Origin of the sequence: Brevundimonas sp., from assembly GCF_019636155.1 — a bacterium.
In the GTDB taxonomy this organism is placed as follows: Bacteria; Pseudomonadota; Alphaproteobacteria; order Caulobacterales; family Caulobacteraceae; genus Brevundimonas.
This window is the reverse complement of sequence record NZ_JAHBYB010000004.1, coordinates 1-110,031: the sequence shown is the minus strand read 5'-3', so window position 1 is coordinate 110,031 and position 110,031 is coordinate 1. Positions and strand designations below refer to the sequence as shown.

Annotated in this window: 120 protein-coding genes, 1 other RNA gene and 1 riboswitch (1 of these 122 only partly in view); of the genes, 78 read left to right on the top strand and 43 right to left on the bottom strand. The window is 68.8% G+C overall.

Annotated elements, in window-relative coordinates:
• On the bottom strand, positions 1–89 hold the beginning of the coding sequence (locus KF910_RS06185) for an Lrp/AsnC family transcriptional regulator (protein WP_292259671.1). It extends 394 nt beyond the left edge of the window; the window shows 89 of its 483 coding nt (coding positions 1–89); its start codon is at positions 87–89; its stop codon lies off the left edge, out of view.
• Between the two features lie 84 nt (positions 90–173).
• On the opposite strand from KF910_RS06185, the gene KF910_RS06180 reads away from it, so the two are divergent.
• The 5 genes from KF910_RS06180 to KF910_RS06160 all read left to right on the top strand — a co-directional run bounded on the left by KF910_RS06180 (position 174) and on the right by KF910_RS06160 (position 5,298).
• Positions 174–1,094 (top strand): EamA family transporter, encoded by a 921-nt coding sequence (locus tag KF910_RS06180; protein ID WP_292259670.1) that lies wholly within the window; start codon positions 174–176, stop codon positions 1,092–1,094.
• Between the two features lie 67 nt (positions 1,095–1,161).
• Positions 1,162–2,505, top strand: a complete 1,344-nt coding sequence (fliI, locus tag KF910_RS06175) for a flagellar protein export ATPase FliI (RefSeq protein WP_292259669.1) — start codon at positions 1,162–1,164, stop codon at positions 2,503–2,505.
• Positions 2,506–2,509: 4 nt separating this feature from the next.
• Positions 2,510–2,920, top strand: a complete 411-nt coding sequence (locus tag KF910_RS06170) for a flagellar export protein FliJ (RefSeq protein ID WP_292259668.1) — start codon at positions 2,510–2,512, stop codon at positions 2,918–2,920.
• Positions 2,921–3,054: 134 nt separating this feature from the next.
• The gene (locus KF910_RS06165) at positions 3,055–4,188 is read left to right on the top strand and encodes a Fic family protein (protein ID WP_292259667.1); all 1,134 of its coding nucleotides are present in this window, start codon (positions 3,055–3,057) and stop codon (positions 4,186–4,188) included.
• A gap of 30 nt (positions 4,189–4,218) precedes the next feature.
• Positions 4,219–5,298, top strand: coding sequence for an endo-1,4-beta-xylanase (locus KF910_RS06160; protein ID WP_292259665.1), 1,080 nt, complete (start codon positions 4,219–4,221; stop codon positions 5,296–5,298).
• On the opposite strand, the gene arr is transcribed toward KF910_RS06160, so the two are convergent.
• Entirely contained in the window at positions 5,295–5,741 is a 447-nt protein-coding gene (arr, locus tag KF910_RS06155; RefSeq protein WP_292259663.1) for an NAD(+)--rifampin ADP-ribosyltransferase, read from the bottom strand. The two genes, KF910_RS06160 and arr, sit on opposite strands and share 4 nt — an antisense overlap.
• Before the next feature lie 193 nt (positions 5,742–5,934).
• The gene (gene ctrA, locus KF910_RS06150) at positions 5,935–6,636 is read right to left on the bottom strand and encodes a response regulator transcription factor CtrA (RefSeq protein WP_292259662.1); all 702 of its coding nucleotides are present in this window, start codon (positions 6,634–6,636) and stop codon (positions 5,935–5,937) included.
• Positions 6,637–6,970: 334 nt separating this feature from the next.
• On the opposite strand from ctrA, the gene KF910_RS06145 reads away from it, so the two are divergent.
• Together KF910_RS06145 and KF910_RS06140 are read left to right on the top strand one after the other, a co-directional pair.
• Positions 6,971–7,327, top strand: coding sequence for a chromosomal replication initiator DnaA (locus tag KF910_RS06145; protein WP_292259660.1), 357 nt, complete (start codon positions 6,971–6,973; stop codon positions 7,325–7,327).
• Positions 7,324–8,031: a DUF6456 domain-containing protein gene (locus KF910_RS06140; RefSeq protein WP_292259658.1), complete on the top strand. Its 708-nt coding sequence runs from the start codon at positions 7,324–7,326 to the stop codon at positions 8,029–8,031. Before KF910_RS06145 ends, KF910_RS06140 begins: the two co-directional genes overlap by 4 nt.
• Here the strand turns inward: KF910_RS06140 and KF910_RS06135 are convergent, their stop codons facing one another.
• Positions 8,032–8,472: a SufE family protein gene (locus tag KF910_RS06135; protein WP_292259656.1), complete on the bottom strand. Its 441-nt coding sequence runs from the start codon at positions 8,470–8,472 to the stop codon at positions 8,032–8,034.
• A 160-nt stretch (positions 8,473–8,632) separates the two neighbouring features.
• On the opposite strand from KF910_RS06135, the gene KF910_RS06130 reads away from it, so the two are divergent.
• From KF910_RS06130 to KF910_RS06100, 7 genes are all read left to right on the top strand, one after another.
• Positions 8,633–10,312, top strand: a complete 1,680-nt coding sequence (locus KF910_RS06130) for a sensor histidine kinase (RefSeq protein ID WP_292259655.1) — start codon at positions 8,633–8,635, stop codon at positions 10,310–10,312.
• A 104-nt stretch (positions 10,313–10,416) separates the two neighbouring features.
• Positions 10,417–11,523 carry an S-(hydroxymethyl)glutathione dehydrogenase/class III alcohol dehydrogenase gene (locus KF910_RS06125; protein WP_292259653.1) on the top strand — a complete coding sequence of 369 codons (1,107 nt, stop codon included), beginning with the start codon at positions 10,417–10,419 and terminating at the stop codon, positions 11,521–11,523.
• Entirely contained in the window at positions 11,523–11,939 is a 417-nt protein-coding gene (locus KF910_RS06120; RefSeq protein WP_292259651.1) for a hypothetical protein, read from the top strand. The genes KF910_RS06125 and KF910_RS06120 overlap by 1 nt, the downstream gene beginning before the upstream one ends.
• 10 nt (positions 11,940–11,949) lie before the next feature.
• Positions 11,950–12,402 (top strand): hypothetical protein, encoded by a 453-nt coding sequence (locus KF910_RS06115; RefSeq protein WP_292259649.1) that lies wholly within the window; start codon positions 11,950–11,952, stop codon positions 12,400–12,402.
• A 36-nt stretch (positions 12,403–12,438) separates the two neighbouring features.
• Positions 12,439–12,822 (top strand): VOC family protein, encoded by a 384-nt coding sequence (locus tag KF910_RS06110; RefSeq protein ID WP_292259647.1) that lies wholly within the window; start codon positions 12,439–12,441, stop codon positions 12,820–12,822.
• A gap of 33 nt (positions 12,823–12,855) precedes the next feature.
• Positions 12,856–13,704: an S-formylglutathione hydrolase gene (fghA, locus tag KF910_RS06105; RefSeq protein WP_292259646.1), complete on the top strand. Its 849-nt coding sequence runs from the start codon at positions 12,856–12,858 to the stop codon at positions 13,702–13,704.
• Positions 13,701–13,943: a hypothetical protein gene (locus KF910_RS06100; RefSeq protein WP_292259644.1), complete on the top strand. Its 243-nt coding sequence runs from the start codon at positions 13,701–13,703 to the stop codon at positions 13,941–13,943. Before fghA ends, KF910_RS06100 begins: the two co-directional genes overlap by 4 nt.
• On the opposite strand, the gene KF910_RS06095 is transcribed toward KF910_RS06100, so the two are convergent.
• The gene (locus KF910_RS06095) at positions 13,940–14,152 is read right to left on the bottom strand and encodes a hypothetical protein (RefSeq protein ID WP_292259642.1); all 213 of its coding nucleotides are present in this window, start codon (positions 14,150–14,152) and stop codon (positions 13,940–13,942) included. The genes KF910_RS06100 and KF910_RS06095 overlap by 4 nt on opposite strands.
• Positions 14,153–14,310: 158 nt before the next feature.
• Between KF910_RS06095 and KF910_RS06090 the strand changes: the two genes are divergently transcribed.
• The 4 genes from KF910_RS06090 (at position 14,311) to KF910_RS06075 (ending at position 18,711) form a co-directional block, all read left to right on the top strand.
• Positions 14,311–14,925 carry a superoxide dismutase gene (locus KF910_RS06090; protein ID WP_292259640.1) on the top strand — a complete coding sequence of 205 codons (615 nt, stop codon included), beginning with the start codon at positions 14,311–14,313 and terminating at the stop codon, positions 14,923–14,925.
• A 156-nt stretch (positions 14,926–15,081) separates the two neighbouring features.
• Complete coding sequence (rpsD, locus tag KF910_RS06085) at positions 15,082–15,699, top strand: 30S ribosomal protein S4 (protein ID WP_292259637.1); 618 nt, start codon at positions 15,082–15,084, stop codon at positions 15,697–15,699.
• A 202-nt stretch (positions 15,700–15,901) separates the two neighbouring features.
• Positions 15,902–18,241, top strand: coding sequence for an EAL domain-containing protein (locus tag KF910_RS06080; protein ID WP_292259635.1), 2,340 nt, complete (start codon positions 15,902–15,904; stop codon positions 18,239–18,241).
• Between the two features lie 83 nt (positions 18,242–18,324).
• Complete coding sequence (locus tag KF910_RS06075) at positions 18,325–18,711, top strand: hypothetical protein (protein WP_292259633.1); 387 nt, start codon at positions 18,325–18,327, stop codon at positions 18,709–18,711.
• A gap of 18 nt (positions 18,712–18,729) precedes the next feature.
• Here the strand turns inward: KF910_RS06075 and KF910_RS06070 are convergent, their stop codons facing one another.
• The 9 genes from KF910_RS06070 to KF910_RS06030 form a co-directional block, all read right to left on the bottom strand.
• Entirely contained in the window at positions 18,730–19,155 is a 426-nt protein-coding gene (locus KF910_RS06070) for an acyl-CoA thioesterase (RefSeq protein ID WP_292259630.1), read from the bottom strand.
• Positions 19,155–19,502: a Grx4 family monothiol glutaredoxin gene (gene grxD, locus KF910_RS06065; RefSeq protein WP_292259628.1), complete on the bottom strand. Its 348-nt coding sequence runs from the start codon at positions 19,500–19,502 to the stop codon at positions 19,155–19,157. The genes KF910_RS06070 and grxD overlap by 1 nt, the downstream gene beginning before the upstream one ends.
• Positions 19,503–19,576: 74 nt before the next feature.
• Entirely contained in the window at positions 19,577–20,494 is a 918-nt protein-coding gene (locus KF910_RS06060) for an aldo/keto reductase (RefSeq protein WP_292259627.1), read from the bottom strand.
• A 3-nt stretch (positions 20,495–20,497) separates the two neighbouring features.
• Positions 20,498–20,737 (bottom strand): BolA family transcriptional regulator, encoded by a 240-nt coding sequence (locus tag KF910_RS06055; protein WP_292259625.1) that lies wholly within the window; start codon positions 20,735–20,737, stop codon positions 20,498–20,500.
• A gap of 72 nt (positions 20,738–20,809) precedes the next feature.
• Complete coding sequence (locus KF910_RS06050) at positions 20,810–21,820, bottom strand: N(4)-(beta-N-acetylglucosaminyl)-L-asparaginase (RefSeq protein WP_292259623.1); 1,011 nt, start codon at positions 21,818–21,820, stop codon at positions 20,810–20,812.
• Positions 21,821–21,822: 2 nt separating this feature from the next.
• Positions 21,823–22,554, bottom strand: coding sequence for a RadC family protein (gene radC, locus KF910_RS06045; RefSeq protein WP_292259621.1), 732 nt, complete (start codon positions 22,552–22,554; stop codon positions 21,823–21,825).
• 41 nt (positions 22,555–22,595) lie between these two features.
• Positions 22,596–23,414, bottom strand: a complete 819-nt coding sequence (gene map, locus KF910_RS06040; protein ID WP_292259620.1) for a type I methionyl aminopeptidase — start codon at positions 23,412–23,414, stop codon at positions 22,596–22,598.
• 47 nt (positions 23,415–23,461) lie between these two features.
• A complete protein-coding gene (locus KF910_RS06035) occupies positions 23,462–24,934 on the bottom strand; it encodes a DEAD/DEAH box helicase (protein WP_323805397.1) in 1,473 nt (490 codons plus the stop codon).
• 280 nt (positions 24,935–25,214) lie between these two features.
• Positions 25,215–25,964, bottom strand: a complete 750-nt coding sequence (locus KF910_RS06030) for an SDR family oxidoreductase (protein WP_292259618.1) — start codon at positions 25,962–25,964, stop codon at positions 25,215–25,217.
• A gap of 109 nt (positions 25,965–26,073) precedes the next feature.
• Between KF910_RS06030 and KF910_RS06025 the strand changes: the two genes are divergently transcribed.
• A complete protein-coding gene (locus KF910_RS06025; protein WP_292259616.1) occupies positions 26,074–26,472 on the top strand; it encodes a winged helix-turn-helix transcriptional regulator in 399 nt (132 codons plus the stop codon).
• On the opposite strand, the gene KF910_RS06020 is transcribed toward KF910_RS06025, so the two are convergent.
• A complete protein-coding gene (locus KF910_RS06020) occupies positions 26,469–27,134 on the bottom strand; it encodes a DUF1345 domain-containing protein (RefSeq protein WP_292259615.1) in 666 nt (221 codons plus the stop codon). The two genes, KF910_RS06025 and KF910_RS06020, sit on opposite strands and share 4 nt — an antisense overlap.
• On the bottom strand, positions 27,127–27,462 hold the full coding sequence (locus KF910_RS06015) for a DUF1491 family protein (protein ID WP_292259614.1): 336 nt from the start codon (positions 27,460–27,462) through the stop codon (positions 27,127–27,129). Before KF910_RS06015 ends, KF910_RS06020 begins: the two co-directional genes overlap by 8 nt.
• Positions 27,463–27,517: 55 nt before the next feature.
• On the opposite strand from KF910_RS06015, the gene KF910_RS06010 reads away from it, so the two are divergent.
• Both KF910_RS06010 and KF910_RS06005 read left to right on the top strand, forming a co-directional pair.
• Positions 27,518–28,348, top strand: a complete 831-nt coding sequence (locus KF910_RS06010) for a hypothetical protein (RefSeq protein WP_292259612.1) — start codon at positions 27,518–27,520, stop codon at positions 28,346–28,348.
• Between the two features lie 47 nt (positions 28,349–28,395).
• Positions 28,396–29,121 (top strand): NAD-dependent deacylase, encoded by a 726-nt coding sequence (locus KF910_RS06005; RefSeq protein WP_292259610.1) that lies wholly within the window; start codon positions 28,396–28,398, stop codon positions 29,119–29,121.
• On the opposite strand, the gene KF910_RS06000 is transcribed toward KF910_RS06005, so the two are convergent.
• Complete coding sequence (locus KF910_RS06000; protein WP_292259608.1) at positions 29,093–29,611, bottom strand: hypothetical protein; 519 nt, start codon at positions 29,609–29,611, stop codon at positions 29,093–29,095. The two genes, KF910_RS06005 and KF910_RS06000, sit on opposite strands and share 29 nt — an antisense overlap.
• 97 nt (positions 29,612–29,708) lie before the next feature.
• On the opposite strand from KF910_RS06000, the gene KF910_RS05995 reads away from it, so the two are divergent.
• Complete coding sequence (locus tag KF910_RS05995) at positions 29,709–30,338, top strand: DUF6498-containing protein (protein WP_292259606.1); 630 nt, start codon at positions 29,709–29,711, stop codon at positions 30,336–30,338.
• On the opposite strand, the gene KF910_RS05990 is transcribed toward KF910_RS05995, so the two are convergent.
• From KF910_RS05990 to KF910_RS05980, 3 genes are all read right to left on the bottom strand, one after another.
• Positions 30,335–30,907 (bottom strand): manganese efflux pump MntP family protein, encoded by a 573-nt coding sequence (locus KF910_RS05990; protein WP_292259604.1) that lies wholly within the window; start codon positions 30,905–30,907, stop codon positions 30,335–30,337. The genes KF910_RS05995 and KF910_RS05990 overlap by 4 nt on opposite strands.
• 205 nt (positions 30,908–31,112) lie before the next feature.
• Positions 31,113–31,898 (bottom strand): RNA methyltransferase, encoded by a 786-nt coding sequence (locus KF910_RS05985; RefSeq protein WP_292259603.1) that lies wholly within the window; start codon positions 31,896–31,898, stop codon positions 31,113–31,115.
• A 6-nt stretch (positions 31,899–31,904) separates the two neighbouring features.
• Complete coding sequence (locus KF910_RS05980) at positions 31,905–32,927, bottom strand: S1/P1 Nuclease (protein ID WP_292259601.1); 1,023 nt, start codon at positions 32,925–32,927, stop codon at positions 31,905–31,907.
• A 423-nt stretch (positions 32,928–33,350) separates the two neighbouring features.
• Here KF910_RS05980 and KF910_RS05975 point away from each other — a divergent pair, with 423 nt between their 5' ends.
• Complete coding sequence (locus KF910_RS05975; RefSeq protein WP_292259599.1) at positions 33,351–33,953, top strand: 3D domain-containing protein; 603 nt, start codon at positions 33,351–33,353, stop codon at positions 33,951–33,953.
• A gap of 12 nt (positions 33,954–33,965) precedes the next feature.
• Here the strand turns inward: KF910_RS05975 and KF910_RS05970 are convergent, their stop codons facing one another.
• Positions 33,966–34,286, bottom strand: a complete 321-nt coding sequence (locus tag KF910_RS05970; protein ID WP_292259597.1) for an Mpo1-like protein — start codon at positions 34,284–34,286, stop codon at positions 33,966–33,968.
• Between the two features lie 43 nt (positions 34,287–34,329).
• On the bottom strand, positions 34,330–35,016 hold the full coding sequence (locus KF910_RS05965; RefSeq protein WP_292259595.1) for a winged helix-turn-helix transcriptional regulator: 687 nt from the start codon (positions 35,014–35,016) through the stop codon (positions 34,330–34,332).
• Between the two features lie 94 nt (positions 35,017–35,110).
• On the opposite strand from KF910_RS05965, the gene KF910_RS05960 reads away from it, so the two are divergent.
• Both KF910_RS05960 and KF910_RS05955 read left to right on the top strand, forming a co-directional pair.
• Complete coding sequence (locus KF910_RS05960; protein WP_292259593.1) at positions 35,111–35,602, top strand: VOC family protein; 492 nt, start codon at positions 35,111–35,113, stop codon at positions 35,600–35,602.
• A 65-nt stretch (positions 35,603–35,667) separates the two neighbouring features.
• Positions 35,668–36,018: a DUF1428 domain-containing protein gene (locus KF910_RS05955; RefSeq protein WP_292259591.1), complete on the top strand. Its 351-nt coding sequence runs from the start codon at positions 35,668–35,670 to the stop codon at positions 36,016–36,018.
• Between the two features lie 35 nt (positions 36,019–36,053).
• Here the strand turns inward: KF910_RS05955 and rpoD are convergent, their stop codons facing one another.
• The 6 genes from rpoD to KF910_RS05925 form a co-directional block, all read right to left on the bottom strand.
• A complete protein-coding gene (rpoD, locus tag KF910_RS05950) occupies positions 36,054–37,997 on the bottom strand; it encodes an RNA polymerase sigma factor RpoD (protein ID WP_292259589.1) in 1,944 nt (647 codons plus the stop codon).
• A 58-nt stretch (positions 37,998–38,055) separates the two neighbouring features.
• The gene (locus KF910_RS05945; RefSeq protein ID WP_292259587.1) at positions 38,056–38,313 is read right to left on the bottom strand and encodes a hypothetical protein; all 258 of its coding nucleotides are present in this window, start codon (positions 38,311–38,313) and stop codon (positions 38,056–38,058) included.
• A gap of 65 nt (positions 38,314–38,378) precedes the next feature.
• Positions 38,379–40,265: a DNA primase gene (dnaG, locus tag KF910_RS05940; protein ID WP_292259586.1), complete on the bottom strand. Its 1,887-nt coding sequence runs from the start codon at positions 40,263–40,265 to the stop codon at positions 38,379–38,381.
• A gap of 136 nt (positions 40,266–40,401) precedes the next feature.
• On the bottom strand, positions 40,402–41,538 hold the full coding sequence (locus KF910_RS05935) for a patatin-like phospholipase family protein (protein WP_292259585.1): 1,137 nt from the start codon (positions 41,536–41,538) through the stop codon (positions 40,402–40,404).
• 38 nt (positions 41,539–41,576) lie between these two features.
• Positions 41,577–42,731, bottom strand: coding sequence for a glutamine-hydrolyzing carbamoyl-phosphate synthase small subunit (gene carA, locus KF910_RS05930; RefSeq protein ID WP_292259584.1), 1,155 nt, complete (start codon positions 42,729–42,731; stop codon positions 41,577–41,579).
• 140 nt (positions 42,732–42,871) lie between these two features.
• On the bottom strand, positions 42,872–43,444 hold the full coding sequence (locus KF910_RS05925) for an OmpA family protein (protein ID WP_292259583.1): 573 nt from the start codon (positions 43,442–43,444) through the stop codon (positions 42,872–42,874).
• Positions 43,445–43,644: 200 nt separating this feature from the next.
• Between KF910_RS05925 and KF910_RS05920 the strand changes: the two genes are divergently transcribed.
• The gene (locus tag KF910_RS05920; protein ID WP_292259582.1) at positions 43,645–44,415 is read left to right on the top strand and encodes a hypothetical protein; all 771 of its coding nucleotides are present in this window, start codon (positions 43,645–43,647) and stop codon (positions 44,413–44,415) included.
• Here the strand turns inward: KF910_RS05920 and KF910_RS05915 are convergent.
• A protein-coding gene (locus tag KF910_RS05915; protein WP_292258833.1) for an IS5 family transposase occupies positions 44,382–45,139 on the bottom strand; the annotation gives its coding sequence in 2 pieces (ribosomal slippage) (positions 44,382–44,797 and positions 44,797–45,139; 759 coding nt in all). The genes KF910_RS05920 and KF910_RS05915 overlap by 34 nt on opposite strands.
• 186 nt (positions 45,140–45,325) lie before the next feature.
• A complete protein-coding gene (gene lepA / locus KF910_RS05910) occupies positions 45,326–47,134 on the bottom strand; it encodes a translation elongation factor 4 (RefSeq protein ID WP_292259581.1) in 1,809 nt (602 codons plus the stop codon).
• A 217-nt stretch (positions 47,135–47,351) separates the two neighbouring features.
• On the opposite strand from lepA, the gene KF910_RS05905 reads away from it, so the two are divergent.
• Positions 47,352–48,476 carry an efflux RND transporter periplasmic adaptor subunit gene (locus KF910_RS05905; protein ID WP_292259580.1) on the top strand — a complete coding sequence of 375 codons (1,125 nt, stop codon included), beginning with the start codon at positions 47,352–47,354 and terminating at the stop codon, positions 48,474–48,476.
• A gap of 9 nt (positions 48,477–48,485) precedes the next feature.
• Complete coding sequence (locus KF910_RS05900; RefSeq protein ID WP_292259579.1) at positions 48,486–51,659, top strand: efflux RND transporter permease subunit; 3,174 nt, start codon at positions 48,486–48,488, stop codon at positions 51,657–51,659.
• Between the two features lie 380 nt (positions 51,660–52,039).
• Here the strand turns inward: KF910_RS05900 and KF910_RS05895 are convergent, their stop codons facing one another.
• Together KF910_RS05895 and nhaA are read right to left on the bottom strand one after the other, a co-directional pair.
• A complete protein-coding gene (locus KF910_RS05895) occupies positions 52,040–54,631 on the bottom strand; it encodes a TonB-dependent receptor (RefSeq protein ID WP_292259578.1) in 2,592 nt (863 codons plus the stop codon).
• A gap of 206 nt (positions 54,632–54,837) precedes the next feature.
• Positions 54,838–56,076, bottom strand: a complete 1,239-nt coding sequence (nhaA, locus tag KF910_RS05890) for a Na+/H+ antiporter NhaA (RefSeq protein WP_292259577.1) — start codon at positions 56,074–56,076, stop codon at positions 54,838–54,840.
• 200 nt (positions 56,077–56,276) lie between these two features.
• Here nhaA and KF910_RS05885 point away from each other — a divergent pair, with 200 nt between their 5' ends.
• The 5 genes from KF910_RS05885 to KF910_RS05865 all read left to right on the top strand — a co-directional run bounded on the left by KF910_RS05885 (position 56,277) and on the right by KF910_RS05865 (position 61,891).
• Positions 56,277–57,680 (top strand): protein adenylyltransferase SelO family protein, encoded by a 1,404-nt coding sequence (locus KF910_RS05885; RefSeq protein WP_292259574.1) that lies wholly within the window; start codon positions 56,277–56,279, stop codon positions 57,678–57,680.
• Between the two features lie 135 nt (positions 57,681–57,815).
• Entirely contained in the window at positions 57,816–58,244 is a 429-nt protein-coding gene (locus tag KF910_RS05880; RefSeq protein WP_292259573.1) for a DoxX family protein, read from the top strand.
• Positions 58,245–58,298: 54 nt separating this feature from the next.
• On the top strand, positions 58,299–58,781 hold the full coding sequence (locus tag KF910_RS05875) for a MerR family transcriptional regulator (RefSeq protein WP_292259572.1): 483 nt from the start codon (positions 58,299–58,301) through the stop codon (positions 58,779–58,781).
• Between the two features lie 3 nt (positions 58,782–58,784).
• On the top strand, positions 58,785–60,569 hold the full coding sequence (locus tag KF910_RS05870; RefSeq protein ID WP_292259571.1) for an acyl-CoA dehydrogenase C-terminal domain-containing protein: 1,785 nt from the start codon (positions 58,785–58,787) through the stop codon (positions 60,567–60,569).
• Positions 60,570–60,727: 158 nt separating this feature from the next.
• Positions 60,728–61,891, top strand: coding sequence for an acyl-CoA dehydrogenase family protein (locus KF910_RS05865; protein ID WP_292259570.1), 1,164 nt, complete (start codon positions 60,728–60,730; stop codon positions 61,889–61,891).
• Between the two features lie 3 nt (positions 61,892–61,894).
• On the opposite strand, the gene KF910_RS05860 is transcribed toward KF910_RS05865, so the two are convergent.
• On the bottom strand, positions 61,895–62,293 hold the full coding sequence (locus tag KF910_RS05860; RefSeq protein ID WP_292259568.1) for a GIY-YIG nuclease family protein: 399 nt from the start codon (positions 62,291–62,293) through the stop codon (positions 61,895–61,897).
• Between the two features lie 79 nt (positions 62,294–62,372).
• On the opposite strand from KF910_RS05860, the gene KF910_RS05855 reads away from it, so the two are divergent.
• The 10 genes from KF910_RS05855 (at position 62,373) to KF910_RS05810 (ending at position 71,622) form a co-directional block, all read left to right on the top strand.
• Positions 62,373–63,218, top strand: a complete 846-nt coding sequence (locus KF910_RS05855; protein ID WP_292259566.1) for a 16S rRNA (uracil(1498)-N(3))-methyltransferase — start codon at positions 62,373–62,375, stop codon at positions 63,216–63,218.
• A 50-nt stretch (positions 63,219–63,268) separates the two neighbouring features.
• A complete protein-coding gene (locus KF910_RS05850) occupies positions 63,269–64,627 on the top strand; it encodes a glutamate--cysteine ligase (RefSeq protein ID WP_292259564.1) in 1,359 nt (452 codons plus the stop codon).
• 10 nt (positions 64,628–64,637) lie between these two features.
• Complete coding sequence (locus KF910_RS05845) at positions 64,638–65,390, top strand: DUF72 domain-containing protein (RefSeq protein WP_416354687.1); 753 nt, start codon at positions 64,638–64,640, stop codon at positions 65,388–65,390.
• A 5-nt stretch (positions 65,391–65,395) separates the two neighbouring features.
• Complete coding sequence (locus KF910_RS05840) at positions 65,396–66,463, top strand: NAD(P)-dependent alcohol dehydrogenase (RefSeq protein WP_292259561.1); 1,068 nt, start codon at positions 65,396–65,398, stop codon at positions 66,461–66,463.
• A gap of 226 nt (positions 66,464–66,689) precedes the next feature.
• Complete coding sequence (phbB, locus tag KF910_RS05835; protein WP_292259560.1) at positions 66,690–67,415, top strand: acetoacetyl-CoA reductase; 726 nt, start codon at positions 66,690–66,692, stop codon at positions 67,413–67,415.
• Between the two features lie 48 nt (positions 67,416–67,463).
• The gene (locus KF910_RS05830; protein ID WP_292259558.1) at positions 67,464–68,261 is read left to right on the top strand and encodes a DUF4908 domain-containing protein; all 798 of its coding nucleotides are present in this window, start codon (positions 67,464–67,466) and stop codon (positions 68,259–68,261) included.
• 49 nt (positions 68,262–68,310) lie between these two features.
• Positions 68,311–68,404: signal recognition particle sRNA small type (gene ffs / locus KF910_RS05825), an RNA gene on the top strand.
• A 155-nt stretch (positions 68,405–68,559) separates the two neighbouring features.
• Positions 68,560–68,958: a DUF3597 domain-containing protein gene (locus tag KF910_RS05820; RefSeq protein ID WP_292259556.1), complete on the top strand. Its 399-nt coding sequence runs from the start codon at positions 68,560–68,562 to the stop codon at positions 68,956–68,958.
• 62 nt (positions 68,959–69,020) lie between these two features.
• Positions 69,021–70,880, top strand: coding sequence for a DNA polymerase III subunit gamma/tau (locus KF910_RS05815; protein ID WP_292259554.1), 1,860 nt, complete (start codon positions 69,021–69,023; stop codon positions 70,878–70,880).
• Between the two features lie 82 nt (positions 70,881–70,962).
• A complete protein-coding gene (locus KF910_RS05810; protein ID WP_292259552.1) occupies positions 70,963–71,622 on the top strand; it encodes a hypothetical protein in 660 nt (219 codons plus the stop codon).
• A gap of 8 nt (positions 71,623–71,630) precedes the next feature.
• Here KF910_RS05810 and KF910_RS05805 read toward each other — a convergent pair whose 3' ends face one another.
• Entirely contained in the window at positions 71,631–72,245 is a 615-nt protein-coding gene (locus KF910_RS05805) for a malonic semialdehyde reductase (RefSeq protein WP_292259550.1), read from the bottom strand.
• Between the two features lie 137 nt (positions 72,246–72,382).
• Between KF910_RS05805 and KF910_RS05800 the strand changes: the two genes are divergently transcribed.
• Together KF910_RS05800 and recR are read left to right on the top strand one after the other, a co-directional pair.
• A complete protein-coding gene (locus KF910_RS05800; protein ID WP_292259549.1) occupies positions 72,383–72,712 on the top strand; it encodes a YbaB/EbfC family nucleoid-associated protein in 330 nt (109 codons plus the stop codon).
• Between the two features lie 3 nt (positions 72,713–72,715).
• Complete coding sequence (recR, locus tag KF910_RS05795) at positions 72,716–73,318, top strand: recombination mediator RecR (RefSeq protein WP_292259547.1); 603 nt, start codon at positions 72,716–72,718, stop codon at positions 73,316–73,318.
• Here the strand turns inward: recR and KF910_RS05790 are convergent.
• Positions 73,315–73,509: a DUF1289 domain-containing protein gene (locus KF910_RS05790; protein WP_416354686.1), complete on the bottom strand. Its 195-nt coding sequence runs from the start codon at positions 73,507–73,509 to the stop codon at positions 73,315–73,317. The genes recR and KF910_RS05790 overlap by 4 nt on opposite strands.
• Positions 73,510–73,670: 161 nt before the next feature.
• Here KF910_RS05790 and KF910_RS05785 point away from each other — a divergent pair, with 161 nt between their 5' ends.
• Complete coding sequence (locus KF910_RS05785) at positions 73,671–73,820, top strand: hypothetical protein (protein WP_292259546.1); 150 nt, start codon at positions 73,671–73,673, stop codon at positions 73,818–73,820.
• Between the two features lie 58 nt (positions 73,821–73,878).
• Here the strand turns inward: KF910_RS05785 and KF910_RS05780 are convergent, their stop codons facing one another.
• Together KF910_RS05780 and KF910_RS05775 are read right to left on the bottom strand one after the other, a co-directional pair.
• Positions 73,879–75,003: a serine hydrolase domain-containing protein gene (locus tag KF910_RS05780; RefSeq protein ID WP_292259544.1), complete on the bottom strand. Its 1,125-nt coding sequence runs from the start codon at positions 75,001–75,003 to the stop codon at positions 73,879–73,881.
• On the bottom strand, positions 75,000–76,235 hold the full coding sequence (locus KF910_RS05775) for an NAD(P)/FAD-dependent oxidoreductase (protein WP_292259542.1): 1,236 nt from the start codon (positions 76,233–76,235) through the stop codon (positions 75,000–75,002). The genes KF910_RS05780 and KF910_RS05775 overlap by 4 nt, the downstream gene beginning before the upstream one ends.
• A 101-nt stretch (positions 76,236–76,336) precedes the next feature.
• On the opposite strand from KF910_RS05775, the gene KF910_RS05770 reads away from it, so the two are divergent.
• The 7 genes from KF910_RS05770 (at position 76,337) to KF910_RS05740 (ending at position 82,148) form a co-directional block, all read left to right on the top strand.
• Positions 76,337–77,056, top strand: a complete 720-nt coding sequence (locus KF910_RS05770) for a heme ABC transporter permease (protein ID WP_292259540.1) — start codon at positions 76,337–76,339, stop codon at positions 77,054–77,056.
• Between the two features lie 4 nt (positions 77,057–77,060).
• Positions 77,061–77,213, top strand: a complete 153-nt coding sequence (gene ccmD, locus KF910_RS05765; protein WP_292259538.1) for a heme exporter protein CcmD — start codon at positions 77,061–77,063, stop codon at positions 77,211–77,213.
• Positions 77,210–77,770, top strand: coding sequence for a DsbE family thiol:disulfide interchange protein (locus KF910_RS05760; RefSeq protein WP_292259536.1), 561 nt, complete (start codon positions 77,210–77,212; stop codon positions 77,768–77,770). The genes ccmD and KF910_RS05760 overlap by 4 nt, the downstream gene beginning before the upstream one ends.
• Positions 77,771–77,805: 35 nt before the next feature.
• Positions 77,806–78,033 (top strand): hypothetical protein, encoded by a 228-nt coding sequence (locus KF910_RS05755; RefSeq protein WP_292259534.1) that lies wholly within the window; start codon positions 77,806–77,808, stop codon positions 78,031–78,033.
• 76 nt (positions 78,034–78,109) lie between these two features.
• Positions 78,110–79,306: a methionine adenosyltransferase gene (gene metK / locus KF910_RS05750; RefSeq protein ID WP_292259532.1), complete on the top strand. Its 1,197-nt coding sequence runs from the start codon at positions 78,110–78,112 to the stop codon at positions 79,304–79,306.
• Positions 79,307–80,402: 1,096 nt separating this feature from the next.
• Positions 80,403–81,080, top strand: a complete 678-nt coding sequence (locus KF910_RS05745; protein WP_292259530.1) for a DsbA family oxidoreductase — start codon at positions 80,403–80,405, stop codon at positions 81,078–81,080.
• Between the two features lie 192 nt (positions 81,081–81,272).
• Positions 81,273–82,148, top strand: coding sequence for a three-Cys-motif partner protein TcmP (locus KF910_RS05740; RefSeq protein ID WP_292259529.1), 876 nt, complete (start codon positions 81,273–81,275; stop codon positions 82,146–82,148).
• Here KF910_RS05740 and KF910_RS05735 read toward each other — a convergent pair.
• Entirely contained in the window at positions 82,131–82,880 is a 750-nt protein-coding gene (locus tag KF910_RS05735) for a DUF5131 family protein (protein WP_292259527.1), read from the bottom strand. The genes KF910_RS05740 and KF910_RS05735 overlap by 18 nt on opposite strands.
• 81 nt (positions 82,881–82,961) lie before the next feature.
• The gene (gene thiC / locus KF910_RS05730) at positions 82,962–84,977 is read right to left on the bottom strand and encodes a phosphomethylpyrimidine synthase ThiC (RefSeq protein WP_292259525.1); all 2,016 of its coding nucleotides are present in this window, start codon (positions 84,975–84,977) and stop codon (positions 82,962–82,964) included.
• Between the two features lie 55 nt (positions 84,978–85,032).
• Positions 85,033–85,142: riboswitch (TPP riboswitch) on the bottom strand.
• A 56-nt stretch (positions 85,143–85,198) separates the two neighbouring features.
• On the opposite strand from thiC, the gene KF910_RS05725 reads away from it, so the two are divergent.
• From KF910_RS05725 to acs, 4 genes are read left to right on the top strand one after another with little or no spacing between them, the layout of a single operon-like run.
• A complete protein-coding gene (locus KF910_RS05725) occupies positions 85,199–85,645 on the top strand; it encodes a GNAT family N-acetyltransferase (protein ID WP_292259524.1) in 447 nt (148 codons plus the stop codon).
• Positions 85,623–86,630 carry a nucleoside hydrolase gene (locus tag KF910_RS05720; RefSeq protein ID WP_292259522.1) on the top strand — a complete coding sequence of 336 codons (1,008 nt, stop codon included), beginning with the start codon at positions 85,623–85,625 and terminating at the stop codon, positions 86,628–86,630. Before KF910_RS05725 ends, KF910_RS05720 begins: the two co-directional genes overlap by 23 nt.
• Positions 86,627–87,481, top strand: a complete 855-nt coding sequence (locus KF910_RS05715; protein WP_292259521.1) for a ribokinase — start codon at positions 86,627–86,629, stop codon at positions 87,479–87,481. The genes KF910_RS05720 and KF910_RS05715 overlap by 4 nt, the downstream gene beginning before the upstream one ends.
• A complete protein-coding gene (gene acs, locus KF910_RS05710; protein WP_292259519.1) occupies positions 87,478–89,430 on the top strand; it encodes an acetate--CoA ligase in 1,953 nt (650 codons plus the stop codon). The genes KF910_RS05715 and acs overlap by 4 nt, the downstream gene beginning before the upstream one ends.
• Here the strand turns inward: acs and KF910_RS05705 are convergent.
• The 3 genes from KF910_RS05705 to KF910_RS05695 are packed head-to-tail and all read right to left on the bottom strand — an operon-like array spanning position 89,420 to position 92,481.
• Complete coding sequence (locus tag KF910_RS05705) at positions 89,420–90,277, bottom strand: WcbI family polysaccharide biosynthesis putative acetyltransferase (protein WP_292259517.1); 858 nt, start codon at positions 90,275–90,277, stop codon at positions 89,420–89,422. The two genes, acs and KF910_RS05705, sit on opposite strands and share 11 nt — an antisense overlap.
• A complete protein-coding gene (locus tag KF910_RS05700) occupies positions 90,274–91,323 on the bottom strand; it encodes a GSCFA domain-containing protein (RefSeq protein WP_292259515.1) in 1,050 nt (349 codons plus the stop codon). The genes KF910_RS05705 and KF910_RS05700 overlap by 4 nt, the downstream gene beginning before the upstream one ends.
• Before the next feature lie 15 nt (positions 91,324–91,338).
• On the bottom strand, positions 91,339–92,481 hold the full coding sequence (locus KF910_RS05695; RefSeq protein WP_292259513.1) for a zinc-dependent alcohol dehydrogenase family protein: 1,143 nt from the start codon (positions 92,479–92,481) through the stop codon (positions 91,339–91,341).
• A gap of 48 nt (positions 92,482–92,529) precedes the next feature.
• Here KF910_RS05695 and KF910_RS05690 point away from each other — a divergent pair, with 48 nt between their 5' ends.
• Entirely contained in the window at positions 92,530–92,967 is a 438-nt protein-coding gene (locus KF910_RS05690; protein ID WP_292259511.1) for an acyl-CoA thioesterase, read from the top strand.
• A complete protein-coding gene (locus tag KF910_RS05685) occupies positions 92,964–93,371 on the top strand; it encodes a GFA family protein (RefSeq protein WP_292259510.1) in 408 nt (135 codons plus the stop codon). The genes KF910_RS05690 and KF910_RS05685 overlap by 4 nt, the downstream gene beginning before the upstream one ends.
• Positions 93,372–93,459: 88 nt before the next feature.
• Here KF910_RS05685 and KF910_RS05680 read toward each other — a convergent pair whose 3' ends face one another.
• Positions 93,460–93,669, bottom strand: coding sequence for a hypothetical protein (locus KF910_RS05680; RefSeq protein WP_292259509.1), 210 nt, complete (start codon positions 93,667–93,669; stop codon positions 93,460–93,462).
• Positions 93,670–93,832: 163 nt separating this feature from the next.
• On the opposite strand from KF910_RS05680, the gene KF910_RS05675 reads away from it, so the two are divergent.
• From KF910_RS05675 to KF910_RS05585, 19 genes are all read left to right on the top strand, one after another.
• Complete coding sequence (locus KF910_RS05675) at positions 93,833–94,606, top strand: YebC/PmpR family DNA-binding transcriptional regulator (RefSeq protein WP_292259507.1); 774 nt, start codon at positions 93,833–93,835, stop codon at positions 94,604–94,606.
• A 4-nt stretch (positions 94,607–94,610) separates the two neighbouring features.
• Entirely contained in the window at positions 94,611–95,123 is a 513-nt protein-coding gene (locus KF910_RS05670; RefSeq protein ID WP_292259505.1) for an energy transducer TonB, read from the top strand.
• 111 nt (positions 95,124–95,234) lie between these two features.
• On the top strand, positions 95,235–95,927 hold the full coding sequence (locus KF910_RS05665; RefSeq protein WP_292259501.1) for an MgtC/SapB family protein: 693 nt from the start codon (positions 95,235–95,237) through the stop codon (positions 95,925–95,927).
• A 65-nt stretch (positions 95,928–95,992) separates the two neighbouring features.
• Positions 95,993–96,505: a crossover junction endodeoxyribonuclease RuvC gene (ruvC, locus tag KF910_RS05660; protein ID WP_292259500.1), complete on the top strand. Its 513-nt coding sequence runs from the start codon at positions 95,993–95,995 to the stop codon at positions 96,503–96,505.
• Positions 96,502–97,119 (top strand): Holliday junction branch migration protein RuvA, encoded by a 618-nt coding sequence (ruvA, locus tag KF910_RS05655; protein ID WP_292259498.1) that lies wholly within the window; start codon positions 96,502–96,504, stop codon positions 97,117–97,119. The genes ruvC and ruvA overlap by 4 nt, the downstream gene beginning before the upstream one ends.
• Positions 97,120–97,264: 145 nt before the next feature.
• On the top strand, positions 97,265–98,293 hold the full coding sequence (gene ruvB / locus KF910_RS05650; RefSeq protein ID WP_292259496.1) for a Holliday junction branch migration DNA helicase RuvB: 1,029 nt from the start codon (positions 97,265–97,267) through the stop codon (positions 98,291–98,293).
• Positions 98,294–98,532: 239 nt separating this feature from the next.
• Positions 98,533–99,996: an alpha/beta hydrolase gene (locus KF910_RS05645; protein ID WP_292259494.1), complete on the top strand. Its 1,464-nt coding sequence runs from the start codon at positions 98,533–98,535 to the stop codon at positions 99,994–99,996.
• A 4-nt stretch (positions 99,997–100,000) separates the two neighbouring features.
• Complete coding sequence (locus KF910_RS05640) at positions 100,001–100,375, top strand: hypothetical protein (RefSeq protein WP_292259492.1); 375 nt, start codon at positions 100,001–100,003, stop codon at positions 100,373–100,375.
• Between the two features lie 91 nt (positions 100,376–100,466).
• Positions 100,467–100,967, top strand: coding sequence for a hypothetical protein (locus KF910_RS05635; RefSeq protein WP_292259490.1), 501 nt, complete (start codon positions 100,467–100,469; stop codon positions 100,965–100,967).
• A gap of 18 nt (positions 100,968–100,985) precedes the next feature.
• Positions 100,986–101,435, top strand: coding sequence for a tol-pal system-associated acyl-CoA thioesterase (gene ybgC / locus KF910_RS05630; RefSeq protein ID WP_292259489.1), 450 nt, complete (start codon positions 100,986–100,988; stop codon positions 101,433–101,435).
• 123 nt (positions 101,436–101,558) lie between these two features.
• Positions 101,559–102,302: a protein TolQ gene (gene tolQ / locus KF910_RS05625; RefSeq protein ID WP_292259488.1), complete on the top strand. Its 744-nt coding sequence runs from the start codon at positions 101,559–101,561 to the stop codon at positions 102,300–102,302.
• A gap of 3 nt (positions 102,303–102,305) precedes the next feature.
• On the top strand, positions 102,306–102,809 hold the full coding sequence (locus KF910_RS05620) for an ExbD/TolR family protein (RefSeq protein ID WP_292259486.1): 504 nt from the start codon (positions 102,306–102,308) through the stop codon (positions 102,807–102,809).
• 1 nt (position 102,810) lies between these two features.
• The gene (locus KF910_RS05615; protein WP_292259485.1) at positions 102,811–103,656 is read left to right on the top strand and encodes a hypothetical protein; all 846 of its coding nucleotides are present in this window, start codon (positions 102,811–102,813) and stop codon (positions 103,654–103,656) included.
• A gap of 123 nt (positions 103,657–103,779) precedes the next feature.
• The gene (tolB, locus tag KF910_RS05610) at positions 103,780–105,150 is read left to right on the top strand and encodes a Tol-Pal system beta propeller repeat protein TolB (RefSeq protein WP_292259483.1); all 1,371 of its coding nucleotides are present in this window, start codon (positions 103,780–103,782) and stop codon (positions 105,148–105,150) included.
• Positions 105,151–105,266: 116 nt separating this feature from the next.
• Positions 105,267–105,821, top strand: coding sequence for a peptidoglycan-associated lipoprotein Pal (gene pal, locus KF910_RS05605; protein ID WP_292259481.1), 555 nt, complete (start codon positions 105,267–105,269; stop codon positions 105,819–105,821).
• A gap of 188 nt (positions 105,822–106,009) precedes the next feature.
• Positions 106,010–107,110 (top strand): DUF3667 domain-containing protein, encoded by a 1,101-nt coding sequence (locus tag KF910_RS05600; protein ID WP_292259479.1) that lies wholly within the window; start codon positions 106,010–106,012, stop codon positions 107,108–107,110.
• Positions 107,111–107,151: 41 nt separating this feature from the next.
• Positions 107,152–108,006 (top strand): tol-pal system protein, encoded by an 855-nt coding sequence (locus KF910_RS05595; protein ID WP_292259477.1) that lies wholly within the window; start codon positions 107,152–107,154, stop codon positions 108,004–108,006.
• The gene (gene tilS, locus KF910_RS05590; RefSeq protein ID WP_292259475.1) at positions 107,991–109,343 is read left to right on the top strand and encodes a tRNA lysidine(34) synthetase TilS; all 1,353 of its coding nucleotides are present in this window, start codon (positions 107,991–107,993) and stop codon (positions 109,341–109,343) included. The genes KF910_RS05595 and tilS overlap by 16 nt, the downstream gene beginning before the upstream one ends.
• Positions 109,330–110,031 (top strand): ATP-dependent metallopeptidase FtsH/Yme1/Tma family protein (locus tag KF910_RS05585; protein WP_292259473.1); only part of this gene is annotated, 702 nt, incomplete at its 3' end. The genes tilS and KF910_RS05585, both read left to right, overlap by 14 nt.

The window sequence follows — 110,031 nt, the reverse complement described above, 5'->3', positions numbered from 1 at the left end:
GCCGTGACCCGCGCCGGCTCCAGATTGTTGCGCCGGACCCGCGCCAGCAGCCGATGATCGAAACCGTCCAGATCGACGAAATTCGTCATTTTATGGCTCTTGTTGACGAAAACAGGTGCAATGACGCCTGAAATCGCCGGGAAGCACAAGGCTGGTTCCGCTAACCTTCGGCCATGACCGCCCTGCCCCTTCGCCCTGCCTCGATCCGCGCCCGCTGGACGCCGTTCGTCCCCTATCTGGCGCTGGGCGCGGCGATGATCTCCCTTTGCTTCGGCACCTCCTTCGCCAAGCAGCTCTTCCCCCTGGTCGGAGCCCAGGGCACGGCGGCTCTGCGCGTGGGTCTGGCGGCCATCATCCTGACGGCTCTGTTCCGCCCCTGGCGGGTGCGCCTGACGCGAGCGGACATCGGGCGGCTGGCGGCCTTCGGCGCGGCCATGGGGCTGTTGAACCTGACCTTCTACCTGTCGCTGAAGACCATCCCCCTGGGCCTGGCCCTGGCGATCGAGTTCACCGGCCCCCTGGCCCTGGCCCTGGTCCATGCCCGACGGCCGGTCCATTTCGCCTGCATCGGCCTGGCGGCCCTCGGGCTTGTCCTTCTGTTGCCGCTGAATGGGGCGGCGGCGCTCGACCCGGTCGGCGTCGGCTTCGCCCTGATCGCCGCCGTCTGCTGGGCGCTCTACATCATCTTCGGCAAGCGTCTGGGCCATATTCCGGCCGGCCCATCCGTGGCCATGGGCATGACGGTCGCCGCCCTGGTCATCCTGCCGTTCGGCGCGGCCGAGGCGGGGCTGAAGCTGCTGCATCCGGCGATCCTGGCGGTCGCCGTCGTGGTGGCCATCGCCTCCAGCGCCCTGCCCTATTCGCTGGACATGATCGCCATGCGCGGCATGCCCAAGCGGACCTTCGGCGTCCTGCTCAGCGCCGAACCGGCCATCGGCGCCGTGGCCGGGGTGATCTTCCTGCACGAGCTTCTGACCGGCCAGCAGTGGTTCGCCATCGCCGCCATCGTCGCCGCCTCGGCCGGGGCCATCCTGACCACGCGCCCCGAGACACCGGCCGTCGTCGCGACCCCGCCGGTCCAGCCACCCGCCTGAACGGCGATCTTCACCCCCGGTTAACCATGGCGGCGCAAAGGTTAACGCCTGTTCCGGGGCTTTCCGTTTGCGCAATCTCGTCGCCGCCGTCGAAGCGATCGACCCCTTGGTCGTGACCGGCAAGGTCGCCGGGGTCTCGGGCCTGCTGATCGAATCCCGGGGCGGCCTGTCGCGCCTGGCGGTCGGCGCCCGGGCCGAGATCGGGCGGCGCGGCCTGCCCGCCCTGCCGGCCGAGGTCGTCGGCTTCCGCGACGCCAAGGCCCTGCTGATGCCCTTCGGCCCGGTCGAGGGGGTGGCTCCCGGGGCCGACATCCGCATCATCGACGCCGCCGCCGCCGTGCGCCCCACCACCGCCTGGCTGGGACGCATCATCGACGCCTTCGGAAATCCCATCGACGGCAAGGACCCCCTGCCGCAAGGCCCGGCCCCCTATCCCCTGCGCGCGCCGCCGCCCCCGGCCCATTCGCGCGGCCGGGTGGGCGAACGGCTGGACCTGGGGGTCCGGGCCATGGACGTGTTCACCACCACCTGCCGGGGTCAGCGCCTGGGCATCTTCGCCGGATCGGGCGTCGGGAAGTCGGTGCTGCTGTCGATGCTGGCGCGCCAGGCGACCTGCGACGCCGTGGTGGTTGGTCTGATCGGCGAACGCGGCCGCGAGGTGCGCGAGTTCATCGAGGAGACCTTGGGGCAAGAGGGCCTCGCCCGCGCCATCGTCGTGGTCGCCACCAGCGACGAACCGGCCCTGAAGCGGCGCCAGGCGGCCTATATGACCATGGCCTGCGCCGAGTTCCTGCGCGATCAGGATCTGGAGGTCCTGTGCCTGATGGATTCCGTCACCCGCTTCGCCATGGCTCAGCGTGAGATCGGCCTGGCGGCGGGCGAACCGCCGACGACCAAGGGCTACACCCCCACCGTCTTCACCGAACTGCCCAAGCTGCTGGAGCGCGCCGGCCCCGGCCCCGTGCGCCCGGACGGGACGACCGCCGGGCCGATCACCGCCCTGTTCACCGTGCTGGTGGACGGCGGCGACCATGACGAGCCCATCGCCGATGCCGTGCGCGGCATCCTGGACGGGCACATCGTCATGGACCGCAAGATCGCCGAGCGCGGCCGCTTCCCGGCCATCGACGTGCTGAAGTCGGTCAGCCGGACCATGCCCGCGTGCCAGACCCCGCCCGAGCGCGAACTGAACCGCCGCGCACGCCAGTGCCTCAGCGCCTATTCCAACATGGAAGAACTGATCCGCATCGGCGCCTATCGCACCGGGGCCGACCCGATCGTCGACCGCGCCATCGCCCTGAACCCGGCGCTGGAGGGTTTTCTGACCCAGGCGCCCGACGACGCCACGCCGCTTTCGGATTCCTTTAACCGGCTGGAAGACATTCTGAACACCGGCATGATCAAGGAGTGATGCGATGACCGCCTGGGCCCAATCGCTGATCCGCATCTCCAACTATGAGGTCGAGACGCTGCAGAAGCGTCTGGCCGAGATCACCGCCCGCCGGGCGTCGGCCGAAATGCGCCTCGCTGTCCTGGACGCCGAGGCCGAGGTGGAGCGCGAGCGCGCCCGTCACGACGCCGAATCCGGCCTGCTGCTGCAAGCCTATCTGAACGGCTGGAAGGCGCGCAAAGGCGCCGCCGAGTCTGATCTGAATGAATTGGATGTCGAAGAGCACGGCGCCCGCGACGCCCTGACCGGCGCCTTTGAAGAACTGAAGAAGTTCGAGCACGTGGCCGAAACCACCCGCCTGAACGCCCTGATCGCCGCCGGGCGACGCGAAACCGCCGCCTTCGACGAACTGGGCCTGCGCCGCCGGGCCGTCTGAGGCAGCGCGGCGTTGACGCCGGAATCCTGACGTCACATTCAGTTGACGATAGGATATAGTCCAATCCTGTTGTCAAAGCAGTTTGTCGTCGCTAGGCTGTCGTCAAGCTGCTTGTCGCCAGAATTGGCCCCGAAATGATCGACAAGAGATATGATCTCTCGGGCGCCGCCCACTACCATACGGGGGCCTTCCCACCTCCCACTCTGGATTATCAGAGAATCCTGGGGCCGTTGGAGGACGCCGCCGCGTCCCTCGCTCGATACGATGCGAAGATGTCCAGCCTCGTGAACAGCGAGTTGCTGCTGGCGCCCCTCAGGCGTCAGGACGCCGTCAGTTCCTCGCGAATGGAGGGCACGATATCGACCGTCGAGAACATCTATCTGCTGGAAGCCGAGGAAGAGGCCGGATCATCCACCGCCTATGATCAGGCCCGCAACGACGACATCGAAACCTTCCTCTATTCCCGGGCTCTGCGGAACGCGCAAACCGCCATGGCCGAAGGCGCGCCTTTAAGCGAGCACCTGATCCGCACGGCCCATCAGCAACTGCTGTCATTCGGCCGGGGCGCGCACAAAAGACCGGGCGCCTACAAGGTGGAACAGAATTACGTCGGGGATGACCGGCGAAAGGAAATCTACTTCGTCCCGATCACGCCCGAACACCTGCCCATGGCGATGGAGCAACTGGTCGCCTTCATGAACGGCGACGCCATGCGGCCGCTCATTCGCACCGCCTTGGCCCATGTCGAGTTCGAGGCGCTGCATCCCTTCGAGGATGGCAATGGGCGCATCGGCCGGATGCTGATCACCCTGATGCTCTGGAAGCTGGGGATCATCAGCCAGCCCAACTTCTTCGCGTCCGGATATTTCGAGACCCACAAGTCCGAGTATGTCGAGCGGATGCGGGCCGTCTCGGCAGAAGGCGACTGGACCGGCTGGACCTGCTTCTTCCTGACGGCGATGCATGAGCAGGCCAGGGTCAACATCCGCACCGCCGACCAGATTCACGCCCTGTATGGCGAAATGCGCGAGAGGTTCCGAGAGGTGCTGAACTCACAGCATCATGATCTGGCGCTCGACTTCGTGTTCGCCAATCCTGTCTTTCGCAACGACCGTTTCGTCGCACGATCCGGCATGCCGGACTCGTCGGCCCGCGTCATTTCCCGGCGCTTGAGCGAGGCGGGCCTGTTGAGAACCCTGGTTCCCGCCGCCGGTCGGCGCGCGGCGCTGTTCGCCTTCGACCCGCTTCTGGATGTGTTGCGTATCTGAGGCCCCACGCTGTCTAAGGATCATTCGACCTTGACCCAGGATCATCTCTCCCGCCGCGCCTTCCTGGCCTCGACCGTCGCCCTGGCCGCGTGCGAGCGGGACGCCAGCGCCCAACCCACGTCCTTGGCGAAACCCCGCGCCGCGCCGCCGCTGAAATCCCTGGCGCCGTTTCCGGTCGGAACCTGCGCCATGACGGGCCAGTTCGACGATCCGCAATGGCTGGCCCTGGCCGCCCGCCACTTCTCCCAGCTCACGCCCGAGTGGGAGATGAAGATGGAATACATCCTCAAGCCCGACGGCCGCCGCCGCTGGGACGCGCCCGACCGCATCGCCGACTTCGCCCGCGACCACGGCCTGCGGATGCACGCCACCACCCTGATCTGGTACGCCCAGGACCACCCCTGGTTCAAAAGTCTGACCGGCGACCGCTTCGCCCGCGAATACGACCGCTACATCACCGATGTCGCCGCCCGCTATCGCGGCCAGACCGTGGGCTGGGACGTGGTCAACGAGCCGGTGGCGGAAGACGGGAACGGTCTGCGCGACTGCCTCTACAGCCAGGCCCTGGGTCAGGACGGCTACATGATCCGCGCCTTCGAACAGGCCAGGGCCGCCGACCCCGGCGCCGTCCTGTTCCTGAACGACTACAATCTGGAGAACAATCCGGTGAAGGGCGCGACCTTCCTGCGCCTGCTGGAGCGCCTGCTGAAGGCCGGGGCGCCGGTGGGGGGCGTCGGCACCCAGTCGCACCTGGACATCGAGATTCCGGCCGGCCAGACCGCCGCCTTCATCCGCGAGGCCGCCCGCTTCGGCCTGCCGATCCATGTGTCGGAACTGGACGCCTCCCTGCGCCGCGACGGCCCCTTCGATCCGCGCTCGCCCTCACAACGCCGGGCCCAGCAGACCGCCCGCGTCGCCGAACTGGCCGAGGCCTTCATGGCCCTGCCGGACGCCCAGCGTTACGCCTTCACCGTCTGGGGCGTGCGCGACACCGACAGCTGGCGGCGCCGCGACGACCGCGACGACGGCAGGGACAGCCCCCTGCTGTTCGACCCCGCGGGCGAACCGACGCCGATGTTCAACGCGCTTGCGGGGGCGTTCGGCGGTTAGTCGATGATGCGGGACGGACCGCCGGTCCATGCCGCGTCGATCTTCTCACGGGCGGCCCGAACCTCTTCGGGCGAATGCCCTTGCCAGTCCATGACCTCGCCGACGATCCGCAAAGGCTCGCGCGAGCGGTAGGACAGGGTGATGTTGCCGGAAAACTTCTTGTTGGTCAGGTTGGGGTCGTCCTCGATCAGGCCTGTCGGCTCGACGATGAAGACGCGCGGACGCCCCTCGCCCACCGCCAGTTCGGCGCCCCAGACGGCGGGTTCCAGCAGGCCGGACATGTAGATCCAGGACAGGGGCCGCCGATCCTCCCAATTCGAGGCGAAGCCGGGCCGCAGCAGGTCGCCGACCGACAGGTCGGCGCGGGTGCCGTGATACAGAACATCCGGCGCATGGCCCGCCGCGACCGTGCCATAGGTCGGATCGGTGTTGTCCAGCTTCATCGCGCGCCGCCTCCCGCATCTTCAGAGGCTCCGCAGTCTGCGCACACTTTCGTCCGGCGCAATTCTTGATCCTCAAAATCGTCGGGCCATATCAGCCTTGAATGGACGTGCGCCGCATCGCAGCCCGTTCCGCACAAGAAAACGCCCGCCGGTCATCCCGGCGGGCGTTTCGATGTTCAGGATCCGAACCGGATCAGGCGGCGACGGTCTGCGCGCCTTCCGCCGGGTCACGCAGGACATAGCCGCGGCCCCAGACGGTTTCGATATAGTGTTTGCCGCCCGCCGCCGTCGCCAGCTTCTTGCGCAGCTTGCAGATGAAGACGTCGATGATCTTCAGTTCCGGCTCGTCCATGCCGCCATACAGGTGGTTCAGGAACATTTCCTTGGTCAGGGTCGTGCCCTTGCGCAGGGAAAGCAGCTCCAGCATCTGATATTCCTTGCCGGTCAGATGCACGCGATGGCCGTTCACCTCGACCGTCTTGGCGTCCAGGTTCACGGCGATCTCGCCGGTGTGGATGATGGCCTGGGCGTGACCCTTGGACCGACGCACCACCGCGTGGACGCGGGCGATCAGTTCGTCCTTGTGGAACGGCTTGGTCATATAGTCGTCGGCGCCGCCGCCGAAGGTCTTCACCTTGGTCTCGATCTCGTGGGTGCCTGACAGGATCATCACCGGGGTGTTGATCTTGCCCACGCGCAGCTGGCGAAGCACTTCCAGGCCGTTCATGTCCGGCAGGTTCAGGTCCAGCAGGATCAGGTCGTAGTCATAGATCTTGCCCAGATCGATGCCTTCTTCACCCAGGTCCGTCGTGTAGACATTGAAGCCCTCGGACTTGAGCATAAGCTCGATGCTTTGCGCCGTGGCGTGATCGTCTTCAATCAGCAGAACGCGCATTCATGCCCCTCCAGGCAAAGCTTGGCCGTATGACCCGTCATCGGACGGACGGGTAACCTTGTTCCGACGTTAACGGGCCGAAGCCTTAAGAAGCGTTAACGCCGCCCATTAAGGCGAATCGTAGGCTGATTTGCGAATCGGCGTCGAGAGTCGCGAGTCAAGCGAACTCCTTTTTTGTCCCAACACCGCGCTCATCCGCCTCGCCGAGGCCGTCCGTTCACGTCGGGCGGGCGCACGACCAGATCTGACGTTTCGGTTGTGTAGGACTATTTTCCTATCTCGTCGCGCTTCGCGTTCGACGGGTCCGCGCTTCAGACCAGGGGAGTATAAGAGCGTGTCCGAACCCTATCATGTGCCGGTCATCGAGACCGACCGGTCCAAGGCCGGCCTGGCCATCCATCTGGTCGCCGCCGCCACGGGCCTGTCAGCCGGGCGGATCGCCTCGCGCGAGCGGCTGCGGGACGGGCATTGCCGCGCCCGCTGGCTGGCCATGTATGTCAGCCACATCTGTTTCGGCTGGCCGCTGGAGCGGGTCGGCCATGTCTTCGGCGTCAATCGGGCCACGGCCGGAAACGCCTGCCGCTGGGTCGAGGACGAGCGGGACCGGCCCGAACTGGATGCCCTTCTGGACCGGATCGAGACCCTGATCGGCGCCCTGTTCGAGACGCCTCGCTGCGAGTTGCCGCGATGACCGTGACGCCCGAACGCGCCCGCGCCCTGCTGTCCCGCATCGGCGCCTGGCTGGAGGCGCGGGACGGCGGCTATGCGATCCGGCTGGGTCCGGACCGGCGCTCGCGCATCGTCGCCGTGATCGACGAAGCAGCCTTCGCCGACCTGGTCCGGCGCCCCGGTCTGTCGGTGCGCGGAGGCGGCGGATGGCGGCTGCGGCCCGAGCGGATCGATCCGCCCGACAACGCGGGCCGACCCGGCGTCCTGCCGGGCGAACGGCCGGTCATGCAGGCGGACGGGCGGCTGGCCCTCCGGCGGGCCAATCTGGGCGAAAGCCCCCTGGCCTGGCTGGCGCGGCGACGCGGCGCCGACGGGCGGCCCTTCCTCAGCGCGATCCAGGCCGCCGCCGGCGAACGGCTGCGCGCCGACGCGGAGACGGCCCTGTCCGGTCCCTCCCTGACCATGCGCTGGGACGCCCTGCCCCGCTCGGGCGGCGGGACGTCGGCGCGGGTCGAGCCGGGCGACCGCGCCCTGTCGGCGGCGCGGCGCGTCGCGGCGGCCCTGGCCTCGGTCGATCCCCGGCTACGGCCCATGCTGGACCGGATCTGCGTGCGCGGCTCTTCCCTGCGACTGGCGGAAGAGGGGCTGGGCCTGCGCCGGCGCCAAGGCAAGGCGGTGCTGGGTCAAGCCCTGGACGCTCTGGCCCGCCACTATCGGATAGGCTGATCAGGCCTGGGCCTGGGCCGCTTCCCTGATCCGCCCCACCATGCTGTTCAGCCCATTGGCGCGTTGTCGCGTCAGCGCCTGCGGCAGGCCCAGCCGATCCAGGGCCGCCCGGGCGTCGAAGGCCAGGATCTGATCCGGCGTCCGGCCCGAATACAGCTTCAGCAGCAAGGCGACGTTCCCCTTAGACAGGGCGCTGTCGGAATCGGCCCGGAACCACAGCCGCCCGTCCCGCGCCTCGGACGCCAGCCACACCTGGGCGGCGCAGCCCGGCACCTTGTTGGCCTCCACCCGATCAGCCTCGGGCAGGGCCTCCAGCCCGCGCCCCAGGTCGATGACATATTCGATCCGCCCTTCCCAGTCGCCCAGCAGGTCGAACTCATCGACCAGTTCGGCCAGAATGGCGTCGATCGTCTCTGTCGGAGCGGGGGGGGCGGGGTCCATGGCCGCCAGATAGGGCTTTGGCCCGTTAAGGACAATCGGCCGCCCATCCCCAGGTGAACAGGGTTCGGACCCAGCCGATCCTCGCCTGTCGCGCGATCCGTCTTTAGCCGACTCGCCGCGAAAGTTAGGGTGACGCGCCTTCTCAACGCCGGATTTCCGATTGACCGCCACCGTCCCACAGACCGCCGTCAGGCCCCAGACCGGCGCGCGCCCGGTCCTGGCCGCCTGGCATGCGGCCTGGGCGCTCCTGGCGGCCCTCATCGCCCTGGGCGGTCGTCTGCTGGGGGCGGCGGGTCTGGAAGACACCGTCCTGGCCGGCCTGCTGGTCCTCGCGGCGCCGGGTGCGGCGGGACTGGCCCTGCTCTGGCGCGACGGCCCGGGGCCCCGCGCCCTGGTCCTGGTGGTCTGGTGCCTGGCCGCCACGGCGGTTGCGGGCCTGACGGGCGGCCTGTCCGGGCCCCTGGCGGCGGCGGCCCTCACCCCCCTGGCGGCGGGCCTGATCCTGGATCGCGCCCGCCTCATGCCGATCGCGGGCCTGGGCGCGGCGGCCGCCATCGCCGCCGGCCTGGCCTCGGCCGCCCTGGCCGGACCCGGACCCTCGGCGCCGGTCGTGGCGGCCCTGGTCGGTTTCGCCGTCGTCGCCGCCGCCCTGGCCGCCGCGCGTCTGTCGGACCGCCATCGTCAGGTGCGCCGCGCGGCGACCGACCAGGCCCTGACCCGCGCCGAGGGCCTGCTGACCACCCTGCCGGCCCTGACCCTGGTGCTGGAGCCAGGCGGCCGGATCCTGGCCGCCTATGGCGCCGCCCCGCCGGCCCTGCCTGTCGATTCCCTGTTCGCCCAGGGACTGATCGCCGCCGTTCACGCCCCGGATCGTCCGGCCGTCCTGTCCGCCCTGGACAAGGCCGTCGGCGGACGGACGACTCTGGTGCGGTTCGCCCCGCGCCTGGCCCTGGATCGCCGCATCGTCCTGGCGTTTCAGGGACAGGATGCGCCGGCGCCGGGCGGCCGGATCGTCGCCCTGGCCTTCGACGACACTGCCCAATACGCCCACGAGGTCGCCCTGGAGACCGCCCGCGCCGAGGCCGAGGCCCACAGCGCCGGCAAGACCCGCTTCCTGGCCAATATGAGCCACGAACTGCGCACCCCCCTGAACGCCGTCCTCGGCTTCTCGGACATGATGCGCCAGTCGCTGTTCGGCCCCCTGCCGCCCCGCTACGCTGAATACGCCGTCTCCATCCACGAGGCGGGCAACCACCTGCTCGACCTGATCAACGACGTGCTGGACGTCTCCAAGATCGAGGCCGAGCGCTACGAACTGGTGCTGGAGCGGTTCGACGCGCGCGAGACGGTGTCGGCGGCCGTCGCCCTGGTTCGCATCCAGGCGGTCGACAAGGGCCTGGATCTGGCGGTGGTCCAGCCCGGTGATCCGGTCGAGGTCGCCGCCGACCGCCGGGCGCTGAAGCAGATCGCCCTGAACCTGCTATCCAACGCCCTCAAATTCAACCCCGCCGGCGGCTCGGTCACCCTGACGCTGGAAGCGGTGGGCCCTTATCTGGAGCTGGTCGTGGCCGACACCGGCGTGGGCATCGCGCCGGACGACATCGCCCGGCTGGGCCGCCCGTTCGAACAGGCCGGCGCCGCCGATCAGAAATCTCAGGGCACCGGCCTGGGCCTGTCCCTGGTGCGGTCCCTGGCCGAACTGCACGGTGGCCGGATGACAGTCGATTCCACCCTGGGCGAGGGCACGGCGATCACCGTGCGCCTGCCGGTCGTGACCGGGGCGCGCCCGTCGCCGCCCGCCGACGGCGGACAGGTGGTCCCCCTGATCGTTCCGGCCTGAAGCGGCGCCGGCCCGACAAAGGCCGTTGATCCGAGGCCCCGCCTTGCGCCACGATCCGGCCGACCCGCCTCCCTGCGGAATGACCCGAGTTTCCGGAGCCCTTCATGAAGACCCGCGCCGCCGTCGCCTTCGAGGCCAAACGCCCGCTTGAAATCGTCGAGGTCGATCTGGAAGGGCCGCGCGCCGGCGAGGTGCTGATCGAAATCAAGGCCACCGGCGTCTGCCACACCGACGCCTACACCCTGGACGGGCTGGACTCCGAAGGCATCTTCCCCTCGATCCTGGGCCACGAGGGCGCGGGCGTGGTGGTCGAGGTGGGGCCGGGCGTGACCAGCCTTCAGGTTGGGGACCATGTGATCCCGCTGTACACGCCCGAATGCCGCCAGTGTAAGTCGTGCCTGTCGCGCAAGACCAATCTGTGCACCTCGATCCGCGCGACCCAGGGCAAGGGCGTCATGCCCGACGGAACGTCGCGGTTCAGCTACAAGGGCCAGGCCATCGCCCACTACATGGGCTGCTCGACCTTCTCGAACTACACCGTCCTGCCCGAGATCGCGGTGGCGAAAATCCGCAAGGACGCCCCTTTCGACAAGGCCTGCTACATCGGCTGCGGCGTGACGACGGGCATCGGCGCCGTGGTCAATACGGCCAAGGTCGAGCCGGGCGCCAACGCCGTGGTCTTCGGCCTGGGCGGCATCGGGCTGAACGTCATTCAGGGGCTGAAGATGGTCGGGGCCGACATGATCGTCGGCGTCGACATCAATGCCGACAAGGAAGAATGGGGCCGTCGCTTCGGCATGACCCATTTCGTCAACCCGAAGGAGGTGTCGGACGTGGTCGCCCATCTGGTCGAACTGACCGGCGGCGGGGCCGACTACACTTTCGACTGCACCGGCAACACAGTGGTCATGCGCCAGGCGCTGGAAGCCTGCCACCGCGGCTGGGGCGAAAGCGTGGTCATCGGCGTGGCCGAGGCGGGCAAGGAGATCGCCACCCGCCCGTTCCAGCTGGTCACCGGCCGCGTCTGGCGTGGTTCGGCTTTCGGCGGCGCACGCGGCCGCACCGATACGCCCCGGATCGTCGACTGGTATATGGATGGCAAGATCGAGATCGACCCGATGATCACCCACACCCTGCCACTGGAACGCATCAACGAGGCATTTGATCTGATGCACGAGGGCAAGAGCATCCGCAGCGTGGTGGTGTTCTGATGATGATCGCGACGGCGATTTTCGGCGTGTTGCTTCAGGCCACGCCCTTCGGCGCCTGCGACGCCATGTTCACTAAGGGCGATGCCGTCGAAAGCGTTCCGGCCCCCTGGGTCGCCGAAGCGCTCTCGGCGGGCGAGGTTCCACCTCAGCCCGACGACGTGGGAATCGGTGCGATCGTCTGCGAGCGCGAGAATCTCGTGCCGCAGTCCGGTGACGAACAGATTCTCAGCCGCCTGGGCCTGCCTCTCTACATCGCGGCGGGCGAGCGCGTGGGTGTGCTGGAGGCTCTCGACGGTCAGTTGACCTTTCGCGTCCTCGAAGGCGAACTGGCCGAGGATGAAGTTCCGGCGATGATGGCCTTCCTGAATACGGCGCAGGATGCTGCCCGGCGCCCGGCGCCTGTCGAACAGGAGTAGGGCTCCCGGGATGCCACGACCGATCATTCGTGACCCGGCCCGGTTTGATGGCGCGCCGCATGTAGAAGGCTCTGGCCGGACGGTCGCGGAGATTCAGGCTGTCTGGCGCGAGCCGGGCGTGGGTGCCGTGGAGATGAGACGCCGCTTTCCCGACCTGACCGAAGCGGAACTCGGTGCGGCCGTCACCTGGGTTGAGCCCTCGCGGCCCAAGTATGAGTTTTTCGCCGAGTCGAGCGGCCCGCCCGCCCGCCGCCTGACTCTCTCGGGCGAAGAAGGTAACTGGGTGTTCGAACGCCAGGATCTGACGCCGGGCGCGAAGCCGTATGCCGTTGATTTCTGGGAAGACAGAGTTGAGCAGGTGCTCGCCTATCCGGAATTCCATGCAACGAACAATCTGGTCTGGAAGAACAGTCGGACAGGCGAGGTGGTGGACATCCATGCCTTGACCTTCGATGAGGCATAGTTTCAAAAAGAAACTAACCTGCTGGGAGAGGCTTTCATGTTCACGCACGTCACCTTGGGCGCCAATGACCCCGAGGCGTCACGGCGCTTCTATGACGCGGCGCTGGGGGCTCTGGGAATCGAACCGGCGCAGGGGCCCGATCCCAAGGGCCGCTATTGGTGGCGAACGGCGCGGGGCGCCTTCGCGGTCGGCAGGCCGATCGACGGCGAGCCTGCCTGTCACGCCAACGGCGGCACCCTGGGCTTCCACGCCAGGACGCCCGAGATGGTCCAGGCCTTCCACGACGCCGGGGTGGCCGCCGGCGGCCGATCCATCGAGGATCCGCCGGGCGAGCGCAACGGGCCGTTCGGCACGCTGGTCCTGGCCTATCTGCGCGATCCGGACGGCAACAAGATCTGCGCCCTGCATCGGCCGGGATAGCCCCCGCCGGCCACGGGGTGCTAACCGGACGGCATGACCTTAGAGACCACCAAGACCCACACCGTCCACGGCGGAACCCTGCGCTATCTGAAGCACGACAGCGCGACGACCGGCACACCCATGACCCTGTCGGTCTTCGTTCCGGCGGGCGAGGGGCCGTTTCCGGTGGTGATCTGGTTGTCGGGCCTGACCTGCACCGAGGACAATTTCACCACCAAGGCCGGCGCCTATCGGGCAGCGGCCGACCACGGGGTGATCGTCGTCGCGCCCGACACCAGCCCGCGCGGCGAAGGGGTGGCGGACGATCCGGCCTATGACCTGGGTCAGGGGGCGGGTTTCTACGTCGATGCGACCCAGGCGCCGTGGGCGTCGCATTTTCGCATGGAGACCTATGTCACGGACGAGTTGATCGCCCTGATCGACGCGGAGTTTCCGACCACGGGCGTGCGTTCGGTCATGGGCCATTCCATGGGCGGGCATGGCGCCCTGACCCTGGCCCTGCGCCACCCGGACCTGTTCCGCAGCGTCTCGGCCTTCGCGCCAATATCCTCCCCGACCCGCTGCCCCTGGGGCGAAAAGGCGTTCACAGCCTATCTGGGCGAAGACCGGACCGAATGGGCGCGGCATGATGCGGCCCTGCTGATCGAGAACGCAGCGGCGCGCGGCGCCTTCGACGACATCCTGGTGGACCAGGGCGACGCCGATCCCTTCCTGTCCGAACAGCTGAAGCCGGAACTACTGACGGCGGCGGCCGAGGCGGCGGGCCAGCCCCTGACCCTGCGGATGCAGCCAGGATACGACCATTCCTATTTCTTCATGGCCAGCTTCATCGCCGACCACATCGCCTTCCATGCCGCCCGGCTGAAAGGAGTCCGATCATGACCTATGACGAGGATCTGCACGACCGGCTGGCGCCGATGTTCACGGCTCTCTGCGTCGAACTGGGTTTCTGCCTTCACGACAAGGGCGAACGGCGTGTGGTCGAGGCCCTGCCACAGGGACTGGACGCCGCCGTGAAGGCGGTCTTCCAGGCCGACGGAGTGGACATCATCTCGGCCCCTGGCGACCTGAAACGCGCCGTTCGGGACTGTCTCAAAGCCCACGTCAGGGGTGTCTCCTAGACCCTCATGTCGAACGAACCGGGATGCATCCGGCCCTCGAGACGCCGGTGACTGCGTCCCCTCAGGCGGCGGCGCTCGCGCAGCCTGTCATGAAGGGCGTCGGCGACGTCCAGGACCTGCTCGTCGGTCATCCGTTCCGACAGGTCGATCAGACGTTCGGTCAGCCGGGCGATCTGATCATCCGTGGGCGTGGCGGCGGGATACGCCATAAGACGGCTCCTTTCGCTCGAGGAACGGGAGTATCCCGTCACCCGTTCCCGAGAATCGTGCCTAACGGGCGCTAGCCAAGATTCCGCCGCAACCGCCTTGGGATCGGCGCGCGAGTCCCTAGATGAGGCCCAGCCTCACGTACTGAAAGGAAATGGTCATGGCCTTCACCCTTCCCCCCCTGCCCTACGCCTACGACGCGCTGGAGCCGGCTATCGACAAGGAGACGATGACCTTCCACCATGACAAGCACCATCAGGCCTATGTCGACAATCTGAACAAGGCGGTCGACGCCGACGCCGGCCTGCAGGGCAAGTCGCTGGAAGATCTGTTCGCCGCCATCTCCAAGGCGCCCAAGGCGGTCCGCAACAACGGCGGCGGTCACTGGAACCACAGCCTGTTCTGGGAACTGCTGGCGCCGCAGGGCCAGACCGGCGAACCCTCGGCCGAACTGGCCACCGCCATCGACCGCGACCTGGGCGGGATGGACAAGTTCAAGGAAGACTTCAACGCCGCCGGCGCCGGCCAGTTCGGCTCGGGCTGGGCCTGGCTGATCGTACAGAATGGCAAGCTGAAGATCACCTCGACCCCCAACCAGGACAATCCCCTGATGGACGTGGCCGATGAAAAGGGCGCCGTGGTCCTGGGCGCCGACGTCTGGGAGCACGCCTACTACCTGAAATACCAGAACCGGCGGGCCGATTACCTGAAGGCCTTCTGGAGCGTGGTGAACTGGAACAAGGCCAACGCACTGTTCGCGGCGGCCACGGCCTGAGCTTGACTCTGGCGGGCGGGGCGTCGATAAGCCCCGCCTTCACGCCCCGGTCGCAAGCCCGGGGCGCGATCCATTACGGACGATGCGTGGACCGCCGTTGAGATCGCATTCCCAATACCGGGGATGCCGGGCCGCATCCGCATAGAGAGACGACGCATGTCGAAGCGCCACAGCGCCAAATACAAGATCGACCGCGCCATGGGTGAAAACCTGTGGGGCCGGTCCAAGTCCCCGGTCAACAAGCGCTCCTACGGCCCCGGCCAGCACGGCCAGCGCCGCAAGTCCAAGGTTTCGGACTTCGGCCTGCAACTGAAGGCCAAGCAGAAGCTGAAGGGCTATTACGGCAACCTGACCGAGAAGCAGTTCCGCAAGACCTATGACGAGGCCGCCCGTCGCAAGGGCAACACGCCCGAGAACCTGATCGGCCTGCTGGAAGCCCGTCTGGACGCCGTCGTCTATCGCGCCAAATTCGTGCCGACCGTCTGGGCCGCGCGTCAGTTCGTCAACCACGGCCACGTGACCGTCAACGGAAAGAAGGTGAACATCGCCTCTTATCGCCTGTCGGTTGGCGATGTGGTCGAGGTGAAGGAAAAGTCGCGCAACATGGCCCTGGTGCTGGAAGCCCAGCAGTCGTCGGAACGTGACGTGCCCGACTATCTGGAAATCGGCGATCGCGGCTTCTCGGTCCGCGTGGCCCGCGTGCCGGAACTGGCCGACGTGCCGTATGCGGTGAAGATGGAGCCGAACCTGGTGGTCGAATACTACTCGTCCTAAGGCGTCCTGCAGACGATTTTGGAAGGGCTCCGGAGCGATCCGGGGCCTTTTCTCTTTTGAGACGTTCCTGACCGACAATGTCGAGTTGTGAAGAAAGTTATTTCTCGTCAGTACCTTAAGAGACTTTAACCGTGTTTCTTACCGCTGACGTAATGGCCAAGCCCTATTCGGATGTCCGGACATTGATCAGGGTCTCCTCGCCATGCGTTTCCTTTCCTGCCTTGTCGATCAGCATGATCATGCGCTGACGCTTCTGGCGGCGGTCATCTGCCTGATCGGTTCGCTGGTGACGATCAGAATGTTCCGACGTGTGCGGGCGGCCTCGACGGGCGCGCGGCCGCTTTGGGCCTTGATGGGCGGGGTGGCCGGCGGCGCCACAATCTGGTGCACTCATTTCGTGGCCATGCTGGCCTACCGGCCGGGCGTCGATGTCGCCTATGAGCCGCGACTGACCGCCCTGTCCCTGGTCCTGGCGATGATCGGGTCCTACCTGGTGATGAGCATCGGCGCCCGCCGGAACCGGCGCGCGCCCGCCCTGGCCGGCGGCCTGTTCGGCGTCACCGTCACCATGATGCATTATACCGGCATGGCGGCCTTCACCTCGGACGCCATCGTCTACTGGTCGCCGATCTATGTGACCGTCTCGGTGATCGCCGCGATCATGGGCGGGGTCCTGGCGTTCGACGCCGCCGCCCGCTTCGGCGCGGGGATCAAGGCGCGGATCGGGGCGCTGCTGCTGGTGGTCGCGATCGTGGCGCTGCATTTCACCGGCATGGCGGCGATGACGGTTCTGCCCCTGGCGCCCCTGCCGGGAACGCCGACGGGCGAAGAGGCGCAGAGCCTGCTGGCCATGGCCGTGGCGGCGATCGGCTTTCTGATCATGGGCATTTCGGTGGTCGGCCACATGCTGGACGACCAGTCGCGGCGTCAGGGCGCCCTCCGGCTGAACCAGCTGATCGACAGCACCGTCGACGGCATGGTGGTGGAAGGCCCTGACGGCGTGATCATGGCCAACGGCGCCTTCGCGGAACTGAGCGGCCTTTCAATGGACATCATTCGCGGCGGACGGGTGGCCCAATGGATCGATTCCGCAGACTCCATGGACAGCGGCCTGGTCCAGAGCGAACTGCGGACCAGAGACGGCGCCCTGGTTCCGGTCGAGGTCGCGGTCCGGACGATGAGCGGGGTCGATATCAATGGCCAGGTCCGGGTTTTCGCCGTCCGTGATCTTCGCATGCGGCTGGCCCAGGAGCGACGCATCGCCCACCTGGCGCGCAACGACAGCCTGACCGAACTGCCCAATCGGGCCAGCTTCCTGGAAAAACTGGAACGCCAGGCCGCCCTGGCCGACGATGGCGACCGGTTCGCCCTGTTCGCCATCGACCTGAACCGGTTCAAGGAAATCAACGACATCTACGGCCACGCAATCGGCGACCGCCTGCTGGTCCATGTCGCCGAACAGATGCGGGCCGCCGCGCGGCAGGGCGAATTCCTGGCCCGGCTGGGCGGGGACGAATTCGTGGCCATCGTGCCGGTGGAGGCTCGGGAAGAAGCCTTGACCATCGCCGAGCGGCTGCGCGAGGCGATCATCGCGCCGGTCATGCTGGAAGGTGTCGAAATCGGCTGCGGCGCCAGCATCGGCATCGCCTTCTGGCCCGACGACGCGCAACAGGTTTCGGACCTGGTGAACAATGCCGACCTGGCCATGTATCGGGCCAAGGCGTCCCTGACGACTGACGTCTGCTTCTATGAAAGCGCGATGGACCAGGCCGTGCGGGAACGCCGGCGGATGACCCTGGCTCTGCGCGAAACCCTGGATGCGGGGCGGTTCGAACTGCACTATCAGGTCCAGGCCTCGGTCGAGAGCGGCCGGGTGATCGGCTACGAAGCCCTGTTGCGCTGGCCCCAGGCCGACGGCGGATATATCTCGCCGGAGCATTTCATCCCGCTGGCGGAAGAAACAGGCCTGATCCTGCCGATCGACGAATGGGTGCTCAGAACCGCCTGCGCCGAAGCCGCCGCCTGGCCCGAACCGCACAAGATCGCCGTCAACCTGTCGCCGGTGCAGCTGTCGCACGTCGATCTGCCGCGGCTGGTTCACCAGGTCCTGCTGGAAACCGGCCTGGCGCCCTCGCGCCTGGAGCTGGAAATCACCGAGACGGCCATGATCACCGACCTGGAGCGCACCATTCATGTCTTGCGCCAACTGAAAGCTCTCGGCGTCTCCATCGCCATGGACGACTTCGGCACCGGCTATTCGTCCCTGTCGACCCTGCGGGCCTTCCCGTTCGACAAGATCAAGCTGGATCGGTCCTTCATGTCGGAGCTGGACGGAAGCCCCCAGGCCCGCGCCATCATCCGCGCCGTCCTTACGCTGGGCGAGAGCCTGGACATCCCGGTCCTGGCCGAGGGGGTGGAAACCCCGGGACAGCTGGACTTTCTGCGCGAACAGGGATGCGATGAGGTCCAGGGCTTCCTTCTGGGCCGTCCGGGCCCGCGCAAGACGGCGACCCCGGACGCCACGGCCGAAGCCGCCGCCTGATCGCGGCCCTTTCCTCGTCCTTTCCGTTCCCTTTTGGCGCGAACCAGCGCATTCTACGCTGGCATGGAGCGGAGGCGACAATCGTGAAACGGGCGGCCGCCCTTCTGACGGTGACGGCGATCCTGCTGGCCGGGTGCGCGTCGTGGCGACCCTGGTCCCAGGCGTCGGCCAATCCGCCGCAGGCCGAGCCCATGCCCGGTCAGCTGGAGCCCCTGCACGCTGCGGCCTTCAGCCGCGACATGGCGGTCTTCTGGGTGACGTCGAACGGCTGCACCGAAAAGGACAGCCTGAAGCCGGTGGTCAGCCGACGCGGCGGCGAGGCGGTGATCACCCTTCGCCGTCTTGAAGAAGACCGCTGCGACCGCCCAGTCGCCGACGGGATCGAGGTGAAATGGTCGTTCGAGGAACTGGGTCTGAACCCTGGGTCTCGCGTCTCGGTCAACAATCCGCTGCAACTGCCCCAGGGCTGAAAGCCTCAGGCCCGCACCTCAGCGCTGGAAGGCCGGCAGGATGTCGGCGGGAATGCGGTGCGGCCGCATGGTGGCGGCGTCCACCAGGACCCATTCCGTCACCCCCTGGGCGCACAGCCGACCCTCCCCGTCCTCGATGCGGACATAGCGGTTGAAACGCGGCCCCTGCGGATCTCCGACCCAGGTGCGCGCCTTCACCCCGACGGCCTCGGGCGGGATGGGGCGGAAATAGTCGATCTCGTGCCGGGTCCCGACCCACGACCATTTCCCCCGCGTCTCGGCGTCGAACCGGGCGTTCCAGTGGGCCGTGCCGGCGTCCTGAAGCCAGCCGACATAGACGACGTTGTTGACGTGGCCGTTCTCGTCGATGTGCTCGGGCCGCACATCCAGCGGCAATTCGAAGACCTCACGGTCCGGGCGCGGCGCCAGATGCGGTCGCGCCATCAGTCCTGGCCCAGGGCGACGCCCTTTTCGGCCAGCAGGGTCTGAAGCTCCCCGGCGCCGAACATCTCGCGCACGATGTCCGACCCGCCCACGAACTCGCCTTTCACATACAACTGGGGGATGGTCGGCCAGTCGGTGAAGGCCTTGATGCCCTCGCGCAGGGCCTCGTCCTGCAGGACATCGACCCCGACGAAGGGCGCGCCGACGTGATCCAGGATCTGGACTGTCAGGGCCGAGAAGCCGCAGCGCGGGGCCTCGGGCGTGCCCTTCATGAACAGCACCACCGGGTGCTCGGCCACGGTCTGGGCGATGAAGGCGTGGACGGGGTCGGCGGCGGCGTCGGTCAAGGCGGATCCTCTCGGCAGCAGGCCCGTCAGCTAGGCGCCGAAGGGGGCGCGGTCAAGGCGGGGCCGAAAGTGGATCAGGCCGCCCGGGTGTTGATCCGGGCCATCTCGATCTGGGCGGCCAGACCGGGTGGCATGTCGCGCTCGGTCACCGCGGCCAGGGTCTCGATCCGTCCAGGCGCATCGGCCGAGATCAGAATGCTGGAGACGGCCGGCTCGGTCAGGGCGTAGGCTAGGCAGATGCTCTCGGCGTCCCAGTTCGGCGTCTGATGCACGAAGGCGAAGGTGCCGGCGCCGGCAAGGGGATCATCCTTGGGCCGCCCGCCGCCGCCCAGGCCGAACCAGCCCCGCTTGCGGCCGTCCAGGGCCGCGGCCTTGCGCGCGCTCTGCAGGCTGTCGGGGAAATAGCCATAGGCGAAGATGGCCATGTCCTGTTCGCGCGCGGTGCGGATGCGGTGACGCACCCGCCATTCGGAATTCACATGATAGGGGGTGACCAGGACGTCGAAGGCCCCGGTCGAGACATAGGTGTCCATCACGTCGCCCTCGCCGGCGACGCCCAGCAGCCGCACCCGCCCGGTGGATCGCAAGGCCTTGAGCGCGTTCAGCGACGCCTGGGGCAGTTCGTCCTCGGCGGGTTCCTCCAGCAGGGCGGCGTCGAACCAGCCCAGGCCCGAGACGTGCAGCGCCCGGTCGATGGCGCCGGTCATGCCCTCGGCCGAGAAATCGCGCTCATGGCCGCGCCGTCCGTCGCCCCGGCCCAGGGCCAGGCTGACGCAGACCAGCTTGCGGTCGATGTGCGATAGGGCCTGGCCCACCACCTCGGCCAGCACGGGATCGGCGGTTTCCAGCCGATAGGCGTTGATGCCCGCCTCCAGCGCCGAATAGATCAGTTCCTTGGCTTCGAGCGGACCGCGGCCCAGGGCGTCGAACCCCAGCGAAAGGGTCAGGTTCGAGATGGCGGCGCCGGAACGTCCGAACGGGCGATAACGCATCGGTCAGCCTCCTGTCGGCGCCGAGGTTTCGAGGGCCAGGGCGTGCAGTTCGCCGCCCATCTGGCCCTTCAGGGCGGCATAGACCATCTGGTGCTGGCGCACGCGCGCCAGGCCGGTGAAGGCGGTCGAGACGATGCGGGCGCGATAGTGGTCGCCGTCGCCGGCCAGATCGGTGATCTCGATCTCGGCGTCGGGAAAGGCTTCGACCAGATGGGCGCGAAGCGTCTCGGCGGACATGGGCATGGGCGAGGGTCTCGCTGCGGATCGGGCCCAGCCTGAACGGTAATCCTTAATGTCGGCCTAGGATTTGCGGTCTCAGGCCGCGTCGAACAGCGATCCGGCCCGTTCGATCCGGGTGTCGCCCGCCGCCGTGGTCACCGCATAGGTGAAGCCGGGCTGGAGCGCGAAACCGCCGGCGCGGCCCTGGCGGTCCAGCGCCAGCAGCGCCACCTGCGACGCCGCCACCTTGTCGCCGCGAAGCCGGGCCAGACGCTCGATCACCCGGCGACAGGCGGCCGTGGGATCCAGGCCCGCGCGCATGGCCTCGACCACGGAATGAGAGCCGGCGACCCGCACGATATCCTCGCCCACCCCGGTGCCGGTGGCGGCGCCGACCTCGTCGTCGACATAGAGGCCCGCCCCGACGATGGGGCTGTCGCCGATGCGGCCCCGCATCTTGAAGGCCATGCCCGAGGTGGTGCAGGCGCCCGCCAGATGGCCGTCAGGCCCGATGCTCAGGACGCCGATGGTGTCGTGATCCAGGGGCCCGCCCGGCGTCCGGTTGCGCCAGTCGTCATTCTCGCTGTTGGCGCGCGGGGCGTAATGCGACTCCTTCAGCCATTCTCGCCAGGCCCGTTCCGCCTCGGGCGTCAGCAGCGATTGGGTGGGAAAGCCCTGTTCGACCGCGAAATCGCGCGCGCCGGCACCGGCCAGCATGACGTGCGGCGTCTGCTCCATCACCCGGCGAGCCACCGAGACGGCATGGACAACGTCTTCCAGCGCCAGGACCGCGCCGATATCTCCCTGGTGGTTCATGACCACGGCGTCCAGGGTGACCCGGCCCTCGCGGTCCGGCATGCCGCCCAGGCCGACGGAACTGTTGGTCGTGTCCGCCTCGGCCACCTTGGCCGCCGCCTCGACCATGTCCAGGGCCGATCCGCCCTGACGCATGGCCTGCAGGCCTGCGGCGTTGGCGGTGGCGCCGAAATCCCAGGTCGAGACCAGGACGGCGGGGGCGGCGTCCCGGGCGCGGGCCGTCGTGGCCGCCAGGCCGGCGGTTCCCAGGGCGCCCAGGGCCAGGGCGGAGCGGCGCGACAGGTCGGACATGGTCACATCAATCCCAGTTGCTTGAAGCTGGAGACGCCGTCTCGGGCGACGATCAGATGGTCGTGGACCTGGACGTTCAGCGCCTTGCCCGCCTCGATCACCTGACGGGTCATGTCGATGTCGGCGCGGCTGGGCGTCGGGTCGCCGGACGGGTGGTTGTGCACCAGGATGAGGGCGCTGGACGACAGCTCCAGCGCGCGGCGCACCACTTCGCGCGGATAGACGGGGGCGTGGTCGACCGTGCCGCGGTTCTGGATCTCGTCCAGGATCAGCTGGTTCTTCTTGTCCAGGTAAAGCACGCGGAATTGCTCGCGCGGTTCATGCTGAAGCGCGACGCGCACATAGGCGACCAGGGCGGTCCAGGACGAGATGACGGGGCGTTTCGCGGCCGGTTCTCGGGCCACCCGCTGGGCCACGGCGAAGATCAGTTGCAGGTCCAACGCGACCGCCCGCGACAGCTTGCCCCGCACATGGCCCATGGACTGGGCCACCTGATCCTCGACGGCTTCATGCGTCGCGGCGCCGATGCCCTCCAGACTGCCGAACCGGGCCAGCAGATCCTTGGCCAGGGGCTTGGTGTCCTTGTAGGGGATCGACCGAAACAGCAGCAGTTCCAGCAGCTCATAGTCCGGCAGGGCCTCGATCCCGCCCTTGGCCGCGCGTTCGCGCAGACGGTCGCGGTGGCCCGTGTGTCGGGGCTTGGCTTTCGCGGACGGATCGGCAGCGTCGGTCACGGCTTGACGGTAACCGCTGACGCGGCCCGATCAAGCGCCCATCAGTTCGGGCGGAACAGGTCGGCGGGACTGGCGGTGAAGATCTCGACGCCGTCTTCCGTCACCCCAACCGTGTGCTCGCACTGGGCCGACAGGGACTTGTCGCGCGTCACGGCGGTCCAGCCGTCCGACAGCACCTTCACCGGCGGCTTGCCCAGGTTCACCATCGGCTCGACGGTGAAGAACATGCCGGGCTTCAGCACAGCGCCTTCACCCCGGCGGCCATAGTGCAGGACGTTGGGGCTGTCATGGAAGATGCGCCCGATGCCGTGGCCGCAGAAGTCGCGCACCACGCTCATCCGGTTGGCCTCGACGTATTTCTGGATGGCGAAACCGATGTCGCCGAAGGTGTTGCCCGGCTTCACCTGCTCCAGCCCCAGGCGCAGGGATTCATAGGTGACGTCGATCAGCTTCCTGGCGCGCGGATTGATCTCGCCGACCGAATACATCCGGCTGGAATCGCCGTGCCAGCCGTCGACGATGACCGTGTGGTCGATGTTGACGATGTCCCCTTCCTTCAGCACCCGGTCGCCCGGAATGCCGTGGCAGACGACGTGGTTGATCGAGGTGCAGATGGTCTTGGTGTAGCCCTTGTAGCCCAGGCAGGCGGGCAGGCCGCCGTTGTCCAGGGTGAACTCGCGCACCAGGTCGTCCAGCTCGCCGGTGGTGACGCCCGGAACGACGTGGGCGGCGATCATGTCCAGGGTCTCGGCCACCAGGCGGCCGGCCTTGCGCATGCCCTCGAACCCTTCCGGTCCATAGACGCGGATTTCGGCCGAGCGGGTGAAGCTGTCGGTATCGATGTCCTGGGTTTCGTACATGAGGGGTCTCGTCGTCTCAGTCAGCGATCATAACACATTCAGCGGGGTCAGGCCTTGGCGTAGCCCTTGCCGCCGTTGGAGGGGCGGCGACGGCGGCGCTTCAGCTTGTCGACCGGCTTGGGCTCGACACGCGGATCATTGTTGACCGTGCGCGGCCGTTCGGCGGCCATGGGGTCATAGGCGCGGGCCGGGGGCCCGATGCGGGCGCCGTCGCGGCCGCCCTTGCGCTGGCGGTGCGGCTGGCCGCCGCCCTCGGGACGGACGCCGTCGCGGCGGGGGTTGCGGCGGCGCTGCTGCTGGGGCTCCCCGCCCTCGCGTTCAGGCAGGGTCGCCTTCTTGCCGACGCCCGAGGCCATGATGGTGGCGTCCAGCTGGGCCAGCTGCTTGTCGTTGCGGCGGTCGATGGCCGGGATCTTCTGGCGGGTGACCTTCTCGATGTCCTTGAGCAGCTTCATCTCGTCGCCGGCGACAAAGCTGATGGCCGTGCCGTCGGCGCCCGCGCGGGCCGTGCGGCCGATGCGGTGCACATAGGCCTCGGGCACATAGGGCAGTTCGAAATTGACCACATGGGTCACGCCGTCCACGTCGATGCCGCGCGCGGCGATGTCGGTGGCGACCAGCACCCGCAGCTTGCCCTTCTTGAAGGCTTCCAGGGTGCGTTCACGCTGGGGCTGGGACTTGTTGCCGTGGATGGCCCCGGCCTCGACGCCGCCCGCTTCCAGATAGGCGGCCACCTTGTCGGCGCCGTGCTTGGTCTTGGTGAAGACCAGGCAGCGCGTATAGCCCGGATCAGAGAACAGCTCGGTCAGCAGGGCGCGCTTGCGGCCCTGTTCGATATGGACGACCGACTGTTTGATGCGCTCGACCGTGGTGGCCTGGGGCGTGACCTGGACCTTGACCGGATCCTTCAGCAGTTCGCCCGCCAGCTTGCCGATCTCGCTGGGCATGGTGGCCGAGAAGAATAGGTTCTGGCGTCTCACCGGAATGCGGCTGACGATCTGGCGGATCGGCTTGATGAAGCCCAGATCCAGCATCTGGTCGGCCTCGTCCAGCACGAAGATTTCGCAGGTCGAGAGGTCCAGGGTCTTCTGCTGGATGTGATCCAGCAGGCGGCCGGGCGCGGCCACCAGTATGTCCAGACCCTGTTGCAGGGCGCGTTCCTGGGCGCCGTATTTCACGCCGCCGAAGATGACCGCGACGCGGAAGCCCAGATGTTTGCCATAGGCCTTGAAGCTCTCGCCGATCTGGGTGGCCAGTTCGCGCGTCGGCGACAGGACCAGGCAACGGGTGGTGCGCGGCTTGGGCGCGATGCGGTTGGCCGCCAGGCGATGCAGGATCGGCAGGGCGAAGGCCGCCGTCTTGCCGGTGCCCGTCTGGGCGATGCCCAAGAGGTCCTTGCCGGTCATCACCTGGGGGATGGCCTGCTGCTGGATCGGGGTGGGGGTCTCGTAGCCCTCGGACTTGAGGGCCTGCAGAAGGGCCGGGTTCAGGCCCATGGACTCGAAGGTGATCTTGCTCACGTCGTATCTTTCGAATGCGGCGACGTGCGCGGCCGGGCTTCGCCGGGATGACGCGCGGATCGCCGGCCCCAGAGGCAGGGGCGGGAAACGGGCGTCGCCCCGCGTGATGCGGCGACGGATGATCTAAAAATAGCCGGGCGCTTCTACAGACAGGTCCGAAACGGACCCTCACGCGCTGGAGCACGCCGGTCATCGCGTGGTGCGATGCAGCATCAGATGGGCCTTGAATAAGGCGGCGTCAAGGCGGGGGCCGAGGACGTGAGCCCTCGACCCCCGGATTTCAGCGGTTCAGCAGGGCGAAGACCTGGTCCCAGTTGCCGCTGCTTTCGGCGTGGCGCAGCGGCTTGACCCGCTCGACCAGGATTTCACCGCGCGGCGCATCGCCCGCCTCGATCAGACCCATGACCTCGGCGACATAGTCCGACAGCGGCATATAGGCCGGGTTGTCGGCATGGCCCGGCATCAGGTCGGTGGCCACGCCGGGCGGCGCGATCTCCAGCACCTCGACGGCGGTGTCGCGCAACTGGTCGCGCAGGGCGATGGTCCAGCTGTGCAGCGCCGCCTTGGTGGCGTTGTAGGTCGGGGTCGCCGTCAGCGGGATGAAGGCCAGGCCCGACGTCACGGTCATGATGGTGGCCGACGGCTGGGCGCGCAGGTGCGGCAACAGGCCGGCGGTCAGGCGGATGGGACCCAGCAGATTGGTGCTGATCATCGCCTCGGCCGTGGCCAGGTCGATGGGATCAGCGATCAGGTCTTCGGTCTTCATGATCCCGGCGTTGTGAATGACGCCGTTCAGGGTCGGGTGGTCGCGCACGATGCGGTCGGCGAAGGCGCGGATGGCCGCGGGGTCGTCCATGTCCAGCGTCGCCCAGGCCATGCCGGGATTGGCGTCGGCCACCTGTTTCAGCGGCGCCTCGCGACGGCCGGTGATGATGACCCGGGCGCCGCGCACATGAAAGGCTTCGGCCAGGCCGCGCCCGATGCCCGTGCCGCCGCCGGTGATCAGAAGGGTGGAGTTGGCGATGTCCATCAGGGTTTCTCCTTGCGGTTCGGGGACGAGCGGCTAGGTAGGGCGAACACTCTCTACCCATAAGTAGGCACCAGAAACCGCCATACTTACCCACCAGAAAGAAATGGTCATGACTGGATTCCCCGCCGCGAAAATCGCCCATCCCGAGACGGGTCAGACGGCCGATCCGCGCATCGAGGCGCTGGTGAACGAGGTGATCGGCCGGGTCGCGGACAAATGGACCATGCTGGTGCTGGAGGTTCTGGCCGAACACGGCGAGATGCGTTTCACCCGCATCGGCGAACAGGTCGGCGGCATCAGCCAGAAGATGCTGACCCAGACCCTGCGGGCCATGGAGCGCGACGGCCTGGTGGTGCGGACGGTTCACCCGGTCATTCCGCCCAAGGTGGAGTATCGGCTGACCGACCTGGGCGGATCGCTGGCCGAGGCCTTCTGCGGCGTCTGGACCTGGGCCGAGGCGAACATCGACCGGATCGAAACGGCGCGGGCGGCGTTCGACGCCCGTTAGATCAGTCCCACCGCCAAATTGACCGCCAGGGCCACGATCACGGTGTTGAACAGGAAGGCCATAAGCCCGTGCAGGGTGGCCAGGCGGCGCAGGGGCCGCGACGCGATCTGAACGTCGGCGGTCTGGGCCGCGACACCGATGACCAGGGCGAAATGCAGGAAGTCCCAGTCGTCGGGCGCGTCCTCACCCGGAAAGATCAGACCTCGGCGATCACCGCCGTCGTGGCCTGGAGCGTAATAGCCGTGGGCGTAATGCAGGGCGAAGATGACGTGGGTGAACAGCCAGGACAGGGCGATGGTCGCCATCGCCGCCCCGGCGCTCCAGACCGAAGCCTGCGCACCCGCCGCATGTCCCGCCGCCAGGGCGATCACGATCACCAGGCTGGCCGCCGCCGCCATCAGGCCCAGCGGCAGGACCCAGCCGCCGGCCTGATCCATTTCGGCCGCGCGCTGGCGGATGTCGTCGATCGAACGGCCCCAAGCGCGCGTCAGGGTCAGGCCCAGAAACACCAGCACCCCCGCATCCCAGGCCGCCGCTGCGCGCAGGGGCCAGGACCAGTCGTGCGGCGAGACGACGCCCGCCAGAAACCCGGCCGCCCCTCCGCCCAGAATGGCGCCGTGCAGTCGGAACAGGCGAGCGATGCGCCGGGACGCCTCAGCCATCGGCCGCGACCTTTTCGGTGATGAAATGGCGACCCTGGCGATCCTCGATCTCGACCACCCACAGGTCGGGGTCATAGCCGCGCTGGCGCTGGATATAGGCGTCCAGTTCGCTTTCGAACTCACTCTTCACCGGCTGGATCCACAGCCGCTCGCCGTCGGGGCCGAAGGCTTCGGTATAGAGGCGGGCGGTGCGGTTGGCGGTGTCATAGGCCTTGACCAGCACGGTCCCGGCGCGGGCGTCGCCGCGCTTGACCACTACGGCGGACGCGCCCTCGATCTCGGCCCGGCGGATCAGGGCGGCGACCCAGACGTCTGAGGAAAGAAGCAATTCGCTAACCCTGATCGGAAACCGGACCGGAACCCGAGGGGGCTAGGGTCACGGCATGAGGATAGGCCGAAACCTGTTCAGCGCCAGCCTGATCGCAGCCGTCACCCTGGCGGCGCCGACCCTCGCGCGGGCGGACCCGGCGGCGACCTATTACGAGCGGGCTTTCGTCCTGGCGGCGGACGCCCGCTGCAACCTGTTCTCGCGGCCGGTCGCGGCGGCCCTGGAGGCGGCCGCCTGGCAGGCGCGGGGCGCTGCCCTGCGCGGCGGCGCCGGAGAGGTCGATCTGGCCGCGCGCGCCACAAGGGCGCGGGCGCGGGCCCAGGCTGTGTCGTGCGGCGACGCCGATCTGGCGACGGTCAAACGACGCGTGGACCAGGCCTTCACCGGATGGTCGCGCCTGGCGCGGATGCGGTTCGACGCCGGCGCGGGCGGCTGGGCCGCCGACCGCTACGCCTTCACCCGGCCCGGCTGGCGGCTGGTGCAGGAGGGTCGGACCGGCGCCTCTCCGGTTCGTTTCGGCTATGCGGGCCAGAGCGCGGGCCAAGGTCTGACGGCGGCGGTGTCCTTCGTCGGGCGGCCCCGGCCCTATGCGGCGCGGGTGGTGCTGCGCGATCCCCGACTGGGCGCCCGACCATGGCCCGGCGCCCTGCCCCCCCCGGCCCAGAGGATGACTGTCTGGGCGTCCGGCGTGACGCCCGCGACGGCGCCGGACGGCGGCGATGCCTGGGCCTTCCCGTCCGCCCTGGCCGACGCCCTGTCGCGGCTGGATCCGCGCGAACCCTTCGTGATCGAATTCGTCTTCCGTGACGAAAGCGTGGCCGCCGCGACCTTCCAGGCCGGGGATTTCGCCGCCGGCCGCGCCTTCCTGGCCCTGGGACCCGTCTAAATCTTCCAAGGTGGCCGAATGGCCGTTCGGGGCGCCATAAGCGACCCATGGCCCATCGCAACATCGTCATCCTGACCGGCGCCGGGATCTCGGCGGAGTCGGGTGTGCCCACCTTCCGCGCCTCGGACGGCCTGTGGGAGGGGCATCGGATCGAGGATGTGGCCACGCCCGAGGGCTTCGCCGCCGACCCGGCCCGGGTCCAGGACTTCTACAACCGCCGCCGCCGCCAGCTGGCCGATGTGCGCCCCAACGCCGCCCACCGCGCCATCGCCGACTTTGCCGGCCGTTGGCCCGGCCGCCTGATGCTGGTGACCCAGAATGTCGATGACCTGCACGACCGCGCCCACGCCGAGACGACGCCCGGGCCGGGGTTCAGCCTGATCCACATGCACGGCGAACTGCTGAAAGCGGCCTGCACCGTCACCGGTCGGGTCTGCGACTGGCGCGAAGACCTCGACCCCCGCCATGACAGCCCCTTCAGCCCCGAGGGCTGGCTGCGACCGCACATCGTCTGGTTCGGGGAAATGCCGCTGGACATGCCCCGGATCGAACGGGCCCTGGCGGATTGCGACCTGTTCGTTTCCATTGGCACCTCGGGCGCCGTCTATCCTGCAGCCGGTTTCGTCCAGACCGCGCGCGCGGCGGGCGCCCGTACGGTCGAGATCAATCTGGAGCCCAGCCTGGGCGCGGGGCTATTCGACGAAGGCGTCTATGGCCCCGCCACCGAAACCGTGCCCGCCTTCCTTATGGGGCTGGCGGCCGGTCCCAGCTGATCGCCAGCATGTGGCCGGGCGAGGTCAACCCCGGCTGGGCCACCGCCACCCGGCCCTCGCCGCCCCAGACCGCCGCCACATTACGCCCCTCGCCCCCCTGATAGACCAGGGTCAGACCCAGGCCGTCGAGGTCTTCCTGGCTCCGTTCGACGATCTGCTTGACACCCGCCTCGGCCATGTCGATGGCGCACTGACCCCGTCGCCCCAGCGCCAGGGTCAGGGTCCCGATGTGCCGCGCGTCACCGTTCAGCACGACCCGACGGGGCGGATCGTCGGGGTCGAAATCTTCCGACTTGAACCAGTCGACGGGCTGGTAGCCCTGCTCCATCGCCGTCCGCAGGGCCGCCGCCATGTCGTCGCTCTGCATCAGCGGGCCGCAGATTTCGGTCAGCACCCGTTGCAGGATCAGCGGAACGTTCATCGACTGGGCCGAGGCCGCGCCCGGCGCCAGGGCCAGAAGCAGGCTTAAGGTCAGGGCGGCGTATCGCATGGCGCCACCCTGTCACGCCCGCGCCCTGACGCCGCCTGACGATGACTGACGGCGGCTTGGCCTGCGCCGTCGCACAGGGCATCAAGACGCAATGGCCATGCTGGACCTCCGACGCCTGCTTTCCGGCCCTGGCTGGGCCCTGAGCCTGATCCTGGCCGGGAACCTGATCCCTGTGTTCGGCGTCGCCTTCCTGGGCTGGGACGCGGCCCAGATCCTGCTGCTCTACTGGGCAGAGAATGTCGTGGTCGGCTTCCTGACCGTGCCACGCATCCTGGCGGCCGAAGGCGGGCGCAGGGACCAGGAGGGCAGCCCCGCCGCCAACGGCTGTTTCTTCAGCGTGCATTACGGCGTCTTCTGCATCGGCCATCTGGTCTTCGCCCTGAGCATGGCCAACGACTTCGCCCGGGTGGACGGTCAGGGCGGCGTCTGGTCGCGCACCTTCGGCGACGGCGGCTTCTGGCTAGCCATCCTGGCTATCGCCCTGCTGCATCTGATCGGCCAGGTCCGCGACTGGTGGATGAAGCGCGCCTGGCGCGACGCCAGCCCGATGATGGAGATGTTCCGCCCCTATGGCCGCATCGTGGTTCTGCACATCACCGTGCTGCTGGGCGCCTGGCTGATGCTGGCCCTGAAGGCGCCGGCCTGGACCGTTCTGCTGCTGTGCCTGGGCAAGGCGCTGCTGGAGGTGATCGGCGCCGTGGCGACCGGACGCCTGGCGCGGTCCTAACCAAACCAGCCTAGGTGGGTTCCCAGGATGGACACGCCGATGGCGATCAGGGCGACCCCGCCCAGGAACTCGGCGGCCTTGCCAAACCTCACCCCCACCGCCTTGCCGATCATCATGCCGAGGGTCGTCAGGACGAAGGTGGTGAAGCCGATCGAGGCGGCGATGATCCAGATGTCGGCCCCGATGAAGGCCAGGCCCACGCCCACCGCCGCCGCGTCGATCGAGGTGCCGACCGCCGTCGCCACCAGGGCCAGGACGCCGTTGCGCACGGCCCGCCCGCCCGCGTCCTCGGCGTCCGCGGGCTGGAAGGCCTCCCAGATCATCCTGGCCCCGACCGCCGCCAGCAGGCCGAAGGCGATCCAGTGGTCGATCTTCTCGACCATCCCGGCCGCCACAAGGCCCAGGCCCCAGCCGATCAGGGGAGTGATCGCCTCGATCACCCCGAACACCAGGCCGTTGCGCACGGCGGTCAGGAAGGGCGGCCGGTGCGCCGCCCCGCGCCCGACGGCCGCCGCGAAGGCGTCCGTCGACATGCTCAACGACAGGATGGCGATGGAGACGGGGGTCATGGGGTCAATCCGCCGGACGCATGAGACAGCGCCTTCACACCCCAGCCGGTTAGGGGCGCAAAGCACGCTGGTCTCGCTAGGCGGAAATCTCCGCTGGCCGCGCCACGGACCCGAGGGTCGCGAGTGTGTTGACGCGGTCCCGGCCTGATCGGCGCCGGAAGCTACTCCCCAACGGCGGGGCGTCTATCGGCTGCGGCCGTTCGGATCAAGCCTCGTCGTCCGCGTCCTGACGTCGCTGGGCCGCCAGTCGGGCCAGCACCCGGCCCCGTCCCTTGGCCAGGGCGTGGATCACGCCGCGGAAGGTCGCCACCTCCTGCTCGGTGAAGGCGGCGCGGCCCAGCATGACGCGCAGGTTCTGGCTCATCGACCGCTTCTTCTCGGGCGGATGGAAGAAGCCGCCGGCCTCCAGCTCCGTCTCCAGATGCTCGTACATCCCTACCAGCAGGGCGTTGGACGCCGGCGGGTCGCCCTCGCGGAAGCGCGGCGGCGGGGCGTCCAGCACCAGGGTGCGCCATTCATAGGCGTTGATCGCCACCGCCTGGGCCAGGTTCAGCGAATGGTGGCGCGGATCGATCGGTATGGTGGTGATCCCGGCCGTCAGCGCGATGTCCGTGGTCTCCAGCCCTGCCCGCTCGCCCCCGAACAGCAGGCCGGCCTTCAGGCCCGAGGCCGTGTCGTCCCACAGGATGCGCGCCGTCTCGCGCGGGGTCCGCACCGGCAGGCGGGTCTCGCGCGGGCGCGCCGTGGTCGAATAGACGGTGTTCAGGTCGGCGATGGCCTCGGCCACCGTGTCGAAGACCCGCACCCCCTCCAGCACCCAGTCGGCGCCCGAGGCCGTGGCCCAGGCGCGGTCCTGGGGCCAGCCGTCGCGCGGGTTGACCAGCCTCAGGTCCGACAGGCCGAAATTGGCCATCACCCGCGCCACCGCGCCGATATTGTCCGCCAGCTGCGAGCGGTCGAGGATGACCGCGGGGGGCGAAGGCTCGGCCACCGGGCCTCAGTCCTCGCCCACCATGGCGCCCCAGGGATCGACGGTTCCGGCCTCGACCTCGGCCACCTTGACCGCCGGCCAGCCGATCGAGGCGGTCGCCGAGGCGCGCCAGGCCAGGACGATCAGGTCGCGCAGCTCCGCCGCCCCCGCCCCGATCCGGGCGTTGACGAAGTCGCGGCCGCGCGGATCGACGTCGCGGAAACCACCGGCCTTCTCCAGTCGGTAGAAGGGCAGGACCTCGGCCAGGGTGGTCCTGAGATAGGCGGCGATGCGGCCGTTGATCTCGACCGAGCGGTCGCTGAAGGCGGGCATGGCCGCCTCGACGGCGTCCAGTCGCGCGACCCGGCTGGTGAAGGCGTTCTCGAAATCGCCGTGGGTCTGGCGCGAGGTGGTGAAACCTTCGGGGTTCGGCGTGTTCCGGTCCCAGCCGTTGTAATGGATGGTCGTATGATGCGGCTGCGAGCCGTCGCCGACATAGTGGCCCAACACCCCGATGTCGCGCAGGGTCAGGGCCTCGCGCCGTTCGCGGTCCACCCGATACCAGGCCCGACGTTCCAGATTGGTCTCGCGCGCCTCGGCCGCGGTCAGCACACGGATATAGGCGAAGTCGCGCACCAGTTGCTGCCAACCGTCCATGATGGCGTAGGGCAGATAGCCAGCGTCGTTGACGCTGGACCCCGCCGCGATCAGGGCGGCGTCATAGTCGGATTTCAGTCTCGGCAGGGCGTCGATCGCCGGGCCGCCGGCGTTCATCACCCGGCCGCCGTCGTCCAGATCGACGAAATGGGCGGTGTCCCGCTCCCGATCATGCGGCTGGCCGCCGCCCTTCCAGCGGTCCGGCTCCCGCGCCAGTTCGCCGATGTCGGCCGCCGCGCCCGGCGTCCTCAGGAAGGCCGGCAGGTCGTCGGGAAGGCCGCGCATGGCGGCGACGCCGACCAGGCGGTGGCCGGTGCTGCCCCAGGCATCCACCTGGGCTGCGGGCGCGGCAAGGGCGAGAACGGCGACGGCGGCCAGGGCGAGACGCTTCATGAGGCGGATTCCGGTGCGACGAACGACCCGACCGGGTTAGGCCGCCCCCGCCGCTCCGTCCAGTGAAGTCTTCATCACGCCTGTCCGCACCGGCCGCTCGAAGGATTCATCGGAATGAAATCGATAATCACGGCTCGAACATTTCCCCGAAATCTTCGTCATTCAGACACCGCATCGCTGACTTCATGAGCAACAAGACAGCAATCCATGGCAGTAAGGAAACGATCATCATCCAATACAGCTGAAACAATCCCCTTGGGACAGCCGTAGCGCACAGCCTGCATTCATTCTGATCTCGCAGGCCCGCCCATGCATCTGTGGACAGTTGGTCGCAGCGGGGCGGGTTTGACACTTTTTCGCCCCAGACGCCCGTCACAAGCCCCCCGCCGGCGCGTCGGGACCGGTGTTTCCTGAGTCGAATTGATGCTCGGCACGACTGCCGCAATCGCCCTTGTCTGGTCGCTCGCCTTCGGCGGCATGGCCGGCGAGCCCATCAGCTATGAGGCCGCTGTAGCGGCCGAGGCGGTCGTGGGGGAAACGGCGGACGCGGCGGAAGGTTCAATGGCCGATCTCGACCTGACCGACGAACAGCAGGCCCTGATGGCCGCCGATCCCGATTGGCGCGCCCGCGCCACCCTTTATCACGCGGGCGGCGGCGGGGCGACGGGGAACGATTCCCTGGGCTGCCGCCCCGTGGCCATGCGCACCGTGGCCACCGATCCGCGCCTGATCCCGCGCCGCACCCGCCTGTTCATCCGCGAGACGGTGGGGATGCGGCTTCCGGACGGTTCTCTGCATGACGGCTACTGGTACGCCTCCGACACCGGCGGGGCGGTCAAGGGCGCCAAGATCGACCTCTATACCGGCCACGGCCGCGCCTCGATGCGTCCGGCCATGCGCTGGAACACGCGCACCCTGACGGTCCAGGACGCCGGCCGTTTCGAGGGTTGCCCGCCGTCCTGGGACGACCAGCCCAGCGCCAACGCCCTGATGGCCCGCGCCGCGACCGTCAGCGGCGCCCGATAACGGATCACGGCGTCAGAAGCGCCGCCGCCCGCTCACGGTCTCGAAGAACATCCGCCAGTCGCCCATCAGGCTCCAAAGCGGATATTTGAACGTCGCCGGCCGGTTCTTCTCGAAGAAGAAATGCCCGACCCAGGCGAAGCCGTAGCCGATGACCGGCATGGCCAGCAGCCACCAGGCGTTGCGCGTCACGATGGCGGCGCCCAGGGCGACAAGCACCAGGGCCGACCCCACCACATGGATGCGCCGGCAGATCCGGTTCGAATGCTCGTGGATATAGAACGGATAGAAGGCCTCGAACGAGGCGAAGCGTTCACCGGGCGCGGGCTGTGTCATGGCGCCAGCCTGCCCCTGGAGCCCCTATCAGGCAAGAGGCGGATCACGCCGTCGCGACCGCCTTGGGCGGCAACTCGAACCAGCGGCTGAAACGCACCAGGGCGTTGCGGTCCCCCTCGACCGTCAGGCTCTCGTCAATGCGCGCCTCGACCGTCGCCGGATCGCCATAGACCACCGCCGCCACCGCCTCGACCGGGCCGGTGATCAGGGCGTCCACCCCGTCAGGCGCGCCCCTTTCCGCCGTCAGGACGCCCGCCGCCAGCTGGACGACGAAGGTCTCGTCGCCGAAGCGGAAGCCCAGGGACATCCAGCCGTATCCCGCCTTCTTCGGCTGGAACATGGTCCGGAAGGACAGCATCAGGGACACGGGGCTCAGCGGCAGGGTCGGATCATGGTCGGGCGACCGGGCGGCCCATCGGCCCATGACCTTCAAAATGTCCTCGGCCTCATAGCCCCAGGGGCTCAGTTCATAGACCTGGACCGACGCCGGCGGCGGCAGGCGGCGTCGGATCACGACCCCGGCGGCTTCCAGGCCCTCCAGCCTCTGGGTCAGGACATTGGCGCTGACCCCGGGCAGGCCCGCCCGGAGATCGCCGAACCGCCGCGGCCCCAGCATCAGTTCCCGCACCACCAGCATGGCCCAGCGCTCGCCCAGAATATCCAGCGCCAGGGCGGTGCCGCAGGCGTCGTGATAGCGTCGCCGACCATCAGTTACTTTTTCTAACTTCATAGTTGACTAATATAACCATATGGCTCATTCCTTTCAACACAGGGAACCCGCCGCCCTTTCGCGCGTCCGGGTTTCTCAGCGAAGGAGATCGTCGATGGCCGACAAGATCACCCCCTGCATCTGGTACGATCTGGGCCAGGCGCGCGAAGCCGCCGAATTCTATGTCTCGCTCGACCTGCCCGACAGCCGTGTCGACGCCGTTCACGCCAGCCCGGCCGACAACCCTTCCGCCCCCGCCGGGGCCGAGCTGATGGTCGAGTTCACCCTGGCCGGCCGGTCCTTCCTGGGCCTGAACGGCGGCCCGATCTTTCCTCAGTCCGAGGCCGTCTCCTTCATGATCTTCACCGAGGACCAAGCCGAGACCGACCGTCTGTGGAACGCCATTGTCGGCAATGGCGGCCAGGAGAGCCAGTGCGGCTGGTGCAAGGACCGCTGGGGCGTCAGCTGGCAGATCACGCCCAAACGGTTGATGGCCTTCCACAGCGACCCGAACCCCGCCCGCGCCAAGGCGGCGTTCGAGGCCATGATGACCATGAAGAAGATCGACATCGCCGCGCTGGAGGCCGCCGCCGACGCGGCCGGCTGACGCCTTCCTACAAGACCGCCCCCTGCCCCGGCCTCATCCTGAGGATCCTTCGAAGGAGACTTCCCATGAGCTATGTCACCGGCTTCCTGACCCCCGTGAAGATCGCGGACAAGGACCGCTATATCGAGTCCGCGCGCAAATCCTGGCCCGCCTTCCAGAAATACGGCTGCCTCGAACAGATCGAGACCTGGGGCGAGGACATTCCCCCCGGCAAGGTCACCGGTTTCGACCTGGCGGTGAAGCTGGAAGAGGGAGAGGCGGTGGTCTTCTCCTGGCTGAAATGGCCGGACCGCGCCACCGCCGACGCCTGCTGGGCCAAGATGCAGGATGACCCGGACTTCGCCGACATGGACATGCCCTTCGACGGAAAGCGCATGATGTGGGGCGGCTTCGCCCCGATCTTCGAAGGCAAGTAAGAAAAAGGGCGGCTCGCAGGAGCCGCCCTTCCGTATCAGCTGTCCAGGAAGGATCGCAGTTTTCTGGAGCGGCTAGGGTGTTTCAGCTTCCGCAGGGCCTTGGCCTCGATCTGGCGGATACGCTCGCGGGTCACGCTGAACTGCTGGCCGACTTCTTCCAGGGTGTGGTCGGTGTTCATGCCGATGCCGAAGCGCATGCGCAGCACCCTTTCTTCGCGCGGGGTCAACGACGCGAGCACGCGCGTCGTTGTTTCACGAAGATTGCTCTGGATGGCGGCGTCGATGGGCAGGACGGCGTTCTTGTCCTCGATGAAGTCGCCCAGGTGGCTGTCTTCCTCGTCGCCGATGGGGGTTTCCAGGCTGATCGGCTCCTTGGCGATCTTCAGGACCTTGCGCACCTTCTCCAGCGGCATGGCCAGCTTTTCGGCCAGTTCTTCGGGCGTCGGCTCGCGGCCGATCTCGTGCAGCATCTGGCGGCTGGTGCGGACGATCTTGTTGATCGTCTCGATCATGTGCACCGGGATGCGGATGGTCCGCGCCTGGTCGGCGATGGACCGGGTGATCGCCTGGCGGATCCACCAGGTGGCGTAGGTGCTGAACTTGTAGCCGCGACGGTACTCGAACTTGTCGACCGCCTTCATCAGGCCGATGTTGCCCTCCTGGATCAGATCCAGGAACTGCAGGCCGCGGTTGGTGTATTTCTTGGCGATGGAGATCACCAGGCGCAGGTTGGCCTCGACCATCTCCTTCTTGGCCTGGCGGGCTTCGCGCTCGCCCTTCTGCACCGTCTGGACGATGCGCCGATAGTCGTCGATGGGCAGGCCCGCCTCGGTGGCCACGGCGGCGACGTCGCCACGGATCGTGCCGATCTGGGTCGCTTCGTTCTCGCTGAACTTGGTCCAGCGCACGCCCATCTCCTTGACCTGTTCGGTCCAGCTCGGGTCCAGCTCCTTGCCGAAATAGGCCTTCAGGAACTCGGGCCGCGAAATGCCGTAGCTGTCGGCCAGGCGCAGCAGACGGCCTTCCAGCCCGATCAGCCGCTTGTTAATGGCGTACAGCTGTTCCACCAGCGCCTCGATCCGGGCGTTGTTCAGCTTCAGCGTCTTCAGCCGGCCCGAGATGGCCGCCGTCAGGCCATCATAGGCCTTCTGGTCCTTGGTGCTCAGGGCCTCGCCCTTCAACCGCGCCTCGACCAGCTTGTCCTGCAGCTTGCGGAAGGCGCCGAAGTCGCCGGCCACGGCGTCCAGAACCTCCATCACCCCGTCGCGCAGTTCGGCTTCCAGCGCGGAGATCGACAGGCCGCCGCCGTCGTCGAAATCGTCGTCGTCATCATCTTCGCCCTCGGGCTTCTCGGCCTCAGCGGTTTCCTCCTCGGCCTCCTCCTCGCCCTCGGCGGCCGTGGCGGCGCCCGGCGCGGCGGCGGGGTTCAGAACCGCATAGGTGGCGTCCAGGTCGATGACCTCGCGCAGCAGGATGCGGTTGTTGGCCAGTTCGTCGCGCCACACCATGATGGCCTCGAACGTCAGGGCGCTTTCGCACAGGCCCGAGATCATGGCGTCGCGGCCGGCTTCGATCCGCTTGGCGATGGCGATCTCGCCCTCGCGGCTCAGCAGTTCGACCGAACCCATTTCGCGCAGATACATGCGCACGGGGTCGTCGGTGCGGTCATAGGCGGCCTTGGCGGGGGTCTCGGCCACCGCGGTCTCGGCGGTCGCCGCCACTTCCGTGCCCTGGGCTTCCTGGGCGTCTTCCTCGGCCTCGACGACGTTGACGCCCATCTCGGACAGCATGGCCAGGGTGTCCTCGATCTGGTCGGGGGTCACCTCTTCGGACGGCAGGACCTTGTTCAGCTCCTCCATCGTCACATAGCCGCGGGTCTTGGCCTGTTTGATGAATTTCTTGACGCCGGCGTCCGTCAGATCAAGCAGGGGGCCGTCGGTGTTGACCTCGGTGTCCTGCTGTTCGGTCTGAGCGCTCATTCAATCAGTCTCCAGCGGGCGTCCCCGCTTCAATGGCAACGTGTTTCGCGGCCGAAGGTTACGACCCCGTTGACTCTTCCCATAGGGTTCCGGACCTGATCGCACGGCGAAGCGCGTCCCGTTCGGCCTTCAGCCGACGGAACGTCTCGTCCTGCCCCGGCGTATCGCGCGCCGAAGCCAAGGCGTCCTCCAACGCCGCGATGCGGGTCAGAGCGTCGAACGCCTGCGACCATCGGATCCTCGCCTCGCCGAGGGGCTTGTCTGCAGCCAGGAATGGCGCGCCGGACTTTGCCGCCGCCTTCTCGACCTCGCGCATCAAGGCATCGTGACCCGATCGCGCCAGATGGCGACGCAGGGCCGCGCTGTCAAGGTCATAGGCCGTCAATGGAGGCCAGAGCTCGCCGCCTCGCTCCAGATACTGCCACTCCCCAAATGACGAACCAGCGCATCACGCTCCGATTTCAGCTGAGAAAAAGCCGGAAAATCGAAAGATTGCTCGTCCTTCATTTCGTCCAGTGCTCGATTGAGCGTGAGAATTTTCACCAGCACTTCGAGCGCAACGATCAATTGTTCGCGGTCTGCCGCTCGATCATGTCCCGCCAGAAAAGGTGCACTAGCTCTTGGCGCTACTTGAGCAAGTTGGTGCAGAGTTGCCCCGTGGCCCAAGGCGTGCAGGCGGTTTCGCATCACGCCCTCGTCGGCATCAGGGATGTCAAATGAAACACGAATGATATCGGCGCCGAGCGCGCGGAGTCCTTCATCGCCAAGCCCTTGGTTGGTTAAAGTCTCCATCTTTTCCTGAATGATCTCCGGATACCGAAGGAGCCCCTCCGCCACGGCTGCCGCCAGCGGTTTGGGTGCGTCGGACCACCGCTGGCGAGCGGCTTTACCCTCGGAGGTCGCCCCTTCTATTTTCTTCTGGCGATAATCATCCCAGCGCTTGCGCGCCAGCGCGCGACCGGCCGCGCTCGGCGACATCGATTTGCCGCTTGCCCAGATCGCATCATAGGCATCAAGAAGGTACTGTCGGTACGCTTGGCTAAGATCACCATCTGCTATGGCAGCGGCGGCTTTACGCAACCTAGCCTTCAAAAGCGCTCTTCGCTCTGGCGTGTCGAGCGTACCAATGGCCTCTCTTTCGATGCGGAAGAGGACTTCGGCCAAAGCGTTTGTGGCCGACAACTGCTCCCTCAGCGCCCCGGCCCCTTGTTCGCGCAGAATGTCGTCTGGATCCTTTCCGCCACTCAATCTAGCGAACCGGAATGACCGATCGGGTTTAAGCAGTGGCAAAGCGCGCTCGATCGCGCGAGTAGCAGCTCTTTGACCCGCCGCGTCGCCGTCGAAACACAGCACCGGCTCGGAAGAGATTCGCCACAGCAGGGCCATCTGTTCTTCCGTCAGGGCGGTGCCCATCGGCGCCACGGCCGGCACGCCCGCGCGCTGGCAGGCGATGACATCCATATAGCCCTCGACCACCACGACCGACTGGTCCGAGCGGGATTCCGCCCCCAGGATGCGCCGCGCCTCGGGCAGGCCGTATAGGGTCGCTCCCTTGTGAAACAGCGGGCTTTCGGGCCCGTTCAGATACTTCGCCCGGTCGTCGGGATTCATGGCCCGGCCACCAAAACTGACCAGCCGCCCGCGCCCGTCCAGGATCGGGAACATCAGCCGGTCGCGGAAGCGGTCATAGGGCGCCCCGCCGCCTTCGGGCTGGATCAGCAGCCCCGCCTCCACCAGATCGCCCGGCTTGGCCCCACGCTGGACCAGGGCGGCCTTCAACCCCTCGCGGTCATTGGGCGCATAGCCCAGGCCGAAACGCTCCCACTGGTCTTCCGGCAGGCCGCGCCGTTCCAGATACTCGCGCGCCGCCTTGCCGACCTGACGGCGCAGATTGGCCGCGAACCATTTCTGGGCCAGGTCCATCCAGTCCGACAGCCCCTTGCGCCTCTCCTCGCGCTCGGCCGCCAGCGGGTCCTCGGCAGGCAGGGCCATGCCCGCCTCGGTCGCCAGCCGCGTCACCGCCTCGACGAAGCTCAGCCGCTCGGTCTCCTGCAGGAAGCTGATGATGTCGCCGTGCTTGCCCGAGCTGAAGTCGTGGAAGAAGCCCTTGTCGTCATTGACGAAGAAGCTGGGCGACTTTTCCTTGGTGAAGGGGCTCAGGCCCACATATTCCCGCCCCTGTCGCTTGAGCTTCACCGACCGCCCGATCACGTCGGACGGGCGAAGGCGAGCCTTCAGTTCCTCGATATAGCGGTCATCAAAGCGCACCTTCGCACCCGCTCACACGTCGAAAATCCCGCAAAATGGAAAAGTTGATCCAAAGAAGTCCACCGCCTGCGTCCCCCACAAATCTTTATCCACAGTTGTGAACAATGGGGACGATTCTCAGTCAGATTAAGAACGTTTATTTCCACGCCTCGCCGGACCGTCCCAGGGCGCGGCCCAGGTCGTAGACGGCCTGCATGGAGCCCTGGCTGAAATCCAGGCTGTCGCCGCCGTCGAAGTCCTCAGGTATGGCGGCGACGCGGAAGGTGACGCCGCGCCGCTCGGCAAAGGCGCGGTTGGCCGCCAGGCTCTGGCGCAACTGTCCGCCCAGCACCGTGTCCAGGGCCCGCCCCAGCACCGTCGGCGCCGCATCGCGGGTGACGTGAAAACGCGGGGCGTCCTTGCCGTTGACGATGACATGCACCCGTGCGCCCTCCAGCACCCGGCTGGGGTCGTCCCAGCCCCACATGATCTGCGGCAGGGCGACGAAGGGGTTCATCACCCCGCCGTCGACATGCATCTCCTCGAACTCGGCGCCCCGACCCTGAGCCCGGATCATCACCGGCGGAAACACCCCGGGAATGCTAGCCGAGGCCGCCAGCACCTGCCGGAACAGGTCCAGGGCCTCGGGCCCACCCTGGGCAGCGATGGCGCCCATGTTCCAGATCACCCCGCGCTGGGCGTCCAGATCGGTGGTGGCCACCAGCAGGGTGCGCCCCCTGGCGTGTTCGGCCGCCACCGCCCGCAGCAGCCGGTCGTCCACATGGGCGTCGATCAGCGCCCTGAGCGGCGCGCCGGAAAACACCCCCGAGCCGAAGAAGGCCCTGAGACCCCGGCTTTTCAGCAGACCCGAGGCCTCGCCGTCGGTATAGGCCCGGCGCAGTTCGTCGTCCCAGTCCGACCCCAGGAAGACGAAGGGGGCCGCCAACGCCCCGGTCGAGACCCCGGTCACCACCTCGAAATCCGGCCGCGCGCCGCTTTCGGTCCAGCCGGCCATCAGTCCCGCGGCGAAGGCGCCGTTGGCCCCGCCGCCCGACAGGGCCACCAGGTCGAAATGGCCGTCCGGCCCCTTGGGCACGCCCTGGCTCAACTGCTCGGCGATGCTGCGGGCCGCCGCGTCGTCCTCGATGGAGAAGCGGACGTTCGGAAAGCCGATGGGGGCGGAGGCTTCGCGCTGGCTGAAGCCGAAATCGCTGCGCGCGCCGCTGGCGCAGGCGCCCAGGGTCAGGGCCGCCGCCATCACGGCCAGAACGGCGATCGGACGCGCGCGCGCCATGGATGGCTTCTCCCGGCCGGTCGCCGGACGGCCCGGCTTCAGTCGCCCATATAGGCGCGGAAACGCTCGAACAGGTAAAGGCTGTCCGTCGGCCCCGGCGAGGCTTCCGGATGGTGCTGGACGCTGAACACCGGCCGGTCCTTTAGGGCGATGCCGCAGTTGGTGCCGTCGAACAGGCTGACGTGGGTCTCCTGAACCGCCTCGGGCAGGCTGTCGCGGTCGACGGTGAAGCCATGGTTCATCGACACGATCTCGACCTTGCCGGTGGTCAGGTCCTTGACCGGATGGTTGGCGCCGTGGTGCCCCTGCTCCATCTTCACGGTCCTGGCGCCTAGGGCCAGGGCCAGCATCTGGTGACCCAGGCAGATGCCCATCACCGGCTTGCCGCTGTCGATCAGTTTCCGGATCTCTGGCACGGCGTATTCGCCGGTCGCGGCCGGGTCGCCCGGGCCGTTCGACAGGACGACGCCGTCCGGGTTGCGCGCCAATATCTCTTCCGCCGTCGTCGTCGCCGGAACCACCGTGATCTTCACCCCGGTCGAGGCCAGGGCCCGCAGGATGTTGCGCTTGACCCCGTAGTCCACGACCACCACCGACTTGCCGCCGGCCAGGGTCGGATAGCCCTCGGGCCAGTCCCAGACGCCTTCGTTCCATTCGAACGCCTGCAGGGTCGAGGCCGGCTTGGCCAGGTCCAGCCCGACCAGGCCGGTCCAGGCCCTGGCCTTGGCCGCCAGGGCCTCCAGGTCGAACCCGCCTTGCGGATCATGGGCGATGACCGCATGCGGCGCGCCATGATCGCGGATGCGCTTGGTCAGGGCCCGGGTGTCGATGCCCGCCAGTCCGACCACCCCGCGCCGCTTCAGCCAGGCGTCGAAACTCCCGTCGGCGCGCCAATTGGCCGGATCGGTCGCCAGGTCTCGGAACACGGCCCCCACGGCCGCCGTCTCGGCGGCGCCGCCCATCTGTTCGACATCTTCGACATTCACCCCGACATTGCCGACGTGGGGAAAGGTGAAGGCCAGAATCTGGCTCATATAGCTGGGGTCGGTCAGGATTTCCTGATAGCCGGTCATGGCGGTGTTGAAGACCACCTCGCCCAGGGCGTCGCCCACGGCGCCCACGCCCACGCCCTGGAACACCGTCCCGTCCGCGAGGACCAGAACCCCGGTCGCGCCCTCGATCAGCTTGGTCATGGCGCGCTCCTTATGAAGGGGATTCCGGCGGTCAAACGGCGGCGTGACTATAGGGCGCGGACCCTCCGGTCAAATCAAGCGCGGACGCAGGCGGCCGGTCGTGCGCGCCCCGCCGCGCGACCGGCCCGCCCTCATGCTCGTCAGCTCAGGACGATGATCGCCACGCGTCGGTTCTGGGCGCGGCCGTCGGCCGTGTCGTTCGGCGCCACCGGCGAGGCCTCGCCATAGGAGATGGTCGCCATCCGGTTCAGGGCGATGCCCTGCTGGCTCAGGCTGCGGCGCACGGCCTCGGCGCGCTGTTCACCCAGTTGGCGGTTGTAACGGTCGTCGCCGCGCGAGTCGGTGTGGCCCTGGATTTCCAGATAGACGTTGCGGTTCTCGGCCTTCAGCCTCTGGGCCAGTTCGGCCAGGCGCTGCTCCGCCTCAGGCGACAGCTGGTCGGCGTTGGTCGGGAATTTCACCGAGTCGTCCGACAGGACCATCTCATACAGGAATTTGCCCTCGGCCAGCTTGTGGGCGGCGTTGGCGCGGTTCAGGGCCTCGCCCGCCGTGCCGGCGACCTGGGTCACATTGGCGTCGGTCTGATCGACGCGGGCGTCGACCACGGCCAGGTTGTCACGCACGAAACGATGGCTGGCGCAGCCGCTGGCCGCCAGGCCCAGGATCAGGACGGAACCGGTCAGAAGGACCGAACGGGAAAAGGATCGGGTCAAGGTCGTGTCTCTTTTCGGGGCCGGGGCGCCACTCCCGTGTGTCGCGCGCCCGCACCTCACGGGTCGCTCGCGGCCATGTCATGGCCCGGATAAGGCGCCACGGCGCCAGCTTGACCGTGTCGTGGCCACGATGCTGACGCGGAGCGGTGGGCAGGATCGTGCGGTTCGGCCCGCCAGCGCGGGCGCCGCCGCCGGGCCCCATGTCGCCGCCAGCCAGGGATTCTTCCGTCCGACACCGCCGCGCCGCGCGCCGCTGGGGCGCGGCGGCGCTCAGCGTCCTGGCCCATCTCGCCATCCTGTTTCCGGTGTTGAGCCTGAGGGCGAATTTCCAGCCGCCGCCCGTCCCTTCGCCGCCGCTCGTGGTCACCCTGGAGCCGCCGCCACGACCGATCCCGCCGCCCGCCCCGCCGACGGAGACCCCGGACCCGGCCCCGCCTGCCGGCCCTCCTGTCGCGGCTGCCGCGGCGCCGACGCCCCAGCCGACCCGACCGCCGCCGTTGCGTCTGCATCCGCCGCGCACCCCGCCGCCCTCGGCGCCTCTGCCCGCCGCCGAGCCCGCGCCCGAACCGCCGGGGATCAGCCTGCTGGGCGCCAATCAGACCGCCGGCGCGGCCGTGGCCGGTCCGCCGGGCGGGGGCGGAGGGACGGGCGCGGGCGGTCAGGGATCGGGCGCCGGCGGCGGACGGTGCGACATGGTGCGGCGGCTTCAGGACGCCCTGGCCGACGACGTCGAGGTGCGGGCCGCCGTGCGGATGGCCCATGACGCCCTGTCGGCCCAGGGCCGCGCTCTTCTGGTCTGGGACGGCGATTGGCGGCAGAGCCGGGGCGAGGCAGGCAAGGGGCTGGCGGGCCTGCGTCAGGCGGTGGCGGTCGAGGTCGCCTTCGCGCCCGCCGCCTGCAAGGATCAGCCGATGCGCGGCCTAGGTGGAATCGACATTCATCGCATCCAGATCATGGCGGCGGCGAGGTGAACGAAGCCTAGGAAGTGAATGGCTCTGCGATCGTAGCGGGTGGCGAAGCGTCGGAAGTGCTTGAGCTTTGAGAAGCAACGCTCGATGCGGTTACGAGCGCGATAGGCTTCAATGTCGTGGGCGATCAGCACCTTGCGAGTGCGGTTGGAGGGGATGACGGCTTGCGCGCCGGCGTCGGCGATGAGTTGGCGCAGGGCGTTGGAATCGTAGGCCTTGTCGGCCAGCACGGCGCGGGGGCGAAAGCCTTCCAGCAGGGCTGGCGCGGCCAGGGCGTCGCCGCTTTGGCCGGCGGTTAGGATGAACCGGATCGGCCGGCCGAGGGTGTCGGCGGCCATGTGGATCTTGGTGGTCAGTCCGCCTCGGGAGCGCCCCAGAGCCTGATCCGAGGCCCCCCTTTTCCGGTCGCCGCCTGCTGGTGGGCTCGGACCAAGGTGCTGTCGATCATCAGGTACTGATTGTCACGGTCCTTGATCAGGTCGGCGAACACCCGATCCCACACCCCGGCCTTCGACCATCGGCTGAAGCGCTTGTGCAGCGTCTTCCAGCGTCCATAGCGCTCGGGCAGATCGCACCAGTGCGCCCCCGAGCGCAGCACCCACAGCACCCCGTTGACGAACAGCCGGTTGTCGGCGGCAGTCCGCCCAGGATCGCCCGCCTTGCCCGGCAGCAGGTCCGCGATCCGCTCCCACTGAACCTGGCTCAACTCGTAGCGCTTGGCTGACATCAAAAGGGCTCCGTCCATCGAACGGAGCCCTATGAATCAGACATCTCAGCGTCTGAGAATCCTGAATGTCGATATCACCTAGCCGTCATCGCCCTGCCCGACGGGCCGCGCATCGCCGTGGGCCGGGCCGCCTGGCGCTGGCGCGACCTGACGGGTGCTCGGTAATCGGGCGCGCGATAGGCGTCGTCAGTCCTCGTCCATCTTGAGGGCGGCGATGAAGGCTTCCTGCGGAATTTCGACCTTGCCGAACTGCCGCATCCGCTTCTTGCCTTCCTTCTGCTTCTCCAGAAGCTTCTTCTTGCGGGTGGCGTCGCCGCCATAGCATTTGGACGTCACGTCCTTGCGTAGGGCGCGCACCGTCTCGCGGGCGATGATCTTGCCGCCGATCGCCGCCTGGATCGGGATCTGGAACAGGTGCGGCGGGATCAGCTCCTTCATCTTCTCGACCATGCCGCGTCCGCGCGTTTCGGCGCGTGATCGGTGCACCAGCATCGACAGGGCGTCCACCGGCTCGGCGTTGACCAGGATGTTCATCTTCACCAGGTCGCCGGCGCGATAGTCGGCCAGTTCGTAGTCGAAGCTGGCGTAGCCCTTCGAGATCGACTTCAGCCGGTCGTAGAAGTCGAACACCACCTCGTTCAGCGGCAGGTCATAGACGACCATCGCCCGCGTCCCGACCCAGGTCAGCTCCTTCTGCTCGCCCCGGCGGTCCTGGCACAGCTTGATGACCCCGCCGAGATACTCTTCCGGCGTCAGGATGGTGGCCTTGATCCAGGGTTCGCGGATCTCGATGATCTGCATCACGTCCGGCAGGTCCGCCGGATTGTGCAGGTCGATGTGGCTGCCGTCGCGGAGTTCCAGCTTGTAGACCACCGACGGCGCCGTCGCGATCAGGTCCAGGTTGAACTCGCGGCTCAGGCGCTCCTGGATGATCTCCAGGTGCAGCAGGCCCAGGAAGCCGCAGCGGAAGCCGAAGCCCAGGGCGGCCGAGGATTCCATCTCATAGGTGAAGCTGGCGTCGTTCAGGCGCAGCCGGGCGATGGCGGCGCGCAGGTCCTCGAAATCGGCCGCATCCACCGGGAACAGGCCGCAGAAGACCACCGACTGGACCTCCTTGAAGCCTTTCAGCGGCTCGGCGGTCGGCTTCTTCTCATCGGTGATGGTGTCGCCGACGGCGGCGTGGGCGACCTCCTTGATCTGGGCGGTAATGAAGCCGACCTCGCCCGGTCCCAGGCTCTCGACCGGGGTGTTCTTGGGCAGGAAGACGCCGACCCGGTCGACCAGGTGGGTCGAACCGTTCTGCATGAATTTGACCCGCTGCCCGGCCTTCAGCACCCCATCGAACACCCGCACCAGCAGCACCACGCCCAGGTATGGATCGTACCAGGCGTCCACCAGCATGGCCTTCAGCGGCGCATCGACATCCCCCTTGGGGGCAGGCAGGCGGGTGACGATGGCCTCCAGCACATCCTCGATGCCGATGCCGGACTTGGCGCTGCACATGACGGCGTCCGAGGCGTCCAGGCCGATGACCTCCTCGATCTGGGCCTTGACCCGCTCCGGCTCGGCGGCCGGCAGGTCGATCTTGTTCAGGACCGGCACGATCTCGTGGTTGTTGTCGATGGCCTGATAGACATTGGCCAGGGTCTGGGCCTCCACCCCCTGGGACGCATCCACCACCAGCAGCGAACCCTCGCACGCCGCCAGCGACCGCGACACCTCATAGGCGAAGTCCACGTGCCCCGGCGTGTCCATCAGGTTCAGGACATAATCCAGCCCGTCGCGCGCACGGTAGTTCAGGCGCACGGTCTGGGCCTTGATGGTGATGCCGCGCTCCTTCTCGATGTCCATATTGTCCAGGACCTGGGCGCTCATTTCGCGCGCGGTCAGGCCGCCGGTGGCCTGGATCAGGCGATCGGACAGGGTGGATTTGCCGTGGTCGATGTGGGCCACGACGGAGAAATTCCGGATACGTTCGATGGGGGGCGTAGGCATGGCGCGCGCCTAGCACGGCGCATGGAAATTCGCCAATGCGGACCGACCGCGTCTTGCGGGCCACGATGGGCCGCCTATGTGCGGCTGCGGCCCCGAGCGTGCTTTGAGAGCGGATCGCAACAGGCTAGGTGTCGGCCTAGATATTTCGGCCTCCGGCAGCGGACGGCCACGCCTGCCGCGCCCCCCTGCGTCGGCGGCGCACGGAGGGAAGACGGACGTGGCGATTTTCACCCGGACGGCGCGCGCCGGCCTGATGCTGGCGGGAATGGCGGCCCTGGCGGCCTGCGGCGGCGGCGACAAGAAGGACGAGAAGGCCGCGCCGCCTTCTCGCCAGTCCGTGACGGCCGCGACCGTCAGCCTGGTCAACCTGCCGCGCACGGTCACCGCCTCGGGCAGCGTCTCGGCCTGGGAAGAGGTGCCGGTGGCGGCCGAGACCGGCGGGCTCCAGGCCGTGGCCGTCTATGTCGATGAAGGCGCCTACGTCCGCCAGGGCCAGATCCTGGTCAAGCTGAACGACGCCCTGCTGCGGGCCCAGCTGCGCCAGCAGGAGGCCGCCGTCACCGCCGCCGAGGCCAACGCCGCGCGCGAGGACGCCGAACTGGGCCGCGCCCGCGAGCTGAAGGAGCGCGGCTTCCTATCCCAGGCCTCGCTGGACATGGCCATCGCCGAGCAGCGCTCGGCCGAGGCCCAGCTGGCGTCCGCCCGCGCCGCCCGCGCCGAGACCGCGACCCGACTGGACCAGACCAATCTGCGCGCCCCCGTCGCCGGCCGCATCATCAGCCGCAGCGTGACGCGCGGCCAGATCGTCCAGCCGGGAACCGAACTGTTCCGCATGGTCCGCGAGGGCCGGCTGGAGCTGGACGCCCAGGCGCCCGAGGCCGAACTGCCCCTGATCCGTCCAGGCCAGACAGCGACCATCACCTCGGACCAGGGCGGGACCACCACCGGCCGCGTCCGCATCGTCACGCCGGAAGTCGATCCCCAGACCCGTCTGGGAATCGCCCGCATCACCCTGTCGCCATCCAGCGGCCTTCGATCCGGCATGTTCGCCCGCGCTGTCATCGCCGTCGGCGACCAGCCGGCCCTGACCGTGCCCTCGGCCGCCATCGTCTTCCGCGAGGGCAAGCCCGGCGTCTATGTCATCGGCCAGAACGCCGTGGTGCGCTTCACCCCCATCGCCACCGGCGCCCGTTCGGGCGACGCCGTGGCGGTGACCACCGGCCTTCAGGCCGGACAGCAGGTGGTGGTGCGCGGCGCCGGCTTCCTGGGCGACGGCGACCAGGTGACCATCGCCCGGCCCCAGCCGACGGCGGCCGCCTCGGCTCCCGCGGCGGCCAAATAGGACCCGGCGATGAACCCGAACAACATCTCGCGCTGGGCGATCAAGAACCCGATCCCGGTCGTTCTGATGTTCGTGGTCCTGACGATCGCGGGCATCGGCTCCTATTTCAATCTGCGCACCAACAACTTCCCGGACGTGGACCTGCCCATCGTGGCGGTCACCGTGATCCAGGCGGGGGCGGCCCCGACCGAACTCGAGACCCAGGTCACCCGCCTGGTCGAGGACTCGGTCGCCGGCCTGGGCCAGGTGCGGCACATCACCTCGACGGTGAACGAGGGCGCCTCGACCACCCTGGTCGAGTTCCAGCTGGGCGTGGACCTGGAAAAGGCCACCAACGACGTCCGCAACGCCGTCACCCGTATCCGCCAGGACCTGCCGGCCGATGTGCTGGAGCCCATCGTCCAGAGGATCGAATTCACCTCCATCCCCTTCGCCAACTATGTCGTCCGTGCTCCAGGCATGAGCCCGGAGGAGCTGAGCTGGTTCATCGACAATACCGTGGCCAAGCGCCTGCTTTCGGTGAAGGGCGTCGGCCAGGTCAGCCGCGACGGCGGCGTCAGCCGCGAGATCCGCATCAAGCTGGACCCTGCCAAGCTGGAAGCCTTCGGCGTCACCGCCTCGGCCGTGTCGAACCAGCTGCGGGCCCAGAACATCAACCTGCCTGGCGGCCGAGGCGAGATCGGCGGCGAGGAACAGGCCATCCGCACCGTCGGCTCGGCCCTGACGGTCGATCAGCTGCGCGCCACCCTGATCCCCGTCGGCGCCCGTTCGGTGCGCCTGGGCGACCTGGGCGAGGTGGTCGACGAATGGTCCGAACCGCGCGGCCGCGCCCGCTTCAACGGCGAGGAGGTGGTGGGTTTCGCCGTCTCGCGCGCCATCGGCTCGTCCGAGGTCGACGTCTATCACGCCGCCCAGAAGGCGGTCGAAGCCCTGGACGCCGAACGCGATGACGTGACCATCGAAGAGGTCGCCAACACCACGGTGGATGTGGTCAACAATTTCCACGCCTCGGTCGAAGCCCTGCTGCTGGGCGCCCTGCTGGCCGTGGCGGTGGTCTTCGTCTTCCTGCGCGACTGGCGGGCCACCTTCATCGCCGCCATGGCCATGCCCCTGTCTCTGATCCCGACCTTCTGGATCATGGACCTGGCGGGCCAGTCGCTGAACGTCGTGACCCTGCTGGCTCTGTCGCTGACCATCGGCATCCTGGTCGATGACGCTATCGTCGAGATCGAGAACATCGTCCGGCACATCCGCGACGGCAAGGCGCCCTATCCCGCCGCCATGGAGGCCGCCGACGAGATCGGCCTGGCGGTCATGGCCACCACCGCGACCCTGGTCGCCGTCTTCGCCCCGACCGGCTTCATGCCCGGCATCGTGGGCCAGTTCTTCTCCAGCTTCGCCATCGCCACCTGCGTCAGCGTGCTGTTCTCGCTGCTGGTGGCGCGCACCCTGACCCCCCTGATGGGCGCCTATATGCTGCGCCGCGATCAGGGCAAGGAGCACGGCGATCCGCGCTGGATGAAGACCTATCTGGGCTGGCTGAACTGGTGCCTGGGCAATTCGGCCCCCGAGGGCCTGAAACGCGACCGGGCCTCCGGCCGGGGCGGCTGGTTCGCCCGACACGTGGTGTTCCGGGTGTTCGACCACCGGGTCTGGGTCCTGGGATTCGGGACGATCTTCTTTGTCGGCTCCCTGGTTCTGGCCGCCTTCCTACCGGGCGAGTTCATTCCGGCCGAAGACATTTCCCGCTCCAGCCTGACGGTCCAGCTGCCGCCCGGCGCCACCCTTCAGGAGACCGAGGAGACGGTTCAGAGGATCAACCGCACCCTGATGGCCCGGCCAGAGGTGAAATCGGTCTATTCCTCCATCGGCTCGGCCACCGTCAGTTTCGGCCCCGGCGGCGGCTCCAGCGCCGGCGAGGTCCGCAAGGCCGGCCTGACCGTCAACCTGGTTCCCAAGAGCCAGCGCAGCCTGAACCAGCAGGAATTCGAACGCGACGTCGGCCGTCTTCTGACCCGCGAACCGGGCGCCCGGATCCAGTTCGGCGACGCGTCCGGCGGCGGCTCGTCCCTGCTGAACATCGCCCTGGTCAGCGACCAGCCCGAGGCCCTGCAACAGGCTTCGGCCCGGCTCGAGCGCGAGATGCGCGGCGTGCCGGGCCTCGGCAACGTCCAGTCCACCGCCTCCCTGGTCCGGCCCGAGATTCTGATCACGCCCAAGGCCGACGTGGCCGCCCTGATGGGCGTCAGTTCCGCCGACATCAGCCAGGTCGCCCGCGTGGCCACCATCGGCGACGCCGATCAGCTGCTGCCCAAATTCAACCTCGGCGACCGCCAGGTGCCGATCCGCGTCATGCTGCGAGAAGACGCCCGCCAGGACCTCAGCGTTCTGGAGACCCTGAAGGTGCCCACCGCCTCGGGCGCCCTGGCGCCCCTGTCCGCCGTGGCCGACATCGGCTTCGGCGCCGGTCCCAACCAGATCGACCGGCTGGATCGCCGGCGCGTGGCCACCATCACCGCCGAATTGTCGGGCATCGCCCTCAGTGACGCGACCCGGGCCGTCAACGCCCTGCCGGCCATGACCAACCTGCCCGACGGCGTGTCCCAGCAGCTGACCGGCGACGCCGAGAGCAACGCCGAACTGGGCCAGGGCTTCGCCTTCGCCATCGTGACCGGCATCCTGCTGATGTATGTCGTCCTGGTGCTGCTGTTCGGCAGTTTCTTCCACCCGATCACCATCCTGGCGGCCCTGCCGGTGTCGTTCGGCGGCGCCTTCTTCGCCCTGCTGATCACCGGCAAGTCCCTGTCCATGCCGGCCTTCATCGGCATCATCATGCTGACCGGGATCGCGGCGAAGAACTCCATCCTGCTGGTGGACTACGCCATCATGGCGCTGCGCAAGGGGCTGAACCGGCATGACGCCCTGATCGATGCGGCGCACAAGCGGGCCCGTCCGATCGTCATGACCACCCTGGCCATGGGCCTGGGCATGCTGCCCATCGCCATGTCCTTCATGCCCGGCACCGAGTTCCGCAGCCCGATGGCCATCGCCGTGATCGGCGGCCTGATCACCTCCACGGCCCTGTCGCTGCTGTTCGTGCCGGTGGTGTTCAGCCTGATCGACGGGGTCAAGGTGCGGCTGGAACGCATCCTGGACCGCAAACTCCGCCACGCCCACGAGTAGCTCGACGGCGGCAAGGGGCGGCCTCGGCGGCCCGCCGCGCGGTTGGCTTCCGCGTGGAGCTCTGCCTCGGGGTCCAACGGCTTGGCGGCGTCGGACCCGCCCGCCCGCAGGCCTCTGTCGCCCCGGCCGCAGCCCTGCGCCAAGCAGCTGGCTCGGAGGCGAAGCCGGCCGTGGCGCCCACTTGCGCCGCGCCCCGTGCGGTCGGGGCCGCTTCGCCCGATAAGGCTTGGCATCCATCCTCACACGCCGCCTGGGCCACGGCCGCCTTCTCGCCCGCTTTGGACCTCGGGCCGATCTCAGGCATGAACAGCGGGCCTCAAGCGTGAAAAAGCCGGCCGGGGCGGGCCCCGACCGGCTGTTCAATCTGCGCTGAAGGCGGATCAGTACTTCAGGCGCATCGTCAGGCCATAGGTGCGCGGGGCGCCCAGGAAGGCGTTGTAGGTCATGGTGTCCGCCGCCGGGTTGTAATAGCTGCCGGCGTAGGGCCCCGAGGTCTGCAGGGTCGAGAAGGCGCCGCCCTGCAGCGGGCCGTTGAACACCACCTGATAGTATTCGACGTCGGTCAGGTTCTGGGCCCACAGGTCCAGGGCCCAGCGGTCGTCCTCGGTGGCGATGGTGATGCGACCGTTCAGGATCGTCATCGCGTCGTTCATCTTCAGCGGCAGCAGGTCCGAGCCGGTGTTGTATTCCGACGTGTATTTGGCCGACAGGCTGAAGCCGGCGCGCAGGCCATTGCCGATCGAGCGGTCGAAATTCATCGACAGCGACCCCGACCATTCCGGCGCGAAGGCCATCTGCTGACCCGGCAGCAGCGACAGCGACGGGAAGCGCGACGGCACCGACAGGTCGGACGCGCCGAACTGGCCGAACTCGGTCTTGGCGTAGGTCATGCCGCCCTGGAAGCTGAGGCCTTCCAGCGGGGTGAACCAGACGAAGTCCATGTCGACGCCTTCCGACGTCAGCTCCGGCACCGATTCCACGATGAAGGCGATGCCGGCGAAGGTGTTCAGCTGGAAGTTCTCGTACTTCTGATTGAAGTAGCTGGCGTTGAACAGCAGGGTGCGGCTCAGCAGGGTGCTCTTGAAGCCCAGCTCGAAGCTGTCGACCGTTTCCGGGGCGAACGAGGTGTCGGCGATCGGCCGCACATCGCCCGCCGGCCCGGCCGGGTTCGGCTCGCTGGAGCGTTCCAGGTTGAAGCCGCCCGCCTTGTAGCCGCGCGCATAGGCGCCATAGACCATCAGCGAGGGGTTGAACCGGTACTGGGCGGCGAACCGGCCGGAGATGTCGTCGTCCTCCATCTCCTGGGTATAGGTGCGGCCGTTGAAGTCGGGGTTCAGCTGGTTGATGCACAGGGCGCCGCCCAGCAGGGCCGCCGGAGCGAACGGATTGGCGCGCACGGCCGAGCAGACGGCGTCCGATCCGCCGATGTTGGTCTGGGCCGTGTCCAGGGTCTTGCTTTCACGCGTGTAGCGCAGGCCCAGGGTCAGCTCCAGCTGCTCGCTCACCCGCCAGGTGTTGTTGGTGAACAGGGCGAAGGAGTCCGAATCCTGCTGGTAACGGTCCAGATAGCCCGAACCGGCCGGCACCACCGGACCATAGGAGGGCACGAAGCCCGGGAAGGGCGCGATGGCGCCGGTGCAGACCGCGAAGGTGGTCGGCGCAGCCGTCAGGCACGGCAGGGCGCCGGGGTTGGGCGAGCCCAGCTGCGAGGTGATCAGGGTCGAGAAGAAGGGGGTGAAGGCGGCGCCGAAGATGAAGCTGTCGTTCCGCTTCAGGTCTTCCTTCGAATAGAAGCCGCCGATCAACCAGTCGAAATTGTCGTTCGATCCGGCCAGACGCAGTTCCTGGCTGAACTGATCGACCGAGAAGCCGAAGGTGCCGTCCGGCAGGCGGTAGAACAGGTCCGCGGCGCTGAAGTCGATGTCCGAGCCATTGACCGAGTTCCAGCGGCGGGCCGCGGTGATCGAGGTCAGGGTGGCGCCGCCGAAGCTTTCCAGGTCCAGGTTGATCTCGGCCGAGACGCCCCGGTCCTCGATCAGCTGGTCGGTCGGGCGGTTGGCGAAGACGTCGCGGGTGAAGGCGTTCGGGGCGAAGCCGGCGGCCGGGCCCACGATGCCGTTGCCGCCGGGGCTCAGCCCGTCGATGATCGTGCCCGTCGGGCCGGTGCGGACCTGGGTGGCGACGCAGCAGTATTCGTCGCGCTTGGAATAGTCGGCGATGATGCGGATCGAGGCGTTGTCATTCGGCAGGATCAGCATCTGACCGCGCAGGGTCCAGAAATCCTGGCTCTGGTCATCGGTCTCGCCGCGCGGACCGGCGCCGGTCGAGACATTGTAGAAGCCGCCGCGTTCGCGCTTGGCGGCGTAGAGGCGTAGCGCCACCTGGTCGCTCAGCGGGCCGGTGACCGAACCGGCCAGGCCCCAGGCGCCGTAGTTGCCGACGGTGAACTCGCCGCTGGCGCCGGGGGTGAAGGACGGCGCTTCGGTGATGATGTTGATGACGCCGGCCGAGGTGTTCTTGCCGAACAGGGTGCCCTGCGGCCCCTTCAGCACCTCGATGCGGCTCATTTCGCCCAGGTCGCCGAAGCCGACGCCGTTGCGCGGGCGATAGACGCCGTCGATCACGACGCCGACCGAGCTTTCCAGGCCGGGGTTGTCGCCGACGGTGCCGACGCCGCGGATGCGGGCGGTGGTGATGGTCTCGCTGGTCGTCGAGGTGACAGTCAGGCCCGGGGTCAGGATCTGCAGGTCCTTGATGTCGTGGACGCCGGCGTCCTGCAGGATTTCCTGCGACAGGGTCGTGACCACGATCGGCACGTCCTGAAGGTTCTGTTCACGCTTCTGGGCGGTCACGACGATGTCGTCGACGGTGGTCGGCCCGTCCTGGGCGGCGGCCACCCCGGCGAAGCCGAAGGCGACCGCGCCGACAACGGCGGCGGACACGGTGGAACGAAGGAAATTAGCGCGACGCATGAGCGGCTCCCGGCTCTCGATGGCCCGGCCGCCTGAGAGACGGCCGAGGCGTTCCTGATCCCTTACCCCGGCCTTCCATGGGACGAGGTTATTCTAGGCTCAATGGGTAACGCGACGCCGAGTCCGTGCCAAGCAGCGGCTAAGCCAGAGAGACCGATTCCTCCTTGGCTTCGCCCCGACTGTGACACGAAAGCGACAAAATCCGATTACGTTAGGTCAATATTTGACCTCAACCCGGCCGTTTCGGAAGGACGCTGGGCGATTTCTTTGCGCGAAGCCCGAGAACTCGCGCCCAGCACCGCCGCGCCCCAGGCGACCGACAATAGGGACCCGCCGATCACCCCCAGCTTGACCTGAATCTGCTGGGACGAATCCACGGCTCCCGGAAAGGCCAGGGCGCCGATGAACAGGCTCATGGTGAACCCGACCCCGCAAAGCACGGCGACGCCGTAAAGCTGCATCCAGCCCGCCCCTTCGGGCCGGCGTCCCAGGCCCAGCCGCCAGGCCAGCCAGGTCATGCCCATGACCCCGGCCTGCTTGCCCAGGAACAGCCCGCCGGCGATCCCCACGGCCAGGGGGGTCAGCGCCTCGGCCGGCGAAAGCCCCCCGAACGACACCCCGGCCTTGGCGAAGGCGAACAGGGGCAGGACCAGGAAGGCGACATAGGGATGCAGATCGTGCATGGCCTCCCGCAGGGGACTCTGCCCATCCTCGTCGCGCGGTCGGATGGGGACGATGGCGGCGAAGGCCACAGCGCTGAGCGAGGTCGACAGCCCCGCCTCGACCGTCAGCCACCAGACCAGGCCGAACCCCAGAACCCAGAAGGGGGCGGCGATGCGCCTGTATCGCGCCACGACAGCGCCGCATCCCAGGGCCGCGACCGCCAGCATCAGCGGCGCCCAGGCCACTCCCTGGCTGAACAGGATGGCGATCAGGGCGATGGCCCCCAGGTCGTCGACGATGGCCAGGGTCAGCAGGAAGACCCGCAACGATCCCGGAAGCCCGCGCCCCACCAGGGCGAAGACCGCCAGGGCGAAGGCGATGTCCGTGGCCAGGGGTATGGGCCACCCCTGGTGCGGCCCGCCCAGGGGCGCGACGATCGCCACATAGACCAGGGCCGGGGCGATCATCCCGCCCAGGGCCGCCAGCACAGGAGTGGCCAGCTTCCTGGGATCGCTCAGTTCCCCGCGCAAGATCTCGTATTTGATCTCCAAGCCGACGACCAGGAAGAAGACCGCCATCAGCCCTTCCTTGATCCACTCCGCCACCGTCAGGTCCAGGGCCAGAGGCCCAAGCCGCAATGGCTGCGCGCTCTTCAGCAGGGCGAAATAGTCCGGGGCCAGGGGCGAGTTGGCCACGACCAGGGCCGCCAGGGCCGCCAGTCCCAACACGGCGCCGGACCCGGCCTCGGTCTTCAGGAAATCGAGTGTGAATCTGCGCGCCACGGCGTCCTCCATCGAATGGGACTGTCGTGACGCCCGGTTACCGACGGGCGTCGGGACCGGATTCGCCCTGGGTCCCAGGGCGCCGGCCTGACCGCGCGACGCGGCCCGATCTCTGAGCGGGACAATAGGGCCGCGGCCCGAAGGTTCAAGATGGCGGCGTCACGGTTGCGTCAGGGCCGTCCAGGCCGCATCTGCGGCCCATGCCCGTATCGCCCGCCTACCGCCCCGAGCCGCATGTCTTCGACCTGGGCCCCGACTATGCTGACGCCGTCCGCCCGGCCGACTTCCCCGCGGCCATCGTCCGCTACCGCAACGACCGGGCCGCCGCGGAGGTCGGGCTCGAGACCCTGACCGACACCGAATGGATCGATCATTTCGCCCGGTTCCAGCCCCTGCCTGGCCAGCCGGGGCCGTTGGCCATGCGCTATCACGGCCATCAGTTCCGCACCTACAACCCTGACCTAGGCGACGGCCGCGGCTTCCTGGCGGCGCAGATGCGCGACGCTTCGGGCCGTCTTCTCGATCTTGGCTCCAAAGGTTCCGGCCAGACACCCTGGTCGCGCACGGCGGACGGGCGGCTGACGCTGAAGGGCGGGGTGCGCGAAATCCTGGCGGCCGAGATGCTGGAGACGCTGAATGTCCCCACCTGCCGCATCCTCAGCCTGATCGAGACGGGCGAAGACCTGGAGCGCGGCGACGAGCCCTCCCCGACCCGTTCGGCCGTCCTGGTGCGGCTGTCGCACAGCCACATCCGCTTCGGGACCTTCCAGCGGGCGGCCTATTTCGGCCGCGCGGACCAGATCGAGACCCTGACCGAACACGTCCGCACCCTCTATCACCCCCAGGTCGCGCCCGGCGACGCGCCCGGCCTGCTGGCCGCCGTGGTCGCGGCCTCGGCCCGGCTGGCCGCGCGCTGGATCGCCGCCGGCTTCGTGCACGGGGTGCTGAACACCGACAATCTGAACGTCACGGGCGAGAGCTTCGACTACGGCCCCTGGCGGTTCCTGCCGCATTACGAGCCGGGGTTCACGGCCGCCTATTTCGACCAGTTCGGCCTCTACGCCTTCGCGCGCCAGCCGGAGGCCGTGTTCTGGAACCTGACGCAACTGGCCGGCTGCCTGAAACTGGTCGCCGAGGCCGAACCCCTGACCCAGGCTCTGAATGGCTTCGGCCCGGCCTATATCGCCGAATTGCGCGCGGCCTTCCTGAAGCGGCTGGGGGTCCTCAGCCTGGGCGAGGCGGCGGATCAACGGCTGGTGGACGTCACCCTGGTCCTGCTGCGCCAGGGCGGCGAGGCGTTGCGGTGGGAGCCTCTGTTCTTCGACTGGTTCGCCGGCTTCGCCTCGTCCGAGCGCGCCCTGCGCGGCCCGCGGCGAGGCCTGTATCAGGGCGAGGCCTTCGACGCCTTCCGCTTCGCCCTGTTCGAGCATGAACCTGAGCGGCCCGAGCGGCTGGAGCATCCACTCTTCGCCGCGCCCGAGCCAGAAGAAATGCTGATCGACGAGGTCGAGGCCATCTGGGCCGCCATTGCCGCAGATGACGACTGGACGCCCTTGCACGCCAAGCTGGCCCGTCTGGCGGCGGCCCGCGCCGCCTACGCCTGACGCCCCTGCGCCACTCGCGTCGTCAGGTTCCGGAACTGCCGATCAACTGGTGTTACAGCCAAGCTGGAGCCCTTGAAGCCACAGGGGTCGGGCTTAAGTCAGCGGCCGTTGACTTAAGCCCCGCGCGATACGCCCATGATCTCCTCCTCGACCCGAGCCCACACTCCGGCCCAGCTTCGACTGTGCGCCACCTATCGCAATGTCGGTCTGTGGACCCTGCAGGGGTGGCTGGTCATGTTCTTCGTCGCCGCCGGCTACGCCAAACTGACCGAATCCATGTCCAGCCTCGCGGCCCTGATGGTCTGGCCGGCCGTGGCGGACGAAGGCTTCGTGCGTGGCGTCGGCGCGGTCGAGATCGTCCTCGCCCTGGCCCTTCTGGCGCCCCTGGTCTCCTGGCGCGTCGGCCGGCCCGCGCTGATGATCGGCGCCGTAGGCCTGCTGGTGCTTGAGACGGTAATGGCCGGCGTCCACGCCCTGGGCGGCGACTGGGGCCTGGCGGCGGTGAACCTGGTGCTGATGGCTCTGACCGCCGTCGTCCTGATGGGACGGCGCCAGCCGGGCTGAGGCCCCCGAAACCTTCCCTTTACGTGCGCGTCAAGTTTGGGTTAGATGGCGGCCATGCCGACCGCCGACGATCTGCGCACCTATTCGATCCGTCAGCTGTGCCGCGAGTTCGGCGCGACCGCCCGCGCCCTGCGCTTCTACGAGGACAAGGGCCTGCTGACCCCCGCCCGCAAGGGCCAGACGCGGGTCTATGACGCGCGCGACCGGGCGCGGCTGAAACTGATCCTGAGGGGCCGCCGTATCGGCTTCACCCTGCAGGAGATCCAGGAGATGCTGGATCTGTACGACCACAAGGACCACAACGCCCACCAGATGGCCGTGGCCCTGCGCCGTCACCGCGCCCAGATCGAGGCCCTGAAGCAGCAGCGCCAGGACCTGGACGAGGCCATCACCACCGCCGAGGAAGCCTGCGCCGTGATGGAGGCCAAGCTGGGCGAGCATCGCCCCGACCTTCTGCCGGGCGCCGAGGAATACGCCAGCCTGCTGCGCGAACGCCTGAATCCCGACCACTCCCAGCCCTTCAAAGCGAGAGCCTGACCCATGGCCTACAAGGCGCCTGTCCGCGACCTGACGTTCATCCTGAACGAGGTGCTGGAGATCGACCGCTTCACCAACCAGCCGGGCTTTCAGGACGTCTCGTCCGAACTGGCCCAGCAGATCCTGGAAGAGGCCGGCCGCTTCGCCGACGAGGTGATCGCCCCGATCAACAACCCGGGCGACAAGGAAGGCTGTCATATCGACGGCTCGGTCGTGACCACGCCCAAGGGCTGGAAGGAAGCCTATCACCAGATGGTCGAGGCCGGCTGGCCCTCGCTGATGATGGACCCGCAATACGGCGGCCAGGGCATGCCCTCGGTGATCGGCTCGGCGGTGGGCCAGTTCACGGCCGGCGCCTCGGCGGCCTTTTCGATGTATCCGGGCCTGACGGCGGGCGCCTGGGCCGGCATTCACGCCAACGCCTCGGACGAGCTGAAGGCCAAATACCTGCCCAGGATGACGACCGGCGAGTGGACCGGCACCATGAACCTGACCGAGCCCCAGTGCGGCACGGACCTAGGCATGGTCCGCACCAAGGCGGTTCCGCAGGCCGACGGCAGCTACAGGATCACCGGCCAGAAGATCTGGATCTCGGCCGGAGAGCACGACTTCGCCGACAACATCATCCACACCGTCCTGGCCCGCGTCGAAGGCGCCCCGGCCGGGATCAAGGGGCTGAGCCTGTTCCTGGTGCCCAAATTCCTGGTCAATGAGGACGGCTCCCTGGGCGAGCGCAACAGCCTGGAATGCGCCGGCCTTGAAGAGAAGATGGGCATCCACGGCAACGCCACCTGCGTCATGGCCTATGAGAACGCCACCGGCTGGCTGATCGGCGAGGAAGGCCGGGGCATGAACAATATGTTCGTGGTCATGAACGAGGCGCGCCTGGGCACGGGTCTGCAAGGGCTGGCCATCGGCACCGCCGCCTATCAGGCCGCGGTCGAGTTCGCCAAGGACCGCCTGCAGGGCCGCAGCCTGACCGGCCCGAAGAACCCGGACGGCCCGGCCGATCCGATCATCGTCCACCCCGACGTGCGCCGCATGCTGCTGGAGGCCCGCGCCTTCGTCGAGGGCGGCCAGGCCTTCATCCTGTGGACCGCGCTTCAGGCCGATCTGGAGAAGTCCGAAGACGAGGCCGTGGCCACCAAGGCCAAGGACTATATGGGTCTGCTGACCCCGGTGCTGAAAGCCTATCTGACCGACAAGGGCTTCCACGCCGCCAGCCTGGCCATGCAGGTGCACGGCGGGTCGGGCTACACCGAGCATTTCCCGGCGTCGCAATATCTGCGCGATGCGCGGATCACCATGATCTATGAAGGCACCAACGGCATCCAGGCTCTGGACCTGGTGGGCCGCAAGCTGCCGGCCAACGGCGGCCGCGCGATCATGAGCTGGTTCGCCGACATCGACGCCTATGTGGCCGAACATGGCGCGGCGGAAGAGGCCGTCAAACCCTTCATCGACGGCCTGGCCCAGACCAAGAAGACCCTGCAGGAGGCCACCATGTGGCTGATGCAGAACGGCATGGCCAATCCGGACAATGCGGGCGCCGCCTCGACCGACTATCTGAACATCTTCGGCCTGACAGCCATGGCCTATGTCTGGGCCCAGATGGCGGCGGCGGCGCAGAAGCAGATCGCGGCCGGCTCCACCGACCCCTACTACGCCGCCAAGCTGCAGACCGGCCGTTACTTCGTCGAGCGCATCCTGCCCGACGCCGACGCCCATCTGAAGAAACTGAAGACCGGCGCCGACGTCCTGATGGCCATGCCGGCCGAGGCGTTCTAATCCCCTCTCCCTTCCCCCTTGATGGGGGAAGGGCCGGGGTTGGGGGTGACGCCGGTCCAGTATGAGGCGACTTCGGAGACCTGGCCTCCGCCGCCTTCCACCCCCATCCCAACCCTTCCCCCATCAAGGGGGAAGGGCTTTGTCATGGAGCGCCCCTCATGAACGTCCTCAACCTCCCCGAACCCGACTTCATGCAGGAAGAAGAGATCACCCTCTTCTCGGACTCCGTCGCCAAATGGATCGACGAACACGCGCCGCCCGAGAAGTTCGCCCAGTGGATCGCCGACTCCTCGGTGCCGCGCCAGCTGTGGAACGACGCCGGCGACGCGGGCCTGCTGGGCATCTCCATGCCTGAGGAAGACGGCGGCTTCGGCGGCGACTATCGGCATGAGGTGATGCTGATGCGCCAGCTGGGCTGGAAGGGTGCGGACCATTTCGGCATCAGTCTGCACAATGCGATCGTGATGCCCTACATCTGGCACTACGGCACGGCCGAGCAGAAGGCGCGCTGGCTGCCTCGCCTGCAATCGGGCGAACTGGTCGGCGCCATCGCCATGACCGAGCCGGGCGCCGGGTCCGATCTTCAGGGCGTGCGCACCACGGCCCTGAAACAGGGCAACCAGTATGTGGTGAACGGCTCCAAGACCTTCATCACCAACGGCCAGCTGGCCAACTTCATCATCGTGGTGGCCAAGACCGACCCGGCCGAGGGCGCCAAGGGGGTCAGCCTGATCGTGGTCGAGACGGACGGCGCCGAAGGGTTCGAGCGCGGCCGAAACCTGCACAAGATCGGCATGGAGGCCAATGACACCTCCGAACTGTTCTTCAACGAGGTCAAGGTTCCGGGCGACAACATCATCGGCGGGACCGAGGGCCAGGGCTTCTATCAGCTGATGCAGCAACTGCCCCAGGAACGGCTGAACATCGCCGTCCAGGGCGTGGCCGCCGCCGAACGCGGGCTTGAGGCGACCCTCGCCTACGTCAAGGAGCGCAAGGCCTTCGGCAAGCGGGTCATCGACTTCCAGAACACCCAGTTCAAACTGGCCGAGGTCAAGACCAAGCTGACGGTGGCCAAGGTCTTCGTCGACCACTGCATCGAGCGCCACCTGAAGGGCGAACTGGACGCCGCCACCGCCTCCATGGCCAAATACTGGGTCACCGACATCCAGGGCGAGACCATCGACGAGATGCTGCAACTGTTCGGCGGCTACGGCTATATGAACGAATATCCGATCGCCCAACTGTACAAGGACGCGAGGGTCCAGCGCATCTATGGCGGCACGAACGAGATCATGAAGCTGCTGATCGCGCGGACGCTCTGACGGTCATTCGTCGCGGATTTCACCGCTCGCAAGTCGCTCCAAGAAGCCGTCCACCCCACACTCGTCATCCTCGGGCTTGACCCGAGGATCAGACGCCGCGCCGCACACGAACGGATAGAGGTCGAGCCATTGCGGGTTCCGCCGCTCGATCAGTTGCATCTTCCAAACTCGGTTCCAGCGCTTCAGCGCCTTCTCGCGTCTGATCGCCTCGGTGACCAACTCGTGCACCTCGAACCAGACCAGGATGTCCACGCCGTATTTCGCGGTGAACCCTTGCACCGCTCGCGCCCGATGCTGCTCGCCTCGCGCGTACAGGTTCGACGTCATGCCGACGTAGATCACGCCGAACGGGCGGCTGGCGGTCATATAGGTCGCGATCAGCGGACGGCGCTCGGACTCCATGCGTCGAGTGAGTGGACTGTCTGATCCTCGGGTCAAGCCCGAGGATGACGCAGGGTGTGGTGAAGGCTATGCGGGAACCATGATCCGCCTCCACATCCCCCAGCCTCTCATCCCCGGCGCCGCCGTCGCGCCGACGCTGGATCAGTCGCGCTATCTGACCCAGGTCATGCGGCTGAAGGCGGGGGATGCGCTGCATGTCTTCAACGGCCGCGACGGCGAATGGCGGGCGGTCGTGGCCGAGGTGCTGAAGAAGGGCGTCATCCTGCGCGCCGAGGACCAGGTGCGGCCCCAGACCCCACCCCCCGACGTCGAACTGCTGATGGCCGTGGTCAAAAAGGCGCCGCTGGAGTTCGCGGTCGAGAAGGCGACCGAACTGGGGGTGGGCCGCATCCGCCTAGTCCGCACCCGCCGGACCACGACCGAGCATCTGCGCCTGGATCGGCTGGACGCCATCGCCGTCGAAAGCGCCGAACAGTGCGGTCGCCTGGATGTGCCGCCGGTCGACGATCCCGTGAAACTCGACACCCTGCTGGACAGCTGGGACGCCACACGCCGCCTGATGTTCTGCGACGAGACGGGCGGCCCCGACGCCACCGCGACGCTTGGCGCTTTCAATCCTCCCCCCTCGGGGGAGGGGGACCCTGCGCAGCAGGGTGGAGGAGGCTCGAGGCCGGAGCAGGTTTCAGCCCCCTCCACCGCTTCGCGGTCCCCCTCCCCCGATGGGGGAGGATCGTCTCAGCCATGGTCCATCCTGATCGGTCCCGAGGGCGGTTTCGCGCCCGAGGAACGCGAACGACTGCGCGCCCTGCCCTTCGCCGTCCCCGTCTCCCTGGGCCCTCGCATCCTGCGCGCCGACACCGCCGCGGTCGCCGCCCTGACCCTGTGGCAGTCGGCGCTGGGCGATTGGTCCGCCGCCGCCTCTTGAGCCCGACCCATTCCTCGCCCATCTAGCCTTCGCAACAGGGGCAGGAACATATGGCCGAGGCGCCGCTTTCCCGGAACGATCTGGTCGAGGCCCTGTCCAGGGGGATCAAGCCCAGGGACCAGTGGCGCATCGGCGCCGAACACGAGAAATTCGGCTTTGACCGCCAGACCCTGCGCCGCCCCGCCTATGAGGGCGACAACGGCATCCGCGCCATGCTGTCGGGCCTTACCCGCTTCGGCTGGGCCGAGGTCCTTGAAGGCGGCCACGTCATCGCCCTGGAGCGCCGGAACGCCGAGCGCCTGACCGCCTCGATCAGCCTGGAGCCCGGCGGCCAGTTCGAACTGTCGGGCGCCCCGCTGAAGGACATCCACGACATCTGTTCCGAGACCGGCCAGCATCTGATGGAGGTCAAGCAGGTGGCCGACCAGATCGGCCTGGGCTTCCTGGGCCTGGGCTTCGACCCGATGTGGCGGCGCGAAGACATCCCCGTCATGCCCAAGGGCCGCTATGACATCATGCGCGCCTATATGCCCAAGGTCGGGTCGCTGGGCCTGGACATGATGCTGCGCACCTGCACCATCCAGGCCAATCTGGACTTCGATTCCGAAGCGGACATGGTGCTGAAATTCCGCACCAGCCTGGCGCTGCAGCCGATCGCCACCGCCCTGTTCGCCAACAGTCCGTTCACGGAGGGTCGCCCCAACGGCTTCCTGTCGGCCCGCGCCAATGTCTGGACCGACACCGACCCGGACCGCACCGGAATGCTGGATTTCGTCTTCCAGGACGGTTTCGGCTTCGAGCGATACGTCGACTACGCCCTGGACACCCCCATGTATTTCGCCAAGCGCGGCGAGCGGTATATCGACGCCTCGGGCCAGTCGTTCCGCGACTTCCTGGAGCGGCGCCTGCCCGCCCTGCCCGGCGAGGCGCCGACGAAGAAGGACTGGGCCGATCACCTGACCACCCTGTTCCCCGAGGTGCGGCTGAAGTCGTATCTGGAAATGCGCGGCGCCGACGGCGGGCCGTGGAGCCGCATCTGCGCCCTGCCCGCCCTGTGGGCCGGAATCTTCTATGACGCCCCCTCGCTGGCCGCCGCATGGGATCTTTGCAAGGACTGGGACATCGCCGACCACGAGCGCCTGCGCCGCGATGTGACCCGGCTGGGGCTGAAGGCCGAGGTGGCCGGCCGCAGCGTTCAGGACGTGGCCCGCGACATGGTCGCCATCGCCAAACAGGGGCTGAAGAACCGCGCCCGGTTCAGCGGCGGCATGGTGGACGAGCGCGGCTATCTGTCAGAACTGGAAGACATCGCCGACAGCGGCGTCACCCCCGCCGAGCGGCTGCTGGAGCTGTACAACGGCGCCTGGCAGGGCGACGTGAAACGAGTCTATGCGGACTTCGCCTATTGAGGAGATCAGTATGACCGGACCGGTGCGCGTGGGCGTCGGCGGCTGGACTTATGAGCCGTGGCGCGGGGTCTTCTATCCCGAGGGCCTGACCCAGAAGCGCGAACTGGAGTTCGCCAGCCGCGCCCTGACCTCCATCGAGATCAACGGCACCTATTATTCGACCTTCAAACCCGACAGCTGGATGAAGTGGCGCGACGAGACGCCCGACGACTTCGTCTTCGCGGTCAAGGCCAGCCGCTACTGCACCAATCGGAAAATTCTGTCCGAAGGCGGCGAGAGTTTCGCCCGTTTTCTGGATCAGGGACTGACGGCCCTGGGGCCCAAGCTGGGGCCGATCAACTGGCAATTCATGGCCACCAAGAAATTCGACCCCGAGGATTTCGAGGGCTTCCTGAAGCTGCTGCCGACCGAGAAGGATGGCCTGCGCCTGCGCCATGCGCTGGAGGTGCGGAACCCCAGCTTCGACACCCCGCGATTCTATGACCTGGCGGCGAAATACGGCGCGGCCATCGTCTTTGCCGAGGATGACGAGGCGCCGGAATGGCCCCGCATCGACCAGCCCACGGCCGACTTCAGCTACGCCCGGCTGATGTCCAGTCGCGAGGACGAGCCGACCGGCATGACCGGCGCCGAACTGGACGCCATCGCCGAACGCACTCGCGTCTGGGCGGAACGCGGCGATGTGTTCGCCTATTTCATCGCCGGAGCCAAGGTGCGCAATCCCGCCGCCGCCCAGGCCCTGATCGCCCGCCTGAAAGCCTGATCTCCATGACCCTGCCGACCCGCGCCTTCGCCGCCTACGCCCGTTCTGAGCCTCTGAAGCCCTATGATTTCCAGCGCCGCGGGCCGGGGCCGAACGATGTGGTCATCGCCATCCGCTACTGCGGCGTCTGCCATTCCGACCTGCACGCCGTGGACGGCGAGTTCGGCGGTCGCGCCTTCCCCCTGGTTCCCGGCCACGAGATCGTCGGCGAGGTCGAGGCGGTCGGGTCCGAGGTCGCCCGCTTCAAGGTCGGCGACCGGGTAGGCGTCGGCTGCATGGTCGACAGCTGCCGCACCTGCGCCAGCTGCGTCGAGGGCGAGGAGCAATACTGCACCGGCCCCGGCGGCATGGTCGCCACCTATGGCTCGCGCGATCCCAAGGGCGACCAGGCGGGGGGCGAGCCGATCACCCAGGGCGGCTACAGCGACCGCATCACCGTCGACCAAGATTTCGTCCTGCGTATCCCCGACGCCCTGCCGCTGGACGCCGCCGCCCCCCTGTTGTGTGCGGGAGTCACCACATGGTCGCCGCTGCGCCACTGGAACATCGGCCCCGGATCGCGCGTCGCGGTGATCGGCCTGGGCGGGCTGGGCCATATGGCGGTCAAGCTGGCCGCGGCCCTGGGCGCCGAGGTCACCGTCCTGTCCACCTCGGACCGCAAGAAGGCCGACGCCGAAAGGATGGGGGCGCGGCATTTCCTGATCAACTCCGACGCTGCGGCCATGAAGGCGGCGGCCGAAGGCTTCGACCTGATCATCAACACCGTCTCGGCCACGCACGAGATCGCCAGCCACGTCCGCCTGCTGGCCCGCGACGGGACCATGGTCATGCTGGGCCTGACCGGCGAGGCCCTGCCGGTCCATGCCGTCGCCCTGTTGGTCCGCCGCCGCCGCATCGCCGGCAGCCTGATCGGCGGCATCCGCGAGACTCAAGAGATGCTGGATTTCTGCGCCGAACACGGCATCGCCTCGGACATCGAAGTCATCGCCCCGGACCAGATCAACGAGGCCTACGCCCGGATGCTGAAATCCGATGTCCGCTACCGCTTCGTGATCGACATGGCCCGGCTGTAGCCGCCTCGTCTCCTCCCCATTCCATGGGGAGGGGGACCGCGAAGCGGTGGAGGGGCTCTTGGGTTGCACGACGAAAGACCCCCTCCGTCTCGGCCGCTTCGCCGCCGATCCACCTCCCCATCGGCGATGGGGAGGAGACGTTGGCGCCAAACCTTCAGCCGTCTAAAGACTTTAACCAAACACGGTCCGTCAGAGACCGTGGCTCAAGGGACAAAAGGAAACGCACATGGCACGAGTGGCTCTGGTCACGGGCGGCACCCGCGGCATCGGCAAGGCGATCGTTCAGCGGCTGAAGGAGGACGGCCTGTCCGTCGCCGCCGGCTATTCCGGCAATACCGACGCCGCCGAGGCCACGGCCCGCGAACTGGGCGTCATGGTGGTCAAGGGCAATGTCGGCGCGTTCGAGGACTGCCAGCGCGCCGTGTCCGAGGTCGAGGCTCAGCTGGGCCCCATCGACGTCCTGATCAACAATGCCGGCATCACCCGCGACGGCTTCTTCCACAAGATGAGCGCCGACCAGTGGTCGGACGTGATCCGGGTCAATATGGACAGCGTCTTCAACATGACGCGCCAGGTCATCAACGGCATGCGCGACCGGGGCTTCGGCCGCATCGTCAACATCTCCTCGATCAACGGCCAGAAAGGCCAGATCGGCCAGACCAACTATTCCGCCGCCAAGGCCGGGATGATCGGCTTCACCAAGGCCCTGGCGCTGGAGAACGCGCGCAAGGGGGTGACGGTCAACTGCATCGCGCCGGGCTATATCGACACCGAGATGGTCGGCGCCATGGACCAGAAGGTGCTGGATTCCATCATCGCCCAGATCCCGGTCGGAAGGCTCGGAAAAGGCGAGGAGATCGCCGACATGGTGTCCTGGCTGTCGGGCGAACGTGCCGGATATGTCACAGGCTGCACCCTATCGCTGAACGGCGGTCAGTATCTGGTCGGTTGATCCGGCCCCGCCCAAAATCCGCCGCCGCTCCATAGGATTGCTGTGGGCATGAAGCTCAGGCTCCCGGCCCTGCGGACGTCCGCGTCCCTTGCCGCCGCGACGGCGTTCGCCGTCGTGGCCGCCGGCGCGCCCGCCTGGGCCCAGGTGCGCGGCAATGTCCAGGCCGAGCAGAGCCAGTCCCTGCGCGACCGGCTGTTCAGCCGCAACCTGCCGGCCAATGGCCGCTATGTCTCCGAAACCGGTCAGGGCTTCATCCTGGACCGCAGCGCCTCGACCCCCCTGCTGCGCTTCGACCGCAGCGTCGAGACCTGGGTGCTGCGCCCTACGCCGGCGCCGCGCGGCGATGTCCTTTACCGCAACGACGCCGGCGACCTGGTGCTGCGGGTCACGCCCGACGGGGGCATGACCCTCTATACGCGAGCCGCGCCCGGCGGATCGCCCGTCACCCTGGCCGGGCCGGGCGAAAGCCTGGCCCCCCCGGCCCTGGGTCCGGTCCAGCTGTTCAACCTGATGGCGCGGCGCAGCGCCCTGGTCTCATCGACCCTGGGGCGGCTGGTCGAGATCAACCTGTCGGTCGACCGGTCCGAGGCCCTGTCGGTCGACGCCCTGATCGTGACCACCGACGCCGTCATCCGCATGGCCCGCTCGGCCACGGCGCGCGGCTATCTGACCCGGTTGCGCAGCATCACCATCGTCGAGGGCGACCGCGTCTCGGCCACCTATGCGCGGGGGGACCTGCGCATCGTCGTGGACCCCGACCGCGGCCCCGCCGGCCGCCCCTCCTCCGCCCGCATCATCAACGCCTTCGCCGACGAACCGCGCCGCGGCTCGGGGGCCGGGCGATAGGCGGCCACGGACAGGCTTGATTCCCCGCCCGCCCCGCGCCATATCCCGTCTCGGAGATCGCGGGCGAAGGCTTCGCCAACCTGGTCAGGGCCGGAAGGCAGCAGCCACAACGAATTCCCCTTCGGGTCGCGGTCTCCACCTTCCTTCTTTTTGGCCCTAACGCTCACGACGCGGTCGTTCGCTGCTTGAGGGCGTGTTTCTGGCCCTGACGCTCACGACGCGGTCGTTCGCGGCTTGAGGGCGGGAACTCCCTTCGACCTTGGCCGCTGTTCTGATCCCACTGAAAGAGGATCGGATCATGAGCATTCTGGGCAGAATTCTGGGCGGCATCTGGGATCGGGCCAAGGGCGGCCCCGGCCATAGGCCATCGCAAGGGGGATCGAGCCCCGCGCCAACGGCCGCGCCGGCGCCCGGCGCCCCCGCCGCGAACGCGCCCCAGACCGGCGAGCCTGTCGATGTCGAGGCCATCCTGGACGGCCTGAACCAGGGCAAGAACCTGAACTGGCGCACCTCCATCGTCGACCTGATGAAGCTGACCGGCATGGACAGCTCCCTGGCCGAGCGGCGCGAGCTGGCGCAGGAGCTGGGCTACACCGGCGACACCTCCGACACCGCGACCATGAACATCTGGCTGCACAAACAGGTGATGCAGAAGATCCGCGACAATGGCGGGCGCATCCCCAAGCTGACTGACTGATCCTTACGTTCCGACCGCGAGAGGGGGTGCGCGCGCGCCGCCTTTCGCGCTAGGACGAGGACATGACCGACGTCGATCCGAGTCTCGATGGTCCTCCCTGGGAAGAGGATGACGCCCCCGTTCGGGACGAGAACACCGACGACATGTTCGGGGCGCCGCCCGAGGCGGAACCCACCGCCGTCGCCGAGCCTGAACCGGTCGCGAAACCCGCCAGGGTGAAGAAGGCGCCCGAGGCCGCGCCCGCGCCTGCGATGTCCGACGAGGCCTACACCGTCCTGGCCCGCAAATACCGGCCGCGGGCCTTCGAGGATCTGATCGGTCAGGAGGCGATGGTCCGCACCCTGACCAACGCCTTCGCCACCGGCCGCATCGCCCACGCCTTCATGCTGACCGGGGTGCGCGGGGTGGGCAAGACGACCACGGCCCGGCTTCTGGCCCGGGCCCTGAACAACGAGACGGACAGTATCGACAAACCGTCCCTGGCCCTGACCCCAGACGGCCGGCACGACGCCGCCATCATGGCCGGCCAACACATGGACGTGATGGAGATGGACGCGGCGTCCCACACCGGCGTCAGCGACATCCGCGACATCCTGGACAGCGTCCGCTACGCCCCGGTCGAGGCGCGCTACAAGGTCTATGTACTGGACGAAGTCCACATGCTGTCGACCCAGGCGTTCAACGCCCTGCTGAAGACCCTGGAAGAGCCGCCGCCCCACGCCAAATTCATCTTCGCCACCACCGAGATCCGCAAGGTGCCGGTGACCATCCTGTCGCGCTGCCAGCGGTTCGACCTGCGCCGCGTCGAGGCGGACGTCCTGTCCGAACACCTGGGCCGCATCGCCGAGCGCGAGGGCATGAAGGTCGAGCAGGAGGCCCTGGCCCTGATCGCACGGGCGGCCGAAGGTTCGGTGCGCGACGGCCTGTCGCTGCTGGACCAGGCCCTGGTCCAGGGAGAGCGGGGCGAGACGGTCAAGACCGACCTGGTGCGCGACATGCTGGGCCTGGCCGACCGCAGCCAGACCATCCAGCTGTTCGAATCCATCATGGCCGGCCGCACGCCCGAGGCGCTGGAGGCGTTCCGCACCCTTTACGGCTTCGGCGCCGATCCGGTTCAGGTGGTGGGCGACCTGCTGGAGCATTGCCACGCCGCCTCGGTGGCCAAGATGCTGGGTCCGCAGGCCACCCGCCTGCCCAATGACCAGGCCCAGAAGCTGGCGGCCCTGGGCGCCGCCATCCCGGCCGGAACCCTGTCGCGGGCCTGGTCCATGCTGCTGAAGGCCCTGGACGAGGTGCGGCGCGCGCCCAATCCCGCCGATGCGGTGGAGATGGCCATCGTGCGCCTGGCCTACGCCGCCGACCTGCCCGGGCCGGAAGAGGCGTTGAAGCGGCTGCATGCGGGCGAACCGATCACCGGCGGCCCAGGCGGCGGGTCCGCCCCGCGCGGCGGCGGCGGCGGCGCTTCGGCCCAGCTGGCGGCCCGCCCGGTCCCGGCCCCGGCCCTGCCCGACCCCCAGACCTTTGACGCCGTGGTCGCCCTGATCGGGGAAAAGCGCGAGATCAAGCTGCAGCTGGACGTCCAGCAGCATGTGAAGCTGGTCAGCTTCAAGCCCGGCGCCATCGTCTATGAAAGCGGGCCGAACGCCCCGGCCGATCTGGCGCGGCGCCTGGCCGGGCGGCTGAAGGACTGGACCGGCAAGACCTGGCTGATCGCCGCCAACGGCCAGGGCGGGGGCGAGACCCTGATCGAACAGGAGCGCCGCGGCCGCGCCCAGGAGCGGGCCGAGGTAGCCGAGGACCCCTTCGTCAAGGCGGTGCTGGAGGCCTTCCCCGGCGCCAAGGTCGGCGAGATCAAGACCCTGGCGGCCCCGCTGGAACTGCCGACCATCCCGGACGAGGCCGAGGCGGCGGACGAGGACTGACGAAACCTGTCACCCGCGCCCGGGCCCCTCGGGTTTCGGGCGAAACCATGTTCAGATACCCCCGCTCATCGAGGGGGATTTCATGCGACCTTCCAATTTCGCCCGCGCCCTGGCCGCTGGCTGCGTCCTCGGCCTTGCTGGCGCCGTTGTCCCGGCCTCGGCCCAGGATGGCGACCTGCGCGACCAGGTTTCCGAGATCGCGGCCCAGGTCCAGGCCCGCCTGCTGCCCCTGGCCCAGGCCCTGGACGTTTCCCTGCCCGATGTGCGCGAACAGATGGCCCCCCTGATCCGCGCCGCCGTCCCGGCCGAGGAGCCGGACGCCGAAAACTGGGCCTTCGACATGAATTTCGAAGTGACCATCTCGGTCACCGACAGCGGCGAGGCGCCGGCCGATAACCGCGAAACGGTCTTCAACGACGCCCAGGCCTGCATGGTCCGCTATCCCGAGGGCGGCCCGGTGGTGCATTTCCGGCGCATCCGGCAGGAGGGGCTGCGCGGACACCAGTGCGTCCTGGCCGGTTTCGACGGCGACCAGGCCGTCCTGACCTCCCACACCTATGTCGAGGGGCCGGACCGGCACATGAACGCCCTTTATGTCGCCACCGCCGAGGTCGAGGACGACCCTGCCGCCCTTCTGGCCCTGGTCGATCCGGTGGTCGAAACGAACATCACCCTGGCCTCGGCCATCGCCGACCTGGGCGTCGCCGCCTTGCCCACCGCGCGGGTGCGCAAGACGGACTGATTTCGCCCCTAGAGGATCCGCGCCGCCTCGTCGAAGCTCAGGCGGGGCGAGCGGGGGAACAGGTTCTCGTCCGTGCCGTAGCCCAGGTTGACGATGAAGTTCGGCTCGACCGCGTTGTCGGCGAAGAATTCGCGCTTCACCCCCTCGGGGTCGAAGCCGGACATGGGGCCCACATCCAGACCCAGGGCCCGCGCCGCGATCAGGAAATAACCGCCCTGGAGCGAGCCGTTGCGGAAGGCCGCCTCGCGCCGTCCCGCCGGATCGGCGAACCAGTCGCGCGCGCCCGGCGCATGCGGGAACAGCACCGGCAGGGTGTCGTGGAAGTCCAGATCATGGCCGATGATGACATTGACCGGCGCCTGAAGGGTCTTGGCCCGGTTGCCCTCGCTCATCAGGGGCGCCAGCCGCGCCTTGGCCTCGGGCGAGGTGACGAAGACGAACCGCGCCGGGGTGGCGTTGACCGCCGTCGGCCCGAATTTGGTCAGGTCGTAGAGCCGGCGCAGCAGGGCCTCCGGCACCGGCCGGTCCGACCAGGCGTTGCGCGTCCGCGCCTCTGTGAACAGCTGGGCCAGGGCGGCGTCCGACAGGGCCTGGTCGCGGGCCTCAAGAGCGTCAAAGGGCATGAGAGCAATTCCAAAACTGTAACAGGTGCGGATTTATTTATGGGCCGTCGCAGGCCGTGCAAGAGGCGCCGGCGGCAAAATCTCCATCGGGTCGCCGGGGGCTGTCGCCGCCCGCCGGAACCCCCTATCTAGAGGCCATGAAGGACCTCGGCGCACTGATGCAGCAGGCCCAGGCGATGCAGCAGCGGCTGCAGGACGCCCAGGCGCGAATGGCGGATTCCACGGCGGAGGGCACGTCGGGCGGCGGCCTGGTGACCATCGCCTTGAAGGGCCCCGGCGAGATCACGGCGGTGCGGATCGACGACAGCCTGATGGTTCCGGGCGAGGCCGACATCCTGGCCGACCTGATCCAGGCCGCCCACGCCGACGCCAAGCGTCGCCTGGACGAGATCAACAACGTCCTGATGCGCGAAGCCGCCGGCCCGATGGCGGGGATGAACATCCCCGGCATGCCCAAGCTGTTCTGACGCGTGGCCGCCTCCGCCGGACCCGAGATCGAGCGGCTGATCGGCCTGCTGTCGAAACTGCCGGGCCTGGGCCCGCGGTCGGCGCGGCGCGCGGCCCTGGCCCTGCTGAAACGGCGTGAACAGTTGCTGGAGCCTCTGGCCGCGTCTCTGGCGGAAACGGCGGCCAAGGTGCGGTCCTGCTCCGTCTGCGGCGCGCCCGACACGCGCGATCCGTGCTCCATCTGTTCCGACAAGGCCCGTGACGGCGGCCTGATCTGCGTGGTCGAGGAGGCCGGCGCCCTGTGGGCCATGGAGCGGTCGGGCGCCTTTCGTGGCAAATATCATGTGCTGGGCGGCCTGCTGTCGGCCCTGGACGGGGTCGGGCCGGACGCCCTGCGCGTGGCCGAACTGGTTCAGAGGGCCGGCGATGGCCGCACGCGCGAAGTGGTCCTGGCCCTGCCCGCCACGGTCGATGGCCAGACCACCGCCCATTATCTGGCCGAGCGCCTGGCCGGGTCGGGGGTCGAGGTGACCAGCCTGGCGCGCGGCGTGCCGGTGGGCGGCGAACTGGACTGGCTGGACGACGGCACCATCGTCCAGGCCCTGAGGGCCCGCCGCCCGGCCTAACCGTTCAGACGCCCCTCGCGGTCCGGCAGTTCGGCCATGATCGCGGCGCGTTCCGCCTCCGTCATCCGCGTCCAGTCCGCGATCTCGGACAGGGTCCGCCAGCAGCCCAGGCAATGGCCCGAGGCGCCGTCGACGACGCACACCTTGACGCAGGGCGTGGCGATGGCGCGGGGCGGAGAGCTCGGGCTCAAGATGACGGCCTTGCGAAATACGATCCGATGCCGGACCAAAAAACTTGAAATTCCGGCATCACGATGCTATCTTCACCGTGACGCGAAACGACTATGAGGGTGAGACCCCCGAACAGCACGACGCGTCTCTTTTCATTCGATTGCGAAAGGAGACGCCAAGAATGAACGACAAGGAGCGCAACCTCCAGCACGCCATGATGTCCTTCGCCCTGTGGGGCGGGATGCTGGTGAACACCAAACAGGCGAACGCCGGCCGGGTGGTCAGCCACCCCTCGAACTTCGTCCCCATCGACGTCAAGAAGCGCCGCTGAAGGCGGCTGCCGAGACGATCAAGACCCCGGCCCAACGGCCGGGGTTTTTGCTTTGCGGTCACACGGCGGCGTAGAGCGCCTGGATCAGCCTGAGCGCCCGCGGGTCGCCGACCAGGTGCGGCGACTGGCGGGTCATAACATAGGCGGCCGAAATCCCGGCCGCCGGATCGGCGAAGGCGCACGATCCGCCCCAGCCGCAATGGCCCAGGGCCGCCGGGTTGGGCCCGAAGATGTCCAGGCCCGCGTTCATCGTCCAGCCGGCGGCCCAGCCCATGACGAAGGGCAGGACCCGGTCCTGGCCATGGATGCGTTCGCGCCGCGCGGCGTCCAGCGTGGCCTGGGACAGCACGGGCCGCCCCTCGAACATCCCCTCGTTCAGCACCGCCAGGATGCGCGCCAGGTCGCGCGCCGTCCCGTGCAGATTGGCCGAAGGGATTTCCGCCATCCGCCATTCGGCCGAGCCGCGCCCGCCCGGCGCCGAGCCCCGGTCAAGGAAGGCCGCCCGCTTGATCGCGTCGATCGGTCCCAGGTCGGGGGCCGAGGCGGGCTTGCGCAACTGGGCCACCCGGCCGTGCTCGGCCTCGGGCAGGCCGATCCACAGGTCCAGGCCGGGAAAGTCCTGGCGCAGGGCCGTTCCCATGGTCCGGCCATCGACGATGCGGAAAAGCTCGCCCGCCAGATAGCCGATGGTGATCGGGTGATAGCCGCTGGCCGTTCCCGGCGGCCACATCGGCGCCTGGGCGCACAGGGCGTCCAGCACCGCCTGACGGTCGAACCAGATGGTCGGCTCCACCTGGGTCGAGAATCCCGGCAGGCCCGACTGGTGCGACATCATCTGGCCCACCGTGACTTGGTCCTTGCCGGCCTGGCCGAAGGCGGGCCAGTAGCGGGCGACCGGGGCGTCATAGTCCAGGAGGCCGCGCTCCACCGCCGTGGCGATCAGCAGGCTCATCACCGCCTTGCCGGTCGAGAAGACCGGAACCAGGGTGTCCTCGGTGAAGGGCCGCGACCCGGCGGTGTCCGCATGGCCGGCCCACAGGTCCAGCACCGTCTCGCCGCCGATGCAGACGCTGAACCGCGCGGCCAGTTCGTCCAGCCCCTCGGGCGCATCGGTGAAGTTGGCGGCGAAGGCGTCGCGGACGCCGGCGAAACGGTCGGGGCACAGGCCGTGGATGTCGATCATCTGGTGGCTCTACCCTCTTGGACCAGCCAGTCCAATGCGCCGGCCGCCGCCACGACGCCCGAGGCGAACGACGCCTGTAGCAGATAGCCGCCGGTCGGCGCTTCCCAGTCCAGCATCTCTCCGGCCACGAAGACGCCGGGCAAAGCTTTCAGCATCAGCCGTCCGTCGACCTGATCCAGCGCCACGCCACCGGCCGAGGAGATGGCCCGGTCCAGCCCCTGGACGCCGGTCAGGGTCAGGCGCACCGCCTTGATCCGACGGGCCAGCTTGTCGGGGCCTTGCGGAACCTCGCCCGGTATCTCGCGCAGCAGGGCGAGGGCGGCGGGTGACAGTCCGCCGGCCTTCCTCAGCCAGTTGGCGACGCTGTCCCTGCCGCGCGGCCGGGTCAGGCGCTCGGTCAGGGCCTCCAGGGACACGTCGGGCCGCAGGTCCAGGCTCAGAATTGCGGACCCGTCGCGCATCACGGCCTGACGCAGGTCCGCCGACAGGGCGTACACCGCCCCACCCTCGACGCCATAGCGGGTCAGCATCATCTCGCCGCGCACCGTGCAGCCGGCGTGGCTCAGGGCGATGCTCTTCACCGGCTGGCCCGCGAACCGTCCGATCAGGACCGGCGACCAGGCGACGTCGAACCCGACATTGGACGGGGCGAAGGGCGTCACCGCCACGCCGCGCGCCGCCAGCCAGGGCCGCCAGCCGCCGTCCGACCCCAGACGAGGCCAGCTGGCGCCGCCCAGGGCCAGGACCGTCGCATCGGGCCGTTCGACCTGCTCGCCCTCAGGCGTCGAAAAGGTCAGGGCGCCCTCGCGCCAGCCGGTCCAGCGACTGCGGGTCAGGATTCGCACCCCCAGCGCCTCCAGCCGCCCCAGCCAGGCCCGCAGCAGGGGCGAGGCCTTCATGGCCTGGGGGAAGACCCGACCCGACGAGCCGACGAAGGTTTCGGCCCCCAGGTCGTCGGCCCAGGCCCTGAGGTCCGCCGCCGTGAAGGCCGCCAGCCAGTCGCCGACCACCGCCTGCGCCGGGCCGTAGCGGGCGACGAACCGCTCCGGCGGCTCCGAATGGGTCAGGTTCAGCCCGCCGCGTCCGGCCATCAGGAATTTTCGCGCCGGCGAGGGCATGGCCTCGCGCACCGTCACGCGGGCGCCGCCCAGGGCCAGCCGTTCGGCCGCCATCAGGCCCGCCGGGCCGGCGCCGACGACGGTGACATGCAAGGGCGTGGCGGGGGCGGTCATCCGTCTTCCTTGCGGGCGTCGCCCGACCAGGGCAAGCGCCGCGCGCCGGATGCTGCGATCACCGCTTTCGACCCGGCGCGAAAATGGTCTAGACAGCGGCCATGTTCGGCTTGGCCAATCCCCAGCGCTTCATGCGCTTCACCCGCCCCCTGGCGCCGGTGCTGTGGATCGCGGCCGCCGCCCTGGTCGCGGTGGGGACCTGGCTGGCCTTCACCGCACCCGAGGATTACCAGCAGGGCGATACGGTGCGGATCATGTTCGTCCACGCCCCGGCCGCGACCCTGGGCCTGGCCGCCTATGCGGCGCTGGGCGTCGCCAGCCTGTTCGCCCTGATCTGGCGCCATCCCCTGGCCGACGCCGCCGCCCGCGCGGCCGCCCTGCCGGGCGCCGCCTTCACCCTTCTGGCCCTGGTCACCGGCGCCCTGTGGGGCCAGCCCATGTGGGGGACCTGGTGGGTCTGGGACGCGCGCCTGACCAGCGTCCTGGTCCTGTTCCTCTTCTACCTGGGCTATATGGCCCTGCGCGCCTCGATTGACGACGAGCAGAAGGCCGGGCGCGCCGCCGCCGTCCTGGCCCTGGTCGGCCTGATCAACCTGCCGATCGTCAAATTCTCGGTGGACTGGTGGAACACCCTGCACCAGCCCGCCTCGCTGCTGCGGGCCGAGGGGACCAGCCTGGACCCGGCCTATCTGACCCCTCTGCTGACCATGATGGCCGCCTATGGGGTGCTGTTCCTGGCCGTTTGGGTCACCGCCATCCGCACCGAGGTGAACCGGCGGCGGGTGCTGGCCCTGCGCGCCCGCGCCGTGATGGAGGCCTGAGCCGATGCCGGATCTCGACATGGGCCGATACGCCGCTTTCGTCTGGCCCGCCTGGGGCGTCAGCGCCCTGGTCCTGGGGGCCGTGTCCGCCCGCACCCTGATCATCGCCCGGCGCTGGTCGCGGGCGCTGACGGCCGCCGAGGAGAGCGAGGCGTGAAGCGTTGGCTGGCCTATGTTCCGCCGGTCGTCCTGCTGGCCCTGGTCGTCCTGTTCGCCGGCTGGTCGCTGAAGCGCGACCCGACCGTGCGGCCCGACGCCCGCGTCGGCAAGCCGATCCCCGAGACCCTGCTGCCGATGCTGGACGGCGACGCCGCCGGGCCGGGCCGGGTCGACCTGAAGACCGCCGGGGTCGGCAAGCCGATGATCGTCAATGTCTTCGCCAGCTGGTGCGCCCCCTGCCGGGCCGAGCACCCCCAGCTGATGCGGCTGCAGGCGCAGGGGGTGTCGATCGTTGGCGTGGCCTACAAGGACGATCCGGTCGCCACCCGCGCCTTTCTGGACGAACTGGGCGACCCCTTCCGCCTGGTCCTGGTCGACGCCGAGGGGCGGGCCGGGCTGGACCTGGGGGTGTCGGGCGTACCCGAGACCTTCGCCGTGGACGCCTATGGGACGGTGGTGGCCAAGGCCGCCGGGCCCCTGATCGACCCGGCCGAGGCGGATCGCCTGGCCGCCGCCCTGGCGGTCCCGTCGCGCCACGCCCACCTCTCGCATTAAGACTTTCTGAACCACGCCCGTTAACCCTGCCGGCCATGACCGCCGTGCGCCCCGACCTGCCGTCCGCCCCGATGCCCGCCGCCCCGGCGCCGGCGGCGACGCGCGCGGCCCAGGCCGCCTTCTTCCGCGCCGCCCTGGGACAGGTGGCCCCGCCCCAGACTCCGTCCGCCGCGTCTGCCCCTGCCCCCGCCGCCGGCGCCGGCGCGGCCCCGGAGCCCCGCCGCGAGGGTCGCCCCGGCGCCCTGCTGGACATCCGCGTCTGAGCGGACCGGCGCTCTCTTGAAGATATAAGCATATCTTTATATGTCTGGCGGCCTTCCCGCCCCAAGGAGCCGCCCCTTGTCCCGCACCGCCTTCCACTTCACCTCCGAGAGCGTCTCCGAAGGCCACCCGGACAAGGTCGCCGACCAGATTTCCGACGCCGTGGTCGACTTCTTCCTGGCCCGCGATCCCGAGGCGCGGGTGGCGTGCGAGACCCTGACCACCACCAACCGCGTCGTCCTGGCCGGCGAGATCCGCGGCAAGGGGGTGTGGAACAGCCAGACCGACGACTGGGAGCCGGGCGTGGCCGACCAGATCGAGGCCCTGGCCCGCCGCGTGGTGCGCGACATCGGCTATCAGCAGGACGGCTTCCACTGGGAGACGTTCGACTTCGCCAACCATCTGCATGGCCAGTCGGCCGACATCGCCGTCGGCGTCGACGCCACCGAGACCAAGGACGAGGGCGCGGGCGACCAGGGCATCATGTTCGGCTACGCCAGCAACGAAACGCCCGAACTGATGCCGGCCACCCTGGCCTACAGCCACGAGATCCTGAAGCGTCTGGCCGCCCTGCGTCACGACGGCGGCACGATCCTGGAACCGGACGCCAAGAGCCAGGTCACCCTGTTCTATCAGGACGGCAAGCCGGTGCGCGCAACCTCCATCGTCGTCTCGACCCAGCACGCCGCCGGCAAGACCCAGGCCGAGGTCGCCGCCGTGGTCAGGCCGGTGGTCGAAGCCGTGCTGCCCGCCGGCTTCATCACCAATGAGACGGTCTGGCACATCAATCCGACGGGCGTGTTCGAGATCGGCGGCCCGGATGGCGACACCGGCCTGACCGGGCGCAAGATCATCGTCGACACCTATGGCGGGGCGGCCCCGCACGGCGGCGGCGCGTTCAGCGGCAAGGACCCGACCAAGGTGGACCGTTCGGCCGCCTATGCCGCCCGCTACCTGGCCAAGAACGTGGTCGCCGCGGGCCTGGCCGACCGCTGCACCATCCAGCTCAGCTACGCCATCGGCGTGGCCCAGCCCCAGTCGGTCCACGTCGACCTGCATGGCACGGGCAAGATCGACGAGGCGGTGCTGGAACGCGAACTGCCCGCCCTGATCGGCGGCGCCACCCCGCGCGCCATCCGCGAACACCTGGGTCTGAACAAGCCGATCTACGAGCGCACCGCCGCCTATGGCCATTTCGGCCGCACGCCCGAGGCGGACGGCGGCTTCTCGTGGGAGAAGACCGACCTGGTCGATCGTCTGAAGGCCCTGGCCTGAAGTCCGCCGCCCGGTAAGCCTCTCCGTTGCCCCATCGCCCTTCTCCCCTCGGGGGAGAAGGTGTCATGCAGCGCATGACGGATGAGGGGGCTGGATCTGCGCGATGGTCGTCGGACGATGGGGATGGGTCGGGCTGCCCCCTCATCCGAGCGGCTCCGCCGCCCACCTTCTCCCGCAAGGGGAGAAGGCTTGTTGTTTGCCCTATGCTCGCGACGCAGTCGCTCGCGGCTTGAGGGCGGAATTGGCTCCGCCTTCGCCAGCGGATGCTTGCGAAGTTCGGGAAGGCGGCGGAGCGTCGGGCCTTCGCCCGGCTGGGATGTATGAGTGCCGTGTTCGGCGAGAGGTCTGACGCTCCGCACGGAGGGTTTCCACGAGCTCGGGGCGGGCGCCGATCTTTTCGGCTACTCCCGGAGGCCCGCGGCGGGCGGGCCGGGCCAACGACCCGGTCCCGGAACGGCCAGAGTAACCCCCTCGGCCCTCCCTCTCCCCGAAACCAGCGTCTGAATACGCTCTGGGCTCCGGGTCGCAGGCAGCCGTGTTCGCACACAGCGCCCCGCTTCCTCCGCTCCCGCCGCCGCGAAGTCGCTGGCCGCGCGGCCTCCCCATGCGACGGGACCAGGGGAGTATAGGGCCGGGGCGAACTGAGGCGTGTGGAAGAGAATTAGCGGCGGGATTTGCGAGCGAGATCAGCGGATTAAGTCCGCTGTCGCGCGCAGTTGGCGTTCCTGACCCCTCTCCCGTTGGGAGAGGGCTTGAGGCCCGCAGAGCAAAGCCGATGCGCATAGCCGAAAGGGTGAGGGGTTACGGCGCCCGACGGGCGAGAGCGAAACCCCTCACCCTTTCACGCAAGTCCACTCGCCCTGACGGGCTCTTGGGCGTTCAAGCCCTCTCCCCATGGGAGAGGGTGAGTATGTGTATGGCCGAGGGTCGGAGCCTGGGGCCGGCCCCCTCAACCGCTTCAGGCTACGCGCTGCTCTTCGGGTCGCGGTTCCCCTCCCCCGAAGGGGGAGGATTTGGAGCGTCGGATCTGGTCGCCGGCCCCTCCCGCCCGACGCGGCCGGCGCCCATATGTGGGAGACACACTCGGAGCCCGCCCATGAGCCGCACACTGCACATCGATTTCGTCTCGGACGTGGTCTGTCCGTGGTGCGTGGTGGGTCTGGGCGGTCTTCAGACGGCGCTGGAGCGGCTGAAGGGTGAAGGGATCGAGGCCGAGATCGCCTTCCGCCCGTTTGAACTGAACCCCGACATGCCGCCGGAGGGCGAGACCATCGTCGAACACATCGGTCGCAAATACGGCGCGACGCCGGAACAGTCGGCCGCCAACCGAGAAATGATCCGCGCCCGGGCGGCGGAGGTTGGCTTCGACATGCGGATGGGACCGGACAGCCGCATCTGGAACACCTTCGACGCCCACCGCCTGCTGCACTGGGCAGGCGAGACGGCGCCCGAAAAAGGAACGAAGAATGGGCAGGCCGCCCTGAAGACCGCCCTGTTCCGCGCCCACTTCACCGACAATCGCAACCTGACCGACGCGGGGGTGCTGACCGCCGCCGCCGAAACCGCCGGCCTGAACCGCGCCGAGGCCGCCGAGGTCCTGGCCAGCGGCCGCTACGCCCAGGCGGTGCGCGAGGAAGAGGCCCTGTGGCGCGCGCGGGGGATCAACAGCGTTCCGGCGGTGGTGGTGGAGGGCAAATACCTGATCAGCGGCGGCCAGCCGACGGCGGTGTTTGAAGAGGCGCTCAGGAAGATCGCGACCGAAAACCCCGCTTGATCGTCATCCTCCGGAAAGCCGCCCAGCAGCGCTGGCCGGGGATGATGAAGGAGAGGTCTAGCGCAGGAAGCCATTGATGAAGGTGGCCTTCCCAGCCCTGTTTAGCCCGGCGAGGAGGACGAGGATCGGTGCAGGCATTGCACATCTCAGCGTTGTGAGGCTGACTACGATACTACGGCGAGGGGGAAGCTATTGTCAGAAATCGGTGAGCATGAGTTTGGCAGCCTGTCGACAAGCCTCAAGCTTTCGATGGTTCAGGGATACCTGAAGTCCTACGCCACGTTGATGCGGCCCAGGGGTTTCAAGCTTTGGTACATTGATGCCTTCGCGGGAACTGGCGAGATAACCAAACGCATCGCCGCCGAGGACACCCTAGTCGGCCGCATCCCCGAGACAATCGATCGTCGAAATGGGTCGGCCCAGATTGCGATCGATATTTCTCCTCCGTTCGACCGCCTGATTTTCATGGAGCAAAAGCCCAAGCATGTCGCCGCACTTGAAACGCTGAAGGCAAAACATCCCGAGCGGGACATTACGGTTCACAGAGGCGATGCGAACGAGCTTCTGAAGCTCGCCCAAGGCTGGCCCGGGTGGAAATCCACGCGGGCAGTAGTCTTTCTAGATCCCTATGGTCTTCAGGTGGATTGGGCGACGCTCGAAGCTATCGCGCAAACGAAGGCGATGGACATTTGGTATCTTGTTTCGTTGTCGGGGCTCTACCGCCAAGCGACGAAAGACCCGTCCGATCTATGCGAGGTGAAACGAGCTTCGCTGACACGTTTCCTCGGCACAAACGCCTGGGAGCAGGCGTGGTACAATTCCAAAATCCAACCAAACTTGTTTGGAGAGGAATCAATCGAGACTAAAAGGACAGGTGATCTCAGAGTGCTGGAAGATTTCGTTTCTGAGCGCTTCAGAACGATCTTCCCAAGGGTTGCGGGACCCAAAAGGCTTTACAACGATCAGGGCTCTCCGATGTTTTCACTGTTTTTCCTCATGGCGAACCCAAGTGACGCTGCCTGGAAAGCTGCAAAACCTATAGTCGAGCACTTACTGAAGGCTGGGTAGTTCGTCCCATGTCTGCCCGCGGTATGTTCGCCCCGCTGCCTTCTTGTTCTTTCCACCCCACTGTTTGAAGAAAAACGCGGTTTCCGCACCAAGGCAGGCGAGCCGAATTTCATCGACCCACAACTTCTCCATAGGGCGCGACCTCGGACCGGACTCGCCGCCGACAATCGCCCAGTGAATGCCGGTCAAATCCGCGCCTTTGACCGAGCCAATCAACGGTTCGAAAGAGACGAAGCGGACAACTGCCGGGGTCGCCCTCAGGTCATCGAGGCGCGGCAGCACGGCAGCATCTTCCACGCTTGTGCCGAGCCAAACATGCTCCAGTTTGGGCAGGCCAAGCGAAGTCAGCACCTCCCGCATGCGGTCCGGCCGTTTTGTCAGGATTTGGTAGGTGTGGCGCGGCGTCCTTTCCATAACAGACCACACTCGCGCGATGAAATCTGGCGGCACGTCCGTGTGGAACAGGTCCGACATGGAGTTCACGAAAATCTTGCGAGGCTTTTTCCACTTGAGGGGAATGTCCAGCGAGGCCTCGTCCAATCGAATCTTTCCCGTCCAGACGTAGCGTTGCCCGCTCTTGCGGGTCAGGCCCTCATATTTGGGAACGCCCATCGCTTCGAGCCGGGCGGCCATGCGCATGGCGTAGCAGTTCGTGCATCCGGGAGAGATGACTAGACAGCCCGCGACCGGATTCCAGGTCGCGTCCGTCCATTCGATACTGGTCTCGGCCATGAGAACAAACCATGAACTGATTGCACTTGAATCGCAACCATCGCTGAATCTTGGTTAACCGACTGACTCCAGCCGGTGTCGTCACACCTTCACCTCCACCACCCCGCCCCCGGCGCGGAACTTGGCCGACATCTCCGCCATCCCGGCCTCCGCCAGGCGGGCCCCCGCATCATTCTGCCCGCGCGCCGCATCCCGGATGTCCTGGCTGATCTTCATGCTGCAGAATTTCGGGCCGCACATGGAGCAGAAGTGGGCGGTCTTGTGGGCTTCCTTGGGCAGGGTCTCGTCGTGGTATTGCCGCGCCGTTTCGGGGTCTAGGCCCAGGTTGAACTGGTCTTCCCAGCGGAACTCGAACCGGGCGCGGCTCAGGGCGTCGTCGTGCAGGCGGGCGGCGGGGTGGCCCTTGGCCAGGTCGGCGGCGTGGGCGGCGATCTTGTAGGTGATGACGCCGTCCTTGACGTCCTGACGGTCGGGCAGGCCCAGGTGTTCCTTGGGCGTGACGTAGCAGAGCATGGCCGTGCCGAACCAGCCGATCATGGCCGCGCCGATGGCGCTGGTGATGTGGTCGTAGCCGGGGGCGATGTCGGTCGTCAGGGGGCCGAGGGTGTAGAAGGGCGCCTCGTGGCAGTGTTTCAGCTGCTCATCCATATTGGCCTTGATCTTGTGCATCGGCACGTGGCCGGGGCCTTCGATCATCACCTGGCAGCCGTGGTCCCAGGCGATCTTGGTCAGCTCGCCCAGGGTGCGCAGCTCGGCGAACTGGGCCTCGTCGTTGGCGTCGGCGATGGAGCCGGGGCGCAGGCCGTCGCCCAGCGAGAACGACACATCATAGGCGCGCAGGATCTCGCAGATCTCGTCGAAGCGTTCGTAGAGGAAGCTCTCCTTGTGGTGGGCCAGGCACCATTTGGCCATGATGGAGCCGCCGCGCGAGACGATGCCGGTGACGCGGTTGGCCGTCAGGGGCACGAAGGGCAGGCGGACGCCGGCGTGGATGGTGAAATAGTCCACCCCCTGTTCCGCCTGTTCGATCAAGGTGTCGGCGAAGATGTCGAAGGTCAGGTCTTCGGCCACGCCGCCCACCTTCTCCAGCGCCTGATAGATGGGCACGGTGCCGATGGGGACCGAGCTGTTGCGGATGATCCAGTCGCGGATGTTGTGGATGTTGCGGCCGGTCGACAGGTCCATGACGTTGTCGGCGCCCCAGCGGGTGGCCCAGACCAGTTTGTCGACCTCGTCGTCCACGGACGACAGGACGGCCGAGTTGCCGATGTTGGCGTTGATCTTCACCAGGAAGTTGCGGCCGATGATCATCGGCTCGACCTCGGGGTGGTTGATGTTCTGGGGGATGATGGCGCGGCCTCGGGCGATCTCGTCGCGGACGAATTCGGGGGTGACGAAGTCGGGGATGCAGGCGCCGAAGCTTTCGCCGTCTCTCAGTGGCGAGTGGTGAGTGGCGAGTGGCGAGTTCGATGTGGCGAGCGGCACAGTGGAGCCGTCGGCCAGAGTGATAGTCCGGGCGTCTTCCCTCGCCACTCGCCACTCACCACTCGCCACTTGCTCGCGCCTCATGTTCTCGCGGATGGCGACGAACTCCATCTCGGGGGTGATGACGCCGGCGCGGGCGTATTCCAGCTGGGTCACCGGGCGGCCGGGCACGCCCTTGAACACCTTGTGGCGGCTGGTGTCGAAGCGCGGGGCCAGGTGTTTGCCCGACGCATGCCCGTTGTCCTCGGGCTTGACCTCGCGCGGGTTCGCCACCGGGGCGATGTCGCCGCGATCCAGCCGCCAGGAGGACATGACGCGCGGCAGGCCACGGGTGATGTCGATGCGGGCGTCGGGGTCGGTATAGGGGCCGGAGCTGTCATACATGGTCACCGGCGGCTCGTTGGCGGATGGGTGAACGGCCACCTCGCGGAAGGGCACGCGGATGTCGGGGTGCAGTTCGCCCGCCACATAGACCTTGCGCCCGCCCTCGCGCGGGCCGGTCGGGATGCGGCCATGCTTCTCTGCGACGGCCTTGCGGGCCTCGGCCAGCGGCAGGGTCGAGGATTCCGGCTCGGCGACCGGCGGGGTGTCGGGAGTGACGTGGACGTTCATGGCGGCCTCTTCGCAAAAAAGAGGGACCGCCGGCGCGGTGTGAGGGCCCCGCGCGAGGCGAGGCCGTGTCTCTTCCCTTCGCCGGCATGACCCGGATCAGGTTCGACCGGTCAAGGGAGAGACCCTTATCTCAGCGGCTCGATTGCCGCCCCCGGGAGAACGGCGCCAAGGTGGGCGAGGCGCGAGGGCGCGTCAAGCGCGGCGGAAGGAAGGCGCGGGCCATGGAGACGACGACCCGACCCTATGAACCGGCGGACCGGGAGGCCTGTCTGGCCCTGTTCGACGGCAATACGCCGCGCTTCTTCGATGCGTCGGAGCGGGCGGAATACGACGCCTTCCTGCGGGCGCTGGAGACGCCCTATTCGGTGATCGAGCAAGGGGGGCGAATCGTGGCCTGCGGCGGCCATGCGGTGGAGGCGGACGGGACGACGGCGGTCCTGTGCTGGGGCATGGTGGACCGGGGGCTGCAGGGGACCAGCCTGGGCCGGCGGCTGACGCAGGCGCGGCTGGCGGCGGCGCGGGCGACGCCGGGGGTGACGGCGGTTCGGCTGAGCACCAGCCAGCATACGGAGGGCTTCTATCGCCGGTTCGGCTTCCGCACCCTGAAGGTCGCGCAAGACGGGTTCGCCCCCGGCATCCACAGCCATGAGATGCGGCTGGACCTGTGAAGGGCGGCTTGCGGCGGGCGGCGGGGCGGGCCAAAGCTGGGGCGTGACGAAACAGGCCCTGATCATCGACTGCGACCCCGGCGTGGACGACGCCGTGGGATTGATGCTGGCGCTGAACGCGCTCGAGCTGGAGATCCTGGCCATAACGGCCGTGGGCGGGAATGTGCCGGTGAGCGCGACCAGCCGCAACGCGCGGATGCTGGCCCAGGTGGCGGGGCGCGAGGACATAGCGGTCTTCGCCGGGGCCGACCGGCCGCTGGTGCGGGAGCCGGCCGGGGCGGGCGAGTTCCATGGCGCCGAGGGTCTGGGCGACCAGGCGCCGTTCGAGCCGGCGGCTCCCCTGGCCGCCGGGCACGCCGCCGAGGCGATCATCGAGATCGTGAGGACGCGGCCGGAGAAAGCCGTGGCCCTGGCGGTCATGGGGCCGATGACCAACCTGGCCCTGGCCCTGAGGAAGGAGCCGGGGCTGGCGCGGCGTCTGGGGCCGGTGTCGGTGATGGGCGGGGCGCGGGCCGAGGGCGGCAACATCACCGCCTCGGCCGAGTTCAACATCTGGGCCGACCCGGACGCGGCGGCCGAGGTTCTGGCGTCCGACTGCGAGGTGGTGATGTTCGGCCTGGACGCGACCCACCAGGTGCGGGCCACCGACGACCGGATCGCGGCCATCGAGGCGATCGACAGCGACAGCGCCCGCTGGGCCGCCGCGATGATGCGGTTCTCGCAGCGGGTGGAGAAGACCATCGTCGGCTGGGACGCCCCGCCGGTGCATGACCCCTGCACGGTCGCCTGGCTGATGCGGCCCGAGCTGTTCACGCTGAGGCCCTGCGAGATCCGGGTGGAGACGGCGTCGGACCTGACGCGGGGCCATACGGCGGTGGAGTTCCGAGCGCCGCCGAACCGGGCGCGGCACAGGTGGGCCGTCAGGGCGGACGGCCAGGGCGTGTTCGACCTGATCGCCGAGACCCTGAGAAAGGCCGCGGCATGACGGCGATCACCGTGGCGGGTTCGATCAACCTGGACTTCGTGGCGACGGGGCCTGCCCTGCCCGCGCCGGGAGAGACGGTGACGGGGGCGACCCTGGCGCGGCATCCCGGCGGCAAGGGGGCGAACCAGGCCCTGGCGGCGCAGAGACTGGGTGGGAACGTGTGCCTGATCGGCCGGGTCGGGCGCGACGCCCTGGCGGAGGAGGCGCTGGCCCTGCTGCTGGAGGCGGACGTGGACGTCGGCGCCGTGGCGGCGGATGACATGCTGTCGACCGGGGTGGCCCTGATCGCCGTCGATCCGCAGGGCGAGAACCAGATCGTGGTGGCGGCCGGCGCCAACCATGCGGTGCGGCCCGAACACCTGCCGCAACGGATCGAGACGCCGCTGATCGTGCAGCTGGAACTGCCCATCGAGACGGTGGAGGCGGCGGTGGGCCGGGCCGTCGGCTTCGTCTGCGCCAATCTGGCGCCCGCGGCGCCGGTGTCGGAAATGCTGCTGAGGCGGGCCGACCTGATCGTGGTCAATGAGACCGAGGCGGCCTTCTATGGCGACGCCCTGCATCACGGCGGCGGGCGGGTGGTCGTGACCAAGGGGGCGAAGGGCGCGGCCCTGTATCAGCGCGGGGTCGAACAGGCCTGGGCCACGCCGCCGCAGGTGACGGCCGTGGACGCCACCGGGGCCGGAGACTGTTTCGTCGGCGCCATCACCGTGGCCCTGCTGGAAGGCATGGCGCCGGACGAGGCCCTGAGGTTCGCCTGCGCGGCGGGGGCCCTGGCGGCGACACGGGCGGGGGCGCAGACGTCGATGCCGAGCCGCGACGACGTCGACCAAATCTTGAGGAGCGGAACATGAGCCATCATCCCGAGCGGCTGGTCTATCCGGTCGATCCCCAGGTCGCGGCGCGGGCCCATATGGATCGGGCGGCCTATGAGGCGGCGCGCGTGGCGGCGCGCCAGGACCCGGACGGATTCTGGGCCGAGCAGGCGCGGCGGCTGGACTGGATCAAGGCGCCGACCGAGATCAAGGACGTGTCCTTCCACGCCGAGGACTTCCGCATCCGCTGGTTCGGGGACGGGGTGCTGAACGCCAGCGTGGAATGCGTGGATCGGCATCTGGCGACGCGCCGGGACGAGACGGCGATCCTCTGGGAGGGCGATGATCCGTCGGACTCCAGGGCGATCACCTATGGCGAACTGCACGCCGCCGTCTGCCGCATGGCCAATGTGCTGAAGGCCCATGGGGTCCGCCGGGGCGACCGGGTGACCCTGTATCTGCCCATGACCCCCGAGGCGGCCTACGCCATGCTGGCCTGCGCGCGGATCGGGGCGGTGCATTCGGTGGTGTTCGGCGGTTTTTCGCCCGACAGCCTGGCCGGACGGATCGAGGACTGCGGATCCAAGGTGGTCATCACCGCCGACGAGGGGCTGCGCGGCGGCCGGACCGTGCCGCTGAAGGCCAATGTCGATGCGGCGCTGAAGAAGGTGTCGGGCGTGACCTCGGTGCTGGTGGTCAAACGCACCGGGGCGGACGTGCCGATGGATGCCGATCGGGACTTCGACTACGCCCTGGAGGCCGCGCGGGTCGGCGCGGACTGTCCGCCCGAACCGATGGGGGCGGAGGACCCGCTGTTCATCCTTTACACCTCCGGCTCGACCGGGAAGCCCAAGGGGGTGCTGCACACCACCGGGGGATACCTGTTCTGGGCCGCCTGGACCCACGAGATCGTGTTCGACCACCGGCCGGGCGAGGTCTTCTGGTGCACGGCCGACGTGGGCTGGGTGACGGGCCACTCCTATGTGGTCTATGGGCCGCTGGCCAACGGCGGGACGACCCTGATGTTCGAGGGCGTGCCCAACTATCCGGACGTCAGCCGCTTCTGGCGGGTGGTGGACAAGCACAAGGTCGATGTCTTCTACACGGCGCCCACGGCCCTGCGGGCCCTGATGCGCGAAGGCGACGCGCCGGTGAAGGCCGCCAGCCGCAAATCCCTGCGCCTGCTGGGCACGGTGGGCGAGCCGATCAATCCCGAGGCCTGGCGCTGGTATCACGCGGTGGTGGGCGAAGGGCGGCTGCCGGTGGTGGACACCTGGTGGCAGACCGAGACGGGGGGTGTCCTGGTCTCGCCCCTGCCGGGCGCGACGGACCTGAAGCCGGGATCGGCGACCAAGCCCCTGCCGGGGGTCGAGCTGGAGATCGTGGACGCCGATGGGGCGACCCTGACCGGCGCCGTTTCGGGCAATCTGTGCATCACCGACAGCTGGCCGGGGCAGATGCGGTCGGTCTATGGCGACCCCCAGCGGTTCTTCGACACCTATTTCAGCACCTATCCGGGCAAGTATTTCACCGGCGACGGCTGCCGCCGCGACGAGGACGGAGACTACTGGATCACCGGCCGGGTGGACGATGTGATCAATGTCTCGGGCCACCGGATGGGGACAGCCGAGATCGAGAGCGCCCTGGTGCTGCACGACGCGGTGGCCGAGGCGGCGGTGGTCGGCTTTCCCCATGACATCAAGGGCCAGGGCATCTACGCCTATGTGACGCTGAACGCCGGGGTCGAGCCGACCGAGGCCTTGCGCTCCGAACTGATCAAGCATGTGCGGGCCGAGATCGGGCCCATCGCCGCGCCGGACGTGGTGCAGTGGGCGCCCGGCCTGCCCAAGACCCGGTCGGGCAAGATCATGCGGCGGATATTGAGGAAGATCGCCGAGAACGAGCTGGGATCGCTGGGGGACACCAGCACCCTGGCCGATCCGGCGGTGGTGGACGACCTGGTGCGGAACCGGGCGGTCAGCGGATAAGGCGTTCGCGGATGAAGGCGCGGGCGCGGGCGACGGCGGGGGTCGTCTCGGCATAGTCGAAGGGGCCGCGCGCATCACGGTCGCGGTCCAGGGCGGCGTATTCGGCCGCGACCAGGGCGGCCAGGTCGAGCGCGGCCGCCGACAGGTCCAGCCGGCGCGCGATCTCGGGATAGACGGGCCAGATGGCCGAGGCCGCCAGGGTGTCGGGCGGCGGCGTCGGCCGGGCGACGCGCGCCAGGCCCAGCCGGTCCAGCGCCTGTTCGGCCACCGGCGCCAGGGCATGGATGGTCGGATGGTTGACGGTGTGCATGAAGACGCCAGGCGGCGTCACCAACGAACCGAGGTCGAACCCCAGCCGTCCGGCGCGATCCAGCAGCCGGGCCGCAGCGCTGTCGAAGGCGTCGAAATAGCCCAGGGCGGCGTAGGCGAAGGCGTTGAACAGCCCAAGGGCGCGGGCGGGGGCCAGCCCTTCCTGCCAAGCGGCGCAGGCCAGGGCCGAATGATAGGGACCCATGGCGCCATCGATCGGGGCGTCGTCGCGGAGCACATAGACGCAGTCGGGGTGCAGGCCGTCGAAACTGATGACCGGCCACAGCAGGCCCCCGTCGCCAACCGCGTCGCGCGCGCCGTGGACCAGGGCGGTCAGCGCGGGCTGGGTCTCGCCCATGTTCTGGATCAGCACCCGGTCGCAGGCCGCCAGTTCTGCGACCACGCCGGCCACGACCGCCGGGTCGCGAAAGTCGAAGCGATTGACGATGTGGACGCACGTCTCGATCCCCGGCGAACCGGCCTGAAGCCAGGCGCCCAGTCCCGCCGCCTGGCAATTGCCCAGGACGCCGATCCTCACCGGTCCAGGGTCTCTTCGTCGCAGATGACGTCGGCCAGGGCGGCCTGTTCGGCCGCGCGGTCGGCAGATGGGCGGGGCGCGACGGCGGGGCGCAGGGGCGCGGGCGCGGCGAGGGCGTCCGGGTCCAGATAATGGCGGGCGAAGATCGACATGACCTGGGCCACCCCCTCGGGCCGGACCGAGCGAAGGTCCGGCTCCAGATAGCGCCAGCCGTTGTGCGGGCCGGTGATGATCTCATAGCTGGGGAAGTAGCCGACGCCCTCGTGGGCGGCCGCGACCATCTCTGCGGCCACGCGCAGGACCGACTTGCTGTAGGTGGTGGCGGTCAGGACGTGGCGGTCGGTGATGGTCGCCACCAGAGGCACGGGCGAGACGGTCAGCAGGACCTTCAGGTCGGGCCGCAGCAGGCGGGCGTCGGCGATCAGGGCGTTCAGGTCATCGACGATCTCGGCCACGGTGAAGTTGTGGGGACGATAGGGGCCGTCGTCGTCCGGCCCGCCCGAGACGCCGGGCGCCAGGGGGAAGACGGCGCCGTCGACGGTCGAGACCCAGCCTTCGGTCAGGCCCAGGGTGAAGACCAGGACGTCCGCCTGGTCGAACATGTCACGCACCGCCGCCAGGTGACGGTCGCGGTCGGCGATCAGGGCTTCAGCCGTCGGAAAACCGTCGGGTTCGACCTGGGGGCGGAAGGGGTCGACCCAGGCCTCGCCGCGGCGCCAGGCGGTGTCGTGCGGCTGGAACAGGCCGAAGGCGCGCTGGAACAGCTGGCGGAACTGGCGGGCGGTGTAGAGGTTGCCGAACCGGGCGGGGTAGACGCCGTACTGGCGATCCTGCGGCCCCGGCTCGGTGACCAGATAGTTGAAGCCCCGCGCCTGGATGGCGCGCGAGATATGCTGGGCGAAACAGCTGCCGGCGGTGACGACGCGCTCGTGGGGGCCAATGCGGAAGCCGGCGGCCGCGACGGGATCGACATCCTCGGGCGCCGGTCGGGCGACCGAACGGGACCAGAAGGCGCGGTCGGGCTGGGACTGATAGGGGTTCGGCATGGGACGGCGACGAAACTAGAACTCGACCACCAGCCGCACAACCTCGCCGTCGGCCAGGCGGTCGAAGCCGGCGTTGATGTCGTCCAGGGCGATGCGGCCGCTCATCAGGCGATCGACGGGCAGGCGGCCCTGGCGGAACAGATCGACGTAGCGGGGGATGTCGCGGCTGGGCACGCAGGTCCCGATGTAGGAGCCTTTCAGGGTCCGTTCCTCGGCGACCAGGGAGACGATGTTGACGGCCAGGGCCGCCTCGGGCGGGGGCAGGCCGGCGGTGACGGTGGTTCCGCCGCGACGGGTCATTCTCCAGGCGCTGTCCAGGGCGCGAGCCGAGCCGGCCATCTCGAAGGCGAAGTCCGCCCCGCCGGCGGTCAGGGCGCGGACCTGGTCGACGACGTCGGGGTCGGCGGCGTTGACGGTCAGGACCGGTCCCAGGCCGCGGGCCAGGGCCAGCTTGTCCTCGCTGAGATCGACCGCGACGACCGGCGCGGCGCCGGAGGCCAGGGCGCCCAGGACGCTGGCCAGGCCAACGCCGCCCAGGCCGATCACCACGACCGACTGACCCGCGCGCACCGCGGCGGTGTTGACCACCGCCCCCACCCCCGTCAGGACCGCGCAGCCAAACAGGGCGGCGTGGGCGAAATCCAATTCGGGATCGATCCTGACCACCGACCGCCGCGAGACCACGGCGCGGCCGGCGAAGGCCGAACAGCCCAGGTGATGGTTCAGCGTCTGACCCCCGGCGTCGGTGAGGCGACGGCCGCCGGTCAGCAGCCGCCCTTCCCCATTGGCCGCGGCGCCGGGTTCACACAGGGCCGGGCGGCCGCCGGCGCAGGGGCCGCAGTGGCCGCACGAGGGCATGAAGACCATGACGACGTGATCGCCGATCCGCAGGTCGTCGACGCCGGGGCCCACCGCCTCGACCACCCCGGCCGCTTCGTGGCCCAGGGCCATGGGCAGGGGTCGGGGCCGGTCGCCGTTGATGACCGACAGGTCCGAATGGCACAGGCCCGCGGCCCTGACGCCGACCAGGACCTCGCCGGGGCCGGGCGGGTCCAGGGTCACGGCTTCGATCGCCAGGGGCCGGCTGTCGGCATAGGGCCGGGCGGCGCCCATGGCGCGAAGCACGGCGGCCCGGGTCTGGATACTGGCGGCGGTCATGGGCGCAGGCTAATCCGTTGACGCGACGTCGGCCAAGAGGAAGCGGATATGAGCGAGCGACAGCCACCGGGGCGCCGGGCCGACTACGCCCGGTTCGTGACCCTGACGACCCGCTGGGCCGACAACGACGCCTATGGTCACGTCAACAATGTCGCCTATTACGCCTTCATCGACACGGCGGTGAACCAGTTGCTGATCGAGGCCGGGCTGCTGGACGTGACGGGCGGGGCGGTGATCGGGGTGGCGGTGGAGAGCGGGTGCCGATACCACGCCTCGGCCGCCTATCCGGACATGATCCGGGCCGGCGTTCGGGTGGGGCGCGTGGGGTCCAGCAGCATCCGCTATGAGGTCGGGATGTTCAGGAACGACGAGGACGCGGCCTGCGCCGAGGGCTTCTTCGTCCATGTGATGGTCGCGCGCGAGACGATGCGGCCGGTGGCCATTCCGGAGGGGCTGAGGGCGTTCGTGGAGGGGCTGGCGCGATGAGCGGACCGTGGCGCGAAGGCGGCTGTCACTGCGGCGCGGTGCGGTTCCGGGTGCGGTTGAGCGGCGGTCTGGAGGCGGCGCGGCGTTGTTCGTGCAGCTATTGCGCCATGCGCGGGGCGGTGGCCCCGACGGCGCGCCGGGGCGATCTGGAGGTGGTCCAGGGCCAGGACCGGCTGGCGACCTATCGCTTCAACACCGGGGTGGCCGAACATCATTTCTGTGCGACCTGCGGAATCTACACCCATCATCGCCGGCGCTCGAACCCGGACGAATTCGGCGTCAACGCGGCCTGCCTGGGGATCAGCCCCTTCGACTTCGCCGAGGTGCGTGTGAACGACGGGATCAACCACCCCTCTGACGGCCCGTCTGGGGAGATCGGGGTGCTGAGGTTCATTCCGGCCTAGGACTGGCCCGGCCGGACGTGATGCAGGCCAGGGTGCGGGTCGGGCGCGATAGGTCTCCCTCCCCGTTCGGGGAGGGAGACTCTATGTTCTAGTCGTCCAGCCGGCCCATGAGGGCCAGGGCGCCGACGGCGGTCAGGACGCCCAGGGCGAAGGCGGTGATGATCGAGCCGGTGGCCAGCGCCGTCGAGACGGTGACGGGGCGGGCTTCGTACCATTCGACGATGTCGGCCTGGGCGTAGTCGCCGTGCAGGTCTTCGTCATACAGATCGTCGTCGATCAGAGCTTCTTCGGCGCCCATGGCGGCTTCTCCCGGTTCGACCGGCATAATACGCCGCAAAGCCTTGCGGTTCCGTGACCGTGACAGACGGCCCGACCTGCGTTAGACGGGCGCGCCCGTCCGCCGCGCTCGACCGGAGCGCGCCCGCGGCGCGGGGCGTCAACGGACCCAGACAGAGAGCTTCATGGCCGGCCATTCCAAATTCAAGAACATCATGCACCGCAAGGGGCGGGCCGACGCGGTCCGATCCAAGCTGTTCTCCAAGCTGTCGCGCGACATCACGGTGGCGGCCAAGTCGGGCATGCCCGACCCGGCCATGAACCCGCGCCTGCGCCTGGCGGTGAACAACGCCAAGGCCGAGTCCATGCCCAAGGACAATATCGACCGGGCGATCAAGAAGGCCGTGGCCGGCGACGTCGATACGATGGAGGAGATCCGCTATGAGGGCCGCGGGCCGGGCGGGGTCGGCATCATCGTCGAGGTCCTGACCGACAACCGCAATCGGGCCGGCGCCAATGTGCGGGCCGCCTTCGCCAAGAACGGCGGCGCCCTGGGCGAAATGAACTCGGTCGCCTTCATGTGGGACCGAGTCGGACAAATCAGATATCCCGCCGAGGCCGGGACCGAGGACGCCATCATGGAGGCCGCCATCGAGGCCGGCGCCCAGGACGTCGAGAGCGACCTGGAGAAGCCCGACATCTATGAGGACGCGCCGGGCCACACCATCTGGACCGCCTTCGAGGACCTGAACGATGTGGCCGAGGCCATGTCCAAGGTTCTGGGCGACCCCAAGTCGACGGCCATCGTCTGGAAGCCCCAGTCAGAGGTTCCGGTGACCGGCGACGCCGTGGGCACGCTGATGAAGCTGCTGGACGCCCTGGACGCCGAGGACGACGTCTCGTCGGTCTATTCGAACGAGGACATATCGGACGAGGACCTGGCGAAATACGCCGGCTGATGGATTGACCGAGCCCGACGCTCCACGCCCCGTCGCCGCCGACCGGAATCGGGAACGGTGGATCGACGTGGCCGCGTGGGCGGCGGTGATCGGCGTCCTGGCCCTGGTCGCCCTGGCGGTCGCGGGCGCCTGGCGATGGGCCGAACGGGTCAGCGATCAGGTCGCGGCGATGCCGACGCGCGAGGTTTCGCACCCGCCGCTGCCCCCGCCGCCGCCCGAGCCTGACGGCGAGGGCCGGATGATCCGCAATCCCTCATGGGCGGCGCGCCCCGGCGGTGAGTTTCCGGCCGAGGCGGCGCGCGCCGGCGTGACCCAGGGTTCGGTGAAGATGAGGTGCGAGGCGCTGGCCGAAGGGTCGATCGGCGCCTGCACCATCATGGAGGAGAGCCCGGAGGGTTACGGCTTCGGCGAAGCTGCGCTGGCCGGGGCGCGCCGAGGGCGGCTTTATCCCAGGCTGGTCGACGGCGTCCCCACGGACTCCGACATCACCTTCACCACCCGATTCCGGATCGAGTAGGTCGCTCGGGACTACGGCCATCCGCGGCCGATTCGCCGCTCGCGACGAGGACGGATCGACCCTTTCCGATAATGGTCTAAGCTGACGATTCGTCAGTTTACGGAGAAAGCCTTGACCATCGATCTGACCTTCGTCACGCCGATCCTGTGCGCCATGGCGGCGGGAGGGCTGATCGGGGCGGAGCGGACCTATCACGGGCATCCGGCGGGGTTCCGGACCCATATCCTGGTGTGCCTGACGGCCTGCGTCCTGATGCTGGCGGCCATGCATCAGGCGGTGTGGAGCTTCCTGGCCCTGCCCGGCCAGACGGTGGTGATCGACCCGACGCGGATGCCGCACGGGGTGCTGACGGGGATCGGCTTCCTGTGCGCGGGGGTGATCTTCCGCGAGGGGTTCTCGGTCCACGGCCTGACCACGGCGGCGTCGCTGTGGACCACATCGGCGATCGGCCTGCTGTTCGGGGCGGGCATGACGCAGCTGGCCCTGATGGCGGCGGGGGCGACCCTGACGGTGCTGGCCCTGCTGAGGCTGCTGGACGCGCGCATCCCCAGCCAGGCCCTGATGGACGTGACCCTGCGCTGGAGCCGCGAGGCGGCGCCGCGCGAGCAGACGGTGCGGGCGGTCCTGGCCGAGCACCGGCTGAAGACCCTGAGGATCGGCCATGTGGTCAGCCCGGACGGGTCGATCCACGAACATCACGTCAAGGCGCGCGGCCTGACGCCCATGGACATCGACGCCCTGGCCGACCGGCTGGCGGCCGAGCCGGGGCTGAAGGGGTTCGCCCTGTCGCCGCGCGACGAATAGGCCGGCCGGGACGACGCCAAGACGGTCATTGTCCGTAAACCCTGTTTGCGGCATGACTGGAACGGATGGCGAACGAACCGACTCGAATGCAGACTCGAATTCTGGGACTCGACCCCGGCCTGCGGCGCACCGGCTGGGGGGTGATCGCGGCCGAAGGCTCGCGCCTGCGCTGGATCGCGCACGGGGTGGTCAGTCCGCCAGAGGCCGCGCCCCTGTCGGAGCGGCTGCTGCACCTGCTGGAGGCGGTGTCGGCGATCTGCGCCGACCATGGATGCGACGAGGCGGCGATCGAGGAGGTGTTCGTGAACGTGAACCCGGCCTCGACCCTGAAGCTGGGCCAGGCGAGGGCGGCGGTGATGCTGGCCCCCGCCCGATGCGGCCTGAGCGTCGCCGAATATGCGCCCAACCTGATCAAGAAGGCGGTGGTCGGCGCCGGCCATGCGGACAAGACCCAGATCGCCTTCATGATCCGCCGGCTGCTGCCCGCCGCCGGGGATGTGAAGGCCGACGCGGCCGACGCCCTGGCCGTGGCGGTGACCCATGCGCACCTGAGGCAAAGCCGGAGGGTCGCCGCATGATCGGGCGGCTGCGCGGGGTCCTGGTCGAGGTGGAGGCGGACCACTGCGTCATCGACTGCGCCGGGGTGGGCTATGTGGTGGCGTGCGGGGCGCGGACCCTGCAGCGGCTGCCGGCGCCGGGGGACGAGGCGATCCTGGCGGTCGAGACGAACTGGAGCCAGGAGAACGGCCCGCGCCTGTACGGCTTCCTGACCCGCGACGACCGGCGCGCCTTCACCACCCTGACCGGCATCCAGGGGGTGGGGCCCAAGGCGGCGCTGAGCGTGCTGGACGTCCTGCCGCCCGGCGAATTGGCGGCCGCGGTCGCGCGCGAGGACAAGGCGGCGGTCGCCCGCGCCAACGGGGTGGGGCCGAAACTGGCCCTGAGGATTGTCACCGAACTGAAGGGCAAGCCCCTGGGCGACCCGTCGTTCACGCCTGCGGCGCCGGGCGTCCATGCCGAGGCGGCGCCCGCATCCGCGTCGATCACGGGCGAGGCGGTCTCGGCCCTGCTGGGCCTGGGCATGGCCGAGGTCAATGCGCGGCGGGCCGTGGACCAGGCCCTGCTGCGCCTGGGGGATGAGGCCGAGCTGTCGGCCGTGATCCGGGCGGCGTTGCAGGAGCTGGGACGGTGAGGTTGGAGTGGCGAGTGGCGAGTGACGAGTGGCGGGTGGGTCCGAGCGGAATCCCTGGGTCATGCGCTATCGTTGAAGATGAAAAACGGGCAGACGGCGCGCGTCCTCGCCACTCGTCACTCGCCACTCGCCACTGGACGACGGCATGACCGAAGACCGCATCATCTCCGGCGCCGCGGCGGCCGGCGAGGCCTATGACCGGGCGCTGCGGCCGCAGACGCTGGACGAATTCGTCGGCCAGCCGCAGGCCAAGGGCAATCTGAAGGTCTTCATCGACGCCGCGCGCGGGCGGGGCGAGGCGCTGGACCATGTGCTGCTGTTCGGGCCGCCGGGCCTGGGCAAGACGACCCTGGCCCAGATCACGGCGCGGGAGCTGGGGGTGGGCTTTCGCGCCACCTCGGGGCCGATCCTGGCCAAGGCGGGGGACCTGGCGGCGATCCTGACCAACCTTGAGCCGCGCGACGTCCTGTTCATCGACGAGATCCACCGCCTGGCCCCGACGGTCGAGGAGATCCTGTATCCGGCCATGGAGGACCATGTGCTGGACCTGATCATCGGCGAAGGGCCGTCGGCCCGGTCGGTGCGTATCGACCTGGCGCCCTTCACCCTGGTCGGGGCGACGACGCGGGCGGGGTTGCTGGCCACGCCGCTGAGGGACCGGTTCGGGATACCGCTGAGACTGGAGTTCTATTCGCCCGAGGAGCTGATGCGGGTGGTGATGGGGACCGGGCGCAAGATGGGGGCGGCCCTGAGCGAGGACGGCGCCATGGAGATCGCGCGGCGGTCGCGCGGCACGCCGCGGGTGGCCGGGCGTCTGCTGCGCCGGGTGCGCGACTTCGCGGAAGCCGAGGGGGCGGCGGTCATCGACCGGCTGGCGGCGGCGCGGGCGCTGAGCCGGCTGGAGGTGGACGAGGCGGGACTGGACGGGCTGGACCGCCGCTTCCTGAAGGCCCTGATCGAGAATTATGGCGGCGGGCCGGTGGGGATGGACACATTGGCCGCCGCCATCGCCGAGGCGCGCGACGCGGTCGAGGACGTGATCGAGCCCTATCTGCTGCAACAGGGCTTCATCCAGCGGACCCCCAGGGGCCGCATGGCCTGCGCCCGCGCCTATGCCCACCTGGGCCTGGCCGAACCGCCCAAGACGCCCCAGGCCGGGGACCTGTTCGAATAGGGGTGGGCGGCGGCTGTCCAGAGTCTCCTCCCTGTCGCGCAGCGATGGGGAGGTGGATCGGCGGCGAACAGCCGACGAGACGGAGGGGGTCTTTCGTCGTGTCTCCCAAGAGCCCCTCCACCGCCTGCGGCGGTCCCCCTCCCCATGGAATGGGGAGGAGACGGAGGCGGAAGCCTGGACCGGTCTTGCCAAGCGGCGGCGGGGGGCGTTTGGTGCGGCCCGACTTCCGGGAGAGTTCGATGATCCTTCGCATGCTGGCCGCCCTGGCCGTGACCGTCACGGCGGGAGTCGTCGCCGCCTCGCCCGCGCGGGCGGCCGATCCGGTCTTCACCGACACCCCCTGCCCCGCCGAATGGCCGCAAGGGGTGCGCGAGGTGCGGTGCGGAACCCTGACGGTGGACGAGGCGCGGGGCGGGTCCAGCGACCGTCGCACCGACATCGCCGTGGTCATACTGAAGGCCAGCAACCCCTATCGCGACGCCTCGGGCCAGGCCCTGCCGCCGGTGGTGATGTTCCACGGCGGGCCGGGCGGCGCCATGACGGCGGGGACGGGCAATCTGCTGCGCGCCCTGTCGCAGCAGCCGGAGCGGATGGCGGTGGACCAGGACGTGATCCTGTTCGACCAGCGCGGCGGCGGGCGGGGCGACCCCTCGATGGATTGCCCGGGGGTGCAGCTTACCGACGCCGGGCCGCCGTCGGACGCCGACCGCGATGGGCTGATCGCCTGCCTGAAGGCCTATGAGGCGCAGGGGATCGACCTGAACCAGTACAACGCCGCGGTCATCGCCGACGACGTGCGCGACCTGACCGCGGTCCTGGGGATCGAGAAGATCGACCTGTGGGGCGGCTCCTACGGTCCGCGGATCGAGGCGGCGGTCATCACCCACCAGCCGCAGATCGTGCGCGCCGCGGTGATGGACAGCCCCTGGCCGCCCGAGGGCAACTGGGCCGTCGGCACGCCGGAACAGGTGTCGACCGCGGTGCGGCTGATCCTGAACAAATGCGCGGCCCAGGCCGACTGCGCCGCCCGCCACCCGGACCTGCAGGCCCGGTTCGAGGCCGAGGCGCGCCGATGGCTGGCCGGGCCGGTGACCGGCAAGGACGGGCGCACCTTCAACGTCGACGACCTGTCGGCCTTCCTGATGGACACCACCTATGACCGGATGGGCGTGCGGCGGCTGCCGGCGGACCTGGAGCGGATCATCGCCGGGGACCTGAGCCCCGTGGCGGCGATCGCCGAGGACCGGACCTATTACACCGAGGGCCAGCAGCTGACCCACCTGTGCAAGGAGGAGCTGCCGTTCGAATCGCGCGAGCGCCTGGCCGCCGGCGCGGCGGGCGATCCCGTGGCCGAGGTGCTGGTCCCTTCGCTGGCGCGGCTGTTCGACGTCTGCGCCGCCCTGGACATCACCGCCGCCGACCCGATCGAGAACGCCCCGGTGACCACCGACATCCCGACCCTGTTCGTGGCCGCCGAGATCGACCCCGGATGCCCGCCGCACCTGACCGAGGCGGCGGCGCGCGGCTATGCCAACAGCCAGGTTGTGATCGTGACCAACGCCACCCACGGGGTCATCAACGCCAGCGCCTGCACCCAGAGGATGGCGCGAAACTTCCTGCGCGATCCCTCGGCGCCGGTGGACCGCAGCTGCCTGCCGGCGGCGGACACGCCGCTGGACTTCATCGAAGGCGACGAGGCCTGAGGCCGTGCGGCGCGGCGCGCCGGGACGGATCGTCTGGCCGGTGCTGCTGGCCCTGGCGGTGATCGCGGCCGGGGCCTTCGGGGCCTGGCGGCTGATGGGCGACGGAGCCCTGGGCCGCCACACCGAGACGGCGGCCGAGCGGTCCCTGCGCCAGGTCCGCACCGAACTGGGGCGCAGGGCCGAGGTCCGCTATATCGAGGCGGGGGTGGGGCCGGTGTCGTGCGGATACGCCGCGCGCGGCCGGGGCCAGCCGGCGGTGGCCTTCGTCTCGCGACCGCAGAGGATATTGTTCGGCGACGATCCCCTGCCGCGCGAGTTCGCCGAGACACGCGACCGCTATTGCCCCGGCTTCGCCCGGCGGCCGGCGCCGGCCGGATGAGCGGGGCGCGGGGCCGGCCGGGACTCATGCGGGACCGGCGGAAGGGTTCCGTCAGTGGCGTCGGGGTCGGCGGGCCGCTCTGCTGAGGCGCATGAGCCCGCGCCGCGCCACCCTGATCTGCGACCTGGACCTGGAGACCGCCCGCAGGCGACTGATGGCGGCGATTGATTCGCCCTTCGACCCGAGGGGGAGACGTCCGGTGCGGGGCCGCGTCGGGCCGTTCACCGCGGCCCTGTATCAGCGGCGACGGATGCATAACGCCTTCCAGACGCGGATGGGGCTGGTGCTGGAGCCGCGCGACGAGGCCGAGGGGCGGGGTCTGATCCTGCACGCGGTGTCGGACATCGGGGCGGTCGGGCGCGGCCTGCTGATCGGGATGAGCGCCCTGCTGATCGGCCTGGCCGTCGCCATGCGCCATGAGCTGGGCGAGGGCTCGCCCCTGCCCTTGCTGGCGGCGCTGGTCGGGGCGTTCGGCCTGGGCCTGGTCTATGCGGTCGGCCGGGCCGTGGCGGCCGGTGAGCACGACTTTCTGGTCCGGTTTCTGATACAGACCCTGGACGCGCGGGAGGTCGAGACGCCGCGCGAGCCCTGACCCCGTGCGGACGACGCCATGACCGACCTGCCCACCGCCGGCCGTTTCGAGGGCCGGGAGCATCGCCTGCCCGTGCGGGTCTATTACGAGGACACCGATTTCACCGGCTTGGTCTATCACGCCAACTACATCCGCTATTTCGAGCGCGGGCGGTCGGACTTCCTGCGCGCGGCGGGGGTGGGGCATGCGGAATTGCTGGAGGGCGACCAGCCCCTGGCCTTCGTGGTGGCCGAGATGGCGGTGAAATTCCTCAAGCCCGCGCGCATCGACGACGCCCTGGTGGTGCGGACCCTGTACCAGAGGATCAGGGGGCCCCGCCTGATGATCGATCAGACGGTCACGCGCGGGGACGAAGTGCTGTGCGCCGCGGCTGTGACGGCGGTCTGCATCCATCCGGACGGGCGGCCCCGGCGCCCGACGCAGGCGCTTCTGGACAAGGTGCGGCCGTGGCTGGAATGCGAAGGCTGAGCCGTTCACGCGCCTGTCAGGCGCAGGGGCGTGACGAAGCCCCGGCGCAAGGCTAGACCGGCGCCATACAACCGCCACGCCGCACCGGCGGTATCGGATCGATTCTCGCCGCAGGACCGTTTGATGACCACGCCCGCCGACGCCGCCATGCTGAACCCCGTCGAGCTGTTCATGACCGCCGACTGGGTGGTCAAGGTCGTGATGGCCGGCCTGGCCGCCGCCTCCATCTGGTCCTGGGCCGTGATCATCGACAAGGCGGCCCGCTTCTCGACCCTGAACCGCCAGGCCGACGCCTTCGAACGGGCGGTGGGATCGGGCCGGTCGCTGGAGGACATCGCCGCCCAGGCCGGGCCGGAGCCGGCCCACGCCCTGCCGCGCATGCTGGTGATCGCCCTGGGTGAATGGCGCGAGGCGCGGGCGCGCGGGGCCCTGAACGAACACCAGTCGGACCTGCTGATGGCGCGGATCGACCGGGGGCTGGACAGTCTGATCGCGCGCGAGAGCCAGAGGATCGAGAACGGACTGGGGGTGCTGTCGGTCGTGGCCACCGCCTCGCCCTTCATCGGCCTGTTCGGGACGGTGTGGGGCATCATGAACGCCTTCGGCCGCATCGCAGCGGCGGGGAACACCAACCTGACCACGGTGGCCCCGGCCATCGCCGAGGCCCTGTTCGCCACGGCCATCGGCCTGGCGGCGGCCATCCCGGCCTATATCGCCTACAACAAATTCTCGATCGACGCGGGCAAGTTCACCGGCCGGCTGGAGAGCTTCGCCGACGACCTGCAGGCGGCCGTGGCGCGGCGTCTGGGCGCCCCGTCGGCGCCGGCCCCCGCCCCGACACCGCAGCCCGAACGCCGGGGCTTCTGAGCCATGGCCCTGGGCGGAGCAGGCGGCGGCGGCCATGTGCGGGGCCGCAGGCGGGCGCGCCGGCGTCCGCTGAGCGAGATCAACGTCACCCCCCTGGTGGACGTGATGCTGGTGCTGCTGATCATCTTCATGATCTCGGCGCCGCTGCTGACGGTGGGGGTTCCGGTGGAACTGCCCAAGACCGAGGCCAGCGCGGTCGAGACCAACAATGAGCCGCTGAGCGTGTCGATCGACCGCGACGGCCGCATCTTCGTCGGCGAGGGCGAGGTGGCCTATGAACAGCTGCTGCAGCGGCTGGGCGGCGAGGCCGCGGACGGATCGGCGCCGGCGACCGAGCGGCCGGTCTTCGTGCGCGCCGACGGCCGGGCGCCCTATCAGGCCGTGGCCCGGGTGATGGCGCGGCTGTCGGCCGGGGGCTTCACCAAGCTGAACCTGATCACCGACACGGCGCCGGACGCCGCCCGCATGGCCGCCGTCGCGGCCGCCGAAGCGCCGACCGGAGGCTGAGATGGCCGCCGCGTCGCGCCGGGATTCGCTGTGGCCCGCCGTCGGGGCGGCCGTGGTTCTGCACGTCGGCGTGGCCGGACTGCTGTTCCTGAGCGGTCTTCAGCCGGCGCGCGAGATCCGGCCCCTGGTCGCCGCCGTGCCGGTGTCCATCGTCTCGGACCAGGTGATCGAGGCCGCCGCGGCCGACAATCCGATGGAGACCCCGACCGACGAGGACGGCGCCGCGGCCCCGCCGCCCGAGGCGGTGGAGCCAACCCCGCCCGCGCCCCAGCCTGCGCCGACCCCGCCGCCGCCCGCCCCCACGCCGCGTCCGGCCGAAAAGGCCCCGGCCCAGCCGCCCCGGCCGACGCCGCCGGCCCGGACCCCGCCGGCCGCGACCAAGACCCCGCCGACCCCGCCGCGCCCCAATCCGACGCCGCCGCGCACGGCGCCGCGTCCCGAACCCTCACTGGACCTGGACGCCCTGGCCGGACCGCCGCGCCCGACCCAGAACCGCGGCCGCCCCGCCGCCGGCCAGCAGGGCCGCGGCGCCGCGCCCCAGGCGACGGGGCCGCAGATCACGGCCATCTTCAATCAGGTCTACAGCCACTGGAACGTCTTCATCGCCTGCAGCATGCCGGGCGGCGACGACCTGAGAATCCAGATGGACGTGACGCTGTCAGCGACAGGGCGGATCACCTCGGGCCCGACCCTGGTCAATCCGCGCTCCGACCCGGTGTATCGGGCGGCGGCCGACGAGGCCCTGCGCGCCATGCGGGCCGCCGCGCCGTTCGACGTGCCCGACGGCTTCGAGGGCGGCGCCTATCGGCCGTCCTTCAACACCGAGCGCGCCTGCCGGAATCGCTGACGCCGGCGTGATCGCCTGCGCGGCATGCGACCCCAAAGTCGCCCCATTCGGCGCGATGCTGGTTTTTGTAAACCGGTCCCGCGATAAGGACCGGGCAGGGTCTTCGCCTCGCAGGGATTTATCATGCGTCTGAAACTGCTCCTGGCCTCTGTCGCAGCCTTGGCCGTGACATCCGCCGCCGCGGCCCAGACCCAGCCCGCGCCAGCCCAGCAACAGGGTCCAATCGAGGTCGATATCGATCAGGGCGTGCTGCGTCCCCTTCAGATCGCCATCGCCCCCTTCAGCGGCCAGTACGGGGCCGAGATCGCGGGGGTGGTGTCGGGCGATCTGAGGCGGTCGGGCTTCTTCGAGCCTCTGAACCCCGCCAGCTTCATCGAGACCGGCCTGACCGTGGCCAATGCGCCCAATTTCGCCCAGTGGACGGCCATCGGCGCCCAGGCGGTGCTGTACGGCAGCGTCACCCCGCGCCCGGACGGCCGCAACGACGTGGGCTTCCGTCTGTACGACCCCTATCGCCAGTGCCAGCTGGTCAGCTATCAGTTCACCGCCACGCCGGAACAGTGGCGGCGGATCGCGCACAAGATCGCCGACGTCGTCTATCAGCGCATGACCGGCGAGAGCGGCTTCTTCGACACCCGGGTCATCTATGTGGCCGAGAGCGGCACCCAGCTGAACAAGCTGAGCCGGCTCGCGATCGTCGACCAGGACGGCTACAACCCCGTCTATCTGACCCAGGGCGACGAGGTGATCATGTCGCCCCGCTTCTCGGCCTCCAGCCCCGACGAGATCACCTATGTGGCGCTGGGCCGGGACTACAGCCGCATCTATCTCTACAACCTGACCACCGGGCGACGCGAAAGCCTGGGCGAGTTCGACGGCCAGGTCCTGGCGCCGCGCTTTTCCAACGACGGGTCCAGGGTCGCCTTCTCGATCATTCGCGGCGGCAACACCGACATCTATGTGATGAACCTGCGGACGCGGCAGCTGTCGCGCCTGACCAGCGATCCGGGCATCGACACCTCGCCCAGCTTCAGCCCAGACGGGTCGATGATCGCCTTCACCTCGGACCGGTCGGGCAGCGCGCGCATCTATGTCATGCGGGCCGACGGCTCGGGCCAGCGGGCGGTGTCGCGCGGCGGCGGCCTGTACACCGCCCCGTCGTGGAGCCCGCGCGGCGACCTGATCGCCTTCACCAAACAGTCGGGCGGCCAGTTCCACATCGGGGTGATGAACGCATCCGGCGGGGGCGAGCGCATCCTGTCGTCCAGCTATTTCGAAGAGGGCCCGTCCTGGGCCCCGAACGGCCGCTACATCATGTTCGCGCGCCAGACGCGGGGCGGCGACACCCGGCTGTGGACCGTGGACCTGTCCGGCCGGGTGGTGGGCCAGGCCGGCTATGAGGGGCGGGGGTCGGACCCGGCCTGGTCGCCCCTGCTGGACGCCCCGCCGGCCAACCTGGGCCTGAACCAGGGCGCCGACAGCTGTCCCAGCTGAGGCGCTGCGGAGCCTTACGGGTCAACTGTGCGTTATCGCGTCTGGCGCCGCAATCCGGCCGCAGATAGCAAGCTGAATAACGCAAAGCTTTCGCCCCCTCTGGAGGAGACGACCCCATGAACGCCAAGACCCTGGTTCGCCTGTCGGCGGTGAGCCTCGCCGTCATCGCCGTCGCCGCCTGCACCCCGCGCCGGCCGGCGGTGGACACCGCGACGCCCGGCGGGACGACCGCGCCCGGTCCCGACCAGGGCCGCGCCCCGACCGGAGACGTCAGCGGCGGAACCATCGGCGGCGTCCAGCCCGGCTCGGAACAGGACTTCGTCGTCAATGTCGGCGACCGGGTCTATTTCGACCTGGACAGCTATCAGGTCCGTTCGGACGCCTTCCCGCGCCTGGACGCCCAGGCCGCCTGGCTGAACCGCTATCCGCAGGTCCGCATCCGCATCGAGGGCAACGCCGACGAACGCGGCACGCGCGAATACAACCTGGCCCTGGGGGCGAGGCGCGCGGAGTCGGTGCGCAACCTGCTGATCGACCGCGGCATCTCGCCGGGGCGGATCGACACCATCAGCTATGGCAAGGAACGGCCGATCGCCGAGGGATCGAACGAGGACGCCTGGGCCCGCAACCGCAACGCCCATACGGCCATCGTCTCGGGCGCCCCGCGCTGACCACGACCCGTCCCCGGCGACGCCGGGGATGAAACGAGGCGGGAAGGCGACGATCCCCCAAAGGGTCGCCTTCCCGTTTTTCGTTCTGGCCGCCGGCCTTGCGGCCGATTTTCATTTGCCCGGATCGCGCTTTTGCGGTTTGACCCGCGGCGGGCGTCCGGGGTGCGGCGCCGACGGGGATCGCGGCCATGGACATCGACGCAGCGGGCGGGGCGGCCACGGCGGGCCTGATCGCCGGCGCCCTGGAGCGGCCCGGCGGCCATGCCGGCGAACCCCACGGCGACTGTTCGGACTGCGGCGCCCCGGTCGAGGGGAATTTCTGCGCCAACTGCGGCCAGCCGGCCCATGTGCATCGCACCCTGCTGCACCTGGCCGAAGAGGTGCTGCACGGGGTGGTGCATTTCGACGGCCGCATCTGGCGCACCCTGCCGCTGCTGATCCTGAATCCGGGACGGTTGACGCGCGAGTGGATCGAGGGGCGGCGGACCCGTTATGTGTCGCCCCTGGCGATGTTCCTGTTCACCGTCTTCGTGATGTTCTTCGCCTTCAGCCTGTTCGGCGGCCATGGCGGGGGCGAGACCCAGGTTCCGATCGACCAGCAGATCGCCGCCAAGTCGGCCGAACTGGAGCGGTCGCGCCAGACGCTGGCCCAGGTGCAGGCCGATCTGGCCGAGATTCCGGGCGGGGCCGGAATTCAGGTGGGACAGCAGGCGGCCCTGTCGGCGCTGGAGCGGGAACTGGCCAGCCTGCGCGCGGCCAAGGCGGCGGGCCAGACCACGGTGGTCGCCGGCGAAGGCTGGACCGCGCGAATGTCGGAATCGGTCCGCAGCGGGGCGATCACCATCGATACCGGCGACAAGAAGCTGGACAAGATCCTGACCAAGAAGGCGCTGAACCCCGACCTTGCAGTCTACAAGATCCAGCAGACGGCCTATAAATTCAGCTTCCTGCTGATCCCGCTGTCGATCCCCTTCGTGGGGCTGCTGTTCCTGTGGAGGCGGGGTTTCACCTTCTACGACCACGGCGTCTTCGTGCTGTATTCGATCACGGCCATGTCCCTGCTGTTCACGGCGGCGGCCCTGATCGCGCCCCTGTGGGGTCCGCTGGGGTTCCTGGCCGGGCTGGCGGTCCTGCTCGGGCCGCCCGTGCACATGTTCGCCCAACTGAAGGGAACCTATGGGCTGTCGGTCCCTTCCGCCCTGTGGCGGACCTTCATGCTGCTGATGTTCAGCACCATCGCCATCGCCCTGTTCATCACGGCGATCGTGACCCTGGGCATGACCGGCTGAGACGCCTTGCGGCCGCCGCAAATCGATGGGAGCGTGACCCTATGACGCTGAAGCTTCCCCGCCCCACCCGCACCGCCGTCGCCACCGCCGTGGGGGTCGCCCTGATCGGCGGCGCCGTGGTGGCCCAGACCGTCCCGATGGAGCCGATCCAGTGGGACAAGCGACGACTGGACACCCTGGACCGCAATGTGCGGCGGCTGGAGCGGGCGGTGATGCAGCGCAACGCCGCCGGCCAGCCGGTGCTGGTCGAGCCGGACCCCGAGGTCATCACCCTTCAGGCCCGGTCGGATTCGATGGACCGGCGCCTGGCCGATGTCGAGGACACCCTGCGGCGGGTCAACGGCGACGTCGAGCGGCTGACCTTCGGCCTGGACGAGGCCCAGCGCGACAACGCCGCCCTGCGCGGACGTCTGGTCGACGCCGACCGGCGCATCAAGGTCATGGAGGACGCGGCCAAGGCCGAGGCCGAGCTGAACGGTCCGATCGTGGCCAATTCGCCGACCGGCGGCGCCCCGACCGACATCGCCGCGGCGGTGCGCCTGCTGGAGACCGATCCGGCGCGCGGCGAGCGGGCGCTGCAGACGGTGATCGCCACCTGGCCCGACACCAACCAGGCGCGCGAGGCCAATTCCCGCCTGGGCGACCTCTATGTCTCGCGCGACCAGAGGGCCGACGCGGTGCGGGTCTACGCCGCCGCCCTGCAGGGCTGGCCGACGATCAACTGGGCCGGGGAGACGACGCTGAAACTGGCCGACGCCCTGATCGCCACCGACCGCAAGACCCAGGCCTGCGCGGCCCTGAGCGAATATCAGCGGCGCTACGCCCAGGGGGCGACGGCGCCCCAGCGGACCCGCGCGACCCAGTTGCGCGGCCGCGCCGGATGCCCGGCCAACTGACCGATCTGGACGTTGCAGCTGCCCGAGCGGCCCTGGACGCGCGGCTAAACCGGGACGACGACCGGCCCCTGGCCCTGGCCCTTTCGGGCGGCGGGGATTCCATCGCCCTGCTGGACCTGGCCTGCGAATGGGCGCGGGGGCGCGGACGGCGTGTCCTGGCCCTGAGCGTCGATCACGGACTGAACCCCCATAGCGCCGACTGGAGCCGCAGGGCCGAGGCGGCGGCGCGGGCGGCGGGTGCGGACTGGCGCGGCCTGACCTGGACCGGGCCCAGGCCGGCGACGGGGCTGAGCGCGGCGGCGCGGATGGCGCGACACCGGCTGCTGGCCCAGGCGGCGCGGGCGGCGGGGGCGCGGGTGATCCTGACCGGCCACACGGCCGACGACGCGGCCGAGGCGGACTGGATGCGGGCGCGGGGGACGACCATCGGACGGCTGCGCGACTGGTCGCCGTCCCCGGCCTGGCCCGAGGGGCGAGGACTGATGCTGATGCGGCCCCTGCTGGCGGCGTCGCGCCAGGGCCTGAGAGACCATCTGCGGGCGCGCGGCCTGGACTGGATCGAGGACCCGGCCAACGCCGACCCTCGGTTCGGTCGCAGCCGGGCGCGGCGGGCCCTGGGCGACGGGGATGCGATCATGGACCCCGCCTCCGCCCTTGCCTCTCCGCCCGGCCCGGCGCCGCGCCCGCTGGGCGACGGGGTCTTCGCCCTGGAGCGGGATGTGGACGGGCGGACCCTGGCCATGACCCTGGTCTGCGCCGGGGGCGGGGATCGGCCGCCGCGCGGGCGTCGGCTGGAGGCCCTGAAGGCGCGGCTGGCGGCGGGCGAGGACTTCCAGGCCACCCTGGCCGGGGCGCGTCTGGTCGCGCAGGGGCGGCAGGTGCTGGCGCATCGCGATCCGGGCGACTACGGCCGGGCCGGGCGGCCGGCGGCCGAGGCGGATCTGATCCCCGGCCGGGAGATGGTCTGGGACGGGCGGCTGGGCGTGGTGACGGACCAGCCGGGCTGGCGCATCGGGCCTGCGGCCGGGCGGCGGGCGGGCCTGTCGCCGGCGGATCGCGCACGGCTGAACGCCGCGCCGGCGACCGCGCGCGGGGCCGCGCCCGTCCTGTTCCGGGACGGGGCGGATGGGCCGGTTCTTGCAGGCGATGCGGCCCAGGTCGTCGACTGGGCGGCGCGACGTCTGGCCATGGCGCTGGACCAAACGCCGCACGAAGCCGATCTGAGTTTCGCGCCGGTTGGCGCAAAGGGCCGGGACCGCCTATCTGTGTCCCGAACAGACACCGCTCGGCCCCGTTTGGGCGGCCGAACGACCGAGGACGAGAATGAACCTGCGTAATCTGGCGATCTGGGGCGCCGTCATCCTGATCCTGCTGGCGGCCTATGGGGCCATGACCCAGGGCGGAGGGGCGGTCATGCCCGGCGCCAAGGGCCAGGCGGCCGCGCGGCCGTCGCCCATCACCTATTCCGAGCTGATCCGCCGCGCCGAGGCCGGGGAGGTCAAGTCGGTGGTCATCGCCGGCGACCAGGTGACCGGAGTGATGAAGGACGACAAGCGCTTCACCGCCGTGGCCCCTCTGAGCGACACCACCCTGGCCCTGCGCCTGAACGAGGCCGGGGTGTCGGTGGACGCCAAGACGGTGAAACAGCCGTGGTGGATGGGGCTGGTCGGCCTGTTCCTGCCGATCCTGATCATCGTCGCCATCTGGATCTTCTTCATGCGCCAGATGCAGGGCGGGGCGCGGGGCGCCATGGGCTTCGGCAAGTCCAAGGCGAAGCTGCTGACCGAACACAAGGGCCGCAAGACCTTCGAGGACGTCGCCGGGGTGGACGAGGCCAAGGAGGAGCTGCAGGAGGTGGTCGACTTCCTGAAGGACCCGGGCAAGTTCCAGCGGCTGGGCGGCAAGATTCCCAAGGGGGCGCTGCTGGTCGGCCCTCCGGGCACCGGCAAGACCCTGCTGGCGCGCGCCGTGGCGGGCGAGGCGGGGGTGCCCTTCTTCTCCATCTCGGGCTCGGACTTCGTGGAG

Excerpts from the sequence above, each read along its gene's own strand:
- KF910_RS06180 (WP_292259670.1), top strand. The coding sequence starts at position 174 with ATGACCGCCCTGCCCCTTCGCCCTGCCTCGATCCGCGCCCGCTGGACG.
- KF910_RS06170 (WP_292259668.1), top strand. The coding sequence starts at position 2,510 with ATGACCGCCTGGGCCCAATCGCTGATCCGCATCTCCAACTATGAGGTC.
- KF910_RS06165 (WP_292259667.1), top strand. The coding sequence starts at position 3,055 with ATGATCGACAAGAGATATGATCTCTCGGGCGCCGCCCACTACCATACG.
- arr (WP_292259663.1), bottom strand. The coding sequence starts at position 5,741 with ATGAAGCTGGACAACACCGATCCGACCTATGGCACGGTCGCGGCGGGC.
- ctrA (WP_292259662.1), bottom strand. The coding sequence starts at position 6,636 with ATGCGCGTTCTGCTGATTGAAGACGATCACGCCACGGCGCAAAGCATC.
- KF910_RS06140 (WP_292259658.1), top strand. The coding sequence starts at position 7,324 with ATGACCGTGACGCCCGAACGCGCCCGCGCCCTGCTGTCCCGCATCGGC.
- KF910_RS06135 (WP_292259656.1), bottom strand. The coding sequence starts at position 8,472 with ATGGACCCCGCCCCCCCCGCTCCGACAGAGACGATCGACGCCATTCTG.
- KF910_RS06125 (WP_292259653.1), top strand. The coding sequence starts at position 10,417 with ATGAAGACCCGCGCCGCCGTCGCCTTCGAGGCCAAACGCCCGCTTGAA.
- KF910_RS06120 (WP_292259651.1), top strand. The coding sequence starts at position 11,523 with ATGATGATCGCGACGGCGATTTTCGGCGTGTTGCTTCAGGCCACGCCC.
- KF910_RS06115 (WP_292259649.1), top strand. The coding sequence starts at position 11,950 with ATGCCACGACCGATCATTCGTGACCCGGCCCGGTTTGATGGCGCGCCG.
- KF910_RS06110 (WP_292259647.1), top strand. The coding sequence starts at position 12,439 with ATGTTCACGCACGTCACCTTGGGCGCCAATGACCCCGAGGCGTCACGG.
- fghA (WP_292259646.1), top strand. The coding sequence starts at position 12,856 with ATGACCTTAGAGACCACCAAGACCCACACCGTCCACGGCGGAACCCTG.
- KF910_RS06100 (WP_292259644.1), top strand. The coding sequence starts at position 13,701 with ATGACCTATGACGAGGATCTGCACGACCGGCTGGCGCCGATGTTCACG.
- KF910_RS06095 (WP_292259642.1), bottom strand. The coding sequence starts at position 14,152 with ATGGCGTATCCCGCCGCCACGCCCACGGATGATCAGATCGCCCGGCTG.
- KF910_RS06090 (WP_292259640.1), top strand. The coding sequence starts at position 14,311 with ATGGCCTTCACCCTTCCCCCCCTGCCCTACGCCTACGACGCGCTGGAG.
- rpsD (WP_292259637.1), top strand. The coding sequence starts at position 15,082 with ATGTCGAAGCGCCACAGCGCCAAATACAAGATCGACCGCGCCATGGGT.
- KF910_RS06080 (WP_292259635.1), top strand. The coding sequence starts at position 15,902 with ATGCGTTTCCTTTCCTGCCTTGTCGATCAGCATGATCATGCGCTGACG.
- KF910_RS06070 (WP_292259630.1), bottom strand. The coding sequence starts at position 19,155 with ATGGCGCGACCGCATCTGGCGCCGCGCCCGGACCGTGAGGTCTTCGAA.
- KF910_RS06060 (WP_292259627.1), bottom strand. The coding sequence starts at position 20,494 with ATGCGTTATCGCCCGTTCGGACGTTCCGGCGCCGCCATCTCGAACCTG.
- KF910_RS06055 (WP_292259625.1), bottom strand. The coding sequence starts at position 20,737 with ATGCCCATGTCCGCCGAGACGCTTCGCGCCCATCTGGTCGAAGCCTTT.
- KF910_RS06050 (WP_292259623.1), bottom strand. The coding sequence starts at position 21,820 with ATGTCCGACCTGTCGCGCCGCTCCGCCCTGGCCCTGGGCGCCCTGGGA.
- map (WP_292259620.1), bottom strand. The coding sequence starts at position 23,414 with ATGTACGAAACCCAGGACATCGATACCGACAGCTTCACCCGCTCGGCC.
- KF910_RS06030 (WP_292259618.1), bottom strand. The coding sequence starts at position 25,964 with ATGGACATCGCCAACTCCACCCTTCTGATCACCGGCGGCGGCACGGGC.
- KF910_RS06025 (WP_292259616.1), top strand. The coding sequence starts at position 26,074 with ATGACTGGATTCCCCGCCGCGAAAATCGCCCATCCCGAGACGGGTCAG.
- KF910_RS06020 (WP_292259615.1), bottom strand. The coding sequence starts at position 27,134 with ATGGCTGAGGCGTCCCGGCGCATCGCTCGCCTGTTCCGACTGCACGGC.
- KF910_RS06010 (WP_292259612.1), top strand. The coding sequence starts at position 27,518 with ATGAGGATAGGCCGAAACCTGTTCAGCGCCAGCCTGATCGCAGCCGTC.
- KF910_RS06005 (WP_292259610.1), top strand. The coding sequence starts at position 28,396 with ATGGCCCATCGCAACATCGTCATCCTGACCGGCGCCGGGATCTCGGCG.
- KF910_RS06000 (WP_292259608.1), bottom strand. The coding sequence starts at position 29,611 with ATGCGATACGCCGCCCTGACCTTAAGCCTGCTTCTGGCCCTGGCGCCG.
- KF910_RS05995 (WP_292259606.1), top strand. The coding sequence starts at position 29,709 with ATGCTGGACCTCCGACGCCTGCTTTCCGGCCCTGGCTGGGCCCTGAGC.
- KF910_RS05990 (WP_292259604.1), bottom strand. The coding sequence starts at position 30,907 with ATGACCCCCGTCTCCATCGCCATCCTGTCGTTGAGCATGTCGACGGAC.
- KF910_RS05980 (WP_292259601.1), bottom strand. The coding sequence starts at position 32,927 with ATGAAGCGTCTCGCCCTGGCCGCCGTCGCCGTTCTCGCCCTTGCCGCG.
- KF910_RS05975 (WP_292259599.1), top strand. The coding sequence starts at position 33,351 with ATGCTCGGCACGACTGCCGCAATCGCCCTTGTCTGGTCGCTCGCCTTC.
- KF910_RS05970 (WP_292259597.1), bottom strand. The coding sequence starts at position 34,286 with ATGACACAGCCCGCGCCCGGTGAACGCTTCGCCTCGTTCGAGGCCTTC.
- KF910_RS05965 (WP_292259595.1), bottom strand. The coding sequence starts at position 35,016 with ATGAAGTTAGAAAAAGTAACTGATGGTCGGCGACGCTATCACGACGCC.
- KF910_RS05960 (WP_292259593.1), top strand. The coding sequence starts at position 35,111 with ATGGCCGACAAGATCACCCCCTGCATCTGGTACGATCTGGGCCAGGCG.
- KF910_RS05955 (WP_292259591.1), top strand. The coding sequence starts at position 35,668 with ATGAGCTATGTCACCGGCTTCCTGACCCCCGTGAAGATCGCGGACAAG.
- rpoD (WP_292259589.1), bottom strand. The coding sequence starts at position 37,997 with ATGAGCGCTCAGACCGAACAGCAGGACACCGAGGTCAACACCGACGGC.
- KF910_RS05945 (WP_292259587.1), bottom strand. The coding sequence starts at position 38,313 with ATGCGCGAGGTCGAGAAGGCGGCGGCAAAGTCCGGCGCGCCATTCCTG.
- KF910_RS05935 (WP_292259585.1), bottom strand. The coding sequence starts at position 41,538 with ATGGCGCGCGCGCGTCCGATCGCCGTTCTGGCCGTGATGGCGGCGGCC.
- carA (WP_292259584.1), bottom strand. The coding sequence starts at position 42,731 with ATGACCAAGCTGATCGAGGGCGCGACCGGGGTTCTGGTCCTCGCGGAC.
- KF910_RS05920 (WP_292259582.1), top strand. The coding sequence starts at position 43,645 with ATGTCGCCGCCAGCCAGGGATTCTTCCGTCCGACACCGCCGCGCCGCG.
- lepA (WP_292259581.1), bottom strand. The coding sequence starts at position 47,134 with ATGCCTACGCCCCCCATCGAACGTATCCGGAATTTCTCCGTCGTGGCC.
- KF910_RS05900 (WP_292259579.1), top strand. The coding sequence starts at position 48,486 with ATGAACCCGAACAACATCTCGCGCTGGGCGATCAAGAACCCGATCCCG.
- KF910_RS05895 (WP_292259578.1), bottom strand. The coding sequence starts at position 54,631 with ATGCGTCGCGCTAATTTCCTTCGTTCCACCGTGTCCGCCGCCGTTGTC.
- KF910_RS05885 (WP_292259574.1), top strand. The coding sequence starts at position 56,277 with ATGCCCGTATCGCCCGCCTACCGCCCCGAGCCGCATGTCTTCGACCTG.
- KF910_RS05880 (WP_292259573.1), top strand. The coding sequence starts at position 57,816 with ATGATCTCCTCCTCGACCCGAGCCCACACTCCGGCCCAGCTTCGACTG.
- KF910_RS05875 (WP_292259572.1), top strand. The coding sequence starts at position 58,299 with ATGCCGACCGCCGACGATCTGCGCACCTATTCGATCCGTCAGCTGTGC.
- KF910_RS05870 (WP_292259571.1), top strand. The coding sequence starts at position 58,785 with ATGGCCTACAAGGCGCCTGTCCGCGACCTGACGTTCATCCTGAACGAG.
- KF910_RS05865 (WP_292259570.1), top strand. The coding sequence starts at position 60,728 with ATGAACGTCCTCAACCTCCCCGAACCCGACTTCATGCAGGAAGAAGAG.
- KF910_RS05860 (WP_292259568.1), bottom strand. The coding sequence starts at position 62,293 with ATGGAGTCCGAGCGCCGTCCGCTGATCGCGACCTATATGACCGCCAGC.
- KF910_RS05855 (WP_292259566.1), top strand. The coding sequence starts at position 62,373 with ATGATCCGCCTCCACATCCCCCAGCCTCTCATCCCCGGCGCCGCCGTC.
- KF910_RS05850 (WP_292259564.1), top strand. The coding sequence starts at position 63,269 with ATGGCCGAGGCGCCGCTTTCCCGGAACGATCTGGTCGAGGCCCTGTCC.
- KF910_RS05845 (WP_416354687.1), top strand. The coding sequence starts at position 64,638 with ATGACCGGACCGGTGCGCGTGGGCGTCGGCGGCTGGACTTATGAGCCG.
- KF910_RS05840 (WP_292259561.1), top strand. The coding sequence starts at position 65,396 with ATGACCCTGCCGACCCGCGCCTTCGCCGCCTACGCCCGTTCTGAGCCT.
- phbB (WP_292259560.1), top strand. The coding sequence starts at position 66,690 with ATGGCACGAGTGGCTCTGGTCACGGGCGGCACCCGCGGCATCGGCAAG.
- KF910_RS05830 (WP_292259558.1), top strand. The coding sequence starts at position 67,464 with ATGAAGCTCAGGCTCCCGGCCCTGCGGACGTCCGCGTCCCTTGCCGCC.
- KF910_RS05820 (WP_292259556.1), top strand. The coding sequence starts at position 68,560 with ATGAGCATTCTGGGCAGAATTCTGGGCGGCATCTGGGATCGGGCCAAG.
- KF910_RS05815 (WP_292259554.1), top strand. The coding sequence starts at position 69,021 with ATGACCGACGTCGATCCGAGTCTCGATGGTCCTCCCTGGGAAGAGGAT.
- KF910_RS05810 (WP_292259552.1), top strand. The coding sequence starts at position 70,963 with ATGCGACCTTCCAATTTCGCCCGCGCCCTGGCCGCTGGCTGCGTCCTC.
- KF910_RS05805 (WP_292259550.1), bottom strand. The coding sequence starts at position 72,245 with ATGCCCTTTGACGCTCTTGAGGCCCGCGACCAGGCCCTGTCGGACGCC.
- KF910_RS05800 (WP_292259549.1), top strand. The coding sequence starts at position 72,383 with ATGAAGGACCTCGGCGCACTGATGCAGCAGGCCCAGGCGATGCAGCAG.
- KF910_RS05785 (WP_292259546.1), top strand. The coding sequence starts at position 73,671 with ATGAACGACAAGGAGCGCAACCTCCAGCACGCCATGATGTCCTTCGCC.
- KF910_RS05780 (WP_292259544.1), bottom strand. The coding sequence starts at position 75,003 with ATGATCGACATCCACGGCCTGTGCCCCGACCGTTTCGCCGGCGTCCGC.
- KF910_RS05775 (WP_292259542.1), bottom strand. The coding sequence starts at position 76,235 with ATGACCGCCCCCGCCACGCCCTTGCATGTCACCGTCGTCGGCGCCGGC.
- KF910_RS05770 (WP_292259540.1), top strand. The coding sequence starts at position 76,337 with ATGTTCGGCTTGGCCAATCCCCAGCGCTTCATGCGCTTCACCCGCCCC.
- ccmD (WP_292259538.1), top strand. The coding sequence starts at position 77,061 with ATGCCGGATCTCGACATGGGCCGATACGCCGCTTTCGTCTGGCCCGCC.
- KF910_RS05755 (WP_292259534.1), top strand. The coding sequence starts at position 77,806 with ATGACCGCCGTGCGCCCCGACCTGCCGTCCGCCCCGATGCCCGCCGCC.
- KF910_RS05745 (WP_292259530.1), top strand. The coding sequence starts at position 80,403 with ATGAGCCGCACACTGCACATCGATTTCGTCTCGGACGTGGTCTGTCCG.
- KF910_RS05735 (WP_292259527.1), bottom strand. The coding sequence starts at position 82,880 with ATGGCCGAGACCAGTATCGAATGGACGGACGCGACCTGGAATCCGGTC.
- thiC (WP_292259525.1), bottom strand. The coding sequence starts at position 84,977 with ATGAACGTCCACGTCACTCCCGACACCCCGCCGGTCGCCGAGCCGGAA.
- KF910_RS05725 (WP_292259524.1), top strand. The coding sequence starts at position 85,199 with ATGGAGACGACGACCCGACCCTATGAACCGGCGGACCGGGAGGCCTGT.
- KF910_RS05720 (WP_292259522.1), top strand. The coding sequence starts at position 85,623 with ATGAGATGCGGCTGGACCTGTGAAGGGCGGCTTGCGGCGGGCGGCGGG.
- KF910_RS05715 (WP_292259521.1), top strand. The coding sequence starts at position 86,627 with ATGACGGCGATCACCGTGGCGGGTTCGATCAACCTGGACTTCGTGGCG.
- acs (WP_292259519.1), top strand. The coding sequence starts at position 87,478 with ATGAGCCATCATCCCGAGCGGCTGGTCTATCCGGTCGATCCCCAGGTC.
- KF910_RS05700 (WP_292259515.1), bottom strand. The coding sequence starts at position 91,323 with ATGCCGAACCCCTATCAGTCCCAGCCCGACCGCGCCTTCTGGTCCCGT.
- KF910_RS05695 (WP_292259513.1), bottom strand. The coding sequence starts at position 92,481 with ATGACCGCCGCCAGTATCCAGACCCGGGCCGCCGTGCTTCGCGCCATG.
- KF910_RS05690 (WP_292259511.1), top strand. The coding sequence starts at position 92,530 with ATGAGCGAGCGACAGCCACCGGGGCGCCGGGCCGACTACGCCCGGTTC.
- KF910_RS05685 (WP_292259510.1), top strand. The coding sequence starts at position 92,964 with ATGAGCGGACCGTGGCGCGAAGGCGGCTGTCACTGCGGCGCGGTGCGG.
- KF910_RS05680 (WP_292259509.1), bottom strand. The coding sequence starts at position 93,669 with ATGGGCGCCGAAGAAGCTCTGATCGACGACGATCTGTATGACGAAGAC.
- KF910_RS05675 (WP_292259507.1), top strand. The coding sequence starts at position 93,833 with ATGGCCGGCCATTCCAAATTCAAGAACATCATGCACCGCAAGGGGCGG.
- ruvC (WP_292259500.1), top strand. The coding sequence starts at position 95,993 with ATGGCGAACGAACCGACTCGAATGCAGACTCGAATTCTGGGACTCGAC.
- ruvA (WP_292259498.1), top strand. The coding sequence starts at position 96,502 with ATGATCGGGCGGCTGCGCGGGGTCCTGGTCGAGGTGGAGGCGGACCAC.
- ruvB (WP_292259496.1), top strand. The coding sequence starts at position 97,265 with ATGACCGAAGACCGCATCATCTCCGGCGCCGCGGCGGCCGGCGAGGCC.
- KF910_RS05645 (WP_292259494.1), top strand. The coding sequence starts at position 98,533 with ATGATCCTTCGCATGCTGGCCGCCCTGGCCGTGACCGTCACGGCGGGA.
- KF910_RS05635 (WP_292259490.1), top strand. The coding sequence starts at position 100,467 with ATGAGCCCGCGCCGCGCCACCCTGATCTGCGACCTGGACCTGGAGACC.
- ybgC (WP_292259489.1), top strand. The coding sequence starts at position 100,986 with ATGACCGACCTGCCCACCGCCGGCCGTTTCGAGGGCCGGGAGCATCGC.
- tolQ (WP_292259488.1), top strand. The coding sequence starts at position 101,559 with ATGACCACGCCCGCCGACGCCGCCATGCTGAACCCCGTCGAGCTGTTC.
- KF910_RS05620 (WP_292259486.1), top strand. The coding sequence starts at position 102,306 with ATGGCCCTGGGCGGAGCAGGCGGCGGCGGCCATGTGCGGGGCCGCAGG.
- KF910_RS05615 (WP_292259485.1), top strand. The coding sequence starts at position 102,811 with ATGGCCGCCGCGTCGCGCCGGGATTCGCTGTGGCCCGCCGTCGGGGCG.
- tolB (WP_292259483.1), top strand. The coding sequence starts at position 103,780 with ATGCGTCTGAAACTGCTCCTGGCCTCTGTCGCAGCCTTGGCCGTGACA.
- pal (WP_292259481.1), top strand. The coding sequence starts at position 105,267 with ATGAACGCCAAGACCCTGGTTCGCCTGTCGGCGGTGAGCCTCGCCGTC.
- KF910_RS05600 (WP_292259479.1), top strand. The coding sequence starts at position 106,010 with ATGGACATCGACGCAGCGGGCGGGGCGGCCACGGCGGGCCTGATCGCC.
- KF910_RS05595 (WP_292259477.1), top strand. The coding sequence starts at position 107,152 with ATGACGCTGAAGCTTCCCCGCCCCACCCGCACCGCCGTCGCCACCGCC.
- tilS (WP_292259475.1), top strand. The coding sequence starts at position 107,991 with ATGCCCGGCCAACTGACCGATCTGGACGTTGCAGCTGCCCGAGCGGCC.